This is a genomic window from Aeromonas sp. ASNIH5, from assembly GCF_002902865.1.
In the GTDB taxonomy this organism is placed as follows: Bacteria; Pseudomonadota; Gammaproteobacteria; order Enterobacterales; family Aeromonadaceae; genus Aeromonas; species Aeromonas caviae.
The window spans coordinates 4,265,577-4,380,919 of record NZ_CP026122.1 but is presented as its reverse complement, the minus strand read 5'-3'; the positions used below and the strand labels follow the sequence as shown (position 1 = coordinate 4,380,919).

The following is a 115,343-nucleotide window of genomic DNA, read 5'->3' as shown; positions in this document are numbered from 1 at the left end:
GATAACCCGAGATGAGCTGGATTTCGCCGTGGCGTCCCAACTTGTGTTGCAGCAGAAAGAGCTGATCGAACAGCTTTCTGTCGATGTTGAACACTTCGTTGCGACGGTAGTCACGGAAAATATGGTTGAGCTCCGCCAGCCCGTCGCTCAGATAGTGGCCATCTTCCCAATAACTGGCGCGTACCCGCTCGCCGGTATTGAGGTTGAAGAAACTCAGTTCCCGTCCCGAAGTGCTGCGGCTCGCCAGCGCAGGGAACGACAGCAGGCTGGTCCCCATCAGGCAACCCGCCCCCAGCAGCAGACGGCGTCGGCTTATCTCTTGTCCCAGCATCCGTTGTCCGTCCATCTCATGGTGAAGTCACACAGGTGAATGAATTTGATACAAGGGCCGAAACTACCTGCCAGAAAAAGCGCTGTCAAACCCCATTCACCCATGAAAAAGCCCGGCACGGGCCGGGCTTTTCACTCTGTGGCAAGGATCACAGCAAGCGGCTTTGATAGCTGACTCTGTCGAATCCGTAGATATCGTTGTGCAGTTGCTGACGTCCCTCTTCATCAATCCAGCTGCTCCAGTAGACGGTAAACACCGGGATAGGGTTGCTCAGGGGCAGCCACTTGGTCTGGGTCTCTTTCAGGATGCTGGCCACCTTGTCCGGCTGATAGCGGGAGTCCGCCAGCAGCAACTCCGCCAGATCGTCGGCGTGTTCCACCCGGATGCAACCCGAGCTGAAAGCACGGGCCCCCTGCTCGAACAGCGCCTTGCGCGGGGTGGAGTGGAGATAGATGGCATCGTTGTTGGGCAGATAGAACTTGTAGCGACCCAGGGCATTGTGATCCCCCGGCTTTTGCCGCAACCGGTAAGGGAAACCCGAGGCCAGCGCATGGTGCCAGCCATCTTCGCTGAACTGCACCGGATTGCCCTCGCCGTCGATCACCTCGAACTGTTCGCGATCCAGGTAGGCAGGATCGCGCCCGAGCTTGGGCAGAATGTCCTTGCTCAGGATGGAGCGCGGCACGTGCCAGGCCGGGTTCAGCACGATGGAGCGGATCTCGCTGGCGAGGATGGGGGTGGCCCGCTGCTCCTTGCCGACGATGACCCGACTGGTGAAGACCTCGCTGCCAGACTCCACCACGCTCAGGCGGTAGTCCGGAATGTTGACCAGCACATAGCGACCGGCAAGGTGATCCACCAGATCACGGCGCCACAGGTTGCGTACCAGCAGGCTGGCGCGCACCTCGGGGCCGGTATTGAGCCAGCTGCGGGTCTGACGGCCGATGATGCCGTCGGCGGTCAGGCCGTGGCGGCGCTGGAACTGCTTGATGGCCTGTTCGGTCTCGGGATCGTAGAGGCTGTCCTGGTGAGTCGGGGCACTGTCCCCCAGTTCGTTCAGGATGGAGCGGATCTGGCCGAGCTCGGTCGAGCTCTCCCCGGCCCGCAGGGTCGGCATGGAGAGGGTGGGCCAGTGCTTGGCCATGGGCATGGCCAGCAGCTTGCGCACTTCTTCGCGCACGGCGTCGTATTCCGCCACCTGTGGCCTGAGTTGCCTGACCTGCTCCAGCAGATTGTCTCCCTGGGGGGCATGGGCCAGGGGGCGGTTCAGATCCAGCTTGAGGGTCTGCATCTGTTCGCGCGCGACCAGACCCATCCCTCGCCAGGCCTGCTGGAATCGGGCCAGCTTGCCAAAGGCCTCATCATAGAGGGCACCGCGCCGATCCGCCGGGGTCTTTTGCAACTGCTGCCAGAGGCGGTAGAAATCCGGATGCAGCTGGGCCAGCACCGCTTCCTGCAACTGCTGTTCAAGCTCATGACGAGCCTGCTCGGCCACCTCGTTCTGATACCAGTCATGCTGGATGCTGGGACTGGCCACTACCGCCTGTTCCGTGCTGGCATGAACCATGCTGGCCGGCCAGCAGCCCAGCCAGATGAGATTCGCCAATGCCAACCAATACTTCTTACCCATGCTTCTTACCACGCTTGCCTCAAATCGGTTCATTTCGGCCTGTCAGGCGCGACGGTCAGGACCCCATGATGCGTGAATGCCGACGACTTTGCTAGCGGACGGAGGTGTAACGACGCCAGATGAGTTCCTGCTCCCCGCTGTCGCCGACGGCCACTATCGCCTCGTTGAACCGCGCTACGAATTCCCCGGACAGGGTCTTCTTGCTCAACATGAAAAAGGTGGGCGTCTCATGGATCGCCATGGTGTGGGGGACGACCGCGTCCGACAGCCCCTCTCTCTTCAGACCCCAGGGCGTGGCCAGACTATCCCCGAGAAAACCGTCTATCCGCCCAAGCAGCAGCTTGCGATAGTTTTGCACATCGTTGACCTCGCTCACCTGGTTGCGGTATCGCTGCAGAACCTTGGTGATTTCCGGGCCATAATAGTAGTCCCTGGTCACACCGAGGCGATGCCCGTGGGCCAGCCAGCTCGCCAGATCCGACTCCTCACCGGTACCGGATTTGCGTACCCAGAGCGATGTCCGGCCCGGGTTGTAGGGGATGGAGAACCAGGCATAACGCGCCCTCTCATCAGCAAAATACGCCTCCATCACGATGTCCAGCCGACCCCGCTCAAGATCGTGCAACCCCCGCTTCCAGGGACGCTCCACATAGACCAGACGACAACCCAGCCGATTCGACACGGCATTGAGGTAGTCGACCGCAAATCCACGCAGTTCCCGACGTGCTCCCTCTTGCTGGTAATAGTGGTATGGGGGCCAGTCATCGAAACCGACGCGAAGGGGGGAGGAGCAGAACGATTGCGCCCACAACGGTTGGAGGGGCAGACAGCAGAGCACACACAGAGAGAAGAGTCTCATGGGTCATCCTTGACGACGGGACAGGCCATCTTAATTCTGCCCGGGTGAAATGGCGACAGATCCTGCCACAACAAAGCACAATATCAGCCGTTTGCCTGATGCGCCCCAGGTGGCGGCAGACAGGTTGGCGCCGAAAAAGCCACAATCAAGAAGAGGAAGCAAACGACCCCAAAGCCCCTTGGTAAGCAGGGTGATTGAGGGTTAATATGTGAGCAAATATATTTTTGTGATCCACTATGCTTTTTTTGCAATTGGATTAGCATATGCGCGAAATCTGCCTATCAATCTGTCGGGCGTCGAGTGAGTAATATGACCTACAAAAAGTTCGGTTTTCTGGCTGCCATCCTGGCACTGAGCGGTTTCTACCTTTATACCCTCTATCTGGCCGCTCACCCCAACGTGAGCCTGGCTTACAAGCTCTATTACCTGGAAGGCAAGACCCGTTTCTGGGAGCACAACTCCAGCATGACCTACCAGCCCGGCAACGAACTCAACCTGACCAAGCCGAGCCGCTTCCTCTCAAGCGAAGGCTGGGCCAAGAAGCCCAACGAGCAAGGCACCGAGCTGAGCGGTCAGGGCGGTCTCTATTTCGTGCTGCCCAAGCAGCAGGCCCAGCCGGAGCAGCTCACCATCCAGGCCAGGATCAACAGCCCCCAGGCTGGCGCCCTGCTCAAGGTGGCGCTGGGTCATGATTTCACCACCACGGTCAAGCTGGCCAAGGCGGGCATCAACGAGATCCGCCTCAGCCTGCCGGGCGACTCCCTGACCGCCGATCCCAAGCGTCCCAACTTCCTGGCGCTCTCCGCCCCGACACCGCTCAACGTCCAGTCCGTGCGACTGACCGTGGCTCAGTGAAGCGGAATGCCCCAAGCATCTGTTCCGTAAAATAATTCTTTCAATAAGGAAGTTCCCATGTCCCGTGCCGATTTTCGACTCTCTCTGGTCGTTCCCGTTTACAACGAGGAAGAGAGCATAGACGCCTTCATCAGCGCGATAGATACCGAACTGGCCCCGCTCAAAGACCAGCTTGAAATCGTGTTCGTCAACGATGGCAGCCGTGACCGCACCCGTGAGGTGGTCGAGCAGGCCATCGCCCGGGATCCCCGTGTGACCCTGGTCAACCTGGCCCGCAACTTCGGCAAGGAAGCGGCCATGACCGCCGGCCTGCACCAGGCCAAGGGCGACGCCATCGTCCCCATGGACGTGGACCTGCAGGATCCCCCCTCTCTCATTCTGGAGTTCGTCAAGCTGTGGCAGACCGGCGACTATGACACCGTCTACGGCATCCGGGTGGATCGCAGCGCCGATACCCCGATGAAACGCCTGACCGCCGGTGGCTTCTACCGCTTCTTCAACGCCCTCTCCACCAGCACCAAGCTGCCGGAGAACGCCGGTGACTTCCGCCTCATCGATCGCAAGGTGGTCGAGGCCATCAAGCAGTTGCCGGAGCGCAACCGCTTCATGAAGGGGCTGTTCGCCTGGGCCGGTTTTCGCGCCGTCGGCGTTCCCTACGAGCGCCCGGCCCGCCATGCCGGCGAAACCAAGTTCAACTACTGGAAGCTGTGGAACTTCGCCCTTGACGGCCTGATGAGCTTCTCCAGCTGGCCGCTGCGGGTGTGGAGCTACATCGGGGTCGGTGTCTCCTTCATCGCCTTCCTCTATATCCTCAAGATCATCACCCAGGTGCTCTTCTTCGGCATCGACGTGCCCGGTTACGCCTCCCTGATGTCGGTCATGCTGTTCCTCGGCGGCATCCAGCTGCTGTCGCTGGGCATCATCGGCGAGTACATCGGCCGCATGTTCGTCGAGGTGAAACAGCGCCCCGTCTACCTCATCGAAGGGGTCTACGGCCAGTACGCCAAACAGGATGAAGAGCAGAAGCAGGAAGTGCCCACCACCAGCAAGAAGATCGCTGGCAAGAAGGCCGCCGCGAAAGCCGCTGATGATCAGCAGGAGCAGGCGTCTCAATGATCTCCCGCGAGGAATTCTGGCGGCTGGTTCGCTTCGGTTTTGTCGGCGGGGGGGCCACCCTCGTCGATCTGGGTACCTCCATCGCCCTGTTTCATACCTGGCCGGCCATCTCCGAGCACCTGGTCACGACCCTGGCCTTTGCCGTGGCGTTCTGGTTCTCGTTCTTCGGCCATCGCTACATCACCTTCCAGAAACAAGGTGCCGCCAGCAAGTTCCTGCTGGTTGCCCTCTTCTCTCTGGCGGTGCGTAACCTCATCCTGAGCGGTTTGCTGTTTGCGGGTCTTTCCGGTCTGTTGCCGGTGGTGATCGCCACCCTGACCGTCACCATGCTCACCTACGTTCTCTCCCGTATCTGGGTTTTTGCCTGATGAATGATATGACCAATACCGCCCCGTCAACCGGGGCTGCACTCCCCTATCGCCCGTCACTGCGCATCAGCGGCCGCGACTGGCTGATGATTGTCGCCGCCTTTGTGCTGAGCCGGGTGGCGCTCTATGGCATGGGCTATTTCGGCGTCCAGCTCTATGGCGCCACCGACATCGGGCCGCTGCAGGCCTACTGCCAGTTCGACTGCGTCTGGTTCCAGCGCATCATCGAGAATGGTTACGACCTCTATCCACGCTGGTTGAGCAAGGGCAATGCGGCGAACTGGGCCTTCATGCCACTCTATCCCATGCTGGCCGGCGGTCTCTCCAGCCTGTTTGACATGGAGAGCCTCATCGGCCTGATGCTGGTGGCCAACATCGCCTTCTTCATCAGCCTGCCCCTGATGCTGCTGGTGCTGCGCCAGCTCAAGCTGGGGGACGACACCGCCCGCTTCGGGGTCTGGCTGCTGGCCTTCTCCCCCTTCTCCGCCTATTTCGTCTCCGGCTATACCGAGCCCATGTTCATGGCCTTGATGCTGGGAATGTTCCTGTTCGCCTACCGCGAACAGTGGCTCATGGTCGCCTTCCTCGGCATCTTCATCTCCGCCACCCGCAACCTGGGGGTGATGATGGTGTTCCCGGTGCTGATCCTGGCCCTGCAAGCCTACGGCTGGCGCGAGTTCTTCCGCTTCACCGAGCGGGCCTTCAAGGTGGTGTTCACCCTCTGGCTCATTCCCCTCGGCCTCTTCTCCTACATGGTCTATCTCTATCACCTCACCGGGGATGCCCTGGCCTTCAAGCACATCCAGGTGGCCTGGGGCCGCTATATGGACAGCCCCCTGGACTGGTGGCTGAGCGGCTTCGAGCTGGGGGGGCGCAAGGCCTATCTCTCCATCATGGTGATCTTCGGCTGGTGTCTGAATGGCTACCTGTTCAGCCAGAAACGCTGGGCCGAAGCGACCCTGATGTTCATCTGCTGCACCATCCCCCTGATGACCGGCCTCAACGCCATGCCCCGCTACATGTTCGGCCTCTATCCGACCCTGCTGGCCATCGTGCTGCTGGCCCATCGCTGGCCTGCCATCCGCCCTGCGGTGCTCTGCATCAGCGGCATGGTTGCCTCCTTCATCGCGGTGGCCTTCGTCAACTTCAAGTTCTTCACCGTGTGACGCCACCCCGAATGCCTACAAGCCGGTCAACTGACCGGCTTTTTTCATGGCCGCGACACCCGGTTCACACTTTTCCATTCTTGAAAACGTAACCATTTGAACTGACGTCACAAATCGGTATTTTACCGGTCCAAGCCTGCCCCAGCGCACCCTAGAATGAGTGCCTCAACGGACCCTGCTCCTCACACTCTGCTCAAGGAATGGCTTATGCGTCTCTCTTCGCGCCCCGCTCTTCGCCCATCACCCCTGTGGCTGGCCGTGCTCGCCACACCGCTGTTCATCAGTCAGGCGATGGCCGCCCCCGAGGTCTATCTCCATGTGGATGGCAAACCGGTGGCCGAGGCGCTGACGCTGGACAAGGGCACCGTCACTCTGACCCACAGACTGGACAAGGGGAGCCACCAGATCCGCATCAGCGATGCGGGCAACAGCTGCGGCACCAGCTTCGGGCCAACCGAGGCCAAGCCCCTTCCCTTCGGCACCGCCCAGCCCATGGACAAGTGCAGCAAGGGGACAGACTTCAATCTGAGGGTGATGCTGGCGGGGGACTACGAGTTCACCTTCAACCCCGATACCCCCAGCCTCAAGGTGTTGCGGGCAACCAAAAAGAGCGAGTTCAAACGCCAGCCTCCGGAAGAGCCCTGCATCAGCTGGGATGGCGGCCCGGTCACGACATCACTCAAGGGAGTCTGGCCCGACGGCACCCGGTTGCGGGATGCCTACTCGGGACAGGAAGCCGTGGTCAAGGGCGGCAAGATCACCCTGACACCGAGCAAGGAGAGCGGCGGCCTGCTGCTGCTCGAGCCGGTCAAGGCCGCCAAGCCTGCTCCCTTCAGCTGGGATCAGGCGAGCGTCTATTTTCTGCTGACCGACCGCTTCCACAACGGCGATCCCGCCAATGATCACAGCTTCGGTCGTCAGAAGGATGGTCAGGACGAAGTGGCCACCTGGCATGGCGGTGACTTCAAGGGACTGACCGAGAAGCTCGACTACATCAAGCAACTCGGCATCAACGCCATCTGGATCACCCCCATGGTGGAACAGGTCCACGGCTTCATCGGCGGTGGCGAACAGGGGAACTTCCCCTTCTACGCCTACCACGGCTACTGGGCGCTCGACTTCACCAAGATAGATCCCAACTACGGCGACGAAGAGAGCCTGAAAACCCTGGTGGACGAGGCCCACAAGCGCGGCATGCGGATCATCCTCGACGTGGTGATGAACCACGCAGGCTACGCCACCCTCGCCGACTTGCAGGATCTGGGGCTCACCGATCTCACCCAGAACACCGGCAAGCTGCCGAGTCGCTGGAACGAATGGCGCCCGAGCGGCGGCCTCAACTGGCATGGCTACAACCAGTTCATCGACTACCAGTCATCCCACTGGGACAAGTGGTGGGGCCCTGACTGGGTGCGGGCCGGCCTGCCCGGCTACCCGCAACCCGGCACCGACGACGTCACCGGTTCGGTGGCGGGACTGCCGGACTTCCTGACCGAATCCACCAGATCGGTGGGGCTGCCACCGCTGCTCGCTGCCAAAAAAGACACCAGGGCCAAGGCCCTGCCCAACGCCACCGTGAGCGATTACCTCATTGCTTGGCACACCGACTGGGTGCGCCGCTTCGGCATCGACGGCTTCCGTGCCGACACCGTCAAACACCTGGAGCCCGCGGTCTGGGCCAGGCTCAAGCAGGCGGGCACCGACGCGCTCAAGGAGTGGAAGGCCGCCAACCCGGGCAAGGCCCTCGATGACCTTCCCTTCTACATGGTGGGCGAGGTGTGGGATCACGGGGTCGCCAAGGACTTCTGGTACCAGCACGGCTTCGATTCCCTGATCAACTTCGACTACCAGCGTGAATTCGCTCTGCCCCAGGCCCAGTGCATGGCGGGGGCAGAACCCACCTATGCGAGCTACGCCAGCCGCATCAACCAGGATCCCGAGTTCAACGTGCTGAGCTACATCAGCTCCCACGACACCAAGCTCTTCTTCGGCGACTACCAGGACGTGGCGCTGCAACGGCGGGTGGCCAACAGCTTCATGCTGCTGCCGGGGGGCATCCAGATCTACTATGGCGACGAGTCCGGCCGGGGACTGGCCAAGGATGGCGGCGTGTTCGATCAGAGCGTGCGCTCGGACATGAACTGGCAGGAGCTGGCGAGTGGCGAGAAGGCGGAGCTGGTCAAGCACTGGCAACGGCTCGGCCAGTTCCGTGCCGCCCACCCTGCCATCGCGGCGGGCAGCCACAAGAAGATTTCCGATGTCCCCTACGGCTTCGTGCGGGAGAAAGGAGAAGATAAAGTGGTCGTGGTCTTCGCAGGTCGGCAGAAATAGCGACCTGGCCTGAATAAAAAGGGGAGCCGATGGCTCCCCTTTTTTGTCTTGCTGACGCCCGCATCAATCAGACTGGCGAGCCGCCTTTGGCCACTGCAACCTCGCCCTGAGCAGGGTTTCCTGCCACAGGGGCCAGGCCAGCAAGGCCTGCTGATAGGTGCCAGCCTGACCGGGCAGCGAAATGCCATAGCTTGCAAGTCGATAGGCCATCACCGCATAGAAGGCATCCAGAATGCTCGCCTCGTCGAAATAGAAGGGCCCCCGCGCCTGGGACCAGAGGGTCTGCAACCGGGCCAGCTCGTCGATGACCTCCACCGGCGGTTCACTCTGGGTGGGCGCCCCCAGGAAGAAGGGCAGCAGGGTGCGGATCTGGCGAAAACCGGCGTGCAGCTCGGCGCACAGGCTGCGGGCCAGGGCCCGTTCGGCCTTGTCCACCGGATAAAGGTGGCGCTCCGGGCAACACTCGTGGAGATATTCGGCGATGGCCAGAGAGTCGTGAATACGCAGCTCACCGTCGTCGAGCCAGGGCACCAGGCCGGCGGGGGCCGTGCGCTTGAGCCGTTGCAGCTCCTTGGCATCTTCCAGATCGAAGACCTGCTCCTGCCACTCCAGTCCGCTCATGGCCAGCACCAGCGCCGTTCTCATTGCCCAGGTGGAGCCCGTGCCCACCGTCAAAACCAGGGATCCCATCGATTGCCTCCTGCATGGGTTGTTTACTGGCCATCCCGCCGGCCCCATGGCACGACATCCGATGACCACCTCACATTTGCGTACTGGCGGGTTTGACCCACTTGGGTAGCAGTGCTAGTTTGATTTTTCAAAACAATCAGTTAGCAACAATGTGAGCTATGGACAGCCAATTTACCATCGTCATCGCAGATGACCACCCCCTGTTTCGGGGCGCCCTCTATCAAGCGGTGCACATGGCCATCGACGACGCCAGATTGCTGGAGGCTGACTCCATCGACAGCCTGAGCCACCTGCTCGATGAACATCCCGACGTCGACCTGCTGCTGCTGGATCTCAAGATGCCGGGGGCCAACGGCTTCGAGGGGCTGGCCTATCTGCGCGGACATCACCCGGATCTCCCCATCGTCGTGGTCTCGGCCTCCGAGGATCCCGCCATCATCCAGCAGGTGCTGCGCCTGGGCGCGCTCGGCTTCATTCCCAAGTCCGTCCCCATGAAAGAGCTGGTCAGCGCCCTCAATACGGTGATCGGGGGGGACAACTGGGTGCCCGAGGGGATCTCCCTCCATCCCGAGCCCAGCGAAGGGCCCGATTTCGCCACCAAGCTGGCCAGCCTCACCCCCCAGCAATACAAGGTGCTCATCATGTTGCGGGATGGCAGCCTCAACAAACAGATCGCCTGGGAGCTCAACGTCTCCGAAGCGACCATCAAGGCCCATATCACCGCGATTTTCCGCAAACTCGGGGTCAAGAACCGCACCCAGGCGGTCATCGCCCTCCAGCAGATGGATATCAAGGACAGTTGAGCACCTTGTCACCATCAGAGCCCATATCACTCCGCCTTCCGCAAACTTGGGGTCAAGCACCGCACCCAGGCGGTCATCGCCCTGCAGCAAATGAGCATCAAGGACGACTGAGCTCGTCCCCGGCTGGCTCGTAACAAGCCAGCCACAACCGCCCCCAGCAGACTCTCTGGCCCCCCGCAGCAGCCGGAAACGGCCTCCCTGCACCATTTGCGGCTCGACAATTAGCACGGTCGTACTTTATGCTGCCAGCCCAGAGAGAGGAGAGCCGGATGAGCAAGGGACGTCTGACCCGCGACACCATTTTGCAGACTGCATTCGAGCAGGCGAGCCAGCAGGGGCTTGAGAGCCTCACCATAGGCTCCCTCGCAACGGCCTGCGAGATGTCAAAAAGCGGTCTGTTCGCCCACTTCCAGTCCCGCGACAACCTCCAAATCGCCGTGCTCACCCATTCCGCCGAGGTATTTCGGGAGCGGGTGATCCAGCCGGTGCGCCAACAGGGGCACGCCACCCAGCAGGAGAAACTGCTCGCCCTGTTGCAGGCCTGGCTGGCCTGGAACCAGAGTTTTGCCGGCCGCTGCATGTTCCTCGATGCCTGGACCTCCGCCCAGGAGGGTGAGGTCCAGCAGGCGGCACGCGAGCTGGTCCGTTTCTGGCTCGACTACCTGGCACGCCAGGTAGTGCAGGGGCAGGCCAGAGGGGAGTGGCGCAGCGATCTCGATCCCTGGCGCGCCGTCTATCGCCTCTATGGCCTCTATCTCGGGGATCAGGTGTTCCATGCCCTGGCGCTCAGCGAGGACCCGGCCCGCCACTTCTGGCCGGAGGTCACCGCTCTGCTGGCCAGCTGGCGCTGACCCGATGGTCTCTTCTTTTTAAAAACCCGTGAAAAAGCACGACCGTTCGCACACAAAAGACACAGGATGACCATGAGCAGCAAGATCTACTTCAACACACGCCGCTTCAGCCCGAGCAAGTTGCTGCTGGGCCTCGGCACCCGCCTGCATCACGTGCTCGCGCCCACCCACGCCAAGCGCACCGCCAGCAAGCTGCTGCTCACCCCGCAGCGGGCGACCCGGGACGTCGCAGCCCCGGCTGGCCTAGTCGAGCAGGCCATCCACACCAGTGAAGGGACCCTGATGAGCTACCGGCTCGGGCAGGGGCCGGTCTGGCTGCTGATGCACGGCTGGTCAGGCAGTGCCAGCCAGTTCTATCCGCTGATGAGCCACATCGCCGCCCAGGGCTATACGGCGCTCGCCTACGATCACCCCGCCCACGGCCGGAGCGAAGGGAACAGGGGTCACCTGCCCCGCTTCGTGCGCGCTTTCGACGAGATCCTCGAGCGGGTCGGCCCCGTCCAGGGCGTCATCACCCACAGCATGGGGGGCGCCGTCACCCTCAGCAGCCGTCACCCGGCAATCGATGCGCTGCCGCTGCTGCTCATCTCCCCGGTACTCGACTACGTGCCCCAGCTCTACGGCATGGTGGCGCGCTCCGGCTACTCCATCCGGCTGTTCGATGCGGTGGTCAAGGAGATAGAACACGAATACCAGCACCCGCTCAGCACGGTTGACCCCCTTGGCCGGCTCGCCCGGCGCAGCGGCGCCGCCCTCATCGTTCACGATGAGGAAGACCGCTTCGCCCCCCACCGGGACTCCCTGCGCGCGGCCCAGGATGGCCGCACCCGGCTGGTGAGCACCCGGGGGCTCGGCCATGGCCGTATTCTGGCAAGCCCTCCAGCCTTCGCCGCCTTCGATCAACTGAGCCAGACGCCCTTGGCAAACTGAAAATGAAACGGGCCGCAAAAATTGAGCGTGCGGCCCATTTTTATCCGGTATACAACGTCTTATAGTTGAATTGCGCGGTGGCAACCCGCCCTGGCGATCACGATAAGGCGCACCCTCATGGCCAGACCCAATACTGCTCTTCTGCTGACTGGTGGTGGTGCCCGCGCCGCCTATCAGGTCGGCGTACTCAAGGCGGTGGCCGAACTCTACCCCCGCAACATCGGCATCCCCTTCCCCATTTTGTGCGGCACCTCGGCGGGGGCTCTCAACATCACGGCGCTGGCGTGCTACGCCTCCTGTTTCCATCTGGGGGTGCGCAAGCTGGAGTGGGTCTGGCGACGATTCGAGACCCACCACATCTTCGACTTCCACCCTTGCCAACTGCTGTGGCGCACCCTCTATCAGGGCTCTGCCGGCCTCATCACCCCCCAGAGCAACCGAGCCTTTCACCTGTTTGACAACGCCCCCCTGCGCCGTCTGCTGGATCAGCTCATCGACTATCACCGCATCGATGACAACATTCTCTACGGCAGCCTGGAGGCCATCGCCATCACGGCCTCCGACTATGATGACGGCCTCTCCACCACCTTCTTCCAGGGGCGGGCCGAACATCAGCCCTGGGAGCGCGCCAGACGACGTGGCCTGCGTACCCTGCTCACCTCGGATCACCTGCTGGCCTCGTCGGCGCTGCCCTTTGTCTTTCCCGCCACCCCCATCGGCGATCGCGTCTACGGGGATGGCTCCATCCACCAGTTGAGCCCGCTCAGCCCCGCCATCCACCTGGGGGCGGAGCGGATCCTGCTGGTGACCCTGGACTCCCCTCACAGGGAGAACCCGACTCCCCGCCAGGGGCACCTGACCAGCTCCAACATCGCGAGCCATCTGCTCAACACCGTCTTCTCCGACACCCTCAATTCGGATCTGGAGCGGCTCGGGCGCATCAACCAGACCCTTTCCCTCATTCCAGCACGGGAGCGCAGCCGACTGAAACTGCGCCAGGTGGAGACCTGCGTGATCCGCCCCAGCCAGGATCTCGACCTCATCGCCCTCGAATACCTCCCACGGTTGCCGACCCAGCTGCGCCGTCTGCTGCGGGTGCTAGGGGTCAACGGCGAAGAGAGCAGCAGCCTGGCCAGCTTCCTGATGTTTGACCCCGGCTATTGCCAGCGGCTCATCAAGCTGGGATACCAGGACGCGCTGGATCACCGCCAGCGCATCGAGGCCTTCCTCGACCTGCCGGGCAGCGGGAGGCAGCAGCAGTTTCGCGAAGAGGCCTGAGGGGCCTTATCCCATGGCAAGGAGATCCTAGCGTCCCTCCAGCAGGCGCTGCTCCGCCTGTTCCATGGCCACGGCCGTGCCGAAGAGCACCAGGGTATCTCCCGCCGCCAGCACCAGCTCGCGCCTGGGATCCAGGCTGCGCTCCCCGCGATGAATCGCCTTGATGCGCACCTCTCCCAGGGCGAGATCCCGTACCCTGTGTCCCACCGCCCAGGCCTGGTCGTGCAGCAGCACGGGATGCAGCCGCTCGAGCTGTTGATCCGTCTCCAGATTGCCCGCACTCTTGCCGCCCCAGTAGAAACCGTGCAAAAAGCGATACTGGCTGCTGCGCTCGTGCTCCATGCGCCGGATCACCCGGCCGATGGGAATGTCGCAGTTGAGCAGCAGGTGGGAGACCAGCATCAGGGCTCCCTCCTGGGATTCGGGGATCACCTCGAAGGCGCCGGCCTGCTTGTAGTGTTCAAGGAAACTGTCATCCCGGGTACGCACCAGCACCTTGATCTCCCCCGCCAGATCCCGGATCAGCGTCAGCATGGCATCGACCCGCTTTTGATCGTCGAAGGTGATGATCACCAGCCGCGCCCGCAACAGACCGGCCGCCAGCAGGATGTCGCGCCGGCTGGCATCGCCGAACGCCACCTGCTCCCCCGCGAGCTTCGCCTCACTCACCCGCTCGGGATCGAGATCCAGGGCCAGGAAAGGTATCTCTTCGAGCTTGAGAAAGCGGGCACAGGTTTGGCCGGTGCGTCCGAACCCGGCGATGATGACGTGCTGGTGTTTGCTCAGGCCCGACTGGGCCACCTCGGCGCGAGAGAGCAGGGCACTGTCGGTGAGGGAGTGGGCAAGCCCCAGCGCCCGCAACACCAGCCAGGGGGTGAGGGCGATGGAGATGACACCGATGCCGATGAGCAGAGAGACCAGCTGGTGATCCAGCAAGCCGTGATGACTCGCCAGCGCCAGCAGCACAAAACCGAACTCCCCGACCTGGCTCAACATGATGCCGGCGGCCATGGCGTCGCGCTTGCGCTCCCCCATCAGGCGGCCCGCCAGCAATATGAGCAGCGACTTGCACAGGATGAGCCCCGTCACACAGGCCAACACCTGCCACCAGGCGCCCGCCACCAGCTCCCAGTCCATGGTCATGCCGATGGTAATGAAGAAGAGCCCCATCAACACGTCGCGAAACGGCTTGATGTCCACCTCGAGCTGATGACGATAGTGGGACTCCCCCAGCATCATGCCCGCCAGAAAGGCACCGAGCGCCATGGAGAGCCCCATCCACTGGGTCAGGGAGGCCGCCAGCAATGCCACCAGCAGGGCACTCAGTACGAAGAGTTCATCTGAACGTGCGCGCGCCACCTCGAAAAACAGCATGGGCAGCAGCCACTTCCCCACCGCCAGCAGCACGAAGAGCGCAAACAACCCCTTGAGGGAGGCCCAGGCGACCTCCGCCAGCAGGGCGCTGCCCTGCACCTCGGGCTGGGCCAGGATGGGGATCATCACCAGCAGGGGCACCACGGCAAGATCCTGGAACAGCAGCACGCTCACCCCGAGCTGGGCTCGCCGGGTATGGAGCTGCTTGAGCTCTCCGAGCTGCTTGATCACCACGGCGGTGGAGGAGATCGCCAGGGTGCCTGACACCACCAGCGCCTGGGCCAGACTCAGCCCCCACCACCAGCCGAGCCCGAAAAACAGCAGTGAGGTGAGCAGCACCTGCAGGCTGCCGACCCCCAGCACCAGCTTGCGCATGGCGAGCAGACGCGGCAGGGAGAACTCGAGCCCGAGGGAGAACATCAGGAACACGATGCCAAGCTCCCCTATGGTCTGCATCATGGCCTGACCCGTGACGATGGCCACGCCATGGGGGCCGAGCAGCATGCCGGCAAACAGATAGGCAAGGATCACCGGCTGGCCGAGGCGCCGGAAAATGGCCACCAGCACAACGGCGAAGATCAGCAGGATCAACACATCGGCGTACACCCATCCCTCTCCTTCATCTGCCCGGCACCCTCTTCCCTGCAAGCACAGCGCCCGCTCCCCATATGGCACACCACTCGCTCAGCGGCAGGGATTTCCCCTCCCGTTTCATCCCGTTAAGCCTAGCCAGCCCCCTTGTTTTTCATCGGACATATTTTAGGCACAGGGCTTGCAAGAGCCTGCGCAATGAATGGAGAGGTGTAAGGGCTGTAACGTGGAAAACACATCGTCATTGAACGGCTTCGGACATGGCATAGAGCAGTGGGTACAGCAGATGGAGCGGCTTGCGCCCTTGACCGGGCAGGACCGCTATCAGCAGATAGAGCAGTTGCTGGGGCAACGGGATCTTGACGCCCTGCTGGCAATCTTTGCCGAGCGGGTGGCAAACATTGTCCGGATCCACTCGCTCCAGTTCGACTCTGGCCAGCCCCATCCCCTCATCTCGCACCCGCCCCAGGCCAGGCTGACCCTGCATGCCTATCGCTTCGAGCTGCGGGGACGACACGAGCAGTTGCTCGGCCAGTTGCACTACGAGCTGGAGCACCCCCTGAGCGACGGCCAGAGGCGGTTGCTTGAGCAATATCATCAGCTGTTCAGCCTCCCCCTGCCCCTCTACTTGCGGCTGGATCGGCTGGAGCAGCAGGTGCGGCTCGACCACCTGACCGGGCTTGGCAATCGCGCCTACTTCGACGAGGCCATCGGCCGGGCGGTGGAGCAACACAGCCGGGAACCCCACGGCCTAGTGCTGGTGCTGCTGGATCTAGACAGATTCAAGCAGGTCAATGACACCTGGGGCCACCCGGTGGGCGACCTGGTGCTAAGCCGCTTCGCCCAGTTGCTGCAGGGGTGCATTCGCGGGACGGATCAGGCGTTTCGCCTCGGCGGGGACGAGTTTGCCCTGCTGCTGCAACCCGCGGACCCCGAGGCCTGGCGCCCGGTCTGGCTGCGGTTGCAACATATGCTCCACAGCCACAAGGAGCTCAGCGCCTTCTCTGTGGGGTGCAGCCTGGGAGCCGCCAGCTGGCAGTCTGGCATGGATGTGCAGCGCCTCTACGAGACGGCCGATACCCATCTCTACGCCCGCAAGAAAGCCGGGGGCTCCGGCCTGCCCGAATAGGGCATCACCCTTCACCTCCCGGCCCCCTGTCACTCTGCGATGTCAATCCGCATCCTGGGGGACGGGGGGCCGCCACTCCCACGCCACCCCTTCTTCTGGCGCCAGAAATCCGTCGCAGACAAAGAGCCCGGCCACCAGTGCCACCTGTTCACCGTAGTAGAGGATGGGAATGCGCCCCCGCTGCCAGGAGGGCACCCCGTACTCTTGCAGCAGCTTCTTGAGCCGCCGGCTGCCCACCCGACCCACCGGTTTCAGCATGACGCCCGGGGCGACCTGAAAACGCACCGAGAGCGGCTCGTCCCCCCTCGGTGTCCGCAACCCTTCGCCATCCGTTCTCCAGAGCCTGAACTGCCCGAGCCCGTCCGGCAGGGTGAGCGTCTCTTCCATCCCGATGGGCAGCACCTCCTCGCGGGGGGCGAGATCCGGCGCCACCAGGTACAGGCGCCCCTGATAGCGGCGGCACGCCAACCCTTGCAAGCTCAGCCTGGGGTTGGCGTCATCGCGCGCCAGCGCCACCTCCTGCCACAGCAGGCCCAGCAGCTCGCGGGAGGGCATCTCCCCCCCCTGGCGGCGGATCCAGTGGCGCAGCAGGTTGTTGCGCCGCACGGGGGAGAGGGAGAGGAGTCCGTCAATGCGCAGCCCTTCTCCCTCACCCACCGCCTGCCAGTCCGCCTCGGCCAGCTCGCTGATAAGCGCCTCCTGCTCGGCGCACAGGGCCATGGTTCGCGCCGTCGTCCGGGCCATGGCGGGCCAGCGGTCCTTGAGCAGGGGAATGATCTGCTGGCGCAGGAAGTTGCGGTCATAGCTCGGGTCCTCGTTGCTCTCATCCTCAACCCAGCCATAAGGAAGTGACTGCGCGGCTTCCGCCAGCTCGGCCCGGCTCATGTCGAGCAAGGGGCGCAACAGATGGCCTGCGGCAAAAGGCTGGCTCGCCACCATGCCCGCCAGTCCGCGCAGACCGGCACCCCGCTTGAGCGCCAGCAGCAGGGTCTCCAGCTGATCATCCTGATGGTGAGCGGTGAGCAGCCACTCCCCTTCCCCCAGGTGGGCGGCGAGTCGCTCATAACGCGCCGCCCGCGCCTGGGCCTCCAGGCTCTCCCCGTTGCCCCGACAGAGCTGCACCCGCTCCACGATGAGGGGCACCGCCAGTTGCCGGCACACCCCTTCGCAGTGAGCCACCCAGTCGTCGGCATGGGGGCTCAGGCCGTGATGAACGTGCAGGGCGTTCAGGGCGAGGCCGTGGGCGCGGGCAAAACGGGCCGCCAGCACCAGCAAGACGGTGGAGTCGAGCCCGCCGCTGAAAGCCACCAGCAGACCGTGGGAACCTTCCGGCGCGGGCAGGGTCTGACAAAAACGAGAATAAATACGAGAAATCATAGGCTTCCCCAATACGACCAGGCCGATCTTAGCAGAGTCGGGCTTATCAAGCGCTAACCCGGCTGCTAGAGTGAATCGCTCCCTGCGTGGGCAAGGAAGCCATATAACCCGAATTGGAATAAAACCATAATGAACAACAAGAAACACATCCTGGCCACCCTCGTCGGGCTGGCCCTGCTGGCCGGTTGCAGTCAGGCACCGAGCCAACCGGACAAACACTCCGGCCTTGCGCTGGCCAACATGGACACCAGCGTCAAGCCTGGTGACGACTTCTTCCGCTACGTGAACGGCCACTGGCTCGCCACCGCCAAGATCCCCGATGACAGGCCCGCCGACGGCGCCTTCTACCTGCTGCGGGACAAATCCCTGGCGGACGTGCGGGTGCTGGTGGAGGGGCTGGATGGCAAAGCCGCCGCCGGCACCCCGGCCCAGCAGATCCACGACCTCTACCAGAGCTATCTGGATCAGGCCGCCCGCAACGCCAAGGGCACCACGCCCCTGCTGCCGATGCTGAGCGAGATAGAGCAGATCAGCACGCCGCAGGATCTCGCCCGGGCCTTCGCCCAGAGCGCCCGCACCGGTGGCGGCTCCCCCTTCGGTTTCTGGATAGACGCCGACGCCAAGGCCCCTGACAGCTATGCCGTCTACTTCTACCAGGCCGGCCTCGGCCTGCCGGATCGGGACTACTACCTCAAGCGCGACCCCAACAGCCAGGCGCTGCTGCACAAGTACGAGCAACACATCGCCGCCATGCTGACCCGCTTCGGTGAGACGGATGCCCAGGCCAAGGCGAAACGCATCCTGGCCCTCGAGACCAGGCTCGCCCAGATCCAGTGGGACAACGTGGCCCTGCGGGACAGAGAGAAGAACTACAACAAGGGACCGGTGAGCGAGCTGGGGCGCCTCGCCCCCGCCATCGACTGGGACGCCTACCTGGCCCAGGCCGGCCTTGCGGGGCAACAGAGCCTGGTCATCGGCCAGCCCACCTACCTCTCGGCCCTGAACGAGGTGATGCAGCAGACCCCGGTCGCTGGCTGGCAGGCCTACCTCAAGTGGCAGCTCATCACCGATTACGCCCCCTACCTCGACAGCCAGACCGATGCCCAGAATTTTGCCTTCTTCGGCACCGCTCTTAGCGGCACGCCCAAGCAGCGCGCCCCCTGGGAGCGGGCCCTCGGGGTACTGGACAACAACCTGGGGGAGGCGGTGGGCAAGCTCTATGTCGAGCGCTACTTCCCGCCAGCGGCCAAGGCCCGTATGGAGCAGCTGGTGGAGAACCTGCGCACCGCCTACGGCCAGAGCATCCAGGAGCTGGACTGGATGTCCCCGGCCACCAAGACCCAGGCCCTCGAGAAGCTCGCCAAGTTCAGACCCAAGATCGGCTACCCGGACAAGTGGAAGGACTACAGCGCCATCACCATTCGCCCCGACGATCTGGTGGGCAACCTGCAGCGGGCCCGCGCCTTCGAATACGCCGACAACCTGGCTCGCCTCGGCAAGCCGGTCGATCGGGACGAGTGGCACATGTCGCCCCAGACGGTGAACGCCTACTACAACCCGAGCAACAACGAGATCGTCTTCCCGGCCGCCATTTTGCAGCCCCCCTTCTTCGACATGACGGCGGACGATGCGGTCAACTACGGCGCCATCGGCGGGGTGATCGGCCACGAGATGGGCCACGGTTTCGATGATCAGGGGGCCAAATCCGACGGTGACGGCGTGATGCGCGACTGGTGGACGCCGGCGGATCTCAAGGAGTTTCGCTTCCGCACCAGCCGGCTGGTGGCCCAGTACAACCGCTTCGAGCCCATCAAGGGCCAGTACGTCAACGGCCAGTTTACCCTGGGGGAGAACATCGGCGATCTCGGCGGCCTCACCATCGCCCACAAGGCCTACCTGCTCTCCCTGGATGGCAAGGAGGCCCCGGTGCTGGACGGTTTTACCGGCGAGCAGCGCTTCTTCCTCGGCTGGGCCCAGGTGTGGAAGGGCATGTATCGCCCCGAGCTGATGCAGATGCTGCTCGCCTCGGATCCCCACTCGCCGCCGGAATACCGGGTCAACGGCGTGGTACCGAACATCCCCGCCTTCTACGAGGCGTTCAAGATCCAGCCCGGCGACAAGCTCTATCTGGACCCGGCCAAACGGGTCAAGATATGGTGATGACAACCCGGGCAGGGGGCGGCCGACCAGCGGCCCCCTGCCCGCTTCCGACGTGGCAGGGAAGCGTCCCCTGCCCGTCACAGACACACAAGCAGCAACAAGGGTCCTCTTCATGAAAGCCTTATTCCTTACTCTCGGCCTGCTCACCCTGCCCCTCGCCAGCCAGGCGGCGGACGGCTTCTTCAAACAGCTGACACTCCCCTCCGGCCAGGTGGTGACCGTCAGCGAAGGGCGCGGCGAGCCCGCCTCCACCGGCAGCTACGACGTGCTCCTCTACTCCGGTGCCAACCCGCAGTTTCCGCTGGATCAGTTCATCGACGGCAAGGTGCTGCCGCGCGATGGCAGTATCAAGGAGATCAAGCTGCTGGATCTCAACGGCGACAAGCAGCCTGAAGTCATCGTCGTGATGGAGAGCGCCGGCAGCGGCAGCTACCTGAGCGCCGACGCCCTCACCATCAATCCCCAGGAGGGGCTGGAGAGCTTCAACCACGTGGAGGGACTGGCCCCCAGTGACGATGTGATTGAGGCCCTCAAGACCCCCCGCGACTGACAACCCCCACGCCCCGTATCACGGGGCGTTTTTTACCCCGCGCCTCCCGATGCGGTGCCCACGGCCCCCCACAGGGCGGATGGACGACTGTTTTTTTCTGTGCCTATAATCGCCGCACCCTGCCATAACGAAACACAAGGAGGTAAAAAATGGTTATCCAAGCGTGTCCGATGTTCTCGGCTCGCCTGTTCGGCACATTCAAGTGCTCTTGCCTGCATACCATCGCGCTGCGATAGCGGGTTCGAGCAAAGCCGACTCCCTTCCATACCGAGACCTTTCTCGACTCTGCCGTTGTCGCCAGCGCTCCTGATGACAGGGATTTCCCATCCCGCGATTTAAGAGAGCAAGAGCATGACAACCCTGATGAGTACCCATTCCCTGCAGATGAGTGCGGGGCACCTTCCCTTATTTGATCACCTCGAACTCGGCATTCGCGCAGGCGACCGACTCGGCCTGATTGGCGCCAACGGCTGCGGCAAGAGCACATTGCTCGCGCTGCTGGCGGGCGAGCGCACGCCCCAGGCCGGCCGGATCGTGCAGGCCGCCGCCTGCCGCTGCGAGTTCGTGGCCCAGCAACTGCCCGCCGGGCTTTCCACCCTCAGCACCCGCGCCGTGCTGCTGGATGCCCTGGGCAACGACCCCGCCGCCGAATGGCAGGTGGACAAGCTGCTGGCCGAACTGCAGCTGGAGGCCCAGGCCACGTTGCCGGTCAGTGCACTGAGCGGTGGCCAGCACAGCCGGCTGCAGATAGGCCGCGCCCTGCTGCGCCAACCCAACCTGCTGCTGCTCGATGAGCCCAGCAACCACCTGGACTTGCCCGCCTTGCTCTGGCTCGAGCAGTTTCTGCTGGGCTGGCGCGGCGCCTTCGTGCTGGTCTCCCACGACGCTCGCCTGCTGGACCGCGTCACGGATCAGACCCTGATCCTGCGAGACGGCCAGTTGCACCGCTTCGCCCTGCCCTGCAGCCAGGCGCGGGCGGCGCTGGCCGCCGAGGATGAACAGGCCCGTCTGCGCCGGGCAGATGAGCAAAAGGAGATAGACCGCCTGAGCGCCAGCAGCAAGCGCCTCGCCATCTGGGGGCGGGAGCATGACAACGAGAAGCTGGTGCGCCAGGCCAAGTCCATGGAAAAGCGCATCGCCCGCCTGCAGGAGGAGCAGAGCCAAGTGGCGGCGCTGGCCCCCTGGCGGCTCGAGCTGCGCGGAGTGAGCCTGCCTGCCGACACCCTGCTGCGACTGGAAGCCCTCGACGTATCGCCGGCACCGGCACTGCCGCCGCTGCTGCGTGCCGAGGGGCTCTGGCTGCGGGCAGGGGACAGGGTCGCCCTGCTCGGTGCCAACGGCACCGGCAAGTCCTCCCTGCTGCGCCAGTGCTGGCGCGAACTGACTGACCTGAGTCCGCAGGCGGGCTGGTACTGCCACCCCGGCGCCAGCATCGCCTATTACGATCAGTCCCTGCAGCAGCTGGCTGACGACGCCACCCTGAGCGACGCGCTGTACCCCCTGGCCCCTCTGCCTGAGGTGACGCGGCGTCAGGCGCTGATCCGGGCGGGTTTCCCCTATGCCCGCCACGGTCAGCAGGTGCACAGCTTGAGCGGGGGGGAGCGGGCACGGCTGCTGTTTCTCGCCCTGTCCCTCGGCAGCCACCACATGCTCTGGCTCGACGAACCCACTAATCACCTGGATCTGGCGGGCAAGGAGGAGCTGGCCGACGCCATTGCGGCCTTCCCCGGGGGCGTGCTGCTGGTCTCCCACGACCGGGAGCTGATCGAGCGCAGTTGCAACCGCTTCTGGCTGATAAAAGACGGGCGCATCCAGGAGGCCCACAGTGCCGAGCGGGCCTATGCCGAGCTGCTGGGCGATGCCCCCTTGCCGCAGGCGGGCAGCCCGGCTCGATCAGGTGACCCGCAGAGCGCGGCCGCCACGGGGGATGACGAAGAGGCGCTGCTGGCGCGCTGGTATGAGCTCGATGCCCTGCTCGCCGCCGATCTGGCCCGCAAGCCCAGGCACCAGACCCCGCGCCTGCAGCAGCAGTGGCGTGACGAGCTGGCGCGCCTTGCCGAGCGGCTCGGGTTTGCCTGACGCCAGCCCGGCTCATCCATCTCTTGTTACGCAACACACGCGGCCAGCCACGGCTGGCCGCAAGGAGTCATCATGACATCAGCACCACCCCACATCAGGCTGGATCCCGTCACCGACACCGACCTGCCTCACATCTATCGCGGCCTCTCCGATCCCCGGGTCGTCGCCTACTACGGCGTCAGCTACGACAGCCTGGCGGCATGCCGGGCACAGATGGATTGGTATGCCGAGCTGACCCGCACCGGCCGTGGCGCCTGGCACCTCATTCGCGACCGACTCTCGGGCGAACCGCTGGGGGCCATCGGCTACAACGATGCCGAGCCGACTCACCGGTGTGCCGAGCTGGGCTACTGGCTCTATCCCGAACACTGGGGCAAGGGGGTGATGAGCGCGGCGCTGCAACTCTGGCTCCCGCTCACTTACCGCACCACCGACCTGCACCGGCTGCTGGCAGTGGTGGAGGAGCCCAATCACCCCTCCGCCCGCCTGCTGGAGCGGGCCGGTTTTCACTACGAGGGCACGGCGCGGGAGTGCGAGCGCAAGGGGGATGGCTTCATCTCCCTGCGCCACTACGCCATCTTGCGCAGCGACCTGCCCGCCAGCCTGTGACCCGCAACAAAAAGCCCCGCACTGCGGCAATGCTGATCAGTTAAGGATCCATTGACCGATCCTTCTGCTGTAGGACAATCCGGAACCAATCACTGGTTCCGGATTTTTTTATGTCTATTGCAAACGATCTGAACGATGTTGTTGAGGCATCTGGCGACATGCTGGCTCGGCTGGCCATTTTTGCCGACCATATTCCCGACGAATGGATTACTGCCGCTGCCGCCTTGTCTGAAAAGGCCACTATCCGCCGACGCCGCTTACCTTCTGATATGGTCTTGTGGCTCGTCGTGGGGATGGCCTTTTTCCGCAATGAGCCCATCTCCGAGGTCGCTCGGCGCCTCAACATCTGTGCAGAAGGGTTGGCCAATGATGCCTTGCTCGCGGACAGTGCCCTGTCTCAGGCCCGTCAGCGACTCGGCAAACAGCCGCTCGAGTGGCTGTTCAAACAGTGCGCCGATGTGTGGGGGCGGGAACGTTATCCTGAAGACCATTGGCACGGTTTACAGGTCTTTGCCATCGATGGGGCCCTGTTCCGAACCCAGGATATGCCTGAACTCAGAGCACATTTCGGCTCGGGTAACACCTCAACCAACCGGCAGACACCCTACCCGATGCTGCGGTTGGTCACGCTCATGAATGTCCGCTCGCATGTCATTGCCAACGCGGCCATCAGCCCGTACCGCAAAGGGGAAATCCCCCTGGCCAGCGAGTTCATTCACTCATTGCCGGACAAGTCAGTGACCCTGCTGGATAAAGGCTTCTTCGGTGCCGACCTGTTGCTGCGTATTCAGGCCGAAGACACCGACCGTCACTGGCTCATCCCGGAACGCAAGGGGCTGGTATACACGGAACTTGAGCGCTATGGCGACGGTGACCGTCTGTTGCAAATGACGGTCTCGCCTCAGGCTCGCAAGAAAAACCCGGCGTTGCCGACACACTGGCAAGTTCGCGCAGTGACCTATGAGGTGGCAGGCAAGGAGAAAACGGTCTTTACCTCCCTGCCCGTGGCGCGATTCAGTGCAGCTCAGGTGGCGACCCTGTACCACGAGCGCTGGGAAATCGAGCTGGGATACCGGGATATCAAAAGCGCGATGCAGCACAACGCCATCACGCTGAGAAGCAAGAAAGTGGACTTGGTCTATCAGGAGCTGTGGGGATTGCTGCTTGGATACAATCTGGTCAGGCGGGAGGCCAGCCAGGCCGCCGTAGCCCATCAGCGAGCGCCCAATGAGGTGAGCTTTAAGTTTGCCTGTCAGTTCATCGCGAACCAGATGGCAGTGATGGCGGGCGCGTTATCGCCAGCCCATACGCCACGGAGGTTGGCGGAGTTGCGGGGCTGCATAGGCGTCATGTTCATAGAAAAACGCCCCAGGCCATCGAGACCCAGGGCGGTGAAGATATCAAAGACCCGTTTTCCGGTAAATCGCAATGCGGCTCCGCTTAAGTGAACAGCATTGCCGCACTGCGGGGCTTTTTTTCGGGAGTTACTTGATGGCGCAGACACCCTCATCGGACGCCGAGCGGCGGCGTCTGCGCCGCCACAGGGAGAAGCCGCCATACCCCAGGCTCAGCACGACGGCATAGAGCACCTGGGTGGCGAGGGCCAGCAGCACCAGGGCACAGAGCAGCACGCTGAGGCCCGCCAGCCCCTTGCCGGTCCCCGACAACAAGCGCCAGCCGGCCGCCATGCAGAGCAGATAGACCAGCACGAAGTTGCCATTGGCGTAGCGGATCAGCGCATCGAGGGGCAGACGCAGCCAGAGGATCAGGGTGATGGAGACGAAACAGATGGCGAGCACCCAGGCAAGGGCATGCAGGGGAGCGCCCCGGGCCGAGAGGCGAGAGAGGGAGACCGGCAGTTTGCCCTCCCGCGCCATGCTCCAGATAAGGCGGGCAAATCCCTGCAGGTAGATGTTGATGCTGGCGAAGCAGGAGAGATAGCCCAGCACCGCCACCAGCCACTTGGCGGTGGGGCCGAACAGCAGGGAGAGCAGGGCCGGAATGGCGGTGGCATTGGTCGCCTCGTCCCCGTAGAGGTCATATTTGAGCACCACCAGCGAGTGAACCCAGTAGATGAGCCCCGCCAGCAGCACGCCCCCCAGCAGGGCAAGGGGGTAGTCCCGCTCTGGCCGCTTGAACTCCTCCCCCATGTGGGCGAAGGCCTCGAGCCCCACGAAACACCAGAACATCACCGCCAGCGCCGAGCCCATGGCGGGCCACTCGCTCGCCGTTGGCAGAGGCTGGGCGGCATCGCGCCAGCTGAGATCCCCCTTGACCCAGATAAGCAGGGTGAGCCCCAGAATGGCCAGGGCGATCAGCAGTTGCAGGTTGCCGGAGGAGCGCGCTCCCCGCAGCCCCAGCAGAAAGACCCCGAGCAGGGTGAGCAGCTGGATACCCCAGAGGGTCCACTCCCCCATGTCGAACAGGGCGTGCCAGAAACCGGCGGCGATGGTGAGGGCGGCAGGCAGGCCCACCGGCAGCACCGCCAGAAACAGGAAAGCGGAGAAGCGCTCGGCGCCGTTGCCAAAGGCGAGGCCAATCAGATGGGGGGCGCCCCCCGCGTGGGGATAACGCCGCACAAGGCGGGCGAAGGTAAAGGCGATGGGCAGCACCAGGGCAATCAGCAGCAACCAGGCCCACAGCGACGCCCCTCCCGCCAGCGAGGCGGCGGTGGCCGGTACCACGAAGATCCCGGTACCGAGCAGGGAGGTGGCGAGCAGCCCCATCCCCTGCCAGAGCCCGAGATCCTTTTTCAACCCAGACATATCCTGTTGTCCCGTCTAGAAAAACATCCCGCCATGTTAGGCCGCCACCACCGCTTTGTTAAGCATTTGTGCCCATAAAAAAACCGCCCCGGGGGGCGGCTTTCTCACAGGGATGAACGCTGTCATCAGGCAATCAGCTTGTAGATGATGCCGGACATGGCGATGAGGCCGATGAGGGTGACGAAGCCGTTGCTGAGGTTGCCGGCATATTTGCGCATGGCCGGTACCTTGGCGATGGCGTACATCGGCATCAGGAAGAGCAGCATGGCGATGATGGGGCCGCCCAGATCTTCAATCATGCCGAGGATGCTCGGGTTGATGGTGGCCACGGCCCAGGTGGTCAGGATCATGAAGACCGCGGTCACCTTGTTCAGTTGCTTGACGTCGACGTTCTTGCCCTTCTCGCGCAGGGACTTGGCCATCAGGCCGTTCATGCCCTCTTGCGCACCCAGGTAGTGACCCAGGAAGGACTTGCTGATGGCAACCATGGCGATGAGCGGTGCCACGGTGGCGATCACCGGGTTGTCGAAGTGGTTGGCCAAGTAGGAGAGGATGGAGATGTTCTGCTCCTTGGCCGCCGCCAGGTCAGCCGGGGAGAGGCTCAGCACGCAGCTGAACACGAAGAACATCACCGTCATCACCATCATGACGTGGGCGCCCAGCAGGATGTTGCTGCACTTCTTCTCGGCGTTGGCGCCGTAGCGGCCTTTGTTGTCCACCGCGAAGGAGGAGATGATCGGGGAGTGGTTGAAGGAGAACACCATCACCGGGATGGCCAGCCACAGGGTCTTGATGAAGTCGCCGTTGAAGGCCTCACCCAGCGCCGGGGCTTCGGTGATGATGGCACCGTTCCAGTGCGGGATCAGGTAGAGCGCCAGGCCCATCAGAGTGACCACGAACGGGAAGACCAGCACGCTCATCGCCTTGACGATGACCTGGCCGCCCAGGCGAACGATTGCCATCAGACCCAGGATCAGCACCAGGGAGAGGATGGCACGGGGAGGTGCCGTCATACCCAGTTGGTGCACCATCAGGCTCTCGACGGTGTTGGTGATGGCCACGGAGTACATCAGCAGGATGGGGTAGATGGCGAAGAAGTAGAGCAGGGTGATGAACTTGCCTGCGGTCTTGCCGAAGTGCTCTTCCACCACCTCGGTGATGTCGCCGTCACGGGTGGAGCCGGACAGCACGAAGCGGGTCAGGCCACGGTGGGCGAAGAAGGTCAGCGGCAGGGCCAGGATCAGCATGGCGACCAGCGGCCACAGGCCACCGACACCGGCATTGATCGGCAGGAAGAGGACACCGGCGCCGATGGCGGTACCGTACAGACCCAGCATCCAGACCACGTCGGCCTTGTTGATGCCACGGGAGGAGGCTTTGCTCAAGCTGCCTTCAACTGCAATGTTCATGTCAGACATAGGGGTGTTCCTGTCATCAAGGAAAGTGGGATCTTAACTTGTCAGTGGGCCTGGGCCCGGTTCCTTTCCCTGGAACTCCAGCTATTCGTCCTGTTTGTTCCTCCGCCCCGGCCATCCGGCCGCCACTCCCTGTGGCAACCTGATTGCAACAAACACGGGCGGGGAGTCGTAATACAGAGGGGATCGTGCTCGCTCGTTAACAACGGGATAACGCTCACCTCATCCGATGAGATGACTCTAGTTAAAAGGCCCTATTAATCACAGCGTTTTTTTGAATTAATCAACCAAAGTTTGATTGGAATCGCCTTTCCGTCGCTTCAGATCACACTTGAATCGCCATATTGCGATTTTTTTTTAACATATAAACTTTTTGGTGTGATCCACCTCACCCTTGAAACGCGCAACAATTTCGTCACAACCCCCTCGTTGCCCCCGATTGTCTCCCGTCGCCCCATGGCGTACCCTTTGTGTCCGCCCTTTTTCTGCGTACCGACCATGACCCTCTCCCGCACCGATCTCTCCGAGCTGGCCGTGTTTGCCGCCGTCGCCCGTCACCGCAGTTTCAGCAAGGCCGCCCTCGAGCTCGGGGTCTCCGCCTCGGCCCTGAGTCATGCCCTCAAAGGGCTGGAGAGTCGCCTGGCCGTCAGGCTGCTCAATCGCAGCACCCGGGCCGTGGTGCCGACCGAAGCGGGCGAACGGCTGCTGGCCCAGGTGCTGCCAACCCTGGGGCAACTGGAGGCGGCGCTGGCGGAGCTGACGCGCCACGCGGGCGAACCCGTGGGCAGGCTCAGGCTCTGTGCCCCGCGAGCCGCCATCCAGGAGGTGCTGGCCCCGGTGCTCATCGACTATCTGGTGCGCTACCCGCGCATGCAGGTGGAGGTGGAAGAGCTGGAGCTGATGCCCCGCCTCATCGAGGATGGCTACGACGCCGCCCTCTTTTACGGCGACCTGCTGCCCCAGGAGATGATCTCGGTTCCCCTGGGCCCGCAGCAGCGCTATCTGGTGGTGGGCTCCCCCGACTATCTGGCGCGGCGTGGCACCCCTCGCCACCCCTCGGATCTGCGCCAGCACGACTGCATCGGTTATCGGCTCACGCCCCATCACCACTATCGCTGGGCCTTTGCCGCCGAGGGGGAACTGCTTGAGATCGAAGTGACGGGCCCGCTCACCACCAGCACGCCCGCGCTCTACCTGGGGGCGGCCGAGGCGGGGCTCGGGCTCGCCTACTGCCATGAAGGGGAGGTGTTCGACGCCCTGGCATCGGGGCGGCTGGTAAGCGTGCTGGATGACTGGAGCCCCAGCTTTGCCGGGTTCAACCTCTTCTATCCGGGCCGGCACCAGCTGGGGCAAGGGCTGCGAGCCCTGATCGACATGCTGAAGGAGTATCACAGGATCCGTTGATTGATGAAATTTATTCAGCAATCCATCAAATTAAAGCCTGATTATCAATTAAACCATAATAAACTAGACTGTCTGCTCGATTCCGGCCCTTTTCCCGAGTACAGATATGTCCGCCTACTTCCGTCTGCGTCAACGGGCCATGGCCCGCCGTTTCTGGGGCTATGCCCTCCCCTCCGTCATGGCCATGCTGGTCTCCGGCGCCTACTACCTGGTAGACGGCATCTTCGTCGGCCACTACGTGGGGGCCGCCGGCCTTGCCGGCATCAACCTGGTCTATCCGGTCATCATGGTGCTCATCGGCCTTGCCGCCATGATCGCCATGGGGGCCGCCACCGCCATCTCCTTCCAGCAGGGCGCCAGGAACCTCGCTCTGGCCCGCCAGGCTCTGGTCAGCGCCCTCTGGCTGCTGCTGATCCTGGGCACGGTAGCGCCGCTGCTGCTGCACCACTGGCACACCGATATCCTGCAGGCCCTGGGAATGGCCCCCGGCACCGACACCTGGCAGCAGGCCAGCGACTACCTCACCTGGATTGGCGGTGGCACCCTGCTGCTCGCCAGCAACCTGGCGGTGCCCTACCTGCTTCGCAACGACGGCCGCCCTCGCCTCGCCATGGTACTGGTGAGCGGCGGCGCCCTCCTCAACATCCTGCTCAACTACATCATGGTGGGCCGGCTCGGGCTCGGCCTCACCGGCACAGCCCAGGCCACCCTCCTCTCGGAGGCCATGGTCAGCCTGCTCGGCCTGGGGTACTTCTTCACCCGCCACGCCCGGTTGCGGCTGACCTGGCGCCAGCTGGTGCCCCGCTTCCCGGCCATGCCGAACCTGCTCTTCACCGGGCTGCCGAGCCTCATCGCCCAGTTCAATCTGGGGCTGCTGTTGCTGCTGCACAACAGCCAGCTGATGGTGCACGGCACGGTCAAGGATCTGGCGGGCTTCACCGTGGCGGGATACACGGAGGCGGTCTTCATCGTCATCCTGCAGGGACTGGCGTTTGGCATCCAGCCCCTGGTGAGCCAGGCAGCCGGGGCCGGGCGCCATCGCGACCTCCAGTTCCTGATGGCGATGGGGCTCAAGATCACCCTGGTCTATGGCCTGGGGGTCTGGCTGATTGTCCAGCTGCTGCCGCAGCCGGTCGCCATGCTCTACACCGGTGATCAGGACGCAGAGCTGCTCGCCGCCGCCATCAGCAGCCTGACCCTCAACCTCGCTGCCCTGCCCCTGGAGGGGATCGTCATGTTCGGCATCGTGCTGTTGCAGGCCATGGCCCGCACCCGCCAGGCCCTCGTCATCTCCGTGGCCAAGACGGTGCTGCTGCTGCCCCTCATCTTCCTGCTGCCCCTCTGGTGGGGGCGCGACGGGGTCTTGATGGCACAGCCCGCCACCGTGCTGCTGCTGACGCCCCCCCTGTGCTGGCTGCTGTGGCGGGAGTGGCGGGCCCTGAGCCCTGCCGGAGGGCGTGCTTCCGCCCCCATGCACCGGGCGCTGACCGCCCCCTGAGACCCGCCCCGGCGTCCCCCCACAAACGTCGCCCATAAAAAAAGTCCCCGCATGCGGGGACTTTTTATTGGAAGCAGCAGATCAGCAGTAGCCGTAACCCAGCAGACGCTGGTAGCGCTGCTCCAGCAGTTGCTCGCTGTCGAGGGGGCGCAGGGCATCCAGATCCTGCTTGATGCGCGCTTTCAGGTGCTTGGCCATCTTCTCCACGTCGCGGTGGGCACCGCCGAGGGGCTCCTCGACGATGTTGTCGATGAGCTTAAGCTCCTTCAGGCGCTGGGCGGTGATGCCCATGGCATCCGCCGCCACCGAGGCCTTCTCGGCGCTCTTCCAGAGGATGGAGGCGCACCCTTCCGGGGAGATGACGGAGTAGGTGGAGTACTGCAGCATGTTGACCCGATCACCCACGCCGATGGCGAGAGCGCCGCCGGAACCGCCTTCACCGATCACGGTGCAGACCACCGGCACGGTCAGGCCGGCCATGACTTTCAGGTTGCGGGCGATGGCTTCGGACTGGCCACGCTCCTCGGCACCCACGCCGGGGTAGGCACCCGGGGTGTCGATGAAGGTGATGATCGGCATCTTGAAGCGCTCGGCCATCTCCATCAGGCGCAGGGCCTTGCGGTACCCTTCCGGGCGCGGCATGCCGAAGTTGCGCTTGATCTTCTCCTTGGTCTCGCGACCCTTCTGGTGACCGATGATCATCACGGGCTCGCCGTCGAGACGGGCGATGCCGCCGACAATGGCCTTGTCATCGGCATAGGCGCGATCCCCGGCCAGCTCGTCGAAATCGGTGAATATCTGCTCGATGTAGTCGAGGGTGTAGGGGCGCTGGGGATGACGTGCCATCTGGGATACCTGCCAGGCACCCAGATCGCCGAAGATCTTCTTGGTCAGCTCTTCGTTTTTCTTCTCCAGCCGGCGAATGTCTTCGCTGAGATCCACGGCACTGTTGTGCTCGCTCACATGGCGCAGCTCATCGATCTGTGCCTGCAACTCGGCGATCGGCTGTTCAAAATCCAGAAAAAGACTCATAGGGACAATAGATCCTCTAATCAAAAACCAATTCAACCCGCTCTCGTCCAAGCAGGACTCGCAAGTCATCTATCAGTTGATCGGTGGGCGTCACCCGCCACTCGGTACCGAGCGTCAATCGCACCCGGGAACCGGGGCGACGATAGTTTACCTGAACCGGACAGACTCCGGCACGGGCGGGCTCCAAAATCTCGCACAAACGCGGGAAAAAGCGCTCGTCAATGCGTTGTTCATCGAGGGAGATGCGGATTGCCCTGGCAAAACGCTCCCTCGCATCGTTGATATCCAGCAACTCGCGGGCCGACATTTTAAGGCCACCGGAGAAGTCATCAAAGCTGACCTGTCCAGAAACCACTAAAATACGGTCTTTTTGCATCAATTCTTCGTATTTTTCCAGCGCTTCACTGAAAAGGGTCACATCCAGACGGCCGGATCTGTCGTCCAGAGTGAAGATCCCCATCTTGTTGCCGCGCTTGGTCACCATGCTGCGCGCCGCGATCACCAACCCCGCCGCCGTGGTCACCGTATCCCGGGAGGTGGGATGCAGATCGCACAGTCGGCCCGAGGTGTAGCGCCGCAGCTCGCTGCTGTACTGGTTGATGGGGTGACCGGTGAGGTAGAGCCCGAGGGTCTCGCGCTCCCCTTCCAGCCACACCTTGTCGGGCCAGTGCGGCACGTTGGCGAACGCCTTCTTGACGTCGTCGATCTCCTCCGTGAGCACGCCGAACATGTCGACCTGCCCCACCGCCTGGGCCTTGGCGTGCTGCTCGGCGGCGCGCATCGCCTCCTCCAGGGTCGCCATCAGGGCGGCGCGGTGGGGGCCGAGCCTGTCCATGGCGCCGGAGAGGATGAGCTTCTCCATCACCCGCTTGTTGAGCTTCTTGATGTCGACCCGGTTGCAGAAATCGAACAGGTCGCGGAACGGACCGTCCCGATCCCGCGCGTCCAGGATCGCCTCGATGGGCCCTTCCCCTACCCCCTTCACCGCGCCGATGCCGTAGACGATGTGGCCGTCCTCGTTGACGCTGAAGCGGTAGCGACCGGTGTTGACGTCCGGCGGGATCACGGTCAGCCCCATGCGCTGACACTCGTCCACCAGGGTCACTATCTTGTCGGTGTTGTCCATGTCCGCGGTCATCACCGCCGCCATGAACTCCGCCGGGAAATGGGTCTTGAGCCAGAGGGTCTGGTAAGAGACCAGCGCATAGGCAGCGGAGTGGGACTTGTTGAAGCCGTAGCCCGCAAACTTCTCCACCAGATCGAAGATCTTCATCGCCAGTTCGCCGTCGACGCCGTTCTTGACCGCCCCCTCCTCGAAGCCCGCCCGCTGCTTGGCCATCTCTTCGGGTTTTTTCTTGCCCATGGCCCGGCGCAGCATGTCCGCGCCACCCAGGGTATACCCCGCCAGGGTCTGGGCGATCTGCATCACCTGCTCCTGGTAGAGGATGATGCCGTAGGTGGGCTCGAGTATGGGTTTGAGGCTTTCGTGCTGCCACTTCTCGTCCGGGTAGGAGATGGCCTCCTTGCCGTGCTTGCGCTCGATGAAGTTGTCCACCATGCCCGACTGAAGCGGGCCCGGACGGAACAGGGCCACCAGCGCGATCATGTCTTCGAAGCAGTCGGGCTGCAGCCGCTTGATGAGATCCTTCATGCCGCGGGATTCGAGCTGGAACACCGCCGTGGTCTCGAAACGCTGCAAGAGGGCGAACGACTTCTTGTCGTCGATGGGGATGGCGGCGATGTCCACCGGCGGCTTGCCCTCTTTGGCAAGACGGGGGTTTATCATGCCAAGGGCCCAATCGATGATGGTGAGGGTGCGCAGCCCCAGGAAGTCGAACTTCACCAGCCCGGCGTACTCCACGTCGTTCTTGTCGAACTGGGTGACCGGGTGATGCCCCTCGTCGTCGCAATAGAGCGGCGCGAAGTCGGTGATCTTGGTAGGCGCGATCACCACGCCACCGGCGTGCTTGCCGGCGTTGCGCACCACCCCTTCCAGGCGGCGGGCCATGTCGATGAGGTCCTTGACCTCCTCGTCCTGCTCGTAGAGCTCGGGCAGCTTGGGCTCGGCTTCGAACGCCTTGGCGAGGGTCATGCCGGGGTCGGGCGGGATCAGCTTGGAGATGCGATCGACAAAGCCGTAGGCGTGGCCCAGCACCCGGCCGACGTCCCGCACCACCGCCTTGGCCGCCATGCTGCCGAAGGTGATGATCTGGGACACCGCCTCCCGGCCGTACATCTCGGAGACGTGATCGATCACCTCGTCGCGCCTGTCCATACAGAAGTCGACGTCGAAGTCGGGCATGGAGACCCGCTCGGGGTTCAGGAAACGTTCGAACAGCAGGTCAAATTCCAGCGGATCCAGGTCGGTGATCTTGAGGGCGTAGGCCACCAGCGACCCCGCCCCCGAGCCCCGGCCCGGACCGACGGGGATGCCGTTGTCCTTGGACCACTGGATAAACTCCATCACGATGAGGAAGTAACCCGGGAAGCCCATCTGGTTGATCACTTTGAGCTCGATGTCGAGACGCTCGTCATACTCGGGACGACGCTCGGCCCGCACCGCCGGATCCGGGAACAGGAACTCCAGCCGCTCCTCCAGCCCTTCCTTCGACTTCATGACCAGGAAGTCCTCGGTGGTCATGTCGCCGGTGGGGAAGTTGGGCAGGAAGTATTCGCCGAGGCGCACCGTCACGTTGCAGCGCTTGGCGATCTCCACCGTGTTTTCCAGGGCTTCCGGGATGTCGGCAAACAGCTCCGCCATCTCCTCCTGACTGCGCAGGTACTGCTGGGGGCTGTAGCGGCGCGGTCGGCGCTTGTCCATCAGGGTGTAGCCGTCGTGGATGGCGACCCGGATCTCGTGGGCATCGAAGTCATCGGCGGTGAGGAACACCACCTCGTTGGTGGCCACTACCGGCAGTTCGAACTCGGTGGCAATGGCCACCGCCATGTGCAGGTAGACCTCCTCGTCCGGGCGGCCGGTACGCAGCAGCTCCAGGTAGTAGGCATCCGGGAAGTGGGTCTGGTAGAAGGCGAGGCAATGCTCCACCATCTGGCGGTTGCCCTTGAGCAGGAACTTGCCCACATCCCCCTCGCGCCCGCCGGAGAGGACGATCACCCCCTTGGCATGTTCGCCAAGCCAGGCCTTGTCGATGACGGGGCGCCCCTGCACATGGCCGCGCTGATAGCCGCGGGAGATGAGCAGGGTGATGTTCTGGTAGCCGTCGTTGTCCATGGCGAGCAGGGTGAGGCGAAACTGCTCGTCCCCAAGCTCGTCGCTCTGCACCCAGAAATCCGCCCCGACCAGGGGCTTGATCCCCTTGCCGTGGGCAGAGCCGTAGAAGCGCACCAGGCCGCACATGTTCATCTGGTCGGTCAGGGCCAGGGCCGGCATGTTGTTGGCGGCGGCAGCGGAGACGATGGGACCGATCTTCTGCAGGCCGTCGACCATGGAGAAGTCGGAGTGCACCCTCAGGTGGATGAAACGGGGATCAGCCATGGTCACGCCCTCTCATTGCGCAAGCAGAAATCGTTCAGACAGATCGGCATCGGTTATTCGATCCCCAGGGCGCGGCGCACCGGCTTGAAGCTCTGCCGGTATTCGGGCAGCGGACCCCGTTCGGCCAGAATGGCGAGGTGCTCCGCCGTCGGGTAGCCCTTGTGGCGGGCGAAACCGTACTCGGGATGGCGGCTGTCCAGCTCGGTCATCTCGGCGTCCCGGGTCACCTTGGCGAGGATGGAGGCGGCGCTGATGGCGGCCACCAGGCTGTCCCCCTTGACCACGGCGCGGGCCTCCATCGGCAATCTGGGGCAGCGGTTGCCGTCGATGAAGACCAGCTCGGGCGTCACCTTGAGCCCCGCCACGGCGCGCTGCATCGCCAGCATGGTGGCGTGCAGGATGTTGAGCTCGTCGATTTCCGCCGGGCTGGCGCGGCCGATGGCATAGGCCAGCGCCTTCTCTTTGATCTCGCCAAACAGGGCGAGCCGCTTCTTCTCGGAGAGCTTCTTGGAGTCGGCGAGGCCAAGGATGGGATTGGCAGGATCCAGGATCACCGCGGCGGTGACCACGTCACCCACCAGGGGGCCGCGACCCACCTCGTCCACCCCGGCAATCAGCTTGTCTTCGGGAATATCGATCGTCATCTCATAGCCTTGAATCAAAACCGGCCCCGCAGGGCCAGTATCAGCACAACATCACGCCTGACACACAGGCAGAGCCCACTAGCGTTCCAGCAGCGCGGCAACCGCTTCCGCTGCCTGCACATCCGCATTGCAGCGGATCTTCTCGTGCAACCGGGTGAAGGTGGTGATGAGCTCGCTGTTGTCATGGTCCAGCAGCTTGCTCACCTCTTCCACCAGGTTGGCCGGGGTGCACTCGTGCTGGATGAGCTCAGGCACCAGCATCTTGTCCGCCAGCAGGTTCGGCAGGGAGACATAATCCGTCTTCACCAGCCACTGGGCCAGCAAGTAGCTGAAGGGTTTGAGCTTGTAACCGACCACCATGGGCTTTTTCACCAGCATGGCCTCGAGGGCCGCGGTGCCGGAGGCGAGCATCACCACGTCGGCGGCAATCATGGCCTCGCGGCCCTGGCCGTCCAGCAGCACCATGTCGAGCTCCGGGGCCACCTCGGCCTTGATGGCGAGGAACTGCTCGCGCCGTTTCTGGTTGACCAGAGGCACGATGAAACCGAGATCCGGGTTGTGCACCGTCAGGTGCTTGCACGCCTCGAGGAAGACCGGCGCCATGAAGCCCACTTCCGCCGTGCGGCTCCCCGGCAGCACCGCCAGCCAGCGACGGGCGGGATCGATGCCGAGGGCCTCGCGCACCGCCCCTTGATCCGGCACCAGCGGAATGTCGTCCGCCATGGTGTGGCCGACGAAGCGACAGGGGGCATCGAAACGGTCGTAGAAGGCTTTCTCGAACGGCAGGAAGGCGAGCACCATGTCGGTGGCGGCCTTGATCTTGTGAATGCGGCCCTGACGCCAGGCCCAGACGGAGGGGCTGACATAGTGGACCGTCTTGATACCGGCACGGCGCAGTTTCAGCTCCACCCCGATATTGAAATCCGGTGCATCCACACCGACGAAGATGTCGGGGGGATTGGCGATGAAGTGGCGCAGCAGTTCGCGGCGTACCTGGAGGATGCGGGGCAGACGGCCCAGCACCTCGGTGATGCCCATGACGGAGAGCTCCTCCATCTCGAACAGCGCCTTCACGCCGAGAGCCTGCATCCGCGGCCCGGCGATCCCTTCGAACTGCGCATCCGGGTAGCGGGCTTGCAGTTCGCGCACCAGCCCTGCGGCCAGGATGTCGCCGGAGGTCTCTCCGGCGACGATGCCGATGCGAATGGGATCAGGCACGAATGATCCCGCGCTCGTTGTCCTTGAGGAAATCCACATAGAGCTGGATGGCCGGTTCGCTCTGGGCCATCTCGCTCAGCACGGGCAACACCTCTTCAATGGTCTTGCCGGAGCGGAAGATCTCCTTGTAGGCGCGCTTGACGGCGGAGATCGCCTCGGCGCTGAAGCCACGACGACGCAGTCCTTCGGAGTTGACCCCGAACGGCTTGGCGTAGTTGCCGGCGGCCATCACGTAGGGCGGCACGTCCTTGTTCAGGGCAGCGCAGCCGCCGACGAAGGCGTGGGAGCCGACGCGGCCGAACTGGTGAATGGCAGACAGACCGCCGAAGATCACGAAGTCACCGATGTGCACATGGCCCGCCAGGGTGGCGTTGTTGGCGAAGATGCAGTTGTCACCGATGATGCAGTCGTGGGCCACGTGAACGTTGACCATGAACAGGTTGCCGCTACCCACCTTGGTCAGGCTCTGGTCCTGGGTGGTGCCGCGGTGCACGGTGCAGTTCTCGCGAAACACGTTGTTGTCGCCGATCTCGAGGAAGGTGCGCTCGCCGGCGTACTTCTTGTCCTGGCAATCCTCACCGATGGAGGTGTGCTGGAAGATCTTGTTGCCGCGACCGATCTTGGTCGGGCCCTTGATCACCACGTGGGAGCTCACCCAGGTGTTGTCACCGATTTCCACCTCGGCGCCGATGACGGTGAAGGGGCCGATTTCAACCCCTTTGCCGATGACGGCAGACTCATGGACGATGGCGGTGTCGTGGATGATGGCAGTCTGATCAATCACGGTTATACCTCGCGCTTGGCGCACATCAGTTCGGCAGTACAGACCACTTCACCGTCGACGGTGGCGACACCGGTGAACTTGGCGATGCCGCGACGCTCCTTCAGGAACTCCACATCCAGCACCAGCTGATCGCCGGGGCCCACCGGGCGCTTGAAGCGGGCGTTGTCAATGGAGGCAAAGTAATAGAGCTCGTTGGGGGACGGCTTGCCCACCATGGTGAAGGCCAGGATACCGGTGGCCTGGGCCATGGCTTCCAGGATCAGCACGCCGGGGAAGACCGGCTTGGCCGGGAAGTGGCCCTGGAAGATCGGCTCGTTGAACGAGACGTTCTTGATGGCGCGCAGGGTCTTGCGCTCATCGCTGATCTCGTAGTTTTCCACCTTGTCCACCATCAGGAACGGATAACGGTGGGGCAGCAGATCCATGATTTCCTGGATGCCCAGGCTCTTCTTTTCAGTAGTCAAAACAGTACCCTATACCAATCGTGATTATTCTTGATCCAGCTTTTTCTCAAGCTTGCTCAACCGCTTGTGCATCTCTTCGATACGCATCACCCGGGCGGCGGTCTTGCGCCACTCTTTATTGGTTTGCAGGGGGATGCCGGAAGAGTAGATACCGGGCTCGGTGATGGGACGCATCACCATGGCCATGCCGGTGACGGTGGCCTGGTCGCAGATCTCCATGTGCCCGTTAAAGACGGAGGCACCACCAATGATACAGTATTTGCCGACCTTGAGACTACCGGCCATCACGGTGGAGCCCGCCACGGCAGTGCCGTAGCCGATCTCGACGTTGTGGGCGATCTGGCACTGGTTGTCGATGATGACGTTGTCAGCGATGCGGGTATCTTCCAGCGCACCGCGGTCGATGGTAGTGCAGGCACCGATCTCGACCCGGTTGCCGATGGTCACGCCACCGAGCTGGGGGATCTTGATCCACTCGCCGCGCTCGTTGGCATAACCGAAACCGTCTGCCCCGATCACGGTGCCGGCCTGTACCAGACAGTCCGTGCCCAGGGTCACGTTGTGATAGAGGGTGACGTTGGCCCACAACCGGGAGCGCGCTCCCAGTCGGGTATCCTTGCCAACGAAACAGCCCGGGCCGATGCGCACATCGTCACCCAGCACGACGCCGGATTCGATCACCGCATTGGCACCGATGGCCACTCTCTCGCCCAGTTGCACGTCAGCCGCGATGACGGCGCTCGGATGGATATCCATGGCCGGCTGCGGAGTGGTGTCCAGCAGTTGGGCTACCCGGGCAAAGCCCACATAGGGGTCCTTGAGCACCAGGGCATTGGTGGGGCAAAACGGCAGGTCTGCCTCGGTGATGAGCACGGCAGTGGCCTTGCTCTGCTCCAGAAAATGCCGGTACTTCTTGTTGGACAGGAAGGCTATCTCCCCCTCCCCGGCTTTTTCCAGTGTCGCGACCTTGCGAATTTCCCGGGTCCCATCCCCATGGACCTCGGCCCCCAGTTGCTGGGCCAGCTGTGCGAGAGTGAATGCCATCAATTAGTTGCTCTTGCTAACCTGAGAAATAACCTGGCCGGAGATGTCCAGCTTGCTGGCTGCATACGGGGCGGCGTTGCGCTCCAGCACCAGATCGTAGCCATTGCTCTTGGCGATGGCGTCGATGGCAGCCTGCACCTTGGTCAGGATCTTGTTGCGCTCTTCGGACTGACGGCGACCGTTGTCCTGTTCAAACGCCTGACGCTTCTGGTTGAATTCCATCTGCAGCTTGGCCAGCTTCTCCTGGCTCTGCTTCTTCTGCTCGGCGCTCATGAAGGCTTCGTCCTTCTTGAACTTCTCGACCAGTGCCTGACCGTCGGACTCCAGCTTCTGCAGTTCACGCATGCGCGGCTCGAACTCGCCCTTCAGCTTCTTGGCAACGGCTTCACGCTGGGGCAGCTTTTGGAAGACTTCGCCCATGTCGACCACGGCAATCTTGGTCTCAGCGAAGGCAGAACCCATGCCGGCAGCCATCAGTGCAAAGCTCAAACCAGCTACTTTCAACGCTTTATTCACACTTACTCCTTGGTCCCTCGGTCGAGGGCTACCTGATTTACCTGATTGTGCAAGCGATCCACGAGATCGTCTTGTTACCTGGTGAGGCGCGCAAATGCGCGACCCATCATGCTTCCCCCCGCCATGGCGGGGGGGCGTCCGCTCCCCTTAGAAGGTACGGCCGATGTTGAAGGAGAAGACTTCGGTGTCGTCCCCTTCGTATTTCTTGATTGGTCTTGCCAGCACGAACACCAGCGGGCCCATGGGAGAGAGCCACTGCAGCGACAGGCCGGTCGACATCCGGATGTTGCTCGGGTCGGAGTAGTCCATCAGATAGTTGCAACCACTGAAGCAACGGTTCTGATACTGGCTGTAGTCGAAGTGGGTATCCCACACGGAACCGGCGTCGATGAAGAAGCTGGTCCTCAACTGGGGCTGATAGGTCTCGGAGGCAAAGGGTGTCGGCACGATCATTTCCAGCGAGGCCACCGCCAGGGCGTTGCCCCCGACCGAGCTGTCAGTGCCCTGGATGACGTCGTTACCACTCAAGTTGTAGTAGTAGAGCGCCTTCGGACCGACTGTGTTGCTCTTGAAACCACGCAGGGTATCGAAACCACCGGCGTAGTAGTTCTCGAAGAACGGCAGAACGTGCTCGTAATCGCCATTGGTGCCGTAGCCATCGCCGTAGGAGGCACGGGCCTTGGCCAGCATGACCCATTTGTGATCGGCATCAAACGGGAAGTAGTGGGCATCTTCTGCGTTGAGCTTGAAGTACTGCAGATCCATGCCGGGCACCGTCACCTTGGCGTTCACCCGCTGGCGGTCACCGGAGGTCGGGAACTGACCCTTGTTGAGGGTGGAGCGGGTCCAGCCGGCGGTGACGTCCACGGTGTTGAACACCATGCGGTTGTCGCCATCCAGATTGCCGTTGTAGACCTTCCAGAACTCGTCCACCTGTACATAGGGGTTGGGCTGGGACAGTTTGTTGTTTTCGTAGCCCAGGCTGAAGTCGAGACGGTTGTTCTCGTTGACCGGGAAGCCGCTGGAGAGACGGAAACCGACGGTGGTGTTCTCGTAGTCCACGATGTTGGCGTCGGCCGCACTGAACTTGTTGTAGTAGAGACGGCCGCCCAGGCTCACCCCGTCCACGGTGAAGTAGGGGTCGTTATAGCTCAGGTCGACGCTCTTGGAGTAGTCGTTGGTGCTGGCGTTGATGCCGATCTTCTTGCCGGTCCCCATGAAGTTGTCCTGCTGCAGACCCGCCTGCAGGCTCAGACCCGACTCGGTGCCGTAGCCGATACCGGCGTTGATGGACCCCGCCGGCTGCTCCTTGACCTTGAAGTCCAGATCGACCTGGTCATCGCTGCCCGGCACCCGCTTGGTGTCCACTTCCGCGGTCTCGAAGAAGCCGAGGCGGTTGAGACGGGTCTTGGACTGCTCGACGTTGTCGGAGGAGAGCCAGGTGCCCTCCATCTGGCGCATCTCGCGACGCAGCACTTCGTCCTTGGTGGTGACGTTGCCGCTGAAGTTGATGTTGCGCACATAGACCCGGGGACCCGGCTCCACGTTGACGATGAGCTCCACTTCCTTGGTCTGGTCGTTGATCTGGGGGAAGGTGACCACTTTCGGGTAGGCGTAGCCGTAACGGCCGAGGAACTTGGAGAGCACCTCTTCGGTATGGGTCACCTGACTGGCGGAGTAAACGCTGCCCGCCTCGATGGGGATGAGGCCCTTCATCTCGCCGCCGCGGTCGATGAGGTCGCCCTTGAGCTGGATGCCGGAAACCTTGTACTGCTCCCCTTCCTTGACGTTGAGGGTGACATAGACCCCCTTCTTGTCCGGGGTCATGGAGACCTGGGTGGACTCCTGGGTGAAGCGGATGTAGCCGCGGTCCATGTAGTAGGAGCGCAGCACTTCGATGTCACCGGCCAGCTTCTGCTTCTGGTAGCGCTGATCACCGGTGAAGTTCCACCAGGGCACGTCGTCCTTGAGGGAGAGCTGGGCCAGCAGCTTCTCTTCCGGGAAAACGTTGTTGCCGACGATGTTGATCTGCTGGATCTTGGCCGCTTCCCCTTCCACGAAGGTGAACTTGAGGTCGACCCGGTTGCGCGGCAGCGGGGTGACGATGGCCTTGACCTTGGCGGAGTACTTGCCCACGCCGTAGTAGAAATCTTCCAGCCCTTTCTCGAGGGAGCTCAGCACGGTGCGATCCAGCGGATCACCCACGCGGATCCCGGAGGATTCCAGGCTCTGGGTCAGTTGCTCTTCCTTGATGTCCTTGTTGCCGGAGAACTCGATGCTGGAGATGGTCGGGCGCTCCTTGACCACCACTTGCAGCACCTGACCGTCGCGATAGACCTTGACGTCCTCGAAGTTGCCGGAGGCATAGAGCTTCTTGATGGCGTTCGCCAGGGACATGGAGTCGACGGAATCACCGACCCGCACCGGCAGATTCAACAGGGCGGCACCCAGGGTCACCCGCTGCAGGCCCTCGACCTGAATGTCTTGCACCACAAAAGAGGCCGGGGCAGCCTGAGCCAGGAAGCTGGCCCCCAGCAGGCAACTCAACACCAATGCTTTTTTAACAGCCATTTTGTTCTTATGTGTCCTTGTTGATGCTCTGGCCTCAGAGGCGAGCGAAATCATTAAACAGCGCAATGCCCATCAGTAACATCAGAATGGCGGCGCCTATCCTGAACCCAACTTCCTGAATTTTTTCCGATACCGGCTTGCCGGTGATCGCCTCGATGAGGAAATAGACCAGATGGCCACCATCGAGCACCGGCAGGGGGAACAGGTTGATGATCCCCAGGTTGACGCTGATGAGCGCCAGGAATCCGAGGAAATAGACCAACCCGTAATCGGCGCTGCTGCCGGCCCCTTTGGCGATGGAGATGGGGCCGCTCAGGTTGTCCAAAGAGACGATGCCACCGATCAGCTTGCCTATCATGTCGAAGGTCAGGGTGATCAGGCTCCAGGTCTTCTGGACCCCATGCCACAGGGCTTGCAAAGGCCCATACTGTAACAGAGTTCGATACTCATCCGGTAATGGAACCAGTTGCGGCGACAAGCCCACAAAACCGACCAGCTGGTCCTTCACTTTCTTCCCGTCCGGGGTCAGGGTCAGGGTCATCTCGCTGCCCCCGCGCTCCACCGTCACCTGCAACGGCTGCGCCGGTGACTGCTGGACACGCTCGACAAACTGGGCCCATTCGGTGATGGCCTCTCCATCGACCCCCTTGATGCGATCCCCTATCTGAAGGCCGGCCTTCTCGCTAGCGCTCGATGGCACCACGGCCTCCACCACGGGCAGCACCTTGCCACCAAGGGGCACTATCCCGAGGCTGCCGATGGGAGACTCCTTGTCGGGGTCAAACTTCCAGCCTGCCAGCTGCAGGGTCTTGTCCACTGCATAGCTGGTGTTGGCCGCCTTGAGCTTGAGCTGGACCGAGTCATCACCAAGGTGGCTGATGAGGGCATAGGTGACGCTCTCCCAGTCACCGGTCTCCTCGCCGCCGACGCCGACGATCTCCATGCCTGGCAGGATGCCGGCCTCTGCCACGATGGAGGCGGGACGCACCTCGCCCACCACGGGTTTGACGCTCGGCACCCCTATCATGAACATCAGCCAGAAGGCGAACAGGGCGAACACGAAGTTTGCCATGGGGCCGGCCGCGACGATGGCCATCCGGGCCCAGACGCTCTTGTGGTTGAAGGCCTGCGCTTCCTCCCCCGGCTTGAGTTCGTCGACCCGGCCATCCAGCATCTTGACGTAGCCGCCAAGGGGGATCAGGGCCAGCACGTATTCGGTGCCATCCTTGCCAAGGCGACGCCAGATGGCCTTGCCAAAGCCGATGGAGAAGCGCTCCACCTTGACGCCGCAACGACGAGCCACCCAGAAGTGGCCAAATTCATGCACCGCCACCAGCAGCCCGAGGGCCACGATGAAGGCGCCGATATTCCACAGAAGCCCTCCCATCAGCCGCGTACCTCGCTGTCATGTCCAGTCCTGCGCTCGAGAGCATGGAGAGGGGCTGGCTGCCACCACAGTCCGTTCATACGGCAAGCTCCTTTATCAGTTGCTGGGCACGGGCTCGGGCCGTACCGTCCAGGGCGATGAGATCCGCCAGAGAGCCGGCAGCACTGCTGCCCAGCTCGGCCATGACGGATTCGTTGACTCTGGCAATATCCATAAATCCGATCCGCTCTGCAAGAAAAGCCGCGACGGCCTCCTCGTTGGCGGCATTGAGGGAGGTGGTCGCCCCCTGCCCTTGCTGGCACGCGCTCATGGCCAGCGCCAGACAGGGATAGCGCTCATAGTCGGGCCGGATAAAGCTGAACTCTCCGACACTGAAGAAATCCAAAGGTTCCACACCGGACTCGATCCGTTCCGGATAGGCCAGAGCGTGGGCAATGGGGGTGCACATGTCCGGGTTGCCGAGCTGGGCCAGCACGGAGCCATCCTTGTACTGCACCATGGAGTGAATGACGGACTGGGGGTGGATCACCACCTGGATCTGCTCGGGGGCCGCATTGAACAGCCAGCGCGCCTCGATGTACTCCAGCCCCTTGTTCATCATGGTGGCGGAGTCCACCGAGATCTTGGCCCCCATGGACCAGTTGGGATGGGCAATGGCTTGCGCCGGGGTAACATGGTGCAATTCACCCACATCGGCATAGCGGAAAGGTCCGCCGGAGCCGGTCAGCAGGATCTTGCTGATCCCCGCCCCGGCCAGATCGCAGAAACCGGGCTGGCGCTGCACGTCGACCGGCAGGCACTGGAAGATGGCGTTGTGTTCGCTGTCGATGGGCAGCAGCTCGGCGCCGTGCTCGCGCACCGCCTCCATGAAGAAGGCTCCGGACATCACCAGCGCCTCCTTGTTGGCCAGCAGAATGCGCTTGCCGGCGCGCACGGCAGCCATGGTGGGTGCTAGACCCGCCGCACCGACAATGGCCGCCATCACGCTGTGGGCATCGGGGTGAGCAGCCACGTCGCACAGGGCTGCCTGACCGGACAACACCCGGGTGGTGCTGCCGTGAGCCTTGAGCCGACCCGCCAGATCGCTGGCGGCGCCTTCGTCCACCATGACAGCGAACCGGGGGGAGAATTCGAGACAGTCGCGCAGCATGGCATCCACGCTGCGGGCAGCGGTCAGCGCCAGCACCTGCCAGCGCCCGGGGTTGTGGCGCAGTACCTTGAGGGTGCTCTGACCGATGGAGCCTGACGCTCCCAGGATCACCAGGTTTTGCATCAAGACTCCTGATTGGGTAACAGACTGATGGAGCGGGACGCTCCCGGGATCATCAGTGCGCGAAACATCAAAACTCCGGACCGAGCAACAGGTAGCTGAGCAGGAAGACGGGCAGCGCCGCCGTCAGGCTGTCGATGCGATCGAGAATGCCCCCATGGCCCGGCAATAGGGTGCCGGAATCCTTGATGCCGGCTTCCCGCTTGAACATGCTCTCGGCCAGATCGCCGAGCACGGAGGCCAGCACCGCCAGCAGAGAACAGAGCAGCACGGTGCCCATCTTGGCAGGCACGAAGCCCATGAACCAGGTCACGCCGATGGCCAGCAGGCTGGCGGTAAAGAGGCCGCCCAGCATGCCTTCAATGGTTTTACCCGGGCTCACGGCCGGCGCCAGCTTGTGTTTGCCGAACGCCTTGCCGAAAAAATACGCGCCAGAATCTGCCGCCCAGACCAGTCCCATCACGAACAGCAGGATCCAGGCCCCCATCATGGGGTCGTGATAGAAGTTGTAACCGCGAATGGCCACCAGGGACCAGAAGAAGGGAACCAGGGTCACTAGACCAAACAGGGATTTGAGCCAGATGGATTCACGCCACAGCCTGGCGCTTTGCGGGTAGCGCAGCACCAGCAGCAGCCCCAGCAGCCACCAGCTGACGGCGGTCCAGAGCACGCCCATCACCAGCGGATGCAGTTGGGGGATCCAGAGTTGCTCCACGGGCACCCAGAACAGGCTGGCCCCCAACAGCAGACAGAACACCAGCGGCAACCACTGTTGCGGCTGGGCAGTGACGAAGGCACTCCACTCACGGCTGGCCAGCAGAAAGACCAGGGCAGCGAGCAGGGCAAAGAATTTCAACGGCAGAAAAAACAGCGCCCCCAACACCAGGGGTACTAACAGTAATGCGGTAATAATTCGTTGTTTTAGCAAAAGAAACCTCTCTCTTGGGAGCGGGGTTTAGCCGGTCTGTTGCGCGGCGATCAATTCCCGGATCTGTTCACCCGTACACCCGAAGCGACGCTCGCGAGCAACGAAGGAGGCAACTGCCCCACTGAACTCGGCCTCGTCAAAATCGGGCCACAGGACCGGGGTAAAATAGAGTTCGGCATAGGCGAGCTGCCACAGGACAAAGTTGCTGATGCGATGATCCCCGCCGGTGCGGATCAACAGATCCACGGGGGGCAGATCAGCCATGCAGACATGACGACCCAATGCCGCCTCATCGACCGCCTCGGCATCCAGTTCACCCGCCGCCACGGCCCGTGCCAGGGTCCGGGCCGCCTGGGCGATGTCCCACTGACCGCCATAGTTGGCGGCGATATTGAGGGTCAATCCCTGATTGTTGGCGGTCAGGGCCTCGGCCTTGGCGATCTTGGCCTGCAGCCGCTCGCTGAAGCGGGCAGTGTCGCCAATCACCCGAAGGCGAATGCCGTTGCTGTGCAACTTGCTCACCTCGCGACCCAGCACCGTCATGAACAACTCCATCAGGGCGTTGACTTCCCCTTCCGGACGGCGCCAGTTCTCGCTGGAAAACGCAAACAGGGTCAGCGCCTCCATCTTGGCACGAGCGGCAAAGGCCACGGCCTCACGCACGGATTTCACGCCCGCCTTGTGCCCGGAAACCCGCATCTTGCCGCGGTTCTGGGCCCAGCGACCATTGCCATCCATGATGATGGCGACGTGACGGGGCAAGGACGAGCTGGCGCTATCGCCTAGCGCTGCCAAAAGCGACATTCATTTCTCCCACAAAGACAAAAGCGCCGTGCAGGGGCACTACACGGCGCTCGTAATATACCTGTCGGAGGCTTAGATTTCCATTAGCTCCTTTTCCTTCACAACCAGGGCGTCATCCACCAGCTTGATGAAGGTATCGGTCAGCTTCTGGATCTCTTCCTGGGCGCGACGGTCGTCGTCTTCGGAGATCTCTTTCTCTTTCAGCAGGGCTTTCAGGTCGGCGTTGGCATCGCGACGGATGTTGCGAATGGCAACCCGGGCACCTTCGGCTTCGGCACGGACGATCTTGGTCAGATCACGGCGACGCTCTTCGGTCAGCGGCGGCAGCGGCACGCGCAGAGTCTGGCCGTTGCTGGACGGGTTCAGGCCCAGATCGGAGGTCAGGATGGCTTTTTCCACCGCCTGGATCATGGAGCGATCGAAGATGGAGATGGAGAGAGTACGGGCATCTTCTGCCACCACGTTGGCCAACTGCTTCAGAGGAGTGGCAGCACCGTAATACTCCACCTGGATGCCGTCGAGCAGGCTCGGGTGAGCACGGCCGGTACGGATCTTGGACATCTGGGTCTTCAGCGACTCTACGCTTTTGCCCATGCGGTCCTTGGCGTCGTTTTTAATCTCGTTGATCACAGTGGTTTTCCTTTTGGCGAACGAGCCGACAGGCGGCTCGTATCTATCTTGTTGACTGGCGTAATGGACAAGCGAGCCTGGGGCTCACACTTGCCTTACTTGCTGGCCTGGTGGATCAGGGTACCTTCCGGCTCACCCATGATCACGCGGCGCAGCGCGCCCGGTTTGTTCATGTTGAACACCCGGATCGGCAGATCGTGGTCGCGGGCCAGGGTAAAAGCAGCAAGATCCATCACTTTGAGTTCTTTTTCAAGAACTTCATCATAACTCAGTTCCTGATAGAGCACGGCATCCGGGTTCTTGACCGGGTCATCGGTGAACACGCCATCGACCTTGGTGGCTTTCAGCACAACGTCGGCTTCGATCTCGATACCGCGCAGGCAGGCTGCCGAGTCGGTGGTAAAGAAGGGGTTGCCGGTACCGGCAGAGAAGATCACCACCTTGCCGGCACGCAGCTGGCTGATGGCTTCGGCCCAGCTGTAGGAGTCGCAGACCCCTTGCAGGGAGATGGCCGACATCAGGCGGGCATTCACATAAGCACGATGCAGGGCATCACGCATGGCCAGGCCGTTCATGACGGTCGCCAGCATGCCCATGTGGTCACCCACCACGCGATTCATGCCTGCCTTGGCAAGGCCGGCACCACGGAACAGGTTGCCGCCACCGATGACCAGACCGACCTGAACACCCAGCTCAACCAGCTCTTTGATCTCTTGGGCCATCCGTTCCAGCACCGCCGGATCAATGCCGAAACCCTCGGATCCTTGCAGGGCTTCACCACTCAACTTCAGAAGAACACGTCTGTATGCAGGCTTGGGATTGGTACTCATGTCACTGATTCCTGGTCATATAAAGACCGCGACATAAGTCGCGGTCTGGGGAAACGGAAAAACCGGTTCGATTAGGCCTTCTGAGCGGCCGCGATCTGGGCTGCTACTTCAGCAGCGAAGTCGGTCTCTTGCTTCTCGATGCCTTCGCCCACTTCGAAACGGGTGAAGGAAACAACGTCAGCGCCTTCTTTCTTCAGCAGCTCGGCAACGGTCATGGAAGGATCTTTCACGAACGGTTGACCAGTCAGGGAAACCTCACCGGTGAACTTCTTCATGCGACCTTCAACCATCTTCTCGGCGATCTCTTTCGGCTTGCCGGAGTTGATGGCGATGTCGATCTGGATTTCGCGCTCTTTGGCAACGACTTCGGCAGACACGTCTTCCGGTTTGACGAATTGCGGGCTGTTGGCAGCAACGTGCATGGCCAGATCTTTGGCCAGCTCGTCGGTACCGCCAACCAGCTTGGTGATAACACCGATGCGGGAGCCGTGAACGTAGGTGCCCAGGTTGTCACCTTCAACCAGCATCACGCGACGCAGGTTCATGTTCTCACCGATCTTGGCGATCAGGTTGGTGATGGTCAGCTCGACGGACTCGCCGTTGCCGAAGTCGGCGGCTTTCAGCGCGTCAACGTCAGCGATTTTCTGGGTGGCAGCGATCTCGACGATCTTCTGACCCATGGCCAGGAAACCGGCATCCTTGGAAACGAAGTCAGTCTCGCAGTTCAGCTCGATCATGACGGCAACGTTGCCTTCGGTACGGGCGAAGATCACACCTTCAGCGGCGATACGGCCAGCTTTCTTGGCGGCCTTGGCCTGACCGGATTTACGCATGTTCTCGATAGCCAGCTCGATATCACCGTTGGCTTCTTCCAGCGCTTTTTTGCAATCCATCATGCCAGCGGCGGTGCGCTCGCGCAGTTCTTTTACCAGGGCGGCAGAAATGTTTGCCATGTCCAGTATCCTCGGTCTTGAATTGACAAGAAACAGGGGCCACAAGGGCCCCTGCTAACCAATTACATCAGCTTGGTTAATAAGGGCTTTTCAGTCCTTATCAATTACTCAGCTTCAACGAAGCCATCTTGTTCGGCTTGAACAACGATGTCCTGCTCGCGGGCTTCCAGAACGGTGTCAGCAGCAGCGTTCAGGTACAGCTGTACGGCACGGATAGCGTCGTCGTTACCCGGGATGACATAGTCAACGCCGTCCGGGTTGGAGTTGGTATCAACGATGGAAACTACCGGGATACCCAGGTTGTTGGCTTCTTTGATAGCGATGTGCTCGTGGTCGGCATCGACAACGAACAGAACGTCAGGCAGGCCGCCCATGTTCTTGATACCACCCAGGCTCTTCTCCAGCTTTTCCATTTCGCGAGTACGCATCAGCGCCTCTTTCTTGGTCAGCTTGTCGAAGGTACCGTCTTCGCTCTGGGTTTCCAGATCTTTCAGGCGCTTGATGGACTGACGAACGGTTTTCCAGTTGGTCAGCATGCCGCCCAGCCAGCGGTGGTTAACATAGAACTGGTCGCAACGCTCAGCGGCTTCTTTGACGGCTTCAGACGCGGCACGCTTGGTACCTACGAACAGTACCTTGCCTTTCTTGGCAGCTACGGAGCTGATGAAGTTCATGGCATCGTCAAACATCGGAACGGTTTTTTCCAGGTTGATGATGTGAACTTTGCTGCGGGCGCCGAAGATGTAGGACTTCATTTTCGGGTTCCAGTAACGAGTCTGGTGACCGAAGTGAACGCCGGCTTGCAGCATGTCGCGCATAGAAACTTTAGCCATTTTATACCTCTGTATTGGGGTTAGGCCTCCACACATCCCATATAACCGACCCGTTAAGGCACCCCGGCATATGTGTCGATGTGTGTGTGTTGTTGAGTAAGGGTGATGGCATGAGGACACGAGTTCCCCATTCCGGCGCGCTTTATACCATAACTTTGGTCATGACACCACCAGCCCGGGTGCTAAAAATGGATCCCGGACCATGGTGCGACCGCCTGATGACGTTGCGATGACGATCACACTGGAAGTAAACGGGGGTTGGGGATAAAATTTCGCCCTGATTGCAAACGCATCTATTTTTCATTACCTGGTTGTTGGGCATCGGCAGGATGCGCAATCAGGCCCCAAGAGAGATCCCATGTCCATTAAAATCAAGACACCGGAAGAGATTGAGAAAATGCGTGTCGCCGGCCAGCTGGCCGCCGACGTGCTGGTCATGATCGCCCCCCACGTCAAGGCGGGCGTCACCACAGACGAACTGAATACCCTCTGCCACGACTACATCGTCGACGTGCAACAGGCCATCCCCGCGCCGCTCAATTACCACGGCTTCCCCAAGTCCATCTGTACTTCAGTGAACGATGTCATCTGCCATGGCATCCCGAACCACAAGAAACTGCGGGAAGGGGACATCATCAATCTGGATATCACCGTCATCAAGGATGGTTATCACGGCGATACCTCCGCCATGTTCATCGTGGGCCAGACCACCCCCCTGCGTCGCCAGCTCTGCAAGGTGGCCCAGGATAGCCTCTATGCCGCCATCAAGCGGGTGCGCCCGGGCATGTGCATCACCGAGATCGGCGCCGTCATCCAGCCCATCGTCGAGCAGGCAGGCTTCTCCGTGGTACGCGACTACTGCGGCCATGGCATCGGTGCCGAGTTCCACGAAGAGCCGCAGATCCTCCACTACCGCAACGGCGGCAAGCTGGAGCTGAAAGCGGGCATGTGCTTCACCATCGAGCCCATGGTCAACAGCAAGAAGTACCACTGCAAGGTCAATCCGAAGGATGGCTGGACCGTGACCACCAAGGACGGCGGCGACTCCGCCCAGTGGGAGCACACCCTGCTGGTGACCGAGGATGGCTGCGAGGTCCTGACCCTGCGCCCCGACGACACTATCGAGCGTTTTATCCGCCACGTTTGACATTCAACCCCGGCCGCGCGCCGGGGTTGCTCTTTACCCGGCCCGACCGAGAGTGTGACATGCCATGGATGCCAGCCTGCTTTCTCCCCATCTGCTCCCAGACGATCAGCTCACCCGTGACAACTGCAAGGAGTACCTGAGCCGCTTTCTCGCCTGGCTGCACGAACGCTTCGACGCCGGTGACAACATCATCGAACTGGTGGCCACCCGCTCCGAATACATGGACGCGCTGCTGACCAGGCTCTGGCACAAGTTCGGCTTCGACAGGACCGAGCTCACCCTGATCGCGGTAGGCGGCTATGGCCGCGGCGAACTCCATCCCCACTCCGACATCGACCTGCTGATCCTCTACGAAGGAGATGAACTGGACGAGGTGCTGGGGCTGCGCATCGGCGAGTTCATCACCCTCTTGTGGGATCTCAAGCTGGAAGTGGGGCAGTCGGTACGCAACGTGGCCGAGTGCATCGAGCAGGGCCGCAACGACATCACGGTTGCCACCAACCTCATCGAGGCCCGTTACATCACGGGTCGCCTGGCGGGATTCGAGCAGTTGCAGGCGGCCACCCAGCCCCAGCACTTCTGGCCGAGCGAAGCCTTCTTTCGTGCCAAACGCGAAGAGCAGGCCCTGCGCCACCAGCAGTTTCTCGGCACCGCCTACAAGCTGGAGCCGGATCTCAAGAACAATCCCGGGGGCCTTCGCGACATCCAGACCCTGGCCTGGGTCGCCCGCCGCCACTTCGGCGCCACCACCCTGTTCGAGATGACCAGCCACGGTTTTCTCAACCGGGCCGAGTACCGGGAGCTGCTCGACTGTCAGAACTTCCTGTGGAAGGTGCGCTTCGCCCTGCACATGGCCATCAACAAGGGGGACAACCGCCTCTTGTTCGACCGCCAGCGCACCGTGGCCCAGATGCTGGGGTTCGAGGGGGAAGGAAACGGCCCGGTCGAGCAGATGATGAAGCGCTTCTACCAGACGGTGCGACGGGTGGCCGAACTCAACGAGATGCTGCTGCAACTCTTTGACGAGGCCATTCTTGGCAACACCGCCATGGACGTGCGCCGCATCAGCGACGAATTCCAGCTGCGCGGCCGCCTCATCGATGCGGTGGACTCCGAGCTGTTCGGCCGGGATCCTGCCGCCATCCTGCGACTCTTCTACCAGATAGCCCAGCACCCGGAGATCGCCGGCATCCACTCCGCCACCTTGCGCCAGTTGCGCGAGGCCAGACGCACCCTCAACTGCTGGCTGCAAGATCTACCCGAGTGCCGCCGTCTCTTCATGGCGCTCCTGCGCCACCCCAACGGCATCGGCCAGCCGCTCACCCTGATGCACAAGTACGGGATCCTCGCGGCCTACCTGCCCCAGTGGAACCTCATTGTCGGCCAGATGCAGTTCGACATGTTCCACGCCTACACGGTGGACGAGCACACCCATCGGCTGCTGCAGAACATCCATCGCTTCCCGAATCCGGCCAGCCGCCAGACTCACCCGCTCTGCCACGAGGTGTTCACCCAGTTGCGCAAGCCCGAGCTGCTCAGCATCGCCGCCCTCTTCCACGACATCGCCAAGGGCAGGCGCGGCGATCACTCCGAACTCGGGGCCGTGGATGCGCTGGAGTTCTGCCAGTTGCACGGGCTGGATCGCTACGAGAGCCGACTGGTCGCCTGGCTGGTGCGCCACCATCTGCTGATGTCGGTCACCGCCCAGCGCCGCGACATCTACGACCCGGATGTGGTCACCGACTTCGCCCAGAAGGTGCGGGATGAATTGCACCTCGACCTGCTCTATTGCCTGACCGTGGCCGACATCTGTGCCACCAACGACAGTCTGTGGAACGACTGGAAGGGCACCCTGCTGCGCGAACTCTACTTCGCCACCCAGAAGGCCCTGCGCCAGGGGTTGGAAAACCCGCCGGACATGCGCCTCAAGATCCGTGAAAACCAGCGCCAGGCCAGGCAGATCCTGACTCAGCGCGAGGTGCCACAGGAGGCGGTCACCGCCCTCTGGAACGACTTCAAGGCCGATTACTTCCTGCGCCACAGCCCGGAGCAGATCGCCTGGCACTGCCGCAAGATCATCGCCCACGGTGACAACCCGGCCCCCCTGGTGCTCATCGGCAAGCACCCCATACGGGGCGGTAGCGAGGTGTTCATCTATTGTCGCGATACTCCCAACCTCTTTGCCACCGTGGCCTCGGCGCTGGATCAGAAGAACCTCAGCATCCACGACGCCCAGATCATGAATTCGCGCAACGACTACGTGCTCGACACCTTCATCGTGCTGGAGCCAAACGGAGAGCCCATCAGCCCCAACCGTACCGCCACCATCAAGAAGGCGCTGGAGAAAGCCCTTCAGGAGCCGGGCAAGCTGGTGCTGCGCAGCAAACCCCTGTCCAGACGCCACCGCCAGTTCAGCGTGCCGACCAGGGTGGTCTTCCTGCCCCACAAGGGGGAAAACCGCCACACCCTGCTGGAGCTGACGGCCCTGGACACTCCGGGCCTATTGGCCCGTATCGGTGCCGTGTTCCAGCAGTGCGGCCTCTCCCTCCATGCCGCCAAGATCACCACCATCGGTGAGCGGGTGGAGGACTTCTTCAGCCTCACCACCCTGGCCGGAGAGCCGCTGAACCCGGAGGAGCAACAGGCCCTCGAGGAGAGGCTGGTCAATCAGCTCAACCCCCAGGAACCGGTTGGCGAGAGTGCCTGACACGCTCGGATGAAGCCTCGAAAGAGGCTTTTTGACGTATTGATTCCTCAATCAGAACAAATGGTTGGACCACTCAAGTACAATAAATCGCCCTGATTCTGAAGAAATCGGCGAGAGCCCTTAAAAACGATTGGAAAAGTGTGATACAACAAACAGAATTTTATAAAGGAAACCTGTCATGACCCAGTTGCAACAGACCATCGAAGCGGCCTTCGAGCGCCGTGACTCCATCACCCCCGGCTCCGTCGATGCCGCCACCAAGGCCGCCATTCTGGAAGCCATCGACCTGCTGGACTCCGGCAAAGCCCGGGTTGCCGAGAAGATTGCCGGCGAGTGGGTCGTCCACCAGTGGCTGAAGAAGGCCGTGCTGCTCTCCTTCCGCATCAACGACAACGGCATCATCAAGGGCGACGATGCCCAGTACTACGACAAGGTTCCCCTGAAGTTCTCCAACTACACCGAAGAGCAGTTCAAGGCTGCCGGTGTTCGCGTCGTGCCGCCCGCGACCGCGCGCAAAGGCTCCTTCATCGCCCCGAACACCGTGCTGATGCCCTCCTACGTCAACATCGGCGCCTTCGTCGATGAAGGCACCATGGTCGACACCTGGGCCACCGTGGGCTCCTGCGCCCAGATCGGCAAGAACGTGCATCTCTCCGGCGGCGTCGGCATCGGCGGCGTACTGGAGCCACTGCAGGCCAACCCGACCATCATCGAAGACAACTGCTTCATCGGTGCCCGTTCCGAAGTGGTGGAAGGGGTGATCGTCGAGGAAGGCTCCGTCATCTCCATGGGGGTCTTCATCGGCCAGTCCACCCGCATCTATGACCGCGAAACCGGCGAAATCCACTACGGCCGCGTCCCGGCCGGCTCCGTGGTCGTTTCCGGCTCCCTGCCCTCCAAGTGCGGCAAGTACAGCCTCTACGCCGCCGTCATCGTCAAGAAGGTGGATGCCAAGACCCGCGCCAAGGTCGGCATCAACGCCCTGCTGCGCTCCATCGACGAGTAATCCACGTCGATGTCATCAAGGGCACCTCTGGTGCCCTTTTTCATGCCCGCTCTCATGGGTGGGCGCCAACTCCCCTGCCCCACCAGCACTGCACACCCCCATGAGACGATACCGCTTATGGCAGTGCTGACAAGGCGTTCACCTCTCCCCCTTGGCTCGTTGATTAAAAAAGACCTTTTTGACACCAATTTGAATTTGGCGCGCCTGTCACAGGCAAGGCGCCCGGACTCGGGTAAGATAGAGGGGTCAGGATCGTTTCAAACCAAGGAAGCCCGATGTACGAGAATCTCAAGAGCCTGGGGATCCAGGAACCCACCTCGGTGGACAGCTACACCCTGCGCCAGGAAGCCAACCACGACATCCTCAAGATCTATTTCAAGAAGCAGAAGGGTGAATTCTTCGCCAAGAGCGTCAAATTCAAATACCCTCGCCAGCGCAAGACCATGCTGGTCGACTCGGGGACCCATGAGTACAAGGATGTCACCGAGATCAACGCCAACCTCAAATACGTGGTGGATGAGCTGGACAATCTGACCCAGGGCGGCCAGCCTTCCGCCGATCCGGACATCAAGCAGAAGATACTGCGCGACTTGCGTCATCTGGAAAAGGTGGTGCAGAACAAGATCAGCGAGATAGAACGGGATCTCGAAAAGCTTTAAGCCGGTCTGATGCAGCAAAGGCGCCCAGGGGCGCCTTTTTCATTGGGTAACACCATGCTGGCGCCGTCAGGAAAGTCCCCGCACATGTCCCGCCACCAAATGCAACCCAGCAAAAAGGGAGGCTTGCGCCTCCCTTTTCGGAACTCGGATATCGGAGCGACAATCAGTTGCTCTTCATCCAGATGTCCATTTCAGTTTTCAGGTTGTCGGACTTGGTGCCGAAGATGGCTTGTACACCGGAACCCGCCACCACCACACCGGCGGCACCCAGCTTCTTCAGACCAGCCTGGTCAACCTTGGCCACATCCTTCACACCGACACGCAGACGGGTGATGCAGGCGTCCAGAGAGGCGATGTTCTCTTTGCCACCGAAGGCGGAGACCAGTGCAGCAGACATCTCGTCCTTGCTTTGACTGGCAGAGGACTCTTGAGCGGCTTCGTCTTCACGACCCGGAGTTTTCAGGTTCATGGCACGGATGACCACGGTGAAGACCACGTAGTAGATGACCGCGTAGACCAGACCCAGACCCACCAGCAGCAGCATGTTGTCGGCACGCGGAGATTGCACCACGAAGTCGATGAAGCCGTTGGAGAAGGTGTGACCGTGAACGACACCCAGCATGTTGGTCAGCACGTATGCCAGACCGGCCAGCAGAGCGTGGATGGCGTACAGTACCGGGGCCACGAACAGGAAGGAGAATTCGATAGGCTCGGTGATACCGGTCAGGAAGGAGGTCAGGGCAGCAGAAGCCATGATACCTACGATCTTGGCGCGGTTTTCCGGCTTGGCGGAGTGCGCAATGGCAAACGCGGCAGCAGGCAGACCGAACATCTTGAACAGGTAGCCACCCGCCAGTTGACCGAAGCCGTTGCCGGCAGCACGGGAAGCGTCATCAGCAGTCAGGAAGCAGGTCATGATGCCGTGTACGGTTTCACCGGCGGCGTTGACGCAGGTACCAGCCTGATAGAAGAACGGCACGTTCCAGATGTGGTGCAGACCGAACGGGATCAGGGAGCGCTCAACCACGCCGTAGATGCCGAAGGCCAGGACCGGGTTCTGGTTGGCAGCCCAGTCGGAGAAGGCACCGATGGCACCACCAATCGGCGGCCAGATGAAGGAGAGCACAACACCCAGACCGATGGAAACAAAACCGGTGATGATGGGCACGGCGCGCTTGCCAGCGAAGAAGCCGAGGTACTCTGGCAGCTGGATCTTGTAGAAGCGGTTGAACGCCCAGGCAGCCACGCCACCGGCGAGGATACCACCCAGCACACCGGTATCGATCTTCTCGACACCCATCACAGGCGCCATCACAGTCAGGGTGGCGGTCATGATGCCGTAGCCGACGATGGCGGACAGGCCGGAAACACCGTCGTTATTGGTGAAGCCAAGGGCGACGCCCACGGCGAACAGCAGAGCCATCTGGCCGAATACGGAACCACCGGCCTGCTCCATCAGTTGGGAGACGATTTCCGGCAACCAGCTGAAGTGGGCAGCCCCCACCCCCAGCAGAATACCTGCAACGGGCAAGACCGATACGGGCAGCATCAGCGCCTTACCGACCTTTTGCAGATTAGAGAAAGCATTTTTTAACATGTGTGCGCTCCTGAATGGATTTTTTTCCGACAACGACTCAGGGCAGTTTATTGATGACGATGTGCTTCATCCGTCACTGCGCCAAATGCGTTTTCCGGGTTGCTTATTTTGACCAGCAGAATATAACCCAGCGGGGGTGGAAATGCCTCTGTCGGAAACAAGGGAATAATAAATTTGGAGGAGAGATCACAAGATAATAAATAAGCAGAGAGGGGACTATCTTGAATATTATTTCGTATTGTTATAGCTTCGCCGCAAAAAGAAATAAACCACTTCAAAACAAATCACAAAGAAACCAAATAATACTTAAAGATACTCACTGTAACTGAATGTAACTTATTGCGGATTTATATTATCCAGTCTACCGATTAAAAAGGCCTCCAACAAGGGAGGCCTCCAATAAATATCGATTTTAATAAACCGAGATATTTAGTTCTTCTGTGAACGTTTCACTGCATCAATAAAGACCGATTTCGCCTTGGTTGAACCGGCACGCTCGGCTTCATTCACGAGCTGCATCGCCTTGTCGATGTCACCGACCTTCACCGCTTTCTCGATCTGGGCGTTGTAGAAGCTCTCGGTCTCGCTCAGCATGGGGGCACTGCTCTTGACTGCGCCGGCGGTCGCCAGGGGCACGACAAGCTTGTTTGGTGCCGTGTTGACTACCGGGGTGTTGGCATCAATCACATCCTGATAGACAGGCTTGTAATAGTTGCTCTCGGTTTTGACACCACTCAAGTCCTCCACAGAGAGGCTGACCACGCCCCAGGGGGAGTGCGGAATGACGGGGTCTTTTTCACCATAATCAACCACCCCCAGCGACTTGGTCATCAGCTTGGAAGGGCTAAGGATGGTGGTTGTTTTGTCCAGACCGCTCTGGTCTGTGTAGATCACCATGTAACTTTCGTTATTGGGGTTACCAACATAGGAGCGATCCACGGTAAACACGGCTTCCATGCGATCCCCTTGCAGCATGCGTGCAGGCTCGTACTTGAACACGTCGCTGCCCAACTTGCGGGTCACATTGAATTTGGAATCCAGCATCAAGACGGTCGGGTTGAACAGCGATTTGTCGATCAAGCCATCAACCGTGATGCGCAGGTCACCGGAGTTGACCGGCAACCGGAAGGCGGCAAAGTGGCTTTTCCCTTCGCTGAAAGCGTAAACGGGGGAGCTGTCATCAATGGGGATAAGCTTAGTTGCGCCCGGTTGTATGTCCTGGAACGGCAGACTGGAGACATCGCGACAGCAGCTGCCAACCGTAGCCAATTGGCTCATCGCAACGTCGCGATTTCCCATGATGGACTTGAACTCCTGAGTCGGCGCTACCGTCGTTTCCAACGTGGCGCACCCACCCAGCACAACAGAACAGAATACAGTCAAGGCTAATCTGGAATATCTCATCGCGTGACCCTAAGAAACGTGTTGTAAAAAAAGAGCCCCCGTCATGCGGGGGCACTTGCAGTCATGACGTCAACAGATTACCACCAAGCTTCAGCTTGAACACCGAAGTTCCAGGAGTCGTCCTGCTTCACGCCATTGTCATCCGGGCGGAACTGGCCGTCAGAATCCAGGTAGGAAGCATATACGCGGATTTCCGGGCGGGCCCAGAAGCTGGAGCCAGCGGACCAGGCCTGAGCCAGGGTGTATTTCTTACCGATGGTGCTGGTTTCGGTGCCATTGTTCGGCTTGTAGCTGTCATGGTGATAGCCAAGCTCGGCGATGGTCTTCATGGTGTCATTCCACTTGTACATCGGGCGAACGACAACGGAGAAGGTGTCTTTGTCAGCGCTGTCATTGTCAATATCACTGGCAGTACCGTAAACCAGCTGATGACCGAACTCGACCTTATCGCCAACGGGCAGCACGCCCCAGTTGATGAAGCGCCAGCCATCGCCCTTGGCGGCAGATTGGCTCAGGCCGCTGCCAGAACCGCTACCGTAGTCAACAGCCTGAGCGGCATAACCGTCGGCGAAATACTGAACCACGGTCTTGTTGAAGCCACCCAGCATGGATTGGGTCAGCTCGGCGGTCAGCATGTGGCCGTTTTTCTCGTAATCTTTGCTGCCCAGAGCCGCTTTCTGCTCATCGGTCAGGTTACCGCGGGCGTAGTCATATCCCAGCTCCAGGGAGCCGTCTTTCCACAGCGGGATACCGGCATAACGCAGGTCCAGTACGTCCGTATCAACACGCTTGTCGACACCAACACCACCTACAAACTGATCGTAATCATCCCACGGGTCGTTACGCAGCCATGCAAAAGAGAGCTTGCCCGGACCAGCCTGGATATTTTCTACACCAGCACCGGCACCAGACACATCCCAGTAGTAGAAGTCGGAGATGTGGATGTCGTGACGTTGATAGTAACGCTTACCGGCCCACAGAGTGGCTTCCGGCGCGAAGCCCAGCACGCCTTTGGCCTGGACGTTGAATTGGCGCAGGGCAAAGTCGGCATCACTACCGCTAGTGCTTTCCCAGTCGCGACCTTGCTGACCAGAAACCATTGCAAACATGGAGTCTACGTAGAAAGACTTGCCGTCCTTGTTGTAAGCCTCTTGACCTAGCTGGACTTCGCCGTAGGTCTCGGCTTCATTGCCCAGACGACCGACTTTCGCCTTGGAATAGGTTTGCAGGCTGCCGTTATCGGAAGTACCGACACCGGAACGCATGTAGCCGTGGAAATCAACGGCGAAGGCGGCTTGGGAAGCCAGGGCTGCGGTTACTGCTGCAGCGATCGGGAGCCACTTTGCTTTCATTTTCATTTTCCTTATTCCCGCTGAGAGGAGTGTGATCCTGATATTCAAGTTCTTATCACCGGAAAAACGTTTTGGTGATAACCGAGGTCGATTATAGGTACCCAAATTCCCTGCAAACATGAGCTGATTCACAAAACGATGACAAATCGCACGCCACCGACAGCCACAACCACAAAATGTCAATGAATTTTCATTTTTTGGCACCAACCACCCAAGATAAGCACAAAAAAGAAAAACAATAACCAAAGAAAGCGCTTTCAAATATTAATTTGCAACGAGAGTTAAGTGATAAATCCGTGTCGCAGTAGCAAAAACATGACTGAAATCGCTTTCAATGCGGAACTTTTAATTTTTCAATTTGTCGTGGGTGATGATGAATATGGCCAACCGGTTATCATCATTGGCGAGAAAAATAACCGGACGAAAGTGAGGATATATTTGGGGGCTGAGGCGTGACGCCCCAAAAATAAAACACCCCCGTCAGCACACTCACGGAGGTGAATTTATTCTCGGGGAGAAGGGTCTGGCTACAGTCTACTTTCCCAGGTTTTCAACCAGGCCAGCGCTGCCACTTCAGGCTCATCTTCTACCGTCGCATCGATTTCCAGGCGCACAACCAGTGGCTCGGCAGCCAGCTCCTGCAACAGGGCATCCAGCGTTCGCCCCGCTCCGCAGAAGTGTTCATAGCTGCTGTCTCCCATGGCGATGAGGGCATAGCGCCATCCCTTCATATAAGGAGCACGATCGGCCAGGGCACTGGCAAAGGGCTGCAAATTGGGCGGTATATCCCCCTGCCCCGTGGTGGCGATCACGATGAGCAGAAAGCGGGAGGCATCGATGTCGGTCAGCGCCGCGTCATCGAAGATCTGGCAGACATGGCCATTGGCTTGCAGGTGGTCACAGAGGGTCTCGGCCACCAGCATGGCAGAGCCGTAGACGGTGCCGACCAGGATATCGATCTCGGCCATCAGCGACTCCTCAGGGACAGATATTGGACCCGGCAAGACCGGGATGGGTAGGAAGAGCCCCCCTGTACAGGCGGGGGGCACGCGATTGCGCAGGCGATATCTCGTTGAGCCATAAGTCATTCCTCTGACGTACCTAGGCTACAGCATGCCACAGCCCGGTCAGAGGCAACAGATGGAAAGAGGCTCAGGCGCCGTAGTCTTGCTCGCTGGCAGGCCAGCCCAGACGGGCGAACAGACCCAGCACCTCGGGGCCCAGGGGCGCCTGGATCCGCATCGGCACCTTGAGCACCGGATGCTCGAAGCTCAGACGGTGCGCGATCAGCAGCAGGCGGTCGCACCCGTAGTGCTCGCGAAAGAAGCGGTTGTGTCGGCCATCCCCGTGGGTGGTATCACCGACGATGGGGTGGAACAGGTGATCCAGATGGCGGCGCAGCTGGTGCTTGCGCCCCGTCTTGGGAAAGAGGCGGACCAGGCTGTAGCGACTGGTGGGATGCTTCTTGGAGACGGCGAAGGGCAGCTCGACCTGATGCAGACGACGAAACGCGGTCACCGCCTCCTGGGCGGGGCGATCCGGGTCGCTGAAGGCATCGGCAATCTTGTCCAGCTGCTCCTTGAGCGGATAGTCGATGAGCCCCTCTTCGGGGGCCCATCCCCGCACCAGTGCCAGGTACTCCTTGTGGACCTGACGGGCAGCAAAGGCCTCGGTCAGGGTACGGGCCACGGCAGGATCGAGAGCAAACAGCAGCACACCCGAAGTGGGCCTGTCCAGTCGGTGCACGGGGTAGACATGACGACCCCCGATCAGATCCCGGGTCATCTGCATGGCGAAACGGGTTTCGGCCTTGTCGAGCCAACTGCGGTGCACCAGGAGACCGGACGGTTTGTTCACCGCCACCAGCCAGTCATCCTGATAAAGCAGTGTCGGCTGCAAGGCATCCGCTGTCCGGGTCTGCTCGTCCATCATTGTTCGACCACTTTGCCGGAGAGCAGCAGATCGAAACGGGCGATCAGACGAAGCAGGGCCTCGACCTCCGCCAGCTCCTCTTTATAGACCTCACTCGCCATGGGATAGAGGGAGACGCTGGTCGGCAGCGGAGCCTGCAGCAGCACCAGCTGCTCCATGCGCGGGATCAGCACGAACTGCAGCCATTGATCGAAACTCAGGGTATCGACACAAAACGGCAGCTCGCTTGCCAGCGCCTCGCTCCCCGGATGGTCGGCTTGCCAGCGTTCCAGACGTTGCAACTCGGCAGTCAGCTCTCCCAGCAGACCGGCAACCAGCAGATATTGATTCATCTCGCTCACTTCCTCATCGCGGGCCCGGTCTGCGACGGGGCCCCACTCAATACGGCCATCAAAAAGGGGCGCTACTATACACCGACCCCGCAATGGCTGCCATGTTACCGTCACCTTCATCCCCTGCATCACCGCCTCTGGCTATCTGGTGCAGCCCCCTTATAATCGCCCGCATTATCTTCAAGCGGGATCTCTTCATGTCTTCCATCAACACCCTGACCGAGTTTCTGACCCAGGCCGATACCCAGTTCCAGCTGTTCGATCTGGGCCGCCAGGTGCGCCCGCTCCCCAGCGACCTCTTCGTGCGCATCGAGCAGCAGCAGGAGCCCTACCCCTGGCCGTTGCAGCAACACGCCTGGCTCGGCGTGCACTTCTTCCAGCCGACCGAATCCAGGCACTACCTCTGGTTCCTCAAGTTCGCCCTTGATGAACGCGGCCTGCTCATTTCCAGCGGCCCCAAGCATTTCATGGATCAGGTGGTAGAGACTCTGGGCTACAAGCTCACCGGTGAACTGGACGAAGAGAAGGCCCAGCGTCTGGCGGACAACCCCTATACCTTCCGTCCGGCCGAGGCCAAGATGGCCAGTGTGCACGCCAAGCTGGCCCGCCAGCTGGAACAAGCCCCTTCCCCTTACTACGAGGCCCTCTGCCACTATCTGGCGGCGCCGGGGGAAGAGGGGTGGCAGGCCCTGGGACTGCAAGGGTTTGCAGATCTCGCGGAGCGGCTGCAGGTTGAACGCAACCTGGCACTGGTCTGCAAGGCCTTGCCCGTGCTGCCGCAGGCCCCCCTCTACGCCCTGTGCCAGAGCCTGGAGAACGCCCCCCTGCCTCCTGCCCTGCAAGGCGCATTGCTGGAGCACATCGGCAAGGAGCAGGAGTGCGCCGAGCCTGACCCCGAAACCCTGGCCTATCTGTGCCGGGCACTGGCCTCCTGCCCGGGCAACGGGCTGCGCACCAACAAGCTGCTGACCCTGCTGCAAACCCGGCCAAGCCCCTCCCTGCTCCTCGCCATCGCTGGCCGCCTCTGGCCCGATCTGAAACACCCCCAACTGCTCGGCCTGTTTCTGGAGCAGCTCGCCCTGCAACCCACCCAGTTCTTCAACCAGGTATTTGCCGAGCTCGTCACGCTACCGGCCCTGCGCAATGATATGCTGGCAAAACTGCGTGACCCCGAACGCAGCGAGGCCCTGGGTCTGGCCATCGGTCGCCTGTTCGCTTCCACCTAGGCCCGACACAACGGCCCTGTTGCCTGAGGTGAACAGGGCCCCAAACACATCACAGAAGGAACCCGCTGATGGGAGAAATGCTTGGGATCTTGCTGCTCGGCCTCATTGGCTGGGCCTTCTGGCAACAGCGCCGCCAGGCGGAGCTGGCCTGGCAATACATGCGCCGCTACTGCCAGCACCACGACCTGCAACTGCTGTCGCTGGCGCGGACACACCGCGCCCTGGGGCACAAGCCCCTGCGCCTGCTCACCTACTACCAGTTCGAGTTCTCCAGCGACGGAGAGAGCCATTATCAGGGACAGCTCTGCATGCAGGGGCTGCATGTCGCCGGTGTCGAGCTGCCACCCCATCGTCTCCCCTCCTAGATTTGAGAGCACGGGGGCTGGCTATACTCTTCCACAGCCCCCTTCCAAGGAGTACCAACATGGAATTGCTCACCCATGACATGGCCGCCCTGTTTGCCCAGCTGGGGCTGGCCAGTGACGACATCAGCCAGCAGCGTTTTATCCGCGACCATCCCATCGATCGCCATACCCAGTTGCCCGACGCGCCGTTCTGGACGCCTTCCCAGGCAGGCTTTCTGCGCGATGCCCTCAGCCACGACGCCGACTGGGCGGAAGCCATCGACCAGCTGGATGTGATGCTGCGCCAGGGGACCTGATCCCCGCACTCCCGGCGGCCAGCGTTGGGTAGACGCGGAGCCGCCAATCCCCTCCCTCTCGCCACCCACGCCCTTCGCTCCGCTTTCCTGATGGACAGGCTTTGATTAAGCTCTGTGCCACTATCCACCCGCAGCAAGACGGCCGTGCAGGAGCCAAGATGTCAGCCCAAGAGATCATCCAGATAGCCAACGAACTCAGTGCCAGGGGGATCACCCCCTCTACCGCCATGGTCAAGGCCCGCCTCAGCCATCCCGTGCCCATGGCCGAGCTGCTCAAGGTGTTGAGCCAGTGGAAGCAACAACCCCAGCCCGCGGCGACAGCGCCCGCCCCCGCCAGTGCCCCCGAGGCGTCCCCCTTGGCCACGGAAAGCGTCACTCTTCAGCAACTGAGTGAACAGCTCGCCCGGCTGGAGCAGAAGGTCGATCGCCTCACCGATCTGCTGCTCAACCAGAAGCCGGATTGACCCATCGCCATGTATATCCTCGAACTCACCTTTGAGTGCTACCGCGATACCTCCCTCGGGGAGGCCGAACGGGCCATCGTCCACTACCTCGACATGCTGCGCTATCAGGGGCAGATCCTGGGGCGGGAGTTTCCCACCAGCATGCACGAAGGCTATTTCGTCAGCCGGGTGGTCTGCCCGGAGCAGGACAGCCTGCACCCTGACAACCAGAGCGAGCTGGTCACCCTTGCCGAGCAAGGTCTGCACCAGGCGGGCCTGCTCGCCCCCAAACTTCACCTGCAAGGGGCGGATCTGCTCTCGGACAGCACGGACCCGTGCGCAGAGCAGGGGGAGCGTCCCAGCTGGATGCTGCTCTACACCAGCTTCCTGCACAGTTGCTCTCCCCTGCGCTGCGGCGATCACTTCTCTCCCATCCCGCTCTATCGGCTGCCCGCCGTCGCCAACGGTGACCACAAGCAGATCATCAAGTGGCAGGAAGATTGGGAAGCCTGCGATCAGTTGCAGATGAACGGCTCCATCGCCGAGCACGCCGCCCTGCACGAAATCGGCGAGGTGGGCAGCCGCCTTCATCGCCGGGGCAGTGATCTCGCCAGACGGCTGGAGGTCCTGAGCGGCATCCCCACCTATTACTATCTCTACCGGGTAGGTGGCCTGAGCGCTGCCGAAGAGCGGGCTCGCCCCTGCCCTGGCTGTGGTGGCCCATGGGCGCTGGCCGCCCCCCTGCACGAGATCTTCGACTTCAGGTGCGAGCCTTGCAGGCTGGTGTCCAACCTCTCCTGGGACTTCAAGGAATAGGAGCCTACCGCGCACAATGGCGCAATAAAAAGAGAGGGCCTTACCAGGTGGCAAGGCCCTCTCTTTTGGAGCATCACTGGGGCAAGGTTTCCAGTCGCGCCAGAAAGGCCGGCAACGAGGGGGCCAGCGTCAGGCGCCGCCCGGAGTCCAGCCACTCCAGCCACACCTGGCCGCTCTCGTTATCGAGGGACACCAGCGTCATCTCGTTGCGGGTCGTGGCAATGAAGAGTGAAGGGGATCGCTTCAACTTGCGCAGCATCAGCAGGTGGCCGATGAGGTTCTCCTTGAGCAGATCCAGATCGGCGTCGTTCCACGGCAGGATGAGTTCGATGCGCAGCCCCTTGAAAGAGCAGGGCAGAGGGCGGCTGAACCAGTGACCAAACAGGGCGATGGCGCTGGGATGCAGGGTCAGCTCCAGGGCGTTCGCCATGGCCGTGAAGTCGGCTGCCTGCTCCCGCTGGAACGGACGCCAGGCTACCCGACCCTCCCTGGGTTCATCCAGCTCGCAAGGAGAGCGCCAGTCGGCCTCCCAGTCACACAGGGGCAGCCCCCGCCTTCCTTCGCCATCGCGCTGCCAGCGTAAAAAGAACTGCTCCAGGGCAGACAGGACTTGATCCGACATCGATATTCCCCACAATAGCGGCCTCTGATGGCCGCAAGTACCTGATCGAAAAATCGGGCCATTGCACCATCAAACCCCTTATCAGACAAGCGTGAGCAAACCAGCATGAGCAAACAAGAGAGATACGCCGGCGCCAGTGCGCTGCAAGGCCTGAGCCTGGGGCAGCAGTCCGCCTACATCAGCCAGTACACCCCGAGTCTGCTGCAGCCCGTGCCACGCAGCCTGAACCGCGACGATCTTGGCCTGAGAGGTGAACTGCCCTTCCAGGGGTGCGACGTCTGGACCCTGTATGAACTCTCCTGGCTCAATGCCAAAGGCAAGCCCGTGGTTGCCATCGGGGAGGTCTTTGTGCCGGCCACCAGCCCGAATCTCATCGAGTCCAAGTCGTTCAAGCTTTACCTGAACTCCTTCAACCAGACCCGTTGCGACTCCCTGGAGGCGGTGCAGGCGCTGCTGGTTCAGGACCTGAGTGGCTGCGCTGGTGCCCCGGTGAGCGTCACCCTCTTCACGCTCGACCAGGCCCCCCACCAGATAGCCCAGTTGCCCGGTGAGTGCATCGACAGCCTGGATATCGAGGTGGACAGCTACGAGTTTGACGAGACCCTGCTGCAAGGGGCCGCCGGTCACGAGATCGTGGAGGAGACCCTGCACAGCCACCTGCTCAAGTCCAACTGCCTGGTGACCAGCCAGCCGGACTGGGGATCCGTGGTGATCCACTATCGCGGCCCGCGTCTCGACCGGGAGAAGCTGTTGCGCTACCTCATCTCGTTCCGCCAGCACAACGAGTTCCACGAGCAGTGCATCGAGCGCATCTTTACCGATCTCAAGCACTTCTGCGCCCCGGAACAACTGACCGTCCATGCCCGTTACACCCGCCGCGGCGGCCTGGACATCAACCCCTTCCGCAGCGACTGGGAGCCGGTTCCGGCGAACCTGCGCCTCATTCGCCAGTAATCACCGGCGCCGCCATCCTGCGGGCTGCGGCCCGCTGCGCATCACCTCAGTAAACTCTGGACGGGCGGGGGTGGGCTTGGATAACATGCCTGCACCTCCGTGCCGTTCTTAATCCAATGAATCAACTGTTTTTTCTGGCAATGATGATGTCCTCCCTGTCGGCTCCTGATCTGGATCTGGCCAAGGAGCAGTTGTCCATCGACCTGCAGCAGGCCCAGACCCTGGTGCTGACCGATCCCGCCAGATGTGCCCAGATTGCCACCTCCTTCCTCGAACGCACGGCCAACAATCCCAAGCAGATCATCAGCAACCGTCAGGAGTACGGCTATCGCGAGCCGATGCTGAACTACGGTACCGCCACCCAGACCACGGGCGCCTATCTGCTCAAGGGGGAGTGTCTGCAGCAGCTAGGGCAGTTCGCCCAGGCACAGGAGTCCTTCGAGCAGGGCATCGCCATGGCCGAGAAAGAGCAGCAGTTCGAGCTGCAGGCCCATGGGCTCTATCTGCTGGTTAGAAGCCGCAACCTGCAACAGCATACCCATGGCGCCGCGGCCCCCCTGCTCAACAAACTCGACAAACTGCTGGCCAATCCCGACCTCAAGGAGAGCCAGTTGCAGGTCTACAGCCGCTTGCTGCGCGTCAACGCCAGCATAGAGGAGCGGCAATTCGATCTCGCCAAACAGCAGCTGGCCGAGACCCGCAAATGGGCGGATCACGCCAAACAGCCTCTGGCCAGGGCCTGGACCAGCGCCGTGGGCGGGGATCTCTATCAGGCTCTGGGTCAGCCCCAGCTTGCACTGGGGGAGTACATCGAAGCACAACAGCAAGCCAAGCCCCTGCAGGATCCCCTCTTCCTCGGCCTGCTCTCGAACCAGATGGTCAGCCTCTATCAGGAAGAGCAGGAGCCACAAAAAGCGCTGCAATACGCCAGCGAGGCGGCCAACTATTTTCATGCCCTCGGCAATCCTTCCATGCTGAGCGACGCCCTGATCGTGCTCGCCCGCCTCAACCGGGATCAGGGCGAGATGAACATGGCGCTGGTCTATTTCTTCAATGCCCTCGACCTGCTGGACGAGAGCAGCCACCGTACCCGCATCGCCCACCTCAAGTTCGAGATAGGCAAGACCTACCTGCAGACCGGCAATCTCAACCTGGCGCGAAACTACCTGAACGCCGCACGCCAGTCCCATGAGCTGGGGGATGACAAGGAGTCGCTCATCGACACCCTGCTGTTGCTGGGAGAGCTGCACCTCAAGCAGCAGGAGGCGGGCATCGCCATCCTGCAGTTGGAGAACGCCCTCACCCTGGCCAACCGGATTGGGGACATCCGGCGCCAATTCGAGATCTTCCGCCTGCTCTCCGTCGCCTATGAGCAGAAGGGTTACCTCCAGCAGGCCCTGGAGAGCTACAAGAATTACCACCAGCGCAGCGAACTGGTTCGCCAGCAACAGCTGGCGCTGGAGCAGGAGGCGGTGCGCGACAACTACGCCCAGGTGGAGCGGGTGCAACAGGTCAAGGAGCTGGAGCAGCAACTCGACGCCAGCCAGCACCAGCAGGAGCGATACCTCTGGACCAGCGTCAGCACCGGGCTGCTGCTGGCACTCTTCATCTATCTGTTCTTCACCCTCTGGCTGAAACTGCGGGTCGCACGCCTTCATGCCAAACAGCTGGGAGAAGCCCTGCTGGTAGAGCCGCGCAGCGGCCTGGCCAACTGGCAGCGACTGATGAGTCGCTGGCCGCGGGAGATGGCCAAGCGCCAGCAGAAATCCGAGCGCTGGTACCTGAGCGAACGCCCCACCAGCGAATTTGACGACAAGCTGCACTACCTGCTGTTCCGGGTTCCCTTCCTGATCAACAGCCTGGAGCAACACGGCTATCAGGTCAGCCGCGAGATAGAGCAGGCCTTCGGCCGCTACGTCAACGAACTGACCCCGCAGGATGGCCGCATCTACGACCTGCGCGAAGGCCACCTGCTCTATGTGGTGCCCCAGCGTCACGTGGCCCAGTTACATCAGCTGGCCCAGACCCTGCTCGACACCCTGGCAGCCTTCCCCTGCGAGCACCCGCTGGACAGGCGCATCAGCCTCGGCATCGTCAGTCATCCCTTCCTGCCCAAGGCGGCCATGGCCCTCGATCACCACGGCCTGTTCGATCTCTGCTACCTGGCCCTCTCGGGAGCCATTCAGCTCAGCGAAAAATACCAGCAGAGCGTCTGGCTTGAGCTGGCCGCCATCGATTGCCAGCAGGCCGCATTTTTTAACGGAGATGTGTGGCAATGCTGCTTGATGGCAATTGACAAGGGACTGGTAAAAGTAAATTCTTCTCATGAAAAGCAATGGGTTAACTGGCTTGCGCTTTCACGGACGAAGGTTGCGGACAATCCGTGACAAAAAGGTACTCAACGGGGTCTTTGATTGGCTTTCTGTTGCTGGACGAAACAAAAACGATAATGACAACAGGGCGACCTGAAGAATGAATGATATGGCTGCCGTAACAGGACAACTGGCAAGACTCAGGGAATCCCTCCAGCAGAAACAGCAGGAGCTTGACGGCATGGCGAGCTTCTCCGATGCCGAACGCACCCGCAGTATCCAGTTCATCGGCAAGTTGATGCAAGCCTGTCGCGGCCACGATCGCGAGCTCGACAACCGGCTCGCCAAGCTCAAGCAGAAACTTGAAGGCAACCCTCCGCTCACCTCCATCGATGCCGATCTGATCGCCATCGAGAAGCTGTTGCAGCAGCACAGCCACACCATGGAAGAGTCCATCAGCCTGACCCGGGCAGCCATCGATCTCGGCAGCAAACAGCTCAAAACCATCAAGGGGTTTCCGGAAGATACCCGCCGCGCCCTCAAGGAGTTTCTCGCCAGCCCGGAGAGTTACGGCATCGGCGATCACCAGAAGAAGGTGATCCGGCTGCTGGAGTTCTACCAGCAGGCGATCAAGATCCAGCTGCTGCCGCGCAAGCCGCTGATCCCCCCTTCGGCGGAGATCCCCACCGAGCTCTCCAGCCCGGCCCCTACCGACTCCTTTGACATCAAGGCACATGCCCAGATTTCAGATGAGTTGCAGCGTCTCATCACCGAGCTCGACTTTGCCGGCGCCGTGGGCGAGAGCCTCGCAGACATCCGCCGCCAGTTGCTCGGGGGCATCACCCCTGCCCTGCTGGCCGAAGTCTGCCTGCAGATCATCGAACTCATCATCGAGGGTACCCGGGAAGAGCGCAAAGCCTCCCAGGCGTTTCTCAGCACCCTGAACGAGAGTCTCTCCTCGGTCCATTACAGCTTTACCGAATCCCTGGATGAAGGGCGGGCGCTGCAAAATGCCGCCCATCTCAGCGGACAGGCGCTGGAGCGGGAACTCGCCGCCATCGATCGCGCCATGGCAGCCCATGACTCGCCACAGATACTCAGGGGCGCCATTTCTGGGCATCTGGACACTATCCGCCGGCTGCAGCAGGAGCGGGAGGAGATGGCCAACCGCGAGCGCCACCTGCTCACCCACCTCTCCAACATGGAAGCCAAGCTCAGGTTGATGAAGGACGAGACCGCCGAGTACAAGAAGCGGCTCACCATCCAGAAACACAAGCTCTTCCTCGACAGCCTGACCCAGGTACACAACCGGGCGGCCCTGGACGAGCGGCTCGAGCTCGAATACAAACGCTGGCTATGCTATGGCACCCCCCTGTGCCTGGCCATCATCGACATCGACCACTTCAAGCACATCAATGACAACTACGGCCACATGGCCGGCGACAAGGCATTGAAGGTGGTTGCCAAGGCCCTGCAGAACGCCTTGCGCGACACCGACTTCATCGCCCGCTTTGGCGGTGAGGAGTTCGTGGTCTTGCTGCCGAACATCAATCCGGACAAGTACCAGAAGCCGCTGGAGAACCTGCGTCAGACCATCAAGAGCATCCCGTTCCGCTTTCGCGATGCCAGGGTCGAGATCACCATCTCCATCGGTGCCACCCTGTTTCGGACCGGCGACCATACCACGGATGCGTTCGAGCGTGCCGACAAGGCGCTTTACAGTTCCAAGCACTCCGGCCGGGATCAGGTCAATCTCGCCTGAATCCGCTTTGAGGAGCGGCTAAAAAAGCGGCAAACGCACAGTCCCCCTATTCCCCTGCCCACCCCCTTGCCTCTACTATCGAACCCGAGGGATGCCAAAGCATCCCGTTTTCTCCCCAGGGAAAGCACAACGATAACAAGCGAGTGAAAGGGGAAATTATGATTACACACATCAATCCCGTGGGCAGCATGGACCTGCTGTCCCAGCTCGAGGTGGATCGCCTCAAGCAGACGGCCTCCAGCGATATCTATCAACTGTTTCGCAACTGCTCGCTGGCGGTCCTCAACTCCGGCAGCCATACCGACAGTTCCAAAGAGATACTGGAACGTTTCAAATCCTTCGATATTCACGTGATCCGGCGCGAGCGCGGGGTCAAGCTCGAGCTGTTCAACGCCCCCGAGCACGCCTTCGTCGATGGCGAGATCATCCGCGGCATCCAGGAGCACCTGTTCTCCGTGCTGCGGGACATTCTCTATGTGTCGACCCAGCTCGAGTCCAATCGTCTGGTCAACCTGACCAGCTCCACCCATATCTCCAACGTGGTGTTCGCCATCCTGCGCAACGCCAAGGCGATCCTGCCCGGCGCCGACCCCAACCTGGTGGTCTGCTGGGGCGGCCACTCCATCAACGAGGTGGAATACCAGTACACCCGGGCAGTGGGTAGCGAGCTGGGTCTGCGCGAGCTCAACATCTGTACCGGCTGCGGTCCGGGCGCCATGGAGGGCCCCATGAAAGGGGCCGCCGTCGGCCACGCCAAGCAGCGGGTGCGCAACGGCCGTTACATCGGTCTCACCGAGCCTTCCATCATCGCCGCCGAACCGCCGAACCCCATCGTCAACGAGCTGGTGATCCTGCCGGACATAGAGAAGCGGCTGGAAGCCTTCGTGCGTCTGGGTCACGGCATCATCATCTTCCCGGGCGGGGTCGGAACTGCCGAGGAGCTGCTCTACCTGCTCGGCATCATGATGCACCCGGCCAACGATCGCCAACCCATCCCCATCGTGCTGACCGGCCCGAAAGAAAGTGCCGACTACTTCCGCGCCATCGACGACTTCGTCAAGGCGACCCTGGGGGAAGCCGCCACCAGTCTCTACCGGATCATCATCGGCGATGCGCCCGAGGTGGCCCGCGTGATGAAGGAGGCGATGCCGAAGATCCGCGAATACCGCAAGTCGGTGGGAGATGCCTACTCCTTCAACTGGTCCCTGCGGATCGAGCCCGAGTTCCAGCTGCCGTTCGAGCCGGATCACGCCAGCATGGCCAGCCTGGATCTGCATCGCAACCAGCCGCCCCAGCTGCTGGCAGCCAACCTGCGCCGCGCCTTCTCAGGCATCGTCGCAGGCAACGTCAAGGAAGGGGGCATCAGGGCCATCGAGAAGAAGGGTCCCTTCAAGCTGCACGGCGACAAGGAGCTGATGCACCTGATGGACAGGTTGCTGGAGAGCTTCGTCAAGCAGCAGCGCATGAAGCTGCCGGGCAGCCAGTACGTTCCCTGCTACGAGATAGTCAAATAGTCGGAACATCACAATGCACCGGAGGGGCCCATGGGCCCCTCTTTCATTGATGGTCTTCTACGGGGTTAGCAGGAGACGCCACCATTGTTACAATGGCTTCCCCGACGCCCGGAGTGCCCCATGCCACACCTGCTCATCATCGATGCCCTCAACCTCATCCGCCGACTGCACGCGGTGCAGAGCCAGCAGGGACTGACCCCGGCCCAGGCCCTGCTCGCCACCCGAGCCAACCTCATCAACACCTGCAAGAAGCTCCTGGCAGCCAGCGAGCCGACCCACGCCATCGCGGTCTTTGACGGTGAGGTCCACAGCTGGCGCAAGACGCTCTATCCCCCCTACAAGGAGGGCCGCACCCCCATGCCGGATGAGCTGAGGGAAGGGCTTGCCGACCTGCAGGACGCCTTCTGGGAGTGCGGTGTGGATGCCCTGCTCTCCCAGACCGACGAGGCGGACGATCTCATCGCCACCCTGGCAAGCGGCATTGCCCAGCACGGCGCCAGCGCCACCATCATCTCCACCGACAAGGGGTTCTGCCAGCTCATCTGCCCGCAGATCCGGGTGCGGGATTACTTCAACAAACGCTGGCTGGATGCCGCCTTCGTCCAGCAGCAGTACGGCGTTACACCGACCCAGCTTGTGGACTTCTGGGCCCTGACCGGTATCAGCGGCTCCAACATCAAGGGGGTGCCCGGCATTGGCCCCAAGACCGCCACCCAGTTGCTGCAGCAATACGGGGACCTGGCTGCCATGCTGGAGGCCTGTGAGCGGGAGGAGGCCACCAGACCCCTGCTCAAGCTGCGCCAGCACCGGGAAGAGGCCCTGCTGGCCCAACGCCTGGTCCGGCTGCAGCACGATATCCCGCTCGGGTTCAACCTGCGGGAGATCCGCTACCCTCCCGTCCCTGATGCCGGGGCGTGATCCCCAGCACACCATTTCCCAAGACAGGCCGTACCTGTTGACATAAATGGGTAAAATGTAAAGAAACATGGAGGATGTGGTGCAAAAATGGTATAAAGCCGACGAATCCTCCCCCTCTGTTCCCTAGAAGTGGATACGCCTCATGTCAAAAAGAAAGATTACCGTCATCCCGGGCGACGGCATCGGCCCCAGCATCATCGAATCCGCCATCCAGATCCTGACCCACGCGGGTTGTGACTTCGACTACGAATACGCAGATGCCGGTCTGGTAGCCCTGGAAAAACATGGCGAGCTGCTGCCCCAGGCCACCCTCGACCTGATCGAGAAGAACAAGGTCAGCCTGAAAGGCCCGCTCACCACTCCGGTCGGCGGCGGCTTCACCTCCATCAACGTCTCCCTGCGCAAGAAGTTCAATCTCTACGCCAACGTGCGCCCCGTCCTCTCCTTCAAGGGCACCAAGAGCCGTTACGACAACATCGACATCATCACGGTGCGCGAGAACACCGAAGGCATGTACTCCGGTGCTGGCCAGAAGCGCAGCGATGACAACCAGAGCGCCGAGGCGATGAGCATCATCACCCGGGAAGGGGCCGAGCGCATCGTCACCTTCGCCTTCGAGCTGGCGCGCCAGGAAGGACGCAAGAAGGTCACCATCATCCACAAGGCCAACATCCTCAAGTCCACCTCCGGCCTGTTCCTGGAAGTGGCCCGTCAGGTCGCGGCCCGCTACCCGGACATCCAGAACGAGGAGATGATCGTCGACGCCGCCTGCATGAACCTGGTGATGTACCCGGAGCGCTTCGATGTGATGGTCACCACCAACCTGTTCGGCGACATTCTCTCGGATCTCTGTGCCGGTCTGGTGGGGGGGCTGGGCATGGCGCCAGGCGCCAACATTGGTGAAGGGGCCGCCATCTTCGAAGCGGTACACGGCTCTGCGCCGGACATCGCCGGCAAGAACATCGCCAACCCCACCTCGGTGATCCTCGCCTCCATCCAGATGCTGGAGTATCTCGGCATGCAGGACAAGGCGGAGCGCATTCGCGAGGCCGTGCGGACGACCATCGAGTCCGGCGATCGGGTGACCCGTGACCTGGGGGGCACAGCGTCCACCAGCGAATTCACCCAGGCCATCATCGACCGTCTATAAATAGAATCCAACCATATGATTTTAAAAGGGAGCTTCGGCTCCCTTTGTTTTATGCCAACGCCTCCCTACCTCCCTCGCCAGATGAATACTATGTTGATATGAGGGATAAGGAGATCCACCATGCGTGCTACTTTCATCTTGCTGATTGTCAGCAGCAGTGCCACGGCATTAGACAGGCCAGTCGACAATGCCTGGTTGACGCCGCCTCCCCAGCACGAGGCGCCAGCCAAGCAGACCTGGCAATCCACCCTGGATACCAACGATCTGCTCAAACAGCCCAAGCCGCTCTCCCTGGGGGTGGATATCACCACCGACAGCAACGGTAATCGGCAGATCACCCCCTATCAGAAACTGAACCTCACGGCAGAGAAGAGCGTCAGCCTCTCCTTCGAAAAGCAAAAGCCCAGGATCAAGTTCAACGCTGGCGGCATCAACACCTCGGTCAAGCTTCGCGGGGATGGCGTCAAGATGCAGTTCAACCCCAGTGACAAGACCATTCCCCTGCAAATTGAGCTGAAGATCACCGACGACGAGTCCATGATGCGTCTGGACTACCGCTTCTGATGACCCAGACACAAAAAAACCGGACGTCGCCGTCCGGTTTTTTCATGCCCTGTTCCCGATGCTGCTTCAGGACTTGGGGGACAGCTTGGAGACCCAGAACTTGTTGTAGACGTGCACCGTGATCTCTTCGCGATCGTGATAGAGCTGTTTGGCCTGAATGATGAAACCGCCGTCGATGTCGGCCAGCAGTCCGCGCAGCACCTCGATGTTGTGCACCGCTTCGGCGTAGCGCTTCTTCATCGGCAGCTTGAGGTTGAACATGGCTTCCTGACAGTCGTTCTCCCTGAACCAGTCGGCCACCATGTGGGTCACTCGCGCCGGCTTGTCCACCATGTCGCACACCAGCCAGTAGGTATTCTTCTTGCTCGGCCGCCACACGAAACCATCGTCACGGATATGCTTCACCTGACCTGTGTCCATCAGGGATTGGGCCATCATGCCGTTGTCCACCGCCGTCACCATCATGCCGCGACGCACCAGCTGATAGGTCCAGCCACCCGGGCAGGCGCCAAGATCCACGGCCTTCAGGCCGGAGCACAGGCGCAAGTCCCACTCTTCCTTCGGCACGAAGACGTAGAACGCCTCTTCCAGCTTGAGGCTGGAGCGGCTCGGGGCATCGGCCGGGAATCGCAGGCGCGGGATCCCCATGTGGAAGGCAGAGTTGTTGAAGGAGTAGGAGTACCCCAGCATCAGGTGGTCATTGGCCAGGAAGAAGGCGTGGAACACGGGACGGTTCGGGGTCTCCTTCTTGGTCAGGATCTCGTTGCTGCGCAGCGCCTGGCGAAGCGGCACGGTGAACTTGCGGCAGAAGGCGGAGAGCTCCTTCGCCTCGTTGGTATCGGCCGTCTCCACCCGCAGATCACCGCAAATGGCGTAACCGCTCGCCGCCTCCAGGATGGGAGAGACCCGATCGCTTATTTCCAGATCTTTCAGCTCGTGGGTCACCACCAGCATCTGGCGAATGAAGATGAGCTCGCGGAACGGCAGCTTGCGCGCCAGCAGATCGGCCTGCTCCTCGTCATACAACTCGAAGATCACATAGCCGCTGTCGTCCTTGACCCGGGCAAAGCCGTAGCACTGCATGTTGCCGGCACGCTCGGTGATCTCTGCCGCCGCCTCTTTCTCAAAACCCGGGCGGCAATAAAGCAGCAGATTATTCATTCTTTCCTCCAAGACGACAGCCGGCCCACATCAGAGCCGCCCATCCCAACATAAAACAGAGGCCACCGGCCGGGGTGATGAGCCCCAGCCCCTTGCTGCCAAGCAGCACCATGGCGTAAATACTGCCGGAGAATCCCAGGATCCCCAGCACAAAGACGGCGCCCGCGAAGGTGATCACCTTGCCGCGCACGCCGCACAGCCCCAGCACCAGCAGGGCCAGGGCGTGGAAAAACTGGTATTGCACGGCGGTGTTGAACGCCGCCAGCAACGAAGGAGCAATGCCGGTCGCCGCCAGCCCGTGAGCGCCGTAGGCCCCGAGCATGGTGGCCGTCAGGCCGAAGAAGCCCGCCAGCACCAGCCAATGTCGTTGGATCTGCATCTTCTCTCCTTGCACGCTTCTTCTCTCGACCCGCTCGAGATGGTCAGGAGCGGCCCACCGCCGCGATAAAATCCTTGATCCGCTCCGCAGCCAGGCGCAGGTTCTCCTGCTCGCTCATGCCGCTCGCCTTTCTCGGTTTGAAACCATGATCCCCGTCGGTCAGCCAGTGGACCGATACGGCGGGTGAGAAGGGGAAATCGGCCAGCTCGGCGCGAGAACCGAAGGTATCGCGCTCCCCCTGCAGCAGCAGCGTGGGCGTCGTGATCAGCTTGAGCACCTCGCCCCGCCATGCGTCGGGCTTGGCCGGGGGGTGGAAAGGATACCCGAGAACGATCAATCCTGCAGCATCCATCTCGTCGTCCCCCTCGCAAAACAGCTCGGCCGCCATCCTCCCCCCCATGGACTTGCCCGCCAGAAACAGCCGGGGATGGGCAAACTGACGCACCATCTCGCGCCAGTGAGCCAGCAGCACGGGTTGTCTGTCCGGCGGCCTGCGTTTGCCGTCCTGAGCCCGTTTGGTCATGTAGGGGAAGTTGAAGCGCACTACCTCGATATCCGGCCCCGCAAGCAGTCGTGACAACTCGGCCAGGAAGCTGTGCTCCATGCCCGCCCCCGCGCCGTGGGCCAGCAGAATGCGAACGGGGGCGTCACTCGCCCCCTCTCTTGTCAGGTCAGTCACCAGGTCAACTCCTCAGGCATCGGCAAGGCGGGCACGCCTGCGGGCCTCTTCCTGCTCCACCAGTTCCAGCATCCAGTCGCGAAAAGCCACTATCTTGCCCTGATCGGACTGCTGCTCCTGACACACCAGATAGAAAGCGTTCTTGCTCACCAGCACCTGTTCGAACGGGCAGATGAGACGACCCGCCTCTATCTCCGGCTGGGCCAGCACGCTGTGGCCGAGCGCCACCCCCTGACCGTGGATCGCCGCCTGGATCACCATGGTGGAGTGGCTGAAGATGGGCCCCTGATTCACATTGGGCGCGTCGATGTCGAGCTGGCGGAACCAGGCCTTCCAGTCGCGCCGGGAGGTGTCGTGCAGCAGGGTGTGACGGGTCAGATCGTCCGGGGTGCGCAGGGGCTTGGGGCCGGTCAGCAACAGGGGCGAGCAGACCGGGATCAGGTACTCGGTGTGCAGCTTGTCCGAACGAAGACCCGGCCAGTTGCCGCGGCCGTAGTAGATGGCCACGTCCACGTCGTCGGTGAGGGAGCCCTCGTCCATGTCCACCGCCTTGATCCGCACATCGATGTCCGGGTGGCGTTCGCTGAACTTGACCAGGCGGGGCACCAGCCACTGGATGGCGAAGCTCGGCTGCAGGGAGACGGTGAGCGCCCCCTTGGCGCTGCGGGCCAGCAGCTTGTCGGTCGCCTCGGAGATGGAGGCAAAGATGTCCTTGATATCGAGGAAGTAGCTTTGCCCCTCCTCGGTCAGTAGCAGGGAGCGATTCTTGCGGCGAAACAGCTTGATGCCGAGATACTCCTCCAGCGCCTTGATCTGGTGGCTGATGGCTGCCTGGGTCACGAACAGCTCTTCTGCTGCGCGGGTAAAGCTCAAGTGACGAGCCGCGGCTTCAAACGCTTTCAGTGCATTGAGCGGAGGTAAACGACGAGACATGGAATCGGCCGACGATGAATTTTTCTAATGGGGCGCATTATAAATTGTCGGTTGCGGGTCGACCAGTGAATAAACATAATTCGCCACGCAATTCGTTGTCATATGGCTCACACCTTCTCTTCCATGTTGGTTTACATGTGGTTTTTGTGAGTGAGTCGACAGTGATTGTGGTGTTGTGTTTCTTCCTCTGCGGGAAGAAGGGCTAAATCAGGTCGATTTAACCCAGTCTGTCATCTGAATGTGTTTGGCGCCTCCGGTTGGATGGCGCCTTTTTTCTTATCCTCCCCTACACCCGGAACTGGCCCACCAGTTGCTGCTGCTTGTCCGCCAGTTGCGACAGCTCGCGCCCGTTGTCGGCGGAGGTCGCCGCTTCCGCCCGAATGGTATGGCTCACGTCGCGAATGTTGCTGACGTTGCGATTGATCTCGTCCGCCACTCCGCTCTGCTCCTGCGCAGCCCTCGCGATCTGCTCGTTCATCTGGTGGATGGTGCCGACAGCCTGGATGATCTGCTCCAGCACGCTGACCGACAGCTCCACCTTGGTGAGGGTCAGATCCGCCTGGTGATGGCCGGTCAGGATCGCCTTCACCACCGCCTCCGTCCCCGACTGCAACTGGCCGATGAGGTTCTGGATCTCGACGATGGCGTTCTGGGTTCGGCCCGCCAGGTTGCGCACCTCGTCGGCGACCACCGCAAAACCGCGCCCCTGCTCACCGGCTCGGGCCGCCTCGATGGCCGCGTTCAAGGCCAACAGGTTGGTCTGCTCGGCAATCCCCTGGATCACCACCAGGATGTCGTTGATGTTGTCGCTGTTGGCGGAGAGGTGCTCCACCACTGGTTTGGCATCGCTTATCACCGTCATCAGTCTGGACATGGCCTCCTGGGTCTGCGCCACCACGGACTTGCCCTCCTGGGCCGCCGTGTCGGCCTCATCGGCCGCCGCCACCGCCGCATTGGCATTGCCGGCGACCTGCAGGGCGGTAGCGCTCAACTCTTCAAACGCGGTCGCCACCAGATCCACCTCCTGATACTGGGACTGCATGCCGGCGCTGGTACGGGCTGCTCCTTGCGCCGCCAGGGCCGCACTGGCCCGAGTGCCCGCAACGGTGTCGATCACCTGGCTGATGGTGGATTGCAGCTTGTCTAGGAACTTGTTGAACCACTTGGCCAGCTCGCCTATCTCGTCATCCCTGCGCAGATCGATGCGCTGGGTGAGATCCCCCTCCCCGCTGGCGATGTCCTTGAGGCGTGCCACCACGGCGCGGATGGGCGCCACGATGCGCTGGGCCATCAGCCAGATGCAGAGCAGGGCGAGCGCCGAAATCCCGCCACCTATGGTGAGCTGGGTTGCCACGCTGCGCTGGGCCTGATCCTCAAGCTCCCCTTGCAGTTGCAGGGCCGAGGCGAGCACCACGGCGCGGGGCAGCTCGATATAGATGCCCCACTTGCGATCCGTACCGCGCATGCTGACCGGCACGAAGGTCTGCAACAGTGCGCCATCCGGGCTCCAGCGCGTCACCACATCTCCCTTGGTCAGCCACCCCTTGAGATCCTGCGCCAGCCCTTGCTGCTCCAGCAGATTGCCAAGGGCGACCGGGAACCCTTCCACGCCGGCCACCCGCCCTTCACTGCTGAGCAGAAGCACCTTGCCCTGCCCCTTGTAGAGGGTCCGGCCCATCTCTTCCACCAGGCTCTGCAGGGTCCCCAGGGAGATGTCGACCCCCACCATGCCAAGCAGGGAGCCCTGGTCCAGCAGCGGCACGGTTACCGAGGTCATCAACACCTGCTGGGTCCCCACCTCGTCCACATAGGGTTCGAGCAGACAGAGCGCCTTGCTGCGGATGCTGCAACTGTACCAGTCGTTCTCAAGACCGCCGTGTCCGGAGGGCTTGTCGTTGGCCAGCATCGCCTCGTCCATCACCTCCAGGTTGACCTTGCCGTCGACCCTGGCCCAATAGCTGGAAAAACGCCCCTTGTCGTTGGCGCCAAGCGCCGTCGACCCCTGATAGTTGTCATCCTCCCCGTCGAGCTGGTTGGGTTCGAATACCGCATAGACACCGAGCAGGTTCGCTGAAGACTCCGCCGCATCCTGCAACTGCTGGTTGACGGCATTGCGCAGCGCCTCGGAGTGAACGAAGTTGTCGGCCGCGTTCTTGCGCTGGAACAAGATGCCCTCGGCAAGCAGGGTCGCCCTGAAGTAAGCCTCATCGAGGTAGCTGGTCACCCGGGCTGCCTGGGTCGCCCCCATGGCCTGCATCCAGTTTTCTGCCGCGTGCTGCCCCTCCAGGGTGGTGGAGGTGAGCACCTGCTCCTGCATGCGGGCCGCGTTGAAAAGAGAAGAAGCCACCAGCGCGACGGCACTGGCCAGCAGACAGCAACCGGCGATCAGGGTGATCCGTCCCTGAACAGAAAGAGAACTCATGCCACTATTTCCTAACGTCTACAGATGTGAACACTGTATCGGTTTTGGATACAAAAACTTAACTAAATCAGCAGAGATCCAGGCTTAATTGATTGATTTCACCCGCTCCGGGCAAACCAACGACCAGACCGAGCAGGCGAATGGGTTTTCCTTGAGCCCGTTGCAGTCCCTCGTGCAGCAGATCGTGGAAGCGGGCCGCCTGATAACTCCCCTTGCGATAGACGGTGGTCTGGTGAAAATCGGCAAACTTCAGCTTGATCCCCTGCCCCATCAGCATCTCCGCAGGGCAGGCCTTGGCAAAACGCTGCTCCAGCTCGGGAATGAGCCGGCTGAGCACCTGCCAGCAGGCGTCCTCGTCCAGCACGTCGCTGGCGAGCGTCGTCTCCACACCGATGCTCTTGCGCACCCGCCTGGCCTGCACCGGCTGATCATCATGCCCCCAGATGCGGCCGGCCAGCATCTCCCCGAGCTTGCCGAAACGGGCGATCAGCTCCTCGTTGCCGAGCTGGCGGGCATCTTCGCAGGAGTAGAGCCCGAGGGACTCCAGCCGCTCTGCCGTCTTGCGGCCGATGCCGGGCAGCTTGCCAAGGGGGAGCTGGCGCACGAACTCGTCCACCTCCTGGGGGCGGATGACGAACAGGCCGTCAGGCTTGCGCTGCTCGGAGGCGAGCTTGGCCAGAAACTTGTTCGGCGCCACACCGGCCGAGGCAGTCAGCCCAAGCTCGGCGCTGATGGCGGCGCGGATCTCCGCCGCCATCAGGGTGGCGCTGCCACCGCAGCGGGGACTCTGGGTCACGTCGAGATAGGCTTCATCGAGGGAGAGCGGCTCCACCTGCTCGGTATAGCGCAGGAAGATGGCGCGCAACTGGCGCGAAGTTTCTTTGTAGACGGCCATCCGCCCGGGGATCAGCACCAATGGCGGACAGAGCTTTCTGGCCAGGGCGCTCGGCATGGCGGAGCGTACCCCGAAGCGGCGCGCCACGTAGTTGCAGGTGGAGATGACTCCGCGTCGGTCAGCAGCGCCACCGATGGCGAGCGGCACCTCCCTGAGGGCCGGGTTGTCCCGCATCTCCACCGCGGCGAAGAAGCAGTCCATGTCGATGTGAATGATCTTGCGCATGGCCGTGTCTGTTGCTGTGTCGACAGCCTCCCGAACAGATCATAGGGATAGACCCTGGGCATCCGGCGAGGAGGCGTGTCGAACGACAAAAATACTGTATGGATAACCAGTTGAACGTTCCATGCTACCCCAAGCCTGTCATTTCTGCCAGCGCGCCAGCGCGGGCTAGGGCATAGACTCTCAGGGCTCCCATTTGCGGGGGCTGGGAGGTGCAGGATGAAAAGATTCTGGCCGCTGCTGGGCCTGCTGCTGCCGCTGACGGGCACGAGCAAGGATCACCCGACTGCGGAGTGCAACTGGCTCTATCAGCGCATCGCCGCCTTGGAAAAAGCCATACAGCAAGGGGATGAACTGGGCACCAGGGAGGAGCTGGCAAAGCGAAAGAAAGAGTTCAAGGCAAAGGCATGCAGCCAATATGACTACTGACCCCATGCCACATAAAAAACGAGCCGACCCAGGGGTCGGCTCGTTTCGTTGCAAGGCTGCCTTCAGAGCGATATCCGCCGTTAGATGATGCGGTTGTCCACAAGCATCTTGCGACGGGCCTCTTCCTTGGCCATCTTCTTCTTGCGGTTGTCGCAAGGCTCGGGGCAGTCGCACTCCTTCTCGATCCCGATGGAACCCAGGCCGCCACAGGAGCCGGAGATGGACTTGCGCTGGAAAATGTAGCCGATGGCCATGGCCACCACGACCATCAGAAACACCCCGAAGGTGATCAGAAAGATCTGCATGTAGTTACCCCTTACTTCTTGACCAGATATGGTTTGAAGGCATCCGAATAAGCCTCTTCGAACCCGTCATCCGTCTTGGTGATGGTGAAGATGGCCAGCCCCCGTTCCTTGGCATAGGCCAGGCTCTTCTCCGGCCCCATGACCATGAACACGGTCGCCAACCCGTCTGCTGTCATGCAGGAGGGGTGGATGACGGTCACCGACACCAGGCGGTGCTGGATGGGCTTGCCCGTCAGCGGATCCATGGTGTGGGAGAAGCGCTTGCCGTCCAGCTCGTAATAGTTGCGGTACTCGCCCGAGGTGGCCACCCCGTTGTCACCGGGCAGGATCACCTCCTGTACTGAACCGGCATTGACGGTCGGCTTCTCGATGGCGACACGCCAGGGATGCCCCTTGCCGTTGACACCGTTGATGCGCAGCTCGCCGCCTATCTCCACCAGATAGTTGCGCGCCCCCTGGGACTCCAGGTACTCGGCCACCTTGTCTACGCCAAACCCCTTGGCAATGGCGGAGAGATCCACGTAGAGGTCCGGGATGTCCTTTTGCAGGGTATCGGCATCGGCAGAGGTTATCACATGCAGATTGCCAAGGCCCGTCTTCTGCCGGGTCTGGGTGATCAGCTCGTCGGATGGCACCTTGGTCGGTTTGGCATCAGGTCCAAAGCCCCATAGATTGACCAGGGGGCCCACGGTGACGTCCAGCGCCCCGCGGCTCTCGCGGCCAATGTGAATGGCCTCGGTCACCACCCGGGCCGTGTCACGGGAGACCACCAGCGGGGTACTGCCCTTGTGCTGGTTGAAGCGCGACAACTCGGAATCCGGGCGGTAGGTGGACATCTGATCGTTGACCCGCTCCAGCAAGACGTCGACCTCGGCCTGAAGCTTGGCGGCATCCGTGACGGCGGCATCCGCCACCTTGATGGAGTAGTAGGTGCCCATGGTGCTGCCGGTGATGTGGATCTCCGGCTTGGATTGGACCGATTCCTGACCGCACCCAGTCAAGAAAAAGGCTAGCCCTAAGGCTAGCCAGGTCTTTACAACACTGTGCATGGATTAACCACCAAAGTCATCCAGGAGGATGTTCTCGTCTTCAACGCCGAGGTTTTTCAGCATGTTGATGACGGCAGCGTTCATCACGGGAGGTCCACACATGTAGAACTCGCAATCTTCCGGTGCCTCATGGTTCTTGAGGTAGTTCTCGAACAAGACGTTGTGGATGAAGCCGGTGTAGCCATCCCAGTTGTCTTCCGGTTGCGGATCCGACAGGGCGACGTGCCACTGGAAGTTGTCGTTCTCGGCGGCCAGCATGTCGAAGTCCTCGACATAGAACATCTCGCGCTTGGAACGGGCACCGTACCAGAAGCTCATCTTGCGCTTGGTCTTCAGGCGACGCAGCTGGTCGAAGATGTGGGAACGCATCGGCGCCATGCCGGCACCACCACCGACGAACACCATTTCGGCGTCGGTGTCCTTGGCGAAGAACTCACCGAACGGACCCGAGATGGTCACCTTGTCACCGGCCTTCAGGCTGAAGATGTAGGAGGACATCTGGCCGGGAGGCGCAGTCCAGTTGCTGGGCGGCGGGGTCGCGATCCGCACGTTCAGCATGATGATGCCGAACTCTTCCGGATAGTTCGCCATGGAATAGGCACGGATGATCGGCTCATCGACCTTGGACTCCAGCTCGAAGATCTTGAAGCGATCCCAGTCCCCGCGATACTCCTCGGGAATATCGAAGTTCTTGTACTGCACGTGGTGAGCAGGGGCTTCGATCTGGATATAACCACCGGCGCGGAACGGCACGCTCTCCCCATCGGGGATCTGCAGCTTGAGCTCCTTGATGAAGGTGGCCTTGTTGTCATTGGAGATGACGGTACAGTCCCACTTCTTCACGCCGAAGATCTCTTCCGGCAGCTCGATGTCCATGTCGGAACGAACGGTGACCTGACAGGCCAGACGCTCGCCATGACGGGCTTCGCCCTTGCTGATGTGATCCAGCTCGGTCGGCAGTATGTCGCCGCCGCCGGCTTTCACCCGCACCTTGCACTGACCACAGGAGCCGCCGCCGCCACAGGCGGAGGAGACGAAGATACCGCTGCCGGCGAGCACGCCGAGCAGCTTGCCACCCGCCGGGCTGGTCACAGCCTTGGCCGGGTCGCCGTTGATGCTGATTGTCACGTCACCTGCGGTCACCAGCTTGGACTTGGCGAACAGAATGACTGCCACCAAGGCCAGCAGGATCACGGTGAACATGACCACACCCAGAATAATTTCCATCTATATTTCCTTTCCGATTACAGGGAAATACCAGAGAAGGACATGAAGCCCAGCGCCATCAGACCCGCGGTGATGAAGGTGATGCCGAGGCCACGCAGGCCTTCCGGAACATCGGAGTACTTCATCTTCTCGCGGATCCCTGCCATCGCGACTATGGCCAGCATCCAGCCTGCACCCGACCCCACGCCATAGACCACGGACTCCACGAAGTTGTAGTCACGCTGCACCATGAAGGAGACGCCACCGAAGATGGCGCAGTTCACCGTGATGAGCGGCAGGAAGATGCCGAGGGCGTTGTAGAGCGCCGGGAAGTACTTGTCCAGGGCCATCTCCAGGATCTGCACCAGGGCCGCGATCACCCCGATGAAGGTGATGAAGCTCAGGAAACTCAGATCCAGACCGGATACCAAGGCACCGTCTTTGAGCACGTAGTTGTAGATCAGGTTGTTGGCCGGGACGGCAACGGTCTGAACCACGATAACGGCAATCCCCAGGCCCATGGCGGTCTTGACCTTCTTGGACACCGCCAGGAAGGTACACATCCCCAGGAAGAAGGAGAGCGCCAGGTTCTCGATGAAGATCGAGCGAATCAACAGACTGATATAGTGTTCCATACCTTAATCCTTCGCCTCCACCTGCTTGGGATCCTTGGTGCGCACGCCCCAGATGATCAGACCAATGATGAAGAACGCACTCGGCGGCAGCAGCAGCAGGCCGTTGGGCACATACCAGCCACCATTGTTCACCAGCGGCAGCAGCTCGATGCCGAACCAGGTGCCGGAACCCAGGATCTCGCGCACGGTGGCCACGGTCAGCAGCACGGCGCCATAACCCAGACCGTTGCCGATACCGTCCAGGAAGGAGGGCAGCGGGGCACTCTTCATGGCGTAGGCTTCGGCACGACCCATCACGATACAGTTGGTGATGATGAGGCCGACGAACACCGACAGTTGCTTGGAGATGTCATAGGCATACGCCTTGAGCACCTGGTCAACCACGATAACCAGCGAGGCAATCACCGCCATCTGGGCGATGATCCGCACGCTGTTCGGGATCTGGTTGCGGATCAGGGAGATGAACAGGTTGGAGAAGGCGGTGACCGCGGTAACGGCCAGCGTCATCACGAACGCCGTCTTCATCTGGCTGGTAACGGCCAGCGCGGAACAGACACCCAGCACCTGCAGTGCGATGGGGTTGTTGCCGAGCACAGGCGTCAACAGCAACTTTTTCATTTCGCTCTTGTCAGCCATTGTTGATTTCTCCTGCACGTACCTTGGCCAGGAAGGGACCGAAGCCCTTGGGGCCCATCCAGAAGTCGAAGGTGTGCTGTACACCATTACCGGTCAGGGTTGCACCAGACAGGCCGTCGATTTCATGCTCGGAACCAGCCGGAGCATGGCCCTTGATCACCCGCAGCGCAGGCTGACCGTTCTGGTCGAACAGCTTCTTGCCGACGAACAGCTCGCGCCAGGCCGGGTTCTCGATCTCGCCACCCAGACCCGGGGTTTCACCGTGGTCATAGTAGGTGATGCCCTTGATGGTCTGGCCATCGGCCGCGACCGCTACGAAGGCGTACATGGTGGACCACAGACCCTGGCCGTAGATCGGCAGGATGATGTTGTCGACCTTGCCTTCGGCATCTTTGGCGAAGAACACGGGAACCAGCTTGGAGATCTGACGCAGGCCGGCCTTGTCGTCGGCCGGGGCCAGACGGATGCTCTTGGCCGGGTCCTTGGCGGCAACCTTGGTGTCGAAGTTGTCGGCATCGCCGTCAACGAACTCACCGCTGGTCAGATCCACCAGACGCGCTTCAATCTTGTCGCCATAGAGCTGGGCCAGGTCACGCTTGGCCACGGCGCTGATGTCGACGCCGGCGACGGACAGGATGTTGCTTTGCTTGTCCAGTGCCTTGTTTTCCAGCTGGGCCGGACGCAGACCCACGGCAGCCACGGAGACCACGATGGAGCAGACCAGACACAGACCGGTCACTACGGCGAGGGTGCCGGTAGTAGAGTCTTTATTAAACGCCACGTGCGATCCTCCGCTTGATGTTCGCCTGTGCCACGAAATGGTCAAACAAGGGGGCAAACAGGTTGGCGAACAGAATGGCCAGCATCATGCCTTCCGGGAAGGCGGGGTTCACCACCCGGATCAGCACCACCATCACGCCGATCAGGGCGCCATACCACCACTTGCCCTTGTTGGTGAAGGCAGCGGAAACGGGGTCGGTCGCCATGAAGGCCATGCCGAACGCGAAGCCACCCAGCACCAGGTGCCAGTGCCACGGCATGCTGAACATGGGATTGGTATCGGAACCGATGACGTTGAACAGCAGGGAGGTCGCAACCATGCCGACCATGACGCCGGCGATGATGCGCCAGGAGGCGATGCGCATGTAGACGATCATGGCTGCGCCGATGAGGATCATCAGGGTGGAAACTTCACCGATGGAACCGGGCAGGTTGCCAAGGAAGGCATCCATCCAGCTGATGGCTTCACCGGTGGCACCGTTGATCAGCGCCATCTGGCCGCCCTGGGCCCACTGGCTCAGTGCGGTTGCGCCGGAGAAGCCGTCAACAGCAACCCAGACCGCATCACCGGAGATTTGACCCGGGTAGGCGAAGAACAGGAAGGCACGACCCGCCAGCGCCGGGTTCAGGAAGTTTTTGCCGGTACCACCGAACACTTCCTTGGCCAGCACCACACCGAAGGTGATACCCAGGGCAGCTTGCCACAGGGGCAGCTCGGGCGGCACGATCAGGGCGAACAGGATGGAGGTCACGAAGAAGCCTTCGTTGATCTCGTGCTTGCGCACCATGGCGAACAGCACTTCCCAAAAACCACCGACGATGAAGACGGTGATGTAGATCGGGAAGAAGTGCGCCGCACCGATCAGCATCTTGCTGCCGATGCCGGCGACGGCCGGATCCAGCGAGGCACCGAACAGGGTGGCCAGGGCGTATTGCCAGGAATCGGCACCGGCCGCGCTGCCCATGTGGGCGATGGCGGCGATGGACTGGTTGCCGACGTTGTACATGCCCCAGAACATGGCCGGGAACACGGCCAGCCACACCATGATCATCATGCGCTTCAGATCGATCGCATCACGGACGTGGGCGGCATTGCGGGTCACGGAACCCGGGGTATAAAACAGGGTGTACGCCGCTTCGAACAAGGCATAGTACTTTGCGTACTTGCCACCCGGCTCGAAGTGATGTTCCATATTTTCAAGAAGTTGCTTGAAACTCATCGCTTAACCTTCCAGTTCGATCTTGGTCAGGCACTCACGCAAGACGGGGCCGTACTCTGTCTTGCCGGGGCAGACGAAGGTACAGAGCGCCAAATCTTCCTCATCCAGCTCCAGGCAGCCGAGCGCCTGCGCGCTGTCGGTATCACCGGAGATCAGATCCCGCAGCAGCAGGGTCGGCAGGATGTCGAGCGGCATCACACGCTCATAGTTGCCGATAGGCACCATGGAACGATCACTACCGTTGGTGGTGGTAGTGAAGTTGATGAGTTTGCCCTTCATCAGGTGAGAGAGGGTGGTACGGGTGATGGAGAACTTGTTGGCACTGGGTTTGACCCAGCCCATGAACTCTTTCTCACGGCCTTCGCCCAGCACGCTCACCTGGTTGTGGAAGCGACCCAGGTAGTCATGGACCCCTTCGGCCTTGGCACCGCTCAGCAGGGAACCGGAGATGATGCGGTTTTCGTCCGCACGCAGCTCGTTGTTGGTCAGCTGGCTGAGGCTGGCACCCAGACGGGTACGCAGCAGACGCGGCTTGATGACGTTCGGGCCAGCCAGGGAGATCACCTTGTCGGTAAAGATCTGGCCGGTGGTGAACAGCTTGCCGTAAGCGATCACGTCCTGATAGTTGATGTGCCACTGCACCTTGTTGGCACCGACCGGATCCAGGAAGTGGATGTGGGTGCCCGGCAGACCGGCGGGATGCGGACCGACGAACACGGCTTCCTTGACCTGGGCCAGGGAGGAGTGCGGCAGGCTGGCTTCGCCCTTGCAGACGTGGACGGTACCATCGGTCAGGCGGGTCAGCACGGCCAGACCGTCGAGGAAGGCCTGGGCCTGTTCCTTGATGATCAGCTCCGCACTGGCGGCCAGCGGGTTGGTGTCCATGGCGGTGACGAAGATGGCGCGCGGGGTGGAGCCCACGGCCGGCACCTTGCTGAACGGGCGGGTACGCAGCGCGGTCCATTGGCCTGATGCGACCAGGATCTCCTGCACCTTGCTGCGCTCGAGCTGTGCCAGCTCGGCGGAGGCAAAATGCGCAAAGGTCACCTGCTCGTCGGACCCATCAATGTCGATGACGACGGACTGGAGAACACGCTTGGCACCACGGTTGATCTCAGAAACCACACCGGTGGCAGGGGCCGTGAATTTAACGCCGGGATTCTTCTTATCTTCGAAGAGCTCCTGACCTTTAATGACGCGATCACCTACTTTGACAAACATAGTAGGACGCATCCCCACGAACTCTTCGCCGAGTGTAGCAACACGGGTGATGGCCGGGCCATCGTAGATTACTTGCTCCGGAGCACCCAGCACGGGGATGTCCAGTCCTCTTTTAATTGTAATCATACTCACTTGCACTACCGTTAAGGGAAGACAGGTTGGTTAGCGCCGAGAAATACATCACGACGAGTTGTTGAATGAGCCCGTCAACATCGCGGAAAGCTGTCGAAGAAATAAACAAATCAGCAACATACAGGATCATTCAAAAGCGCCTGAGTTTACCACCTTAGGCGAGTTAGCCGCCACGCCAAATGGGGAAAATCCCCGCCCTATCACAAAATTAACCTTCACTGAATATTTCGCGCACGTCCTTGCAAACCGTGGTTTTAAAGGACTTTTCGCAAAACTAACCATATAGGGGTATTTTTCAGGCGCAAGGAAAAGGATTAGAAAAAATAATGATCCTCCCCCTCATCCCTGGCGGCACACCATTCGTGATAGCGCTGTTAATGGCCCGAGGAAGGCGCCATCAGAAGGTCCAACGGCTCATGCAAAGGGGGATTTGCTGACGCAACCCGGCGTCTTTGGCGCCTGCTCCCTGGCCTGCCACTCGGATTCGGTATAGGTATGCAACGCCAATGCATGAATGGCTCCCGCCAACTCGTCGGCCAGCACCCCGTTCACCTGACGATGGCGCCCCAGCAAACGCTGTCCCTCAAACGCCTGGCTCACCACGACTACCTTGAAGTGGCTTTCGGAGCCCGGTGCCACCCTGTGCATGTAGCTTTCATTGATCACTTCCAGGTGGCTCGGGGAGAGCGCGGCGGCCAGCTTGGCCTCTATCTGTTGTTGCATGCTCACGGTAAGGACTCCTCGTTGAATATCCGGCCATTGTAGCCAGGGTTGTGCGCCCGATGCATCAGGTACGAAGGATCCGCTCGCTCTCGCCGCACCGGACTGGTGAATTTCTCCGCCGCCGCTAGAATAGCGCCACTTTCACCGCTGCCGGGCAACACGGGGCAGACGGTCGCCATTCATCAATCACACGTTGGACTCTTGCCTATGCAAACCCTGCTCGACACGGCCCACTGCCGCCTGACCCTGTATCGTTACCCGCGGCAGAGCCAGGATCCCCTGCAGGCCTGGGATGCGGCGGACGAGTACCTGATAAGCCACCTTGCCGAATCGCAGCAGGCACCTGACGGCCCCGTCATCATCATGAACGACGGCTTCGGCGCCCTGGCAGGCTATCTGCATGCCCACGCCCCCGTCTGCGTGACCGACTCCCACATCAGCGAGCGGGCCACCCTGGCCAATCTGGCGGAAAACGGGCTGGATCCCCACGCCATCACCCTGCAGGATGCCCTGGCCCCCCTGCCCGATGCCCCCGCCCTGGTGGTGATCAAGGTCTCCAAGTATCAGGCGCTGCTGGAGCAGCAACTGCTTGCCCTGCGCGGGGTCGTCACCCCTGCGACCCGCATCATTGCTGCCGGCAAGGCCAAGGACATCCACACCTCCACCCTCAAGCTGTTCGAAAAGTATCTGGGGGAGACCCGCACCTCGCTCGCCTGGAAGAAGGCACGCCTCATTCATTGCACCCCGGCCGCCGAGCGCCCGTCCCTGACCAGTCCCTTCCCGACCGTCTGGCCGCTGGAAGGCACCGACATGCTCATCCACAACCATGCCAACGTGTTCTCGCGCACGAGCCTGGATATCGGCGCCCGCTTCATGCTGGACAACCTGCCCATCCACAGTGCCCGCAGGGTGATCGATCTGGGATGTGGCAACGGCGTGCTCGGGCTCTCCCTGCTGGCACGAGACAGCGAGGTGGAGGTGACCTTCATCGACGAATCCCGGATGGCGGTGGCGTCCGCACGGCTCAACATCGAGCACAACCTGCCCGATGCCCTGCCCCGTGCCCACTTCATGGTCAACAACTGTCTCGATGACGTTCCCGTCGGGGCAGCGGACAGGATCCTCTGCAATCCCCCCTTCCATCAGCTGCAAGCGATCACCGATCACATCGCCTGGCAGATGTTCAGCGACGCCCACCGGGTGTTGCCTCAGGGGGGCGAACTCTGGATAGTAGGCAACCGTCATCTGGACTATCACAACAAACTCAAGCGCCTGTTTGGCAACGCACAAGTCGTTGCGTCGAACAGCAAATTCGTTATTTTGAAAGCCATCAAACGCTAAAGATAAAGCTAAAGGAAACCCATGATGAAAAAGTCACTCTTGCTGCTGGCCGCTCTGGTATTGGGCGGTTGTGCTACTCACTGGCCCGAGAGCGCCCTGCTCAACCCGCAAGTCATCCCCTCCAACCAGCAGTACTACTCCGGCAACCGCATCACCATGGAAGGGGTGGACAAGCGTGAAGCCGCCTATGTTTTCTCTATCAAGAAAAAAGAGAAGGCCCCCGTGCTGGTGAACAGCAGTCAGCCTCTCAACAGCCTGCTGGCTGAAAAACTGGCGGAAGGGCTGCGCAGCCAGGGCCTGGAAGTGGGCAACAGCGGCACCACCAACCTGACGCTGGCCATCTCCACTGCCGCCGTCACCGTGGAAGAGAAGACCTTCACCTATGTCACCAAGTCCCGCGTCAGCCTGCAGGTGATTGCCGACTTCCAGGGCAGCAAGCTGACCAAGCAGTTCAACATGTCCTCCAGCAAGGAGGGCCCGGGCGAGCCGAGCATGGCCGATCTGGAATCCACCCTGAACCAGCAGCTGGGCAGCGTGCTGCAGCAGATCATGGCCGACGAGGCGCTGCGCGGTTATCTCAAGGGTCAGCCGAGCTGAGCGAGGACATATAAATGAAGAAACTCTGGTTACTGATCACCTTGATCGCCCCCCTGGCTTTCGCCGGTCAAAAAGTCCAGATGGAGACCAACCATGGCACCATCGTCGTGGAGCTGGCCCCCAAACAGGCACCACAGACCGTGAAGAACTTCCTGCGCTACGTGGCAGACGGCAGCTATGACGGCAGCCTGTTCCACCGGGTGATCCAGAACTTCGTGGTGCAGGGTGGGGGCTACAACCAGCAGTTCCAGCCCCTGCCGACCTTCGATCCCGTGGTCAACGAGTCCAGAGGCGGCCTGCCCAACAAGCGCGGCACCATCGCCATGGCCCGCACCCAGGCGGTCGACAGCGCCACTCGCCAGTTCTATTTCAATCTGGTGGACAACGACAACCTCAACGCCAATGCCGGCGCCGGTTACACCGTGTTCGGCCAGGTCGTGAAGGGGATGGAGGTGCTGGACAAACTGGCCCAGGTCCAGACCGGCTACAGCTCCATCCTGCGTGCCAACGACGTCCCCACCAGCCCCATCATCCTGAAGAAAGTGGTGCTGCTCGCGGACAAATAACGCGGCCCGGATCACATTCCACCGCGTCCCTGAACGGGTCACCAATCTCTTTTTCTATACTCTGCTCCCCGATGTGTGCCACGCATCGGGGAGCAGAACCAGAAGGAGGAGCCGGTGACCTGTCATGATTACATAACCCAACACGCCGGCCCGCTGGCCCAGGCGGTTCGCCATTTTCTGGCACGCAAGATTCCCTATCAGCAGCTGGAGGACTTGAGCTGGCAGCTCCTCTCCCACTGGCAGGCGCTCTGCGTGATCCCCATGGACAAAACCCCCGCCAACGCACAGGAAGGAGTGTTCTGGCATCTGCTTCACAGCCTGCACCTGTGGGATGAGCAGCGCCTCCTCTGTGATGACGCGCTGCGCCTGCAACTCATGGCCTGCGCCAATTTTCTCGCCGACGAGGGCCCCTGCCCGCACCACTGCATCGGCTCGCGCCCCTGAAACCTGCCGCCCGCCACTCGGCTTGCCTTGGCTACGCCTGCCGAACCTGACAAAATGACCCCCTTTTCCCAGAGGAGTCAGGCTGTTGAACAATCTCCGCCCGCCCAGCCACACACCGGGCCGCGCCACCCGCTGGCGAGATGCCCTCGCCGTCTATCTGGAAGCGCGGGTACTCATCCTGTTTGCCATGGGATTTTCCTCCGGCCTGCCTTTGCTGCTGGTCTTTGGCACCCTCTCGTTCTGGCTGCGCGAAGCGGATGTCAGCCTGACCGACATCGGCTACATGAGCTGGGTAGCGCTGGCCTACGGTTTCAAGTGGCTGTGGTCGCCCCTGGTGGATCGGCTGCCCCTGCCCCTGCTGTCACGGCTGCTTGGGCGACGACGCAGCTGGATGCTGTTCTCCCAGGTGCTGATCGCCCTCTCCCTGGTGGGGATGGCCTATTGCGATCCCAAGACCCAGCTCGCCCAGCTGGCCCTCTTCGCCCTGCTGGTGGCCTTCTCCTCTGCCACCCAGGACATTGTCATCGACGCCTATCGCATCGAATCCGCTCCCGAGCGGCTGCAGGCGGCCATGGCCGCTTCCTATATGACGGGGTATCGACTCGCCATGATCATGGCGGGAGCGGGGGCACTGGCGCTGGCGGCCTGGCTCGGCAGCAACAGCGGCTATGACTATCGCGGCTGGCAGCTCACCTATCTGCTGATGGGAGGGCTGATGTCTCTTGGCATCCTCACCACCCTGATGAGCCACGAGCCGCAGATCGATCTCAAGAGTCAGGACGAGCAGCAGATGGCGCGCAAGGCCACCCTGCTGGCACGGGGTTGGTCCCCCACGCTGGCCGGGCTGGGGGCCTGGACCTACGAGGCCATCTGGTGTCCCTTCGCCGACTTCTTCCGCCGCTACGGCTCCTCGGCCCTGCTGATCCTCGGGCTTATCGCCTGCTATCGCATCTCGGACGTGGTGATGGGAGTGATGTCCAACAGCTTCTATGTGGATCTGCAGTTCAGCAAGACGGAAGTGGCCACCATCACCAAGGTCTATGGTGTCATCATGACGCTGGTGGGAGCCGCGCTCGGGGGCGTGCTGGTGATGCGCTTTGGCACCCTGCGCATCCTGTTCCTCGGCGCCGTGCTGACCGCCAGCACCAATCTGCTGTTCGCTCTCCTCAACGAAGTGGGCCACAACCTGGAGCTGCTGACTCTGATCATCTCGCTGGACAACCTCAGCGCCGGCATAGCGACGGCTGCGTTTGTAACCTATCTATCGAGCCTCACCAACGTAGCCTTCTCCGCCACCCAGTACGCCCTGTTCAGCTCCATCATGCTGTTGCTGCCCAAGTTGCTGGCGGGGTTTTCTGGTCGCGTGGTGGAGCAGATCGGCTACAGCCACTTCTTCATCGGCACCAGTCTGCTCGGCATTCCGGTGATGATCCTGATCATCATGGTTGCCAAACGAGGCAGCACCTTGTCACCACAAACGCACAAATAGCAAGCGTTTGCGCATTTTAGGGGGTGATTAGATTCACAAATCCTGACAAAGTTCCCTGGTGCTTGTTTATCCGTTGAATTTATTTGGCTAGAATCCCTCCCGCTCCTTGTGGGCAGGCTACGGAAAACCTCAACTAACGCACAAGAGACCAATAAAATGGCCAAATTTACCAAGACTCTGATCGCTGCCGGTCTGCTGGCTGCCTCCGCCACCCCGGCCTTCGCTGCCGACTACAGCGGCGACATCCACAAGAACGACTACAAGTGGATGCAGTTCAACGTGATGCACACCATCGACCAACGTCCTTTCACTGCAGGTGCTGAAGATTACAACGACACCTACTTCGAAATGGAATTCGGTGGTCGCTCCGGCCTGTTTGACCTGTACGGTTACGTCGACGTCTTCGATATCTTCGACTCCCGTCACAGCGACAAGCACAAGGGTCAGAACCTGTTCATGAAGTTTGCGCCGCGTATGTCTCTGGATGCGCTGACTGGTAAAGATCTCTCCTTCGGTCCGGTGCAAGAGGTTTACATCGCCTCTCTGAACAACATCGGCGACAACCAGATGGAAAACATGATCGGTCTGGGTGCTGATGTACAAGTGCCTTGGTTCGGCAAAGTGGGCATGAACCTGTATGCTCGTCACGCCACCGAAAACCAGTTCTTCACCGAAGAAGAGGGTGAGTGGAACGGTTACTGGTTCGCCATGAACTGGTTCAAGCCTTTCTACACCTTCAGCAACGGCAGCTTCGTCTCCTATCAGGGTTACCTGGACTACGCCTTCGACTTGGACACCCACAACCGTGCTGACCGTACCAGCGACAACCTGGCTACCTTCCACGGTATCTACTGGCACTCCGACCGCTACGCCGTCGGTTACGGCCTGAAGTACTTCATGGATGCCTACGGCACCAAAGACGGTTCCACCGCCTACGACGGTACCCCGTGGAAGAGCTCTGGCTTCAGCCACTACTTCTCCGTGACCTACAAGTTCTAATCGAACTCGTCACACGGATACAAAAAACCGGAGCAGCTGCTCCGGTTTTTTTATGCCCTCATGCTGGCAGTGGGGGGAGAGCCGCGCCCTCCCCGTTCGCCATCAGTCGCGGAAGTTCTGGAACTGCATCGGCTGGCCCAGTTCGGCGCCACGCACCAAGGCCATGGTCTCTTGCAGATCGTCGCGCTTCTTGCCGGTGACCCGCACCTCGTCGCCCTGGATGGCAGCCTGCACCTTGATCTTGGAGTCCTTGATGAGCTTCACCAGCTTCTTGGCCACTTCCTTGTCGATCCCCTGCTTGAACTTCACGGTCAGGTGGAAACGTTTGCCGGAGTGGACGCTGTCACCCACATCCATGGAACTGTTCTCGATCTGGCGCTTGAGCAGGGCGCCGCGCAGGATCTCGACCATCTGCTTGAGCTGGAAATCGGCATCGGCTTCCAGCTTCACTTCTTCCTTGTTCAATTCGAAGCTGGCTTCCACACCACGAAAATCGAAACGGGTCGCCAGTTCACGGTTGGCGTTATCAACGGCGTTCAACACCTCGTTCATTTTGACTTCAGAGACAATATCGAATGACGGCATAGCCGGGCTCCTCATGCTGTACTTCAGGTTGTGCTGACAGGTGGGCAAATCTACCAGAAAACGGGCAAATTTGCTGATTTCGATGGGATTGCTCTGCTAGAATCCCCTGCGCACAGGAATGGTGAGACCCGTTAGAACCCGTTTAGGAGCGACCGCGAGAGGTCCGACACTCGGTGAAGTGCAGCCCAGACACCCGCATGTTCATGCATACATGAGGCTCCCTGGCTGCGCATGAACCTTGAGCACGACCCGGCAACCAGCTCATGCACCGGTTCCAGGTATTCACCAAGCGACATCTTCCCTTATCCCGGGTTGGCGGTTGACAGGATGGCAGCCCTTCCCATGATCGAGCCTCTTCATGCCAAGCGGATTACGCGACAACAACCTGAAAACACGCCGTCACCCTGTCTCTCCCGAGTGGACCTTGCTGGGCTGCGGCGCCCTGGGCGGCGTCTTCGCCTCCCTGTTGACCCAAAGCGGCCAAGCAACCCGCCTCCTGCTGCGCGAGCGCCATCGTGCCACCTTGCACCCCGGCGTCGACTTTACCTCACTTGAGGGGCATACCCAGCTCCTGGCCATCGAACGCGCCTTCATCGACAAGCCGGGCAGCATCAAACGCCTGCTGGTGATGACCAAGGCGGGGCAGGTGATATCGGCCCTCACTCCCCTGGTCGGGCAACTGGCGGCAGGGGTGCCCATCGTGCTGCTGCACAACGGCATGGGGATCGCCGATCAGGTGGTCGCACTCTTCCCCGACAATCCGGTGATCGCCGGCGTCACCAGCCATGGCGCCATGCAGAGCGGCCACTTCGTGTTCCGCCACACCGGCAAGGGGGAGACCTGGCTGGGCCCAATCAACGAAGCGGCCCGTGCCCATGCCCACCTCGCCGACGAGCTGGCCAGCGCCCTGGGTCAGGCCGGTTGGGATGAGCAGATCCTGACACGTCAGTGGCAGAAACTCGCCGTCAACTGCGCCATCAATCCCCTCACCGCGCTCTACAAGCTCAAGAACGGCGAATTGGCCGGTCCGCGTTTTGCCGATGCCCTGCAGCAAATCTGCGTGGAAGTGGCTGACGTCATGCGGGCCGAAGGTCAGCCCACCGGCAGCGAAGAGCTGCTGCGCCGCGTCATGATGGTGGTGGAGCTCACCGCCGACAATTACTCTTCCATGTATCAGGACATGGAACAGGGCCGCGAGACCGAGATCGAAGCCATCACCGGCTTCCTGCTGGGCAAGGCCGCCCTTCACGGTATCGCGGTGCCGGTCAATCAGGGCCTCTATCAGGCCGTCAAAGAGAAGCGCTGAGCAGAGCAGCTGGCAAGCAAGGAGTGCAGGATGAGCGTACTGGTACTGGTGGCCCCCGGGTCGGAAGAGATAGAGACGGTTGCCATCGTCGATACCCTGGTTCGGGGTGGCATCGATGTGGTGCTGGCCTCCTGCTGCCCCACAGGAGCGCGCCAGATCCGCGCCTCTCGCGGGGTGCAACTGGTGGCGGATTGCCATCTCGACGAGCTGACCACCCGTGACTTCGATGCCATGGTCGTGCCGGGCGGTCTGCCTGGCAGCGAAGTGATCCGCGACACCCCCCTCGCCATCGACCTGCTACGGGAGCAGGCAGGCCTCGGCCGCTGGCGCGCCGCCATCTGCGCCGCACCCGCCGTGGTACTGCACCATCACGGCTTGCTGGGGAATGCGAGCACCACCTGCCATCCGGGCTTTCAGGCCCGTCTGCCCGCGACACAATTGAGCACGGCGCGGGTCGTGACCGATGAAGCCCATCGCCTGATCACCAGCCTGGGCCCGGGTACCGCCATCGAGTTCGCCCTCGAGATAGTACGGGTACTGCGAGGTGACGAGGCAGCCCGTACGGTGGCCGGTCCCATGGTGTTGCCCCCTTCGGTGTTGCCATAATCGCATCAATCACTTCTCTGAAAACGGCAGAGCCCCCTTGTTTGGTCTATGTTGGCTGCTCTTGTGCTAGATAAAACAATCCGGGCTTCCCCGGCCTGGCACCGGCTGTTAACATGCGCCCCTTATGCCTGTTATGTGCTCTGGGGTGGCCGTCACGCCGCCCTGACCCTGCCCTGTGCGGCCTCTGCCGCCTGACTCCGGTTATGCCGACCGGCCGGTTTACCCGGCCATCAACAGCCAATCCAACCCTGTGATCCCCGCCATTTCCCCTGATTTGCGGGCCTGTGGCCATGGATCCTCAACGAGCGAGAAAATCCCCATGCTGGAACGTGCAAGACAAGAGTGGTTCTCCAACATACGGGGCGATCTGCTGTCGGGCATCGTCGTCGCCCTGGCGCTGATCCCGGAGGCCATCGCCTTCTCCATCATTGCGGGCGTCGACCCCAAGGTCGGCCTCTATGCCTCCTTCTGCATCGCCGTGGTCATCGCCTTCGTCGGCGGTCGTCCCGGCATGATTTCCGCCGCCACCGGCGCCATGGCACTCCTGATGGTGACCCTGGTCAAGGAACATGGCCTGCAGTATCTGCTGGCAGCCACCCTGCTCACCGGCCTCTTCCAGATAGCGGCGGGCTACCTCAGGCTCGGCAGCCTGATGCGATTCGTCTCCCGCTCCGTGGTGACCGGCTTCGTCAACGCCCTGGCCATCCTTATCTTCATGGCCCAGCTGCCCGAGCTCACCAACGTCACCTGGCAGGTCTACGCCATGACCGCGGCCGGGCTTGGCATCATCTATCTGTTCCCGCTCGTTCCCGTGGTGGGCAAACTGCTCCCCTCCCCCCTGCTGTGCATCGTCATCCTGACGGCGGTGGCCATCACCCTGGGCATCGACATCCGTACCGTGGGCGACATGGGTGAGCTGCCCGATACCCTGCCGGTCTTCCTCTGGCCCGACGTGCCCCTCAATCTGGAGACCCTGGCCATCATCTTCCCCTACTCAGCGGGGCTGGCGGTGGTGGGACTGCTCGAGTCCATGATGACGGCAGCCATCGTCGACGAGATGACCGACACTCCAAGCGATCGCAACCGCGAGTGCAAGGGTCAGGGGATCGCCAACATCGGCGCCGGTCTGCTGGGAGGCATGGCGGGGTGCGCCATGATTGGCCAGTCCGTCATCAACATCAAATCCGGTGGCCGCGGCCGCCTCTCCACCTTCGTGGCGGGGACCCTGCTCATCCTGATGGTGGTCTTCATGGATGAGTGGATCCGTCAGATCCCCATGGCAGCCCTGGTGGCCGTGATGATCATGGTCTCCATCGGCACGTTTTCCTGGGAGTCGGTACGCAACCTGAAGAGCCACCCCCTCTCCACCAACCTGGTGATGGTAACCACCGTCGCCGTGGTGGTCGCGACCCACAACCTGGCACTCGGGGTCTTCGTGGGGGTACTGCTCGCCTCCCTCTTCTTCGCCCACAAGGTTGCCCGCGTCATGCTGGTCAAGAGCGACAGCGAGCGCAGCGGCGCCGTGCGTACCTATCTGGTGCGGGGCCAGGTCTTCTTTGCCTGCGCCGAGCAGTTCCTGGCCGGTTTCGATTTCAGGGAGGAAGTGGAGAAGGTGGTCATCGACCTGACGCACGCCCACTTCTGGGACATCACCGCCATCACGGCCCTCGACAAGGTGGTCATCAAGTTCCGCCGTGAGGGGAAAGAGGTGGCGGTCATCGGCCTGAACGACGCCAGTGCCACCCTGGTCGATCGCTTTGCCATCCACGACAAACGCCAGGAGGGAGAGCCCCTGCTGGCCGAGCATTGATCCCGGCGCCCCCATGAGGGCGCTGCCTGCAAGCCATAAAAAAAGCCCGTCTCTCCCCATGAGATGGGCTTTTTTTGGGCTGTTGGATCACAGTCAACACACGCGCCTCGGCGCGCCCATCCCGAGCCGATGGGGCAATGCGGGGTCATGACCTGCCGTCAGGGTGCAAGAGGGGCCAGGAAAGCAGGAACAGGGTGCCGCCCCGCCCGCCGGATTGGCAGACCGCACTGCCGCCGTGGGCCTCGGCAATGGCCTTGACCACGGCCAGCCCGAGCCCGCTGCCGCCACTCTTGCGCGAGCGTGACGGATCCCCCCGGCGAAACGCCTCGAAGATATGGGCGGCGACCTCCTCGCTGATGCCGGGCCCTTCGTCTTCCACGCTCAGGATGCACTGGGTGCCAGAACGATGCAGGCGCACGGTCAGCATGCCCGGCACCGCGTGCTTCTGGGCATTTTCCAGCAGCGCCATCAGGGCCTGACGGATGCGAAGTGCATCGCAACAGACCCAGAGCTCGGCATCGAGCTCCCGCTTGAGGGTGAAACCGCTCGCGGCCAGAGGGGTGGCAAACGCCTCAAGCACCACGGCAAGCTCGTCGGCCAGCCTGATCGCCTCTCGTTGCAGCTCCAGGTGGCCGCTGTCGTTGAGACTGAGCACCCGCAAGTCTTCGATCAGGTGGGTCAATCCCTCCACCTGGCGCAGCAAACCTTCAAAGAGCGCACGCTCTGGCGGAAATACCCCTTCGGCCAGCCCCTGCAAGCGGCCACGCAAGATGGTCACCGGGGTGCGCAACTCGTGAGCGATGGCGGCATTCCAGAACTCCCGCTCACGGGTCATGCTTTGCAATCGCTCGGCCATGGTATTGAAGTCCCGCACCAGTTGCGCCGTCTCCCCGATCGCCTGTTCATCCAGCGGCACGCGCGCATCGAGTTTGCCCTCTGCCACCTCTCGCAGGCTGTTTGCCACCGAGTTGAGGGGAGTCAGGATGCGCCGAGAGAGGCGCACCGCCACGTACAGCGCCATCCCCAATGCAATGAGAATGGTCGAGCCAATCCAGATCATCTCGACCCTGGAGGGCATCCAGCTCTCGGAGATGCTGCCAGGCACATAGGTCACGGCAATGGCGTAGAACACATAGGTGCCGATCACCGCGAGGCAGATGATGCCGAGCGCCATCAGCCCCAGGGAGCGGATGATTTGCCTGCGCAGGCCGGGTGCCGATGTCACGCATCACCCCCGAAGCGATAGCCGACGCCCCAGACACTGGCGGGCACCCCCTGGATGCCCTGTGCCTCCAGCTTCTTGCGCAGCTTGCTGATGTGGCTGTCCACCGTGCGCTCCTGGGTATCCCCCTCCGGCAGGCAGTGGGTCAGCAGTTCGGCGCGGCTGAACACCCGCTTGGGTGCCCGCATCAGGGAGGCGAGCAACTTGAACTCGGTCAGGGTCAGATCCAGCACCTGCTGCCCCTCATCGCGGCAAATGCTGGCCTCGTGGCTCTCCAGATCGATCTGGAAGGGGCCGACCCGCAGCACCCGGGCCGTGGCCTGTTTTGCTGCCTGGCTGCGTCTGAGCACCGCCTGTACCCGGGCCACCACTTCGGCCGGGTTGAAGGGTTTGACCACATAGTCATCCGCCCCCATGCGCAGCCCCATCAGCTTGTCGAGGTCCTGATCCAGGGCGGTGAGCATGATCACCGGCGTGTCGCCACGGGCCCGGATCTCGCTGAGCACCTGCCAGCCATCGAGCTGCGGCATCTGCACATCCAGCAACAGGAGATCGGGTTTGCATGTCTGGTGCATGGCCAGGGCTGCGCGGCCATCGGCGGCATGCAGGGTGCGCAATCCGTGGCGTTGCAGGTAAGCGGCGAGGATGTCGGCTATCTCGGCTTCATCCTCTGCAATCAGTACCAGTGACTGGGCCGCCGGGTTGGCGGAAGCAGGAAGATACGACATGGTCGGACTCGAAAATGGTGGGCTTGAACTTTATCACCGCCTCCATGGATTCTCCACAAAGCCTCGAATCATTCGCAATAGCCCCTCTCCATAATGCCCGCTCGATGTGCTCTCGCGGCAACACCATGCCCGGGAGGCGGTTTAACGAGGTGAATATGATGTTTGTCAAACAGCGGTATGCGGGCACCCTGCTCGCCGTCATTGCCGCATTCGGGTTGGCAGGTTGCGATGGGGCGACGCAAGCGCAAGATGCGCCGACCCTTCCTCAGGTGTCGGTGATGACGCTGGCAGGTCAGGACCTGGTCATCAGCGAGGATCTGCCCGCCCGGGTAGCCGCGGTGCGCAGCGCCGAAATTCGGGCCCAGATCAGCGGCATCGTGCAGCGCCGCCTGTTCGAGCAGGATGCCGAAATCGGCGCAGGCACCGTGCTGTTCCAGATAAATCCGGCCCCCTTCAAGGCAGATGTCGACAGCGCCGCCGCAGCATTGCAGCGGGCCCAGGCCGTGCTGGCCCGCGCCCGTATCCAGATTGACCGTCTGGTGCCGCTGCTGCGCACCGAGGCCATCAGCCGCCAGACCTATGACGATGCCGTCTCCCAGCGGGATCAGGCGGCCGCCGACGTGGCTCAGGCTAGGGCGACTCTGGCCCGGCACCAGCTGAACCTGCAATTTGCCAGCGTGGAAGCCCCCATCGCCGGGCGCATCGATCAGGCACTGGTGAGTGAAGGGGCCCTGGTGTCCCCCACCGACGCCACCCCCATGGCCAGGATCCAGCAGATCGATCAGGTCTACGTCGATGTCCGTCAACCGGCCTCTGTGCTGGACACCCTGCGCCAGCAGGCTGGCTCGACGGCACCGGAACTGGCGGTGGACATCCTCGGCAGCGACGGCAAGCCGCTCGGCATGCAGGGGCACATCCTCTTCTCCGGCATCGAGGTGGATGCCGGTACCGGTGACGTACTGCTGCGGGTACTGGTGGACAACCCGGAGCGGCGGCTCTTGCCCGGCCTCTACGTACAGGCGCGCATTCCCCGTGCCCGCTATGCCAACGCCCTGAGCGTGCCTCAGCAGGCGGTGGTGCGCACATCGGGCCAGACCAGCGTATGGGTGGTGGATGGCCAGGGGCAGGCACAACTGGTTCCGGTCAACACTGCTGAACTGGTGAATAGCCAGTACCGCATCACGTCCGGGCTCAACGCCGGACAGCGGGTGGTGATCGAGGGGATCGACCGCCTGACCCCGGGGACGCAAGTCATTGCCCATCCCTGGCAATCCCCCGCAGTCAGCCAGCAGGCTGACGCCGGTAACCGTTGAATCGGAGACATTTCATGCCGCAGTTTTTCATTCATCGCCCGGTGTTTGCCTGGGTGATCGCCCTCTTCATCGTGCTGGCGGGGGTCATCGCCATCCCCAAGCTGCCCATCTCCCGCTATCCCTCGGTGGCGCCGGTGTCGGTGACCCTCTATGCCACCTATCCGGGCGCCACGCCGCAGACCCTGAATGATGCGGTGGTGAGCCTGATCGAGCGCGAGCTGTCGGGGGTGAAGAACCTGCTCTACTTCGAGTCATCGGTAGATGCCTCCGGCAGCGCGCAGATCACCGCCACCTTCAAGCCGGGCACCGATCCGGAGCTGGCCCAGATGGACGTGCAAAACCGCATCAAGGCGGTCGAGCCTCGCTTGCCACAGGCGGTGCGGCAAACCGGCCTGCAGGTGGAGTCCGCCTCGTCCGGCTTTCTGATGATGGTCGGCATGACTTCACCGGATGGCCGCTTCGATGAGGTCGCGCTGAACGACTACATGGCGCGCAATATCGTGCAGGAGCTGCGCCGCATCGACGGCGTGGGGCGAGTGCAGCTGTTCGGCGCCGAGCAGGCCATGCGCATCTGGGTGGATCCGGGCAAGCTCGCCGCCTACGGGTTGACCATCAGCGAGGTGGCGCAGGCCATTGAGCAGCAGAACGTGCAGATTGCACCGGGGCGCCTCGGCGACGAACCCGCCCTGCCTGGCCAGCGACTGACGGTTCCCCTCACGGTAGAGGGGCAACTGACCACTCCCGAGGCGTTCGCCGCCATCGTGCTGCGGGCCGGAAGTGATGGCGCCAAGCTGGTGCTGGGTGACGTGGCCCGGGTCGAGCTGGGGGCGCAATCCTACGCCTTTTCCAACCGCGAGAACGGGGTGGCTGCCACCAGCGCCGCCATCCAGCTCTCCCCCGGCGCCAACGCCGTGCGCACCGCCGATGCGGTGCGCACCCGTCTCGCTCAGCTCGCCCCCACTCTGCCGGCGGGCATGGCCTATTCGATCCCGTTCGACTCGGCCCCCTTCGTCAAGGTCTCCATCGACAAGGTGATCCATACCCTGCTGGAAGCCATGGTGCTGGTGTTCCTGGTGATGTTCCTCTTCCTGCAGAACCTGCGCTACACCCTGATCCCGGCCATCGTCGCCCCCATAGCGCTGCTTGGCACCTTCGCGGTGATGCTGCTCGCCAGCTTTTCCATCAACACCCTCACCATGTTCGGCATGGTGCTGGCCATCGGCATCATCGTCGACGACGCCATCGTGGTGGTGGAGAACGTCGAGCGCCTGATGGCCACCCAGGGGCTATCGCCCCGAGAGGCGACATCGCGGGCCATGAAGGAGATCACCGGGGCGGTGATCGGCATCACTCTGGTGCTCACGGCGGTGTTCATCCCCATGGCGTTCGGCAGCGGCTCCGTGGGGGTCATCTACCAGCAGTTCACCCTGTCGATGGCGGTGTCAATCCTGATTTCCGCCTTCCTGGCCCTGACCCTGACGCCGGCGCTCTGCGCCACCCTGCTGCGTACGATCAGCCCGGATCACCATGAGAAGCGCGGTTTCTTCGGCGCCTTCAACCGGGGCGTCGAGCGGCTCACCGCAGGCTACGGCGTTCGGGTCACCCGGCTGGTCGGGCGCAGCGGACGCATGATGGCTACCTTCGCCGCCCTCTGCGCCGTGCTGGCCATTGCGGCCACCCAGCTGCCCTCCTCCTTTCTGCCGGACGAGGATCAGGGCTACTTCATGACCTCCATCCAGTTGCCGACCGGCGCCACCAGCGAGCGCACCCTGGCCGTCATCAAGGAGTTCGAGGCCCATGTGGCCTCTCGCGAGGCGCTCGACACCAACCTGGTGGTGCAGGGCTTCAGCTTCTCCGGCGCAGGCCCCAATGCCGCCATGGCCTTCACCATGCTCAAAGAGTGGGACCAGCGTCATGGTGCCACGGCTGCCGAAGAGGCTGAGCTGGCACAGGCCGCCATGGCCAACAGCAAGGAAGGCACCGTGATGAGCCTGCTGCCGCCCGCCATCGACGAACTGGGCACCTCTTCCGGTTTCACGCTCTTCCTGCAAGACAGGGCCAACCAGGGGGAGGCCGCGCTGCTGGCCGCCCAGGCGCAACTGCTGGCACTGGCGGCCCAAAGCGAAGTGGTGAGCGATGTCTATCCCGACAGCCTGCCCCCCGGCGAGAGCATTCACCTCGAGATCAACCGGCAGAAGGCCGAGGCCATGGGACTCTCGTTCACCAGCGTGAGCAGCACCCTGTCGGCGGCGATGGGATCGCTCTATATCAACGATTTCCCCAACGGCGGGCACATGCAGCAGGTCATCCTGCAGGCCGACGCCAAGGCGCGCATGCAGCTCGATGACGTACTCGGCCTGCGGGTGCGCAATGCCAGCGGCGGCATGGTGCCCCTGCGGGAGGTGGTGACGCCGACCTGGCGCCAGTCGCCGCAACAGATGATGCGCTTCGAGGGCTTCCCCGCCGTGCGTCTCTCCGGGAGTGCCGCCCCCGGGGTGTCCAGTGGCGCCGCGATGGCGGAAATGGATCGCCTGGTGGCGCAATTGCCGCCAGGCTTCGCCCTGGCCTGGACGGGACAGTCGCTGCAGGAGCGCCAGTCGGCGGCCGAGGCCCCCCTGCTGATGCTGCTGTCGGCGCTGGTGGTCTTCCTGGTGCTGGCCGCGCTCTACGAGAGCTGGTCCATTCCGCTCTCCGTGATGCTGGTGGTTCCCCTGGGCCTGCTCGGCGCCGTGGCGGCGGTGATGCTGCGCGGCATGCCCAACGACGTCTTCTTCAAGGTGGGCATGATCACCATCATCGGTCTGTCGGCCAAGAACGCCATCCTCATCGTGGAGTTTGCCCGCCAGTTGCACGGCGAAGGGCGCTCGCTGCTTGACGCTGCGGTGACCGCCGCCCGCCTGCGCCTGCGCCCCATCCTGATGACGTCGCTCGCCTTCACCCTCGGCGTGGTGCCGCTGATGCTTGCCAGTGGTGCCAGCGCGGAGACCCAGCATGCCATCGGCACCGGCGTGTTCGGCGGCATGATCAGCGGCACCCTGCTGGCCATCTTCTTCGTGCCGGTCTTTTTTGTCTTCGTCATCGGCACCCAGACGCGCATTCAGGCCTGGCGGACACAGCGAGCACAGCACCGATCATGCTGACCGCTGCGCGGGTTTGCTGGCCCTGAGGAGGCGATGATCATGCAATGCATGCCTGGCACCATTTTGCGTTCCTTCGAAGAGGATGAGCGCGCCATGGTGCCGGGCCTGTGGTTCATGGCCGGTGCTGCGGGGCGACCCTATCGCGGGTTGCCTCTCCAAGATTTGTGACCAGCCCTCCGTCGCCGGTGCATCCTTGGTCTTCTCCAAGATGGCGATCTGCTATCTGGCACAGGGGGCTTGCACCATCCCGGGTCGGTGCCGACCCAGCAGGAACCCGGCCTCAGCATCGCTCTGACGGCCGACTCCCTTGGCCTCATCGACTGCATGCTGTCTGCCATCACCAGTCAAGGCTGGACACTCCTGGTGCTTGAACCGCTGGAGAGGCCCCCGCAATGTTGATGACAGCCTGAGTCTCATTCAACACACTATGAAATCGAAGTCAATTTAAGTGTTACTCAGAAATCGACACATCGCAATCACCTCAGATACATTGCAGATCTACTCCGATACTTTCCCTCTGATCGTCAGCCTCAAGAGAAAAAGAAAATAATCCATTAAAAACAACACCATGAACTCTTTTCATTTAAAGATAACTCTTTCTTGCACATCCCATCAGCTGGTCATCAGGACACGCTTTCTGTGATTTGAAACACAAACTTTGATCATCACAGGGGATAAGCATTGCATTGGAAATCGATTTCAAGAAAATGAAGCCAGCATGATTTGTCTTGGCATCGATTGCATAGCGTCTGTTTGAGTCTTGACGGTTCATCGCGGTGGATATTTTTCCCATTGATTGGAGTGGTCAGTATGAATGCATCAAAAAAAGGACTTTTGGCGTCGTTGATCGCCGCTGCCCTGCTTGGCGGGTGTGGTGGGGCCGATAATATCGACTCGAATAGTGGCAACACCGGTGGTAATAACGGTGGCGACAACGGTGGCACCACGCCCCCTGGCGACAGCACCCTGATCCTGTTCGGGGTCGGTGCCAATGGGGGTACAACCCCCAGCATCCAGTCAGAGAAGGACAACTGGAGCTTGCAACCGGTCACCGCTTCTCCCGTCGCCATGACCAGCATCAGCGCCGTGCTCATCAACAATGCCGGTACCGATGACACCGCCGATGTGCAGGTAGCCGGTGACGGAGATGGCACCTTCATGCTCAAATCCGCCACCCCTCTGAACCTGAGCAAATACGCCTCCGGTTTCATCGAGTTCCAGCTGCGGACCAAGAGCAAGGTGCCGGAAGTGCTCAATGCCTCCATCGACAACGAATATCCCAACCGCAGCAGCCTGCCCATTGCCAGCGCCCTGACCGGTTCGGGCGACTGGGAAACGCTCACGCTGCCCATCAACTGCATGAAGCCCTTCCCCGGTGCCACGGCCATCAACCTCGCCACTGTGGGCACACCGTTCCACCTGGCCACCAAAGAAGCCTTCAACTACGAAATCACCAACATCAAGTACCTGCTCACCACCTCGGCCAAGCCCGTTGTCGACCCGGTCACCTGTGAAGCGCCTGGCGGTGCTACCGACCCGGGCACAGACCCAGGCACCGACCCGGGAACCGATCCCGGTACCGATCCTGGCACCGATCCAGGTACCAATCCGGACACAGGCTCCGGCGTCAACAATGCCCCCGCGCTGGTAGCCACCGATGCCGCACTCTACTACTCCGGTGACAAGAGCCAGGCCCAGGACCGCAGCGCCGATTACCCGGCAGCCAGCTTCGGCGGCACCCTGACCGATGAAAACCAGGTCATCACCATGGACCTGCCAGGCAATGGCGCCGCCTTCCTCGGGACCGACAGCGCCAATGGGGATCTCTCCGCCTATCAGGACGGCGCCATGCTGCTCGACCTGAAAGTCTCCAGCTACGGTGACTCCCCCAACATCCAGATCCGCATGGACGGTACCGCAGGCCCGGACTTTGGCACCTTCTTCACCATGGACAGCAACATCGTGCCCGATGACGACACCTGGTACCGCTGCATCCTGCCGGTCGCCTCTCTCATTCCTGCGGCCAACACAGGCTCGGTGCAAAAGGCGCTCTACCTGAGCGGGGCCTGGGACTCCATGGCCGGTCTGCGCTTCGCCTTCACCAACGTGGCCCTGAAAACAGCCATCCCGGCAGATTTTGACAGCAATCAGCCCTGTCAGCAGATCAGGTGACAAGGCATTGAATCTTCGAGAAATCGATTGAAAATAATTTTCTACGGATTGGAGCAATAAGATGAAATTGAAGTCACTCGCCTTGTTTGTCGGGGCATGTTGCGGGCTGGCAGTGCCCGCAGTATCGAATGCCGCCGAGAGTTTTGGCTTCCACGGTTATATTCGTGCCGGCTCGATGTTTGACGCCAAGGACAACTTCGCCAAGGCGGGGTACGAATATGAGATGGACAAGACCATGGGGCGCCTGGGCTCCGAGCTGGACAACAGCTGGGAAGCGGGCCTGAACAAGTTGTGGGATCTGGGCAGCAACAAGTCGGTCAACATCCACTTCAAGGTGGAGTCCGATGCCGACGGCCTGCAAACCCGTGCCGCGCCTCGCGAAAGCGGTGTGTCAGAAACCTATGTGGAGCTGGGTGGCATCACCCCGACCGGGACCATGTGGGGCGGCCTGCGCTATTACGACCGCGAGAACTACATCTGGACCACCGACTATTTCTACACGGACTACTCGGGAACCGGCGTCGGCATCAAAGCCATGGAGATGGCGGGTGGCAAGTGGGACTTTGCCTATATCAACAGCAACGACACCAGCCACTCCGACCGCGCCAATGGCACTGAAGCCACCATGCACACCCTCCACACTAGCGCCCTCTACGGTGCCTGGGACATGGAGATCGCACTCAAGCAGATGCCCAGCAACGAGTTCACCGGCGACAACAAGCAATATGCCACCAAGGGGGCAGAAGGAACCGTCATCTATTCCCGCGACGACTTCTTCTTCATGCCGGGCGGCTTCTCCAAGTTCATCGCCCAGGCAGGACGTGGGCTGGGTTCAGGGGACTTGCTGGGTGCCAACCTGACCAATACCGCCATGTATCGCAAGGGCTCCCTGTATCAGAAGACACTGCAGGACAAGGCGGATGGCTATAAACCCTACCAGTCCAAGGTGATGGAAGGCGATCAATCCTACCGCCTCTTCCTCTGGGGTGGCTGGTATGGCGCCAATATTCATCTGCTACCGACCCTCTCCTACCAGTACAACGACTACGAGCTGGGTGGCCATGACTCCTGGTATGCCGCATCTCTGCGCCCGGTATTCCCGATCAATGAGTTCTTCTCCATCCAGACGGAAGTCGGATATGTGAAAAACAACCTGATCATCGACAACGTCGAACGGGGTGGCACCTCTCACAAGGTCAGCATAGTGCCGACCTTCACCGTCAATACCGGCATGGGGCCCTCACCGGAGATCCGCATTCTGACGACCTATGTCGATCACAACAACGAGACCCCCTGGCAGGAAGACCGGGAAGATTTCCTGGTCGGTGTACAGGCGGACATGTGGTGGTAGGTTAGGTCGCGATACTTATCTGCACTATAATCTCGGGTCCCTTGGGGGGCCCGCATTGCATACGAGGAAACACGATGAAGGGAACGAAGCAGTGTCTGCCTTTCCTGGTCAGTCTGCTGATGGCCGGATGCGCCGGCATGGGCCCGGAGCATTCGCCAGGATCGGCAGTCTCCGCCCTGCAGCAACAGGTTGAGCAAGGTCGGGAACAATTGTCGAACAAGGTGGCGGTCGAGTCGTTCAAGGAACTTCGCTTCCAGTCCCTCGGGCAGGAGAGCCGCTGGATCGATGTGAGCACCGACAGCCAGGTCTATGCATTTGATTCAGGCAAAAGCTATGTAATGGCCTTCTCGCTGCCCGAAGTCAGCCAGGCAACTCGCGTCAAAATAACCATTCCGGTCGACTATACCGTCTTCCTGCCCAGCATCCTGTTGCTGGACGAGCAATACAACGCCGTTCAAACCATTCCCGGTTCCACATTCAGTTATGACGGTCGTTCGTTAATTTCAGGGCAGAACATTCAGGGGGAATTCACCATTCCGGCCCCCATTGGCAGCGCTCGGGCCGCCTATATGGTGATCTATTCCACGGCGAAGGACATGCAGGGCAGTACCCGGCTCAACCCGGACGATCTCCAGCGCGCCATGCAATATGATCGCACCACGGATGTCGCCCGCCTCATCAATGTGGAAGTGCCTCACTCTGCGACCGGACGCCTATATTTGACGCTGGACGCAGAGCCCGCTGCAAATGCGACGCAGATCGCAAAAACCATATCGCCCGTGATGGTCTCACCAGATAAATCGTTGGGTGAACTGGATTATTATCAGCATATTCGCACTGCCGTTCAGAGCAAAAACTATGAGCAGGCGCTCGCCTGGGTCAAAGCCGCCGAGCAAGCCGGTTTTACCAAGGCAAAAGAGGTCTTTTTTGCCGCCCAGCAGTAGCATTCCCTCCCCTGGCAAGGCGCATCATCGCTTGTCACCACCAGGGGAAACGGGTATCCTAACTTGCTGATTTATTAAGAAGATATTCATATAACACTGGCCATGACCAGGGGTTTTCACAGTCGAGTACGGAGGGGGGATGTCGAAGTCAGCTCAGGAGAAAAAAGCCACTGTCTATGATATCGCCCGCCGAGCCGGTGTCTCGGCAAGCACTGTATCCCGGATATTGAACGGCTCGGCCAAAGTGGCCGCAGATAAACGTCAGGCGGTGGAAGATGCCATTCAGGAATTGAATTTTCGTCCCAACCTGATGGCGCAATATTTGAAAACGGGTCAGTCCATGACCCTGGGTGTTTTGACCCAACATGTGGAGAGTCCATTTTCCAACGAAATGTTGCGGGGTGTTGAACACACTCTTCAGGGCATGGAGTATGTGCCGCTGATTGTCAGTGGTCACTGGAATGCGGAAGAAGAAGTTGAGCGGTTGCGCCTGCTGGTGGCCCGGCGGGTTGATGGCCTTATTATTTTGACCGGCCACGTCAATCAGCAAACACTGCTCGAGTTTTCCCAGCAAATACCGATTGTGGCCACAGGTCACAATATCATGACCGAGCGGGTACACTCCTTCAGCATCAATAACCGGCTGGGTGGCTACATGGCGACTCGCTATTTATTGGATCTGGGTCATCGTGACATCGCCCATATCGTCGGTTTGCCGGATCATAACGATGCCATCGAGCGTCATCATGGCTATCGCCAGGCCCTGGTGAGCGCAGGTATTGAATATGACCCCTCCCTGGTCATCCAGGGGGATTTCGCCGAAGTCGGCGGGCTCAATGCCGTCAAGAAGCTGGTGGAGAGCGGCCGGAAATTCTCCGCCATCTTCTGCGCCAACGATCAGACCTGTTACGGTGCCATTCTGGGGCTCAAGCAGTGCGGCTTGCGGGTGCCTGAGGATGTCTCGCTCATCGGTTTTGACGACCTGCCCTTCTCTACTTATTCCAACCCGCCATTGACCACGGTACGTCAGCCCATCTACGAGATGGGTGTCAAGATGGTCAAGACTCTGTTGGGTTTGATCGAGAACACGGAGCTGAACTCGGACGAACTGCCCGAATTGAGCATTGTGGTGCGTGATACCACACTGCCGTACAAGGGGTGAACACAGACCGGGGCGGTTCCCTGGGCAGCATCAGATCACAGCATCAGCGCAAAGCGGCCTTCGGGCCGTTTTTCTTTTGTTTGCCGCCTGCCCAGCGAATGACTTGCCCCTGCCGCGTCTTCCACTTTGACTCTCTGACATAGCACAGAGACCACACACAACCTGGCGTCCCTCTTCTGCCGGCCCCCAATCCGGCCTGGCCCGATGACACCAGCCAAAGCCTGGCAATCACAACCCGATGACCCCGGTCGACCCGAATGAAACAAGGCGCCTGAAGGCGCCTTGGGGAGTGTGCAGATCCCTGCGGGAGCAGGGCCACCGTCAAGGCGCTGCGAAGGGGGATTCCGTCCCGGTGGCCGCGCTGGTTGCCAGCGTGGGGAGAGGCTCGTCCGCTTCACACAGACTGGCTCTTCTCGTGGCCGCCTTCTGGGGGGGATACCAGCTTGCCAACCCCTGCTGGATGCGCGCGGCGGCGGCTTCCGGCGTCATGGTGCCGAGCACCACGGATTGCGATACCTCCGCAAGCTCTGTGGTAAGCGACGGCTCACCCCGGGTGAGGAACTGCGCCCCCAGACGCAAGGTGGAATCGCAGGTATCCCGCCAGCCCATCATGGTGCTCGCCACCGGATCCTTGAGCTCGAAGAAGTGGTTGGAGAGGGAGAAAAAACCGGGCACCGAATTGGAGAAACGCTCGGCAAAGTCGGCGCTTGCCATCCACTCCACCAGTTTCAGGGCGGCCTCCTTGTTCGGGCTGGCGGCATTGATGCCGATCCCCATGTCGGTGTGATCGGTGAAATAGCAGGTGTCCCCCTCCCGCGCGACGGGGGGCGGGAAGGCACCAAAATTGACCTTGCCGGTGAACTGGGCCAGCGACCAGGAGCCCGCCACTATCATGGCGGCCTTGCCCGCAGCAAAGGCATCCACCGCCTGTGCTTCGGTGGCATCGGCAGGATGGTCCCCTATGTAGGGCCGCCAGCTCGCCAGCTCACGAAACGCCGCCACATAAGGGGCATCGGTCACTCGCGCCTGACCGTTGATCAGCGCCAGGCGGCCATCTTCCCCATGCCAGTAATTGGGACCGATGTTCTGATAACCAAGCTCGGAGACCACCCAGCTGTCGTGAGCCGCCAGTGCCAGCGGCAGATAGCGGCCATCCTGCTTCACCTTCTCCAGCACGGCGAAGAAGTCGGCACGGGTTCGCGGCGGTGTCAGCCCAAGGGCGTTGAAGATATCGACATTGAAGTAGAAACCCTGGATCACGGAGGCAATGGGCAGGCAGAAGGTCTGGGCCCCGGAGTCGGTCTGCCAGGCGGCCTTGGCAAAGCTCGGGAAGTTCTCCATCCCGGGCAGGTCCGTCAGATCCAGCAGATGCCCCTGCTGGAACAGCCGCAGGGACTGATCATAAGGACGGCAAGTGATGAGATCCCCTGCCTTCCCCGCCGCCAGCCGCTCGGCAAGCTCCCGATCGTAATCCGCCGAGCGCTGCGAATGCAGCTTAAGGGTGATCTCGGGATGGATCGCCTGAAAACGGGGTAGAAACTGCTCCTTCCAGAGCGCCTCGTCATCCACGCGCCAGGTTTCCAGCACCAGCTCCTGGGATACCGCCGCCGTACTCAGCCCCCAGACCAGCAGGGCACTCACAGATTTCCACATCGCCTCTCTCCTACACCTTGAAACGGGCCACCAGACTCTGCTGCTGGCTAGCCAGCCCCGACAACACCTCACCACTGCTCGCCGATACCCGGGACGCCTGCTCGGTCTCGTGAGCCACGTCTGCGATGGCCGCCACGTGCTGGGCCACTCCCTGACTCACCGAAATCTGCTCCGCTGCGGCATAAGCCATGTGATCCGCAATCTCCTTGATGGCCTCCATGCGCGAGGCGATCCCCCCCAGGGCACTCTCGACATCCCGGGTCTGCTGCACACTCTGCTGGGTCTGCTCATGGCTCTGGGCCATCACGCTCGCCACATCGCGGGCGCATCCCTGCAGGTTGTCGATCATCACCTGGATCTCCTGGGTCGCCCCTTGTGAACGGGTAGCCAGCGCCCGCACCTCCTCGGCCACCACCGCAAAGCCCCGCCCGGCCTCCCCGGCACGGGCCGCTTCGATGGCCGCATTGAGGGCCAGCAGGTTGGTCTGTTCAGCCATGCCACGGATCACCTCGAGAATGTTGCCAATGTTGCTGCTGTAGCCTTCGAGCTTGCGGGTGATCGCCATGGCCCCGGCGATGTCGGTCGCCAGTTGCTCGATGCCATCCCGATTGGCCTGCATCAGATGACGTCCGAGCCGGCTCTCGTCATTGGCCTCCCCCACCTCCCGACGAACATGATCGCTCGAGCGCGCCACTTCGGTCGCACTGGTCTCCAGCTCGAAGATGGCGGCCGCCACCTGATCGGTCTGAGCCTTCTGCGCCTGCACCTGCGACATCACCTGCTCGCCGATCTCTGCGGTCTTGCGCGTCTCGCTCACCAGGTACTCAGAGCCGGTCTGGACCTCCATCAGAAGCGTCTTGGTGTGGTGGGCCAGCTGGTCGATGGAGTTCGCGACCTCACCAAGCTCGTTCCTGGCGGGGTAGCGAACCCGCAGCGTCATGTCCCCTTGTGCCATCAGACCGAGAACCCGATTGATCCGCACCAGCGGCACCTGGATGCTGCGGGCCGTACTCCAGGCAACAATGAGGGCGATGAGCACGGAACACAGGGCCACCATCACGATCCAGGTGCGGGCGCTGTCAACCGCGACGTCGGCACTCAGCCTGTCCTCCTGCATGCTCTGGTTGCTGATGGCGATAAGCCTGTCCAGGACCTCCCCCAGTTGCTGGCTCTGCGCCTCCTGCTGTTCACGCAAGCCATGGAGTTGCTGGCTGATTTGCTGACGGCGCACCAGGGTGGCAATCAGCCCCTTGTCGCCAAATACAAGTTGGGGAATGTGCGCCACATGGCGGGTGAACCTGGCCTTGACGTCATCGGGGACAACAATCCGCTCCAGACGCTGGTTCGCAATGTCGATGTCTTTGGCCAGCACCCCCTGTAGCGCCACCAGATCCGTGTTGCCGTCGGCACGCAGGATCAGCTTGAGATCCCGTGCAATACCGCTGGTGATGAGCTCCGCCTTGTTCTGCAAAGAGCGCCGCCCCGCCGTGTAACGCACCAGCAGGTCTGCCGCCGAACGGTAGTTGTCGTCCAGGTGCAGCAGCTCGCTCCGCATCCGTGCGAGCACCCGCTCCAGCTCGACTGACTCTTCGTGCAGGCTCATCAACTGCTCAGAGAGGGTAAACAGCCGGGGGGCCTGGTCGGTAACCCGGGCGAGTTGCCGCTCACTCTCGGTATCGAGTGTCAGGGCCGCGAATGCCTTGATGTGCTGCTCATAGCGGACCTTGTCATGGGCAACACGCTGACGGGACTCGGGAAACGCCGACGTCTCCCGGATGGCGAGATGCGCCAGGCTGTCCCTGTCAGCCATCAGCAACGCGGCACGCAGCCGGCTGGCGGTCAGGGCCTGAGGCGTCGCCTCCTCGGTCACCTGCTGGAAACGACCGTGAATGGAGGTCGTCTTCAGATAACTGATGGCCCCGAGCAATAGCAACAGGACCAGCAGCAGCGTAAAGCCCAATCTGATCCGCTGTACGATCGACATCCTTCTCTCCCACCTCTCCCTCCGCATCGGGGCGGAGCCGGTTATCAAGGCACCAGGAGCCCGACAGGCATCCTGGTGCATCTGGCTGACGGCTTATCGACTCAACCTGCCCTGGCAATCGAGCCTGACCACTTCCCCTGAGGCCCCCAGCAGAGAAGCCGGTACCCAGCGTACGGTCGCCATGTCGATACGCGCCTGTCCACTGGTGCCCAGGATGAAGGGGGTATTGACCTTCGCGAAGTCCATGCCCTCTTCGAGGCAGC

At 61.5% G+C, this 115,343-nt stretch carries 103 protein-coding genes (2 of these 103 cut by a window edge); 50 read left to right on the top strand and 53 right to left on the bottom strand.

All coding sequences use genetic code 11. From position 1 onward, the window contains the following. From C2U30_RS20700 to C2U30_RS20690, 3 genes are all read right to left on the bottom strand, one after another. Nucleotides 1-331, bottom strand: the 5' portion of a protein-coding gene (locus C2U30_RS20700; protein ID WP_039039271.1) for a DUF882 domain-containing protein. It extends 215 nt beyond the left edge of the window; the window shows 331 of its 546 coding nt (coding positions 1-331); the start codon lies at nt 329-331; its stop codon lies off the left edge, out of view. Nucleotides 332-479: 148 nt separating this feature from the next. After that, a complete protein-coding gene (locus C2U30_RS20695) occupies nt 480-1,961 on the bottom strand; it encodes a L,D-transpeptidase family protein (protein WP_103244443.1) in 1,482 nt (493 codons plus the stop codon). A 91-nt stretch (nt 1,962-2,052) separates the two neighbouring features. Further along, nucleotides 2,053-2,820, bottom strand: coding sequence for a substrate-binding periplasmic protein (locus tag C2U30_RS20690; protein ID WP_069651724.1), 768 nt, complete (start codon nt 2,818-2,820; stop codon nt 2,053-2,055). Nucleotides 2,821-3,129: 309 nt separating this feature from the next. Here C2U30_RS20690 and C2U30_RS20685 point away from each other — a divergent pair, with 309 nt between their 5' ends. The 5 genes from C2U30_RS20685 to C2U30_RS20665 all read left to right on the top strand — a co-directional run bounded on the left by C2U30_RS20685 (nt 3,130) and on the right by C2U30_RS20665 (nt 8,656). Further along, entirely contained in the window at nt 3,130-3,675 is a 546-nt protein-coding gene (locus C2U30_RS20685) for a hypothetical protein (RefSeq protein WP_103244442.1), read from the top strand. A gap of 57 nt (nt 3,676-3,732) precedes the next feature. Next, a complete protein-coding gene (locus tag C2U30_RS20680; RefSeq protein WP_103244441.1) occupies nt 3,733-4,791 on the top strand; it encodes a glycosyltransferase family 2 protein in 1,059 nt (352 codons plus the stop codon). After that, on the top strand, nt 4,788-5,159 hold the full coding sequence (locus C2U30_RS20675; RefSeq protein WP_103244440.1) for a GtrA family protein: 372 nt from the start codon (nt 4,788-4,790) through the stop codon (nt 5,157-5,159). The genes C2U30_RS20680 and C2U30_RS20675 overlap by 4 nt, the downstream gene beginning before the upstream one ends. Further along, the gene (locus tag C2U30_RS20670) at nt 5,159-6,325 is read left to right on the top strand and encodes a membrane protein (protein WP_029313951.1); all 1,167 of its coding nucleotides are present in this window, start codon (nt 5,159-5,161) and stop codon (nt 6,323-6,325) included. Before C2U30_RS20675 ends, C2U30_RS20670 begins: the two co-directional genes overlap by 1 nt. 207 nt (nt 6,326-6,532) lie before the next feature. Then, complete coding sequence (locus C2U30_RS20665; RefSeq protein WP_103244439.1) at nt 6,533-8,656, top strand: alpha-amylase; 2,124 nt, start codon at nt 6,533-6,535, stop codon at nt 8,654-8,656. Between the two features lie 63 nt (nt 8,657-8,719). Here the strand turns inward: C2U30_RS20665 and C2U30_RS20660 are convergent, their stop codons facing one another. Continuing rightward, nucleotides 8,720-9,346 carry a glutathione S-transferase gene (locus C2U30_RS20660; protein WP_103244438.1) on the bottom strand — a complete coding sequence of 209 codons (627 nt, stop codon included), beginning with the start codon at nt 9,344-9,346 and terminating at the stop codon, nt 8,720-8,722. Nucleotides 9,347-9,504: 158 nt separating this feature from the next. Here C2U30_RS20660 and C2U30_RS20655 point away from each other — a divergent pair, with 158 nt between their 5' ends. From C2U30_RS20655 to C2U30_RS20635, 4 genes are all read left to right on the top strand, one after another. Continuing rightward, nucleotides 9,505-10,149, top strand: coding sequence for a response regulator transcription factor (locus tag C2U30_RS20655; RefSeq protein ID WP_010673435.1), 645 nt, complete (start codon nt 9,505-9,507; stop codon nt 10,147-10,149). A 269-nt stretch (nt 10,150-10,418) separates the two neighbouring features. Further along, nucleotides 10,419-11,000, top strand: coding sequence for a TetR/AcrR family transcriptional regulator (locus tag C2U30_RS20645; RefSeq protein ID WP_042015559.1), 582 nt, complete (start codon nt 10,419-10,421; stop codon nt 10,998-11,000). Between the two features lie 72 nt (nt 11,001-11,072). Then, nucleotides 11,073-11,930 carry an alpha/beta hydrolase gene (locus tag C2U30_RS20640; RefSeq protein ID WP_103244744.1) on the top strand — a complete coding sequence of 286 codons (858 nt, stop codon included), beginning with the start codon at nt 11,073-11,075 and terminating at the stop codon, nt 11,928-11,930. A gap of 117 nt (nt 11,931-12,047) precedes the next feature. Continuing rightward, entirely contained in the window at nt 12,048-13,208 is a 1,161-nt protein-coding gene (locus tag C2U30_RS20635; RefSeq protein WP_053288144.1) for a patatin-like phospholipase family protein, read from the top strand. 27 nt (nt 13,209-13,235) lie between these two features. Here the strand turns inward: C2U30_RS20635 and C2U30_RS20630 are convergent, their stop codons facing one another. Further along, a complete protein-coding gene (locus C2U30_RS20630) occupies nt 13,236-15,188 on the bottom strand; it encodes a monovalent cation:proton antiporter family protein (protein WP_199767305.1) in 1,953 nt (650 codons plus the stop codon). Between the two features lie 187 nt (nt 15,189-15,375). On the opposite strand from C2U30_RS20630, the gene C2U30_RS20625 reads away from it, so the two are divergent. Further along, nucleotides 15,376-16,302, top strand: a complete 927-nt coding sequence (locus C2U30_RS20625) for a GGDEF domain-containing protein (protein WP_103244437.1) — start codon at nt 15,376-15,378, stop codon at nt 16,300-16,302. A gap of 42 nt (nt 16,303-16,344) precedes the next feature. Here C2U30_RS20625 and tilS read toward each other — a convergent pair whose 3' ends face one another. Continuing rightward, entirely contained in the window at nt 16,345-17,679 is a 1,335-nt protein-coding gene (gene tilS / locus C2U30_RS20620) for a tRNA lysidine(34) synthetase TilS (protein WP_103244436.1), read from the bottom strand. Between the two features lie 129 nt (nt 17,680-17,808). Here tilS and C2U30_RS20615 point away from each other — a divergent pair, with 129 nt between their 5' ends. The 5 genes from C2U30_RS20615 to C2U30_RS20595 all read left to right on the top strand — a co-directional run bounded on the left by C2U30_RS20615 (nt 17,809) and on the right by C2U30_RS20595 (nt 24,525). Continuing rightward, complete coding sequence (locus C2U30_RS20615; protein ID WP_103244435.1) at nt 17,809-19,839, top strand: M13 family metallopeptidase; 2,031 nt, start codon at nt 17,809-17,811, stop codon at nt 19,837-19,839. Between the two features lie 112 nt (nt 19,840-19,951). Next, the gene (locus C2U30_RS20610) at nt 19,952-20,389 is read left to right on the top strand and encodes a PliI family lysozyme inhibitor of I-type lysozyme (protein ID WP_103244434.1); all 438 of its coding nucleotides are present in this window, start codon (nt 19,952-19,954) and stop codon (nt 20,387-20,389) included. Nucleotides 20,390-20,740: 351 nt separating this feature from the next. Beyond that, complete coding sequence (locus tag C2U30_RS20605; RefSeq protein WP_103244433.1) at nt 20,741-22,468, top strand: ABC-F family ATP-binding cassette domain-containing protein; 1,728 nt, start codon at nt 20,741-20,743, stop codon at nt 22,466-22,468. 72 nt (nt 22,469-22,540) lie between these two features. Then, nucleotides 22,541-23,077, top strand: a complete 537-nt coding sequence (locus tag C2U30_RS20600; protein WP_103244432.1) for a GNAT family N-acetyltransferase — start codon at nt 22,541-22,543, stop codon at nt 23,075-23,077. Between the two features lie 110 nt (nt 23,078-23,187). Further along, complete coding sequence (locus C2U30_RS20595) at nt 23,188-24,525, top strand: IS4-like element ISAeme15 family transposase (RefSeq protein WP_041205253.1); 1,338 nt, start codon at nt 23,188-23,190, stop codon at nt 24,523-24,525. Nucleotides 24,526-24,561: 36 nt separating this feature from the next. Here C2U30_RS20595 and yjeH read toward each other — a convergent pair whose 3' ends face one another. Together yjeH and C2U30_RS20585 are read right to left on the bottom strand one after the other, a co-directional pair. Further along, the gene (gene yjeH / locus C2U30_RS20590) at nt 24,562-25,842 is read right to left on the bottom strand and encodes an L-methionine/branched-chain amino acid transporter (protein WP_103244431.1); all 1,281 of its coding nucleotides are present in this window, start codon (nt 25,840-25,842) and stop codon (nt 24,562-24,564) included. 125 nt (nt 25,843-25,967) lie between these two features. Beyond that, entirely contained in the window at nt 25,968-27,260 is a 1,293-nt protein-coding gene (locus C2U30_RS20585; RefSeq protein ID WP_049636279.1) for an HAAAP family serine/threonine permease, read from the bottom strand. Between the two features lie 495 nt (nt 27,261-27,755). On the opposite strand from C2U30_RS20585, the gene C2U30_RS20580 reads away from it, so the two are divergent. Both C2U30_RS20580 and C2U30_RS20575 read left to right on the top strand, forming a co-directional pair. Further along, the gene (locus tag C2U30_RS20580; protein WP_103244742.1) at nt 27,756-28,661 is read left to right on the top strand and encodes a LysR family transcriptional regulator; all 906 of its coding nucleotides are present in this window, start codon (nt 27,756-27,758) and stop codon (nt 28,659-28,661) included. A 106-nt stretch (nt 28,662-28,767) separates the two neighbouring features. Continuing rightward, complete coding sequence (locus C2U30_RS20575; RefSeq protein ID WP_103244430.1) at nt 28,768-30,159, top strand: MATE family efflux transporter; 1,392 nt, start codon at nt 28,768-28,770, stop codon at nt 30,157-30,159. Between the two features lie 81 nt (nt 30,160-30,240). Here C2U30_RS20575 and accA read toward each other — a convergent pair whose 3' ends face one another. From accA to rpsB, 17 genes are all read right to left on the bottom strand, one after another. Further along, complete coding sequence (gene accA, locus C2U30_RS20570; protein WP_010673419.1) at nt 30,241-31,191, bottom strand: acetyl-CoA carboxylase carboxyl transferase subunit alpha; 951 nt, start codon at nt 31,189-31,191, stop codon at nt 30,241-30,243. A 16-nt stretch (nt 31,192-31,207) separates the two neighbouring features. Further along, nucleotides 31,208-34,687 carry a DNA polymerase III subunit alpha gene (gene dnaE / locus C2U30_RS20565; protein ID WP_039039451.1) on the bottom strand — a complete coding sequence of 1,160 codons (3,480 nt, stop codon included), beginning with the start codon at nt 34,685-34,687 and terminating at the stop codon, nt 31,208-31,210. A 53-nt stretch (nt 34,688-34,740) separates the two neighbouring features. After that, nucleotides 34,741-35,331 (bottom strand): ribonuclease HII, encoded by a 591-nt coding sequence (gene rnhB, locus C2U30_RS20560; protein WP_039039433.1) that lies wholly within the window; start codon nt 35,329-35,331, stop codon nt 34,741-34,743. 78 nt (nt 35,332-35,409) lie between these two features. Beyond that, entirely contained in the window at nt 35,410-36,549 is a 1,140-nt protein-coding gene (gene lpxB / locus C2U30_RS20555) for a lipid-A-disaccharide synthase (RefSeq protein ID WP_010673416.1), read from the bottom strand. After that, nucleotides 36,542-37,333 (bottom strand): acyl-ACP--UDP-N-acetylglucosamine O-acyltransferase, encoded by a 792-nt coding sequence (gene lpxA / locus C2U30_RS20550; protein WP_010673415.1) that lies wholly within the window; start codon nt 37,331-37,333, stop codon nt 36,542-36,544. Before lpxA ends, lpxB begins: the two co-directional genes overlap by 8 nt. Nucleotides 37,334-37,335: 2 nt before the next feature. Further along, nucleotides 37,336-37,797, bottom strand: coding sequence for a 3-hydroxyacyl-ACP dehydratase FabZ (fabZ, locus tag C2U30_RS20545; protein WP_010673414.1), 462 nt, complete (start codon nt 37,795-37,797; stop codon nt 37,336-37,338). A 24-nt stretch (nt 37,798-37,821) separates the two neighbouring features. Continuing rightward, a complete protein-coding gene (gene lpxD / locus C2U30_RS20540; RefSeq protein WP_039039449.1) occupies nt 37,822-38,841 on the bottom strand; it encodes a UDP-3-O-(3-hydroxymyristoyl)glucosamine N-acyltransferase in 1,020 nt (339 codons plus the stop codon). A 3-nt stretch (nt 38,842-38,844) separates the two neighbouring features. After that, a complete protein-coding gene (locus C2U30_RS20535; RefSeq protein ID WP_029313943.1) occupies nt 38,845-39,357 on the bottom strand; it encodes an OmpH family outer membrane protein in 513 nt (170 codons plus the stop codon). A 147-nt stretch (nt 39,358-39,504) separates the two neighbouring features. Beyond that, a complete protein-coding gene (gene bamA / locus C2U30_RS20530; RefSeq protein ID WP_103244429.1) occupies nt 39,505-41,928 on the bottom strand; it encodes an outer membrane protein assembly factor BamA in 2,424 nt (807 codons plus the stop codon). 34 nt (nt 41,929-41,962) lie between these two features. After that, nucleotides 41,963-43,315 carry a sigma E protease regulator RseP gene (gene rseP / locus C2U30_RS20525; protein ID WP_103244428.1) on the bottom strand — a complete coding sequence of 451 codons (1,353 nt, stop codon included), beginning with the start codon at nt 43,313-43,315 and terminating at the stop codon, nt 41,963-41,965. A gap of 76 nt (nt 43,316-43,391) precedes the next feature. Next, nucleotides 43,392-44,588, bottom strand: a complete 1,197-nt coding sequence (gene ispC, locus C2U30_RS20520) for a 1-deoxy-D-xylulose-5-phosphate reductoisomerase (RefSeq protein WP_041211293.1) — start codon at nt 44,586-44,588, stop codon at nt 43,392-43,394. Between the two features lie 67 nt (nt 44,589-44,655). Further along, on the bottom strand, nt 44,656-45,513 hold the full coding sequence (locus C2U30_RS20515; protein WP_039039428.1) for a phosphatidate cytidylyltransferase: 858 nt from the start codon (nt 45,511-45,513) through the stop codon (nt 44,656-44,658). Between the two features lie 27 nt (nt 45,514-45,540). Continuing rightward, complete coding sequence (uppS, locus tag C2U30_RS20510; RefSeq protein ID WP_039039427.1) at nt 45,541-46,317, bottom strand: polyprenyl diphosphate synthase; 777 nt, start codon at nt 46,315-46,317, stop codon at nt 45,541-45,543. Nucleotides 46,318-46,389: 72 nt separating this feature from the next. Further along, nucleotides 46,390-46,947, bottom strand: coding sequence for a ribosome recycling factor (frr, locus tag C2U30_RS20505; protein WP_010673406.1), 558 nt, complete (start codon nt 46,945-46,947; stop codon nt 46,390-46,392). A 95-nt stretch (nt 46,948-47,042) separates the two neighbouring features. Further along, nucleotides 47,043-47,777 carry a UMP kinase gene (pyrH, locus tag C2U30_RS20500; protein ID WP_010673405.1) on the bottom strand — a complete coding sequence of 245 codons (735 nt, stop codon included), beginning with the start codon at nt 47,775-47,777 and terminating at the stop codon, nt 47,043-47,045. 71 nt (nt 47,778-47,848) lie between these two features. Beyond that, the gene (gene tsf, locus C2U30_RS20495) at nt 47,849-48,730 is read right to left on the bottom strand and encodes a translation elongation factor Ts (protein ID WP_010673404.1); all 882 of its coding nucleotides are present in this window, start codon (nt 48,728-48,730) and stop codon (nt 47,849-47,851) included. 104 nt (nt 48,731-48,834) lie between these two features. Continuing rightward, a complete protein-coding gene (rpsB, locus tag C2U30_RS20490; protein WP_010673403.1) occupies nt 48,835-49,563 on the bottom strand; it encodes a 30S ribosomal protein S2 in 729 nt (242 codons plus the stop codon). Between the two features lie 358 nt (nt 49,564-49,921). Here rpsB and map point away from each other — a divergent pair, with 358 nt between their 5' ends. The 4 genes from map (at nt 49,922) to C2U30_RS20470 (ending at nt 55,082) form a co-directional block, all read left to right on the top strand. Then, the gene (gene map, locus C2U30_RS20485; RefSeq protein WP_010673402.1) at nt 49,922-50,710 is read left to right on the top strand and encodes a type I methionyl aminopeptidase; all 789 of its coding nucleotides are present in this window, start codon (nt 49,922-49,924) and stop codon (nt 50,708-50,710) included. Between the two features lie 64 nt (nt 50,711-50,774). Next, the gene (glnD, locus tag C2U30_RS20480; RefSeq protein ID WP_042015535.1) at nt 50,775-53,417 is read left to right on the top strand and encodes a bifunctional uridylyltransferase/uridylyl-removing protein GlnD; all 2,643 of its coding nucleotides are present in this window, start codon (nt 50,775-50,777) and stop codon (nt 53,415-53,417) included. A 178-nt stretch (nt 53,418-53,595) separates the two neighbouring features. Continuing rightward, the gene (gene dapD, locus C2U30_RS20475) at nt 53,596-54,423 is read left to right on the top strand and encodes a 2,3,4,5-tetrahydropyridine-2,6-dicarboxylate N-succinyltransferase (protein ID WP_010673400.1); all 828 of its coding nucleotides are present in this window, start codon (nt 53,596-53,598) and stop codon (nt 54,421-54,423) included. Between the two features lie 275 nt (nt 54,424-54,698). Beyond that, entirely contained in the window at nt 54,699-55,082 is a 384-nt protein-coding gene (locus C2U30_RS20470) for a DUF3461 family protein (protein ID WP_039039426.1), read from the top strand. Between the two features lie 163 nt (nt 55,083-55,245). On the opposite strand, the gene ptsG is transcribed toward C2U30_RS20470, so the two are convergent. The 3 genes from ptsG to C2U30_RS20455 form a co-directional block, all read right to left on the bottom strand. Next, a complete protein-coding gene (gene ptsG, locus C2U30_RS20465) occupies nt 55,246-56,679 on the bottom strand; it encodes a PTS glucose transporter subunit IIBC (protein WP_045523587.1) in 1,434 nt (477 codons plus the stop codon). 429 nt (nt 56,680-57,108) lie between these two features. Further along, nucleotides 57,109-57,978 carry a MalM family protein gene (locus tag C2U30_RS20460; RefSeq protein WP_233720997.1) on the bottom strand — a complete coding sequence of 290 codons (870 nt, stop codon included), beginning with the start codon at nt 57,976-57,978 and terminating at the stop codon, nt 57,109-57,111. A 182-nt stretch (nt 57,979-58,160) separates the two neighbouring features. Further along, nucleotides 58,161-59,435, bottom strand: coding sequence for a maltoporin (locus C2U30_RS20455; protein ID WP_103244426.1), 1,275 nt, complete (start codon nt 59,433-59,435; stop codon nt 58,161-58,163). A gap of 315 nt (nt 59,436-59,750) precedes the next feature. Between C2U30_RS20455 and C2U30_RS22715 the strand changes: the two genes are divergently transcribed. Next, nucleotides 59,751-59,891, top strand: a complete 141-nt coding sequence (locus tag C2U30_RS22715; protein ID WP_158654935.1) for a hypothetical protein — start codon at nt 59,751-59,753, stop codon at nt 59,889-59,891. Nucleotides 59,892-59,962: 71 nt separating this feature from the next. Here the strand turns inward: C2U30_RS22715 and C2U30_RS20450 are convergent, their stop codons facing one another. The 3 genes from C2U30_RS20450 to C2U30_RS20440 all read right to left on the bottom strand — a co-directional run bounded on the left by C2U30_RS20450 (nt 59,963) and on the right by C2U30_RS20440 (nt 61,699). Next, complete coding sequence (locus tag C2U30_RS20450; protein WP_103244425.1) at nt 59,963-60,403, bottom strand: flavodoxin; 441 nt, start codon at nt 60,401-60,403, stop codon at nt 59,963-59,965. A gap of 184 nt (nt 60,404-60,587) precedes the next feature. Then, nucleotides 60,588-61,364: a tRNA pseudouridine(65) synthase TruC gene (gene truC, locus C2U30_RS20445; RefSeq protein ID WP_324046314.1), complete on the bottom strand. Its 777-nt coding sequence runs from the start codon at nt 61,362-61,364 to the stop codon at nt 60,588-60,590. Beyond that, nucleotides 61,364-61,699, bottom strand: coding sequence for a YqcC family protein (locus C2U30_RS20440; protein ID WP_010673392.1), 336 nt, complete (start codon nt 61,697-61,699; stop codon nt 61,364-61,366). The genes truC and C2U30_RS20440 overlap by 1 nt, the downstream gene beginning before the upstream one ends. A 197-nt stretch (nt 61,700-61,896) precedes the next feature. On the opposite strand from C2U30_RS20440, the gene C2U30_RS20435 reads away from it, so the two are divergent. The 5 genes from C2U30_RS20435 (at nt 61,897) to C2U30_RS20415 (ending at nt 64,845) form a co-directional block, all read left to right on the top strand. After that, on the top strand, nt 61,897-62,925 hold the full coding sequence (locus C2U30_RS20435) for a DUF3549 family protein (protein ID WP_103244424.1): 1,029 nt from the start codon (nt 61,897-61,899) through the stop codon (nt 62,923-62,925). Between the two features lie 68 nt (nt 62,926-62,993). Next, nucleotides 62,994-63,290: a DUF3301 domain-containing protein gene (locus C2U30_RS20430; RefSeq protein WP_103244423.1), complete on the top strand. Its 297-nt coding sequence runs from the start codon at nt 62,994-62,996 to the stop codon at nt 63,288-63,290. 59 nt (nt 63,291-63,349) lie between these two features. After that, the gene (locus tag C2U30_RS20425; RefSeq protein WP_039039420.1) at nt 63,350-63,586 is read left to right on the top strand and encodes a DUF2789 domain-containing protein; all 237 of its coding nucleotides are present in this window, start codon (nt 63,350-63,352) and stop codon (nt 63,584-63,586) included. Nucleotides 63,587-63,744: 158 nt separating this feature from the next. Continuing rightward, entirely contained in the window at nt 63,745-64,050 is a 306-nt protein-coding gene (locus C2U30_RS20420; protein WP_010673388.1) for a DNA-binding protein, read from the top strand. A 9-nt stretch (nt 64,051-64,059) separates the two neighbouring features. Continuing rightward, complete coding sequence (locus C2U30_RS20415) at nt 64,060-64,845, top strand: Zn-ribbon-containing protein (RefSeq protein ID WP_103244422.1); 786 nt, start codon at nt 64,060-64,062, stop codon at nt 64,843-64,845. A gap of 73 nt (nt 64,846-64,918) precedes the next feature. On the opposite strand, the gene syd is transcribed toward C2U30_RS20415, so the two are convergent. After that, nucleotides 64,919-65,467, bottom strand: coding sequence for a SecY-interacting protein (syd, locus tag C2U30_RS20410; protein WP_010673386.1), 549 nt, complete (start codon nt 65,465-65,467; stop codon nt 64,919-64,921). Nucleotides 65,468-65,572: 105 nt separating this feature from the next. Between syd and queF the strand changes: the two genes are divergently transcribed. The 7 genes from queF to C2U30_RS20375 all read left to right on the top strand — a co-directional run bounded on the left by queF (nt 65,573) and on the right by C2U30_RS20375 (nt 74,641). Continuing rightward, a complete protein-coding gene (queF, locus tag C2U30_RS20405; RefSeq protein WP_042864268.1) occupies nt 65,573-66,421 on the top strand; it encodes an NADPH-dependent 7-cyano-7-deazaguanine reductase QueF in 849 nt (282 codons plus the stop codon). Between the two features lie 116 nt (nt 66,422-66,537). Beyond that, nucleotides 66,538-68,808, top strand: coding sequence for a hypothetical protein (locus C2U30_RS20400; RefSeq protein WP_103244421.1), 2,271 nt, complete (start codon nt 66,538-66,540; stop codon nt 68,806-68,808). Nucleotides 68,809-68,893: 85 nt separating this feature from the next. Next, a complete protein-coding gene (locus tag C2U30_RS20395; protein ID WP_103244420.1) occupies nt 68,894-70,495 on the top strand; it encodes a GGDEF domain-containing protein in 1,602 nt (533 codons plus the stop codon). Nucleotides 70,496-70,653: 158 nt separating this feature from the next. Then, nucleotides 70,654-72,009, top strand: coding sequence for a nucleotide 5'-monophosphate nucleosidase PpnN (gene ppnN / locus C2U30_RS20390; RefSeq protein ID WP_010673382.1), 1,356 nt, complete (start codon nt 70,654-70,656; stop codon nt 72,007-72,009). 120 nt (nt 72,010-72,129) lie between these two features. Beyond that, a complete protein-coding gene (xni, locus tag C2U30_RS20385; protein ID WP_069785575.1) occupies nt 72,130-72,927 on the top strand; it encodes a flap endonuclease Xni in 798 nt (265 codons plus the stop codon). Nucleotides 72,928-73,069: 142 nt separating this feature from the next. Continuing rightward, nucleotides 73,070-74,077: an isocitrate dehydrogenase gene (locus tag C2U30_RS20380; RefSeq protein ID WP_049636264.1), complete on the top strand. Its 1,008-nt coding sequence runs from the start codon at nt 73,070-73,072 to the stop codon at nt 74,075-74,077. 120 nt (nt 74,078-74,197) lie between these two features. Next, nucleotides 74,198-74,641: a hypothetical protein gene (locus C2U30_RS20375; protein ID WP_010673379.1), complete on the top strand. Its 444-nt coding sequence runs from the start codon at nt 74,198-74,200 to the stop codon at nt 74,639-74,641. A gap of 66 nt (nt 74,642-74,707) precedes the next feature. Here C2U30_RS20375 and rlmM read toward each other — a convergent pair whose 3' ends face one another. The 6 genes from rlmM to dinB all read right to left on the bottom strand — a co-directional run bounded on the left by rlmM (nt 74,708) and on the right by dinB (nt 81,335). Then, a complete protein-coding gene (rlmM, locus tag C2U30_RS20370) occupies nt 74,708-75,802 on the bottom strand; it encodes a 23S rRNA (cytidine(2498)-2'-O)-methyltransferase RlmM (protein WP_041214679.1) in 1,095 nt (364 codons plus the stop codon). Next, the gene (locus C2U30_RS20365; protein ID WP_010673377.1) at nt 75,795-76,181 is read right to left on the bottom strand and encodes a DUF423 domain-containing protein; all 387 of its coding nucleotides are present in this window, start codon (nt 76,179-76,181) and stop codon (nt 75,795-75,797) included. Before C2U30_RS20365 ends, rlmM begins: the two co-directional genes overlap by 8 nt. A 43-nt stretch (nt 76,182-76,224) precedes the next feature. Further along, complete coding sequence (locus C2U30_RS20360) at nt 76,225-76,860, bottom strand: alpha/beta fold hydrolase (protein WP_069651748.1); 636 nt, start codon at nt 76,858-76,860, stop codon at nt 76,225-76,227. Between the two features lie 12 nt (nt 76,861-76,872). Then, nucleotides 76,873-77,793: a transcriptional regulator GcvA gene (locus C2U30_RS20355; protein ID WP_029313926.1), complete on the bottom strand. Its 921-nt coding sequence runs from the start codon at nt 77,791-77,793 to the stop codon at nt 76,873-76,875. Nucleotides 77,794-78,079: 286 nt separating this feature from the next. Then, entirely contained in the window at nt 78,080-80,215 is a 2,136-nt protein-coding gene (locus C2U30_RS20350; RefSeq protein WP_045523602.1) for a methyl-accepting chemotaxis protein, read from the bottom strand. A gap of 67 nt (nt 80,216-80,282) precedes the next feature. Continuing rightward, nucleotides 80,283-81,335: a DNA polymerase IV gene (gene dinB / locus C2U30_RS20345; RefSeq protein ID WP_010673373.1), complete on the bottom strand. Its 1,053-nt coding sequence runs from the start codon at nt 81,333-81,335 to the stop codon at nt 80,283-80,285. 216 nt (nt 81,336-81,551) lie between these two features. On the opposite strand from dinB, the gene C2U30_RS20340 reads away from it, so the two are divergent. Further along, nucleotides 81,552-81,761: a hypothetical protein gene (locus C2U30_RS20340; RefSeq protein WP_010673372.1), complete on the top strand. Its 210-nt coding sequence runs from the start codon at nt 81,552-81,554 to the stop codon at nt 81,759-81,761. A gap of 80 nt (nt 81,762-81,841) precedes the next feature. Here C2U30_RS20340 and nqrM read toward each other — a convergent pair whose 3' ends face one another. From nqrM to C2U30_RS20295, 9 genes are all read right to left on the bottom strand, one after another. Continuing rightward, nucleotides 81,842-82,066, bottom strand: a complete 225-nt coding sequence (gene nqrM / locus C2U30_RS20335) for a (Na+)-NQR maturation NqrM (protein WP_010673371.1) — start codon at nt 82,064-82,066, stop codon at nt 81,842-81,844. A gap of 11 nt (nt 82,067-82,077) precedes the next feature. After that, nucleotides 82,078-83,115 (bottom strand): FAD:protein FMN transferase, encoded by a 1,038-nt coding sequence (locus C2U30_RS20330; RefSeq protein WP_103244419.1) that lies wholly within the window; start codon nt 83,113-83,115, stop codon nt 82,078-82,080. Between the two features lie 3 nt (nt 83,116-83,118). Then, a complete protein-coding gene (gene nqrF / locus C2U30_RS20325) occupies nt 83,119-84,342 on the bottom strand; it encodes an NADH:ubiquinone reductase (Na(+)-transporting) subunit F (protein ID WP_103244418.1) in 1,224 nt (407 codons plus the stop codon). 17 nt (nt 84,343-84,359) lie between these two features. Next, nucleotides 84,360-84,956, bottom strand: a complete 597-nt coding sequence (gene nqrE, locus C2U30_RS20320; RefSeq protein ID WP_005303538.1) for an NADH:ubiquinone reductase (Na(+)-transporting) subunit E — start codon at nt 84,954-84,956, stop codon at nt 84,360-84,362. A 3-nt stretch (nt 84,957-84,959) separates the two neighbouring features. Next, nucleotides 84,960-85,592 (bottom strand): NADH:ubiquinone reductase (Na(+)-transporting) subunit D, encoded by a 633-nt coding sequence (locus tag C2U30_RS20315; protein WP_005303545.1) that lies wholly within the window; start codon nt 85,590-85,592, stop codon nt 84,960-84,962. After that, on the bottom strand, nt 85,585-86,373 hold the full coding sequence (locus tag C2U30_RS20310; RefSeq protein WP_029313922.1) for a Na(+)-translocating NADH-quinone reductase subunit C: 789 nt from the start codon (nt 86,371-86,373) through the stop codon (nt 85,585-85,587). The genes C2U30_RS20315 and C2U30_RS20310 overlap by 8 nt, the downstream gene beginning before the upstream one ends. Beyond that, nucleotides 86,363-87,592, bottom strand: a complete 1,230-nt coding sequence (locus C2U30_RS20305) for an NADH:ubiquinone reductase (Na(+)-transporting) subunit B (RefSeq protein ID WP_010673367.1) — start codon at nt 87,590-87,592, stop codon at nt 86,363-86,365. Before C2U30_RS20305 ends, C2U30_RS20310 begins: the two co-directional genes overlap by 11 nt. 3 nt (nt 87,593-87,595) lie before the next feature. After that, the gene (locus C2U30_RS20300) at nt 87,596-88,939 is read right to left on the bottom strand and encodes a Na(+)-translocating NADH-quinone reductase subunit A (protein WP_069785570.1); all 1,344 of its coding nucleotides are present in this window, start codon (nt 88,937-88,939) and stop codon (nt 87,596-87,598) included. A 420-nt stretch (nt 88,940-89,359) separates the two neighbouring features. Beyond that, on the bottom strand, nt 89,360-89,668 hold the full coding sequence (locus C2U30_RS20295; RefSeq protein WP_010673364.1) for a BolA family protein: 309 nt from the start codon (nt 89,666-89,668) through the stop codon (nt 89,360-89,362). 207 nt (nt 89,669-89,875) lie between these two features. Here C2U30_RS20295 and C2U30_RS20290 point away from each other — a divergent pair, with 207 nt between their 5' ends. From C2U30_RS20290 to C2U30_RS20265, 6 genes are all read left to right on the top strand, one after another. Next, the gene (locus C2U30_RS20290) at nt 89,876-91,009 is read left to right on the top strand and encodes a methyltransferase (protein WP_103244417.1); all 1,134 of its coding nucleotides are present in this window, start codon (nt 89,876-89,878) and stop codon (nt 91,007-91,009) included. Between the two features lie 24 nt (nt 91,010-91,033). Further along, nucleotides 91,034-91,606 (top strand): YajG family lipoprotein, encoded by a 573-nt coding sequence (locus C2U30_RS20285; protein WP_039040711.1) that lies wholly within the window; start codon nt 91,034-91,036, stop codon nt 91,604-91,606. A 14-nt stretch (nt 91,607-91,620) separates the two neighbouring features. Next, nucleotides 91,621-92,172 (top strand): peptidylprolyl isomerase, encoded by a 552-nt coding sequence (locus tag C2U30_RS20280; RefSeq protein WP_041211273.1) that lies wholly within the window; start codon nt 91,621-91,623, stop codon nt 92,170-92,172. Nucleotides 92,173-92,286: 114 nt separating this feature from the next. Next, nucleotides 92,287-92,616 (top strand): hypothetical protein, encoded by a 330-nt coding sequence (locus C2U30_RS20275; protein ID WP_042864276.1) that lies wholly within the window; start codon nt 92,287-92,289, stop codon nt 92,614-92,616. An 85-nt stretch (nt 92,617-92,701) separates the two neighbouring features. Continuing rightward, a complete protein-coding gene (locus C2U30_RS20270; RefSeq protein ID WP_048208191.1) occupies nt 92,702-94,105 on the top strand; it encodes an AmpG family muropeptide MFS transporter in 1,404 nt (467 codons plus the stop codon). A gap of 156 nt (nt 94,106-94,261) precedes the next feature. Further along, nucleotides 94,262-95,104 (top strand): nucleoside-specific channel-forming Tsx family protein, encoded by an 843-nt coding sequence (locus C2U30_RS20265; RefSeq protein WP_041211271.1) that lies wholly within the window; start codon nt 94,262-94,264, stop codon nt 95,102-95,104. Nucleotides 95,105-95,206: 102 nt separating this feature from the next. On the opposite strand, the gene C2U30_RS20260 is transcribed toward C2U30_RS20265, so the two are convergent. After that, nucleotides 95,207-95,689: a YajQ family cyclic di-GMP-binding protein gene (locus tag C2U30_RS20260; RefSeq protein ID WP_010673357.1), complete on the bottom strand. Its 483-nt coding sequence runs from the start codon at nt 95,687-95,689 to the stop codon at nt 95,207-95,209. Nucleotides 95,690-96,047: 358 nt separating this feature from the next. Here C2U30_RS20260 and C2U30_RS20255 point away from each other — a divergent pair, with 358 nt between their 5' ends. From C2U30_RS20255 to C2U30_RS20245, 3 genes are all read left to right on the top strand, one after another. Next, on the top strand, nt 96,048-96,995 hold the full coding sequence (locus C2U30_RS20255; RefSeq protein WP_039040714.1) for a ketopantoate reductase family protein: 948 nt from the start codon (nt 96,048-96,050) through the stop codon (nt 96,993-96,995). Nucleotides 96,996-97,025: 30 nt separating this feature from the next. Continuing rightward, nucleotides 97,026-97,601 (top strand): DJ-1 family glyoxalase III, encoded by a 576-nt coding sequence (locus tag C2U30_RS20250; protein WP_052816332.1) that lies wholly within the window; start codon nt 97,026-97,028, stop codon nt 97,599-97,601. A gap of 319 nt (nt 97,602-97,920) precedes the next feature. Beyond that, entirely contained in the window at nt 97,921-99,411 is a 1,491-nt protein-coding gene (locus C2U30_RS20245; RefSeq protein WP_103244416.1) for a SulP family inorganic anion transporter, read from the top strand. A 145-nt stretch (nt 99,412-99,556) separates the two neighbouring features. On the opposite strand, the gene C2U30_RS20240 is transcribed toward C2U30_RS20245, so the two are convergent. Both C2U30_RS20240 and C2U30_RS20235 read right to left on the bottom strand, forming a co-directional pair. After that, nucleotides 99,557-100,636 carry an ATP-binding protein gene (locus C2U30_RS20240; protein WP_103244415.1) on the bottom strand — a complete coding sequence of 360 codons (1,080 nt, stop codon included), beginning with the start codon at nt 100,634-100,636 and terminating at the stop codon, nt 99,557-99,559. Continuing rightward, nucleotides 100,633-101,361 (bottom strand): response regulator, encoded by a 729-nt coding sequence (locus C2U30_RS20235; protein WP_103244414.1) that lies wholly within the window; start codon nt 101,359-101,361, stop codon nt 100,633-100,635. The genes C2U30_RS20240 and C2U30_RS20235 overlap by 4 nt, the downstream gene beginning before the upstream one ends. A 155-nt stretch (nt 101,362-101,516) precedes the next feature. On the opposite strand from C2U30_RS20235, the gene C2U30_RS20230 reads away from it, so the two are divergent. From C2U30_RS20230 to C2U30_RS20205, 6 genes are all read left to right on the top strand, one after another. Continuing rightward, nucleotides 101,517-102,674 (top strand): efflux RND transporter periplasmic adaptor subunit, encoded by a 1,158-nt coding sequence (locus C2U30_RS20230; RefSeq protein WP_199767304.1) that lies wholly within the window; start codon nt 101,517-101,519, stop codon nt 102,672-102,674. A gap of 14 nt (nt 102,675-102,688) precedes the next feature. Continuing rightward, entirely contained in the window at nt 102,689-105,814 is a 3,126-nt protein-coding gene (locus tag C2U30_RS20225) for a multidrug efflux RND transporter permease subunit (RefSeq protein WP_103244413.1), read from the top strand. An 810-nt stretch (nt 105,815-106,624) separates the two neighbouring features. Then, nucleotides 106,625-107,986: a putative glycoside hydrolase gene (locus C2U30_RS20220; protein ID WP_134997563.1), complete on the top strand. Its 1,362-nt coding sequence runs from the start codon at nt 106,625-106,627 to the stop codon at nt 107,984-107,986. 61 nt (nt 107,987-108,047) lie between these two features. Further along, nucleotides 108,048-109,337, top strand: coding sequence for a carbohydrate porin (locus C2U30_RS20215; protein WP_039041336.1), 1,290 nt, complete (start codon nt 108,048-108,050; stop codon nt 109,335-109,337). A 74-nt stretch (nt 109,338-109,411) separates the two neighbouring features. Further along, entirely contained in the window at nt 109,412-110,281 is an 870-nt protein-coding gene (locus C2U30_RS20210) for a MalM family protein (RefSeq protein WP_103244412.1), read from the top strand. 139 nt (nt 110,282-110,420) lie between these two features. After that, nucleotides 110,421-111,443 carry a LacI family DNA-binding transcriptional regulator gene (locus C2U30_RS20205; protein ID WP_041201452.1) on the top strand — a complete coding sequence of 341 codons (1,023 nt, stop codon included), beginning with the start codon at nt 110,421-110,423 and terminating at the stop codon, nt 111,441-111,443. A 321-nt stretch (nt 111,444-111,764) separates the two neighbouring features. Here the strand turns inward: C2U30_RS20205 and C2U30_RS20200 are convergent, their stop codons facing one another. The 3 genes from C2U30_RS20200 to C2U30_RS20190 form a co-directional block, all read right to left on the bottom strand. Then, nucleotides 111,765-113,096, bottom strand: a complete 1,332-nt coding sequence (locus tag C2U30_RS20200; RefSeq protein ID WP_103244411.1) for an ABC transporter substrate-binding protein — start codon at nt 113,094-113,096, stop codon at nt 111,765-111,767. 10 nt (nt 113,097-113,106) lie between these two features. Then, nucleotides 113,107-115,080 carry a methyl-accepting chemotaxis protein gene (locus C2U30_RS20195; protein WP_158654934.1) on the bottom strand — a complete coding sequence of 658 codons (1,974 nt, stop codon included), beginning with the start codon at nt 115,078-115,080 and terminating at the stop codon, nt 113,107-113,109. A gap of 93 nt (nt 115,081-115,173) precedes the next feature. After that, nucleotides 115,174-115,343, bottom strand: the 3' end of a protein-coding gene (locus tag C2U30_RS20190; RefSeq protein WP_233720995.1) for a glycoside hydrolase family 3 protein. The gene runs 2,551 nt beyond the window's last position; 170 of the gene's 2,721 nt are visible here — the last part of the coding sequence; its start codon lies off the right edge, out of view; it ends in the stop codon at nt 115,174-115,176.

Bases quoted from the DNA above. Each gene is read 5' to 3' on its own strand.
- C2U30_RS20695 (WP_103244443.1), bottom strand. From the start codon at position 1,961: ATGGGTAAGAAGTATTGGTTGGCATTGGCGAATCTCATCTGGCTGGGC.
- C2U30_RS20690 (WP_069651724.1), bottom strand. From the start codon at position 2,820: ATGAGACTCTTCTCTCTGTGTGTGCTCTGCTGTCTGCCCCTCCAACCG.
- C2U30_RS20685 (WP_103244442.1), top strand. From the start codon at position 3,130: ATGACCTACAAAAAGTTCGGTTTTCTGGCTGCCATCCTGGCACTGAGC.
- C2U30_RS20680 (WP_103244441.1), top strand. From the start codon at position 3,733: ATGTCCCGTGCCGATTTTCGACTCTCTCTGGTCGTTCCCGTTTACAAC.
- C2U30_RS20675 (WP_103244440.1), top strand. From the start codon at position 4,788: ATGATCTCCCGCGAGGAATTCTGGCGGCTGGTTCGCTTCGGTTTTGTC.
- C2U30_RS20670 (WP_029313951.1), top strand. From the start codon at position 5,159: ATGAATGATATGACCAATACCGCCCCGTCAACCGGGGCTGCACTCCCC.
- C2U30_RS20665 (WP_103244439.1), top strand. From the start codon at position 6,533: ATGCGTCTCTCTTCGCGCCCCGCTCTTCGCCCATCACCCCTGTGGCTG.
- C2U30_RS20660 (WP_103244438.1), bottom strand. From the start codon at position 9,346: ATGGGATCCCTGGTTTTGACGGTGGGCACGGGCTCCACCTGGGCAATG.
- C2U30_RS20655 (WP_010673435.1), top strand. From the start codon at position 9,505: ATGGACAGCCAATTTACCATCGTCATCGCAGATGACCACCCCCTGTTT.
- C2U30_RS20645 (WP_042015559.1), top strand. From the start codon at position 10,419: ATGAGCAAGGGACGTCTGACCCGCGACACCATTTTGCAGACTGCATTC.
- C2U30_RS20640 (WP_103244744.1), top strand. From the start codon at position 11,073: ATGAGCAGCAAGATCTACTTCAACACACGCCGCTTCAGCCCGAGCAAG.
- C2U30_RS20635 (WP_053288144.1), top strand. From the start codon at position 12,048: ATGGCCAGACCCAATACTGCTCTTCTGCTGACTGGTGGTGGTGCCCGC.
- C2U30_RS20625 (WP_103244437.1), top strand. From the start codon at position 15,376: ATGGAGAGGTGTAAGGGCTGTAACGTGGAAAACACATCGTCATTGAAC.
- tilS (WP_103244436.1), bottom strand. From the start codon at position 17,679: ATGATTTCTCGTATTTATTCTCGTTTTTGTCAGACCCTGCCCGCGCCG.
- C2U30_RS20615 (WP_103244435.1), top strand. From the start codon at position 17,809: ATGAACAACAAGAAACACATCCTGGCCACCCTCGTCGGGCTGGCCCTG.
- C2U30_RS20610 (WP_103244434.1), top strand. From the start codon at position 19,952: ATGAAAGCCTTATTCCTTACTCTCGGCCTGCTCACCCTGCCCCTCGCC.
- C2U30_RS20605 (WP_103244433.1), top strand. From the start codon at position 20,741: ATGACAACCCTGATGAGTACCCATTCCCTGCAGATGAGTGCGGGGCAC.
- C2U30_RS20600 (WP_103244432.1), top strand. From the start codon at position 22,541: ATGACATCAGCACCACCCCACATCAGGCTGGATCCCGTCACCGACACC.
- C2U30_RS20595 (WP_041205253.1), top strand. From the start codon at position 23,188: ATGTCTATTGCAAACGATCTGAACGATGTTGTTGAGGCATCTGGCGAC.
- yjeH (WP_103244431.1), bottom strand. From the start codon at position 25,842: ATGTCTGGGTTGAAAAAGGATCTCGGGCTCTGGCAGGGGATGGGGCTG.
- C2U30_RS20585 (WP_049636279.1), bottom strand. From the start codon at position 27,260: ATGTCTGACATGAACATTGCAGTTGAAGGCAGCTTGAGCAAAGCCTCC.
- C2U30_RS20580 (WP_103244742.1), top strand. From the start codon at position 27,756: ATGACCCTCTCCCGCACCGATCTCTCCGAGCTGGCCGTGTTTGCCGCC.
- C2U30_RS20575 (WP_103244430.1), top strand. From the start codon at position 28,768: ATGTCCGCCTACTTCCGTCTGCGTCAACGGGCCATGGCCCGCCGTTTC.
- accA (WP_010673419.1), bottom strand. From the start codon at position 31,191: ATGAGTCTTTTTCTGGATTTTGAACAGCCGATCGCCGAGTTGCAGGCA.
- dnaE (WP_039039451.1), bottom strand. From the start codon at position 34,687: ATGGCTGATCCCCGTTTCATCCACCTGAGGGTGCACTCCGACTTCTCC.
- rnhB (WP_039039433.1), bottom strand. From the start codon at position 35,331: ATGACGATCGATATTCCCGAAGACAAGCTGATTGCCGGGGTGGACGAG.
- lpxD (WP_039039449.1), bottom strand. From the start codon at position 38,841: ATGGCATTCACTCTCGCACAGCTGGCCCAGCAACTGGGGGCCGAGGTC.
- bamA (WP_103244429.1), bottom strand. From the start codon at position 41,928: ATGGCTGTTAAAAAAGCATTGGTGTTGAGTTGCCTGCTGGGGGCCAGC.
- rseP (WP_103244428.1), bottom strand. From the start codon at position 43,315: ATGGGAGGGCTTCTGTGGAATATCGGCGCCTTCATCGTGGCCCTCGGG.
- ispC (WP_041211293.1), bottom strand. From the start codon at position 44,588: ATGCAAAACCTGGTGATCCTGGGAGCGTCAGGCTCCATCGGTCAGAGC.
- uppS (WP_039039427.1), bottom strand. From the start codon at position 46,317: ATGTCGCTTTTGGCAGCGCTAGGCGATAGCGCCAGCTCGTCCTTGCCC.
- pyrH (WP_010673405.1), bottom strand. From the start codon at position 47,777: ATGAGTACCAATCCCAAGCCTGCATACAGACGTGTTCTTCTGAAGTTG.
- tsf (WP_010673404.1), bottom strand. From the start codon at position 48,730: ATGGCAAACATTTCTGCCGCCCTGGTAAAAGAACTGCGCGAGCGCACC.
- rpsB (WP_010673403.1), bottom strand. From the start codon at position 49,563: ATGGCTAAAGTTTCTATGCGCGACATGCTGCAAGCCGGCGTTCACTTC.
- map (WP_010673402.1), top strand. From the start codon at position 49,922: ATGTCCATTAAAATCAAGACACCGGAAGAGATTGAGAAAATGCGTGTC.
- glnD (WP_042015535.1), top strand. From the start codon at position 50,775: ATGGATGCCAGCCTGCTTTCTCCCCATCTGCTCCCAGACGATCAGCTC.
- dapD (WP_010673400.1), top strand. From the start codon at position 53,596: ATGACCCAGTTGCAACAGACCATCGAAGCGGCCTTCGAGCGCCGTGAC.
- C2U30_RS20470 (WP_039039426.1), top strand. From the start codon at position 54,699: ATGTACGAGAATCTCAAGAGCCTGGGGATCCAGGAACCCACCTCGGTG.
- ptsG (WP_045523587.1), bottom strand. From the start codon at position 56,679: ATGTTAAAAAATGCTTTCTCTAATCTGCAAAAGGTCGGTAAGGCGCTG.
- C2U30_RS20460 (WP_233720997.1), bottom strand. From the start codon at position 57,978: ATGGGAAATCGCGACGTTGCGATGAGCCAATTGGCTACGGTTGGCAGC.
- C2U30_RS20455 (WP_103244426.1), bottom strand. From the start codon at position 59,435: ATGAAAGCAAAGTGGCTCCCGATCGCTGCAGCAGTAACCGCAGCCCTG.
- C2U30_RS22715 (WP_158654935.1), top strand. From the start codon at position 59,751: ATGACTGAAATCGCTTTCAATGCGGAACTTTTAATTTTTCAATTTGTC.
- C2U30_RS20450 (WP_103244425.1), bottom strand. From the start codon at position 60,403: ATGGCCGAGATCGATATCCTGGTCGGCACCGTCTACGGCTCTGCCATG.
- truC (WP_324046314.1), bottom strand. From the start codon at position 61,364: ATGGACGAGCAGACCCGGACAGCGGATGCCTTGCAGCCGACACTGCTT.
- C2U30_RS20440 (WP_010673392.1), bottom strand. From the start codon at position 61,699: ATGAATCAATATCTGCTGGTTGCCGGTCTGCTGGGAGAGCTGACTGCC.
- C2U30_RS20435 (WP_103244424.1), top strand. From the start codon at position 61,897: ATGTCTTCCATCAACACCCTGACCGAGTTTCTGACCCAGGCCGATACC.
- C2U30_RS20430 (WP_103244423.1), top strand. From the start codon at position 62,994: ATGGGAGAAATGCTTGGGATCTTGCTGCTCGGCCTCATTGGCTGGGCC.
- C2U30_RS20425 (WP_039039420.1), top strand. From the start codon at position 63,350: ATGGAATTGCTCACCCATGACATGGCCGCCCTGTTTGCCCAGCTGGGG.
- C2U30_RS20420 (WP_010673388.1), top strand. From the start codon at position 63,745: ATGTCAGCCCAAGAGATCATCCAGATAGCCAACGAACTCAGTGCCAGG.
- C2U30_RS20415 (WP_103244422.1), top strand. From the start codon at position 64,060: ATGTATATCCTCGAACTCACCTTTGAGTGCTACCGCGATACCTCCCTC.
- syd (WP_010673386.1), bottom strand. From the start codon at position 65,467: ATGTCGGATCAAGTCCTGTCTGCCCTGGAGCAGTTCTTTTTACGCTGG.
- queF (WP_042864268.1), top strand. From the start codon at position 65,573: ATGAGCAAACAAGAGAGATACGCCGGCGCCAGTGCGCTGCAAGGCCTG.
- C2U30_RS20400 (WP_103244421.1), top strand. From the start codon at position 66,538: ATGAATCAACTGTTTTTTCTGGCAATGATGATGTCCTCCCTGTCGGCT.
- C2U30_RS20395 (WP_103244420.1), top strand. From the start codon at position 68,894: ATGAATGATATGGCTGCCGTAACAGGACAACTGGCAAGACTCAGGGAA.
- ppnN (WP_010673382.1), top strand. From the start codon at position 70,654: ATGATTACACACATCAATCCCGTGGGCAGCATGGACCTGCTGTCCCAG.
- xni (WP_069785575.1), top strand. From the start codon at position 72,130: ATGCCACACCTGCTCATCATCGATGCCCTCAACCTCATCCGCCGACTG.
- C2U30_RS20380 (WP_049636264.1), top strand. From the start codon at position 73,070: ATGTCAAAAAGAAAGATTACCGTCATCCCGGGCGACGGCATCGGCCCC.
- C2U30_RS20375 (WP_010673379.1), top strand. From the start codon at position 74,198: ATGCGTGCTACTTTCATCTTGCTGATTGTCAGCAGCAGTGCCACGGCA.
- rlmM (WP_041214679.1), bottom strand. From the start codon at position 75,802: ATGAATAATCTGCTGCTTTATTGCCGCCCGGGTTTTGAGAAAGAGGCG.
- C2U30_RS20365 (WP_010673377.1), bottom strand. From the start codon at position 76,181: ATGCAGATCCAACGACATTGGCTGGTGCTGGCGGGCTTCTTCGGCCTG.
- C2U30_RS20355 (WP_029313926.1), bottom strand. From the start codon at position 77,793: ATGTCTCGTCGTTTACCTCCGCTCAATGCACTGAAAGCGTTTGAAGCC.
- C2U30_RS20350 (WP_045523602.1), bottom strand. From the start codon at position 80,215: ATGAGTTCTCTTTCTGTTCAGGGACGGATCACCCTGATCGCCGGTTGC.
- dinB (WP_010673373.1), bottom strand. From the start codon at position 81,335: ATGCGCAAGATCATTCACATCGACATGGACTGCTTCTTCGCCGCGGTG.
- C2U30_RS20340 (WP_010673372.1), top strand. From the start codon at position 81,552: ATGAAAAGATTCTGGCCGCTGCTGGGCCTGCTGCTGCCGCTGACGGGC.
- nqrM (WP_010673371.1), bottom strand. From the start codon at position 82,066: ATGCAGATCTTTCTGATCACCTTCGGGGTGTTTCTGATGGTCGTGGTG.
- C2U30_RS20330 (WP_103244419.1), bottom strand. From the start codon at position 83,115: ATGCACAGTGTTGTAAAGACCTGGCTAGCCTTAGGGCTAGCCTTTTTC.
- nqrF (WP_103244418.1), bottom strand. From the start codon at position 84,342: ATGGAAATTATTCTGGGTGTGGTCATGTTCACCGTGATCCTGCTGGCC.
- nqrE (WP_005303538.1), bottom strand. From the start codon at position 84,956: ATGGAACACTATATCAGTCTGTTGATTCGCTCGATCTTCATCGAGAAC.
- C2U30_RS20315 (WP_005303545.1), bottom strand. From the start codon at position 85,592: ATGGCTGACAAGAGCGAAATGAAAAAGTTGCTGTTGACGCCTGTGCTC.
- C2U30_RS20305 (WP_010673367.1), bottom strand. From the start codon at position 87,592: ATGAGTTTCAAGCAACTTCTTGAAAATATGGAACATCACTTCGAGCCG.
- C2U30_RS20300 (WP_069785570.1), bottom strand. From the start codon at position 88,939: ATGATTACAATTAAAAGAGGACTGGACATCCCCGTGCTGGGTGCTCCG.
- C2U30_RS20295 (WP_010673364.1), bottom strand. From the start codon at position 89,668: ATGCAACAACAGATAGAGGCCAAGCTGGCCGCCGCGCTCTCCCCGAGC.
- C2U30_RS20290 (WP_103244417.1), top strand. From the start codon at position 89,876: ATGCAAACCCTGCTCGACACGGCCCACTGCCGCCTGACCCTGTATCGT.
- C2U30_RS20285 (WP_039040711.1), top strand. From the start codon at position 91,034: ATGAAAAAGTCACTCTTGCTGCTGGCCGCTCTGGTATTGGGCGGTTGT.
- C2U30_RS20280 (WP_041211273.1), top strand. From the start codon at position 91,621: ATGAAGAAACTCTGGTTACTGATCACCTTGATCGCCCCCCTGGCTTTC.
- C2U30_RS20265 (WP_041211271.1), top strand. From the start codon at position 94,262: ATGGCCAAATTTACCAAGACTCTGATCGCTGCCGGTCTGCTGGCTGCC.
- C2U30_RS20260 (WP_010673357.1), bottom strand. From the start codon at position 95,689: ATGCCGTCATTCGATATTGTCTCTGAAGTCAAAATGAACGAGGTGTTG.
- C2U30_RS20255 (WP_039040714.1), top strand. From the start codon at position 96,048: ATGCCAAGCGGATTACGCGACAACAACCTGAAAACACGCCGTCACCCT.
- C2U30_RS20250 (WP_052816332.1), top strand. From the start codon at position 97,026: ATGAGCGTACTGGTACTGGTGGCCCCCGGGTCGGAAGAGATAGAGACG.
- C2U30_RS20245 (WP_103244416.1), top strand. From the start codon at position 97,921: ATGCTGGAACGTGCAAGACAAGAGTGGTTCTCCAACATACGGGGCGAT.
- C2U30_RS20235 (WP_103244414.1), bottom strand. From the start codon at position 101,361: ATGTCGTATCTTCCTGCTTCCGCCAACCCGGCGGCCCAGTCACTGGTA.
- C2U30_RS20230 (WP_199767304.1), top strand. From the start codon at position 101,517: ATGATGTTTGTCAAACAGCGGTATGCGGGCACCCTGCTCGCCGTCATT.
- C2U30_RS20225 (WP_103244413.1), top strand. From the start codon at position 102,689: ATGCCGCAGTTTTTCATTCATCGCCCGGTGTTTGCCTGGGTGATCGCC.
- C2U30_RS20220 (WP_134997563.1), top strand. From the start codon at position 106,625: ATGAATGCATCAAAAAAAGGACTTTTGGCGTCGTTGATCGCCGCTGCC.
- C2U30_RS20215 (WP_039041336.1), top strand. From the start codon at position 108,048: ATGAAATTGAAGTCACTCGCCTTGTTTGTCGGGGCATGTTGCGGGCTG.
- C2U30_RS20210 (WP_103244412.1), top strand. From the start codon at position 109,412: ATGAAGGGAACGAAGCAGTGTCTGCCTTTCCTGGTCAGTCTGCTGATG.
- C2U30_RS20205 (WP_041201452.1), top strand. From the start codon at position 110,421: ATGTCGAAGTCAGCTCAGGAGAAAAAAGCCACTGTCTATGATATCGCC.
- C2U30_RS20200 (WP_103244411.1), bottom strand. From the start codon at position 113,096: ATGTGGAAATCTGTGAGTGCCCTGCTGGTCTGGGGGCTGAGTACGGCG.
- C2U30_RS20195 (WP_158654934.1), bottom strand. From the start codon at position 115,080: ATGTCGATCGTACAGCGGATCAGATTGGGCTTTACGCTGCTGCTGGTC.